At 58.1% G+C, this 115,343-nt stretch carries 89 protein-coding genes, 2 other RNA genes and 4 pseudogenes (1 of these 95 cut by a window edge); 37 read left to right on the top strand and 58 right to left on the bottom strand.

What is annotated here, in order from left to right; translation table 11 throughout:
- The 4 genes from hybB to ACTG27_RS04925 form a co-directional block, all read right to left on the bottom strand.
- On the bottom strand, positions 1 to 14 hold the beginning of the coding sequence (gene hybB / locus ACTG27_RS04940; RefSeq protein WP_439979203.1) for a Ni/Fe-hydrogenase cytochrome b subunit. It extends 1,174 nt beyond the left edge of the window; the window shows 14 of its 1,188 coding nt (coding positions 1–14); the start codon lies at positions 12 to 14; its stop codon lies off the left edge, out of view.
- The gene (gene hybA, locus ACTG27_RS04935; protein ID WP_439979201.1) at positions 7 to 1,053 is read right to left on the bottom strand and encodes a hydrogenase 2 operon protein HybA; all 1,047 of its coding nucleotides are present in this window, start codon (positions 1,051 to 1,053) and stop codon (positions 7 to 9) included. The genes hybB and hybA overlap by 8 nt, the downstream gene beginning before the upstream one ends.
- Positions 1,054 to 1,055: 2 nt before the next feature.
- The gene (hybO, locus tag ACTG27_RS04930) at positions 1,056 to 2,189 is read right to left on the bottom strand and encodes a hydrogenase 2 small subunit (RefSeq protein WP_439979200.1); all 1,134 of its coding nucleotides are present in this window, start codon (positions 2,187 to 2,189) and stop codon (positions 1,056 to 1,058) included.
- 990 nt (positions 2,190 to 3,179) lie between these two features.
- The gene (locus tag ACTG27_RS04925) at positions 3,180 to 7,172 is read right to left on the bottom strand and encodes an ATP-binding protein (protein WP_439979199.1); all 3,993 of its coding nucleotides are present in this window, start codon (positions 7,170 to 7,172) and stop codon (positions 3,180 to 3,182) included.
- Between the two features lie 546 nt (positions 7,173 to 7,718).
- On the opposite strand from ACTG27_RS04925, the gene ACTG27_RS04920 reads away from it, so the two are divergent.
- From ACTG27_RS04920 to ACTG27_RS04910, 3 genes are all read left to right on the top strand, one after another.
- On the top strand, positions 7,719 to 9,335 hold the full coding sequence (locus ACTG27_RS04920) for a response regulator (RefSeq protein WP_421208412.1): 1,617 nt from the start codon (positions 7,719 to 7,721) through the stop codon (positions 9,333 to 9,335).
- Between the two features lie 227 nt (positions 9,336 to 9,562).
- Positions 9,563 to 12,475, top strand: coding sequence for an HD domain-containing phosphohydrolase (locus ACTG27_RS04915; protein ID WP_439979198.1), 2,913 nt, complete (start codon positions 9,563 to 9,565; stop codon positions 12,473 to 12,475).
- Positions 12,476 to 12,777: 302 nt separating this feature from the next.
- Positions 12,778 to 13,809, top strand: coding sequence for a diguanylate cyclase domain-containing protein (locus ACTG27_RS04910; protein WP_439979197.1), 1,032 nt, complete (start codon positions 12,778 to 12,780; stop codon positions 13,807 to 13,809).
- A gap of 59 nt (positions 13,810 to 13,868) precedes the next feature.
- Here ACTG27_RS04910 and ACTG27_RS04905 read toward each other — a convergent pair whose 3' ends face one another.
- The 4 genes from ACTG27_RS04905 to ACTG27_RS04890 are packed head-to-tail and all read right to left on the bottom strand — an operon-like array spanning position 13,869 to position 18,999.
- Positions 13,869 to 15,005 (bottom strand): glycosyltransferase family 4 protein, encoded by a 1,137-nt coding sequence (locus tag ACTG27_RS04905; RefSeq protein ID WP_439979196.1) that lies wholly within the window; start codon positions 15,003 to 15,005, stop codon positions 13,869 to 13,871.
- Between the two features lie 12 nt (positions 15,006 to 15,017).
- Complete coding sequence (locus ACTG27_RS04900; RefSeq protein WP_439979195.1) at positions 15,018 to 16,289, bottom strand: glycosyltransferase family 4 protein; 1,272 nt, start codon at positions 16,287 to 16,289, stop codon at positions 15,018 to 15,020.
- Positions 16,286 to 17,692 (bottom strand): O-antigen ligase family protein, encoded by a 1,407-nt coding sequence (locus ACTG27_RS04895; RefSeq protein WP_439979193.1) that lies wholly within the window; start codon positions 17,690 to 17,692, stop codon positions 16,286 to 16,288. Before ACTG27_RS04895 ends, ACTG27_RS04900 begins: the two co-directional genes overlap by 4 nt.
- Complete coding sequence (locus ACTG27_RS04890) at positions 17,680 to 18,999, bottom strand: lipopolysaccharide biosynthesis protein (RefSeq protein ID WP_439979192.1); 1,320 nt, start codon at positions 18,997 to 18,999, stop codon at positions 17,680 to 17,682. The genes ACTG27_RS04895 and ACTG27_RS04890 overlap by 13 nt, the downstream gene beginning before the upstream one ends.
- A 299-nt stretch (positions 19,000 to 19,298) precedes the next feature.
- On the opposite strand from ACTG27_RS04890, the gene ACTG27_RS04885 reads away from it, so the two are divergent.
- From ACTG27_RS04885 to ACTG27_RS04865, 5 genes are read left to right on the top strand one after another with little or no spacing between them, the layout of a single operon-like run.
- Entirely contained in the window at positions 19,299 to 20,054 is a 756-nt protein-coding gene (locus ACTG27_RS04885; protein WP_201997830.1) for an acyltransferase, read from the top strand.
- Complete coding sequence (locus ACTG27_RS04880) at positions 20,051 to 20,731, top strand: hypothetical protein (RefSeq protein ID WP_439979191.1); 681 nt, start codon at positions 20,051 to 20,053, stop codon at positions 20,729 to 20,731. Before ACTG27_RS04885 ends, ACTG27_RS04880 begins: the two co-directional genes overlap by 4 nt.
- The gene (locus ACTG27_RS04875) at positions 20,707 to 21,249 is read left to right on the top strand and encodes a glycosyltransferase (protein ID WP_439980494.1); all 543 of its coding nucleotides are present in this window, start codon (positions 20,707 to 20,709) and stop codon (positions 21,247 to 21,249) included. Before ACTG27_RS04880 ends, ACTG27_RS04875 begins: the two co-directional genes overlap by 25 nt.
- Positions 21,246 to 23,792 carry a hypothetical protein gene (locus ACTG27_RS04870; RefSeq protein WP_439979190.1) on the top strand — a complete coding sequence of 849 codons (2,547 nt, stop codon included), beginning with the start codon at positions 21,246 to 21,248 and terminating at the stop codon, positions 23,790 to 23,792. Before ACTG27_RS04875 ends, ACTG27_RS04870 begins: the two co-directional genes overlap by 4 nt.
- Before the next feature lie 11 nt (positions 23,793 to 23,803).
- Positions 23,804 to 24,280, top strand: coding sequence for a hypothetical protein (locus ACTG27_RS04865; RefSeq protein WP_279487050.1), 477 nt, complete (start codon positions 23,804 to 23,806; stop codon positions 24,278 to 24,280).
- Here the strand turns inward: ACTG27_RS04865 and ACTG27_RS04860 are convergent.
- Positions 24,258 to 24,704: a hypothetical protein gene (locus ACTG27_RS04860; protein WP_439979189.1), complete on the bottom strand. Its 447-nt coding sequence runs from the start codon at positions 24,702 to 24,704 to the stop codon at positions 24,258 to 24,260. The genes ACTG27_RS04865 and ACTG27_RS04860 overlap by 23 nt on opposite strands.
- Positions 24,691 to 25,458, bottom strand: coding sequence for a hypothetical protein (locus ACTG27_RS04855; RefSeq protein WP_439979188.1), 768 nt, complete (start codon positions 25,456 to 25,458; stop codon positions 24,691 to 24,693). The genes ACTG27_RS04860 and ACTG27_RS04855 overlap by 14 nt, the downstream gene beginning before the upstream one ends.
- A gap of 167 nt (positions 25,459 to 25,625) precedes the next feature.
- Here ACTG27_RS04855 and ACTG27_RS04850 point away from each other — a divergent pair, with 167 nt between their 5' ends.
- The gene (locus ACTG27_RS04850; protein ID WP_439979187.1) at positions 25,626 to 26,471 is read left to right on the top strand and encodes a DUF1194 domain-containing protein; all 846 of its coding nucleotides are present in this window, start codon (positions 25,626 to 25,628) and stop codon (positions 26,469 to 26,471) included.
- Positions 26,472 to 26,615: 144 nt separating this feature from the next.
- Here the strand turns inward: ACTG27_RS04850 and ACTG27_RS04845 are convergent, their stop codons facing one another.
- The 3 genes from ACTG27_RS04845 to ACTG27_RS04835 form a co-directional block, all read right to left on the bottom strand.
- Complete coding sequence (locus ACTG27_RS04845) at positions 26,616 to 27,044, bottom strand: hypothetical protein (RefSeq protein ID WP_149153025.1); 429 nt, start codon at positions 27,042 to 27,044, stop codon at positions 26,616 to 26,618.
- Between the two features lie 147 nt (positions 27,045 to 27,191).
- Complete coding sequence (locus ACTG27_RS04840) at positions 27,192 to 27,839, bottom strand: hypothetical protein (protein ID WP_439979186.1); 648 nt, start codon at positions 27,837 to 27,839, stop codon at positions 27,192 to 27,194.
- A gap of 339 nt (positions 27,840 to 28,178) precedes the next feature.
- Entirely contained in the window at positions 28,179 to 29,594 is a 1,416-nt protein-coding gene (locus ACTG27_RS04835) for a GumC family protein (RefSeq protein WP_439979185.1), read from the bottom strand.
- 156 nt (positions 29,595 to 29,750) lie between these two features.
- On the opposite strand from ACTG27_RS04835, the gene ACTG27_RS04830 reads away from it, so the two are divergent.
- The 3 genes from ACTG27_RS04830 to ACTG27_RS04820 are packed head-to-tail and all read left to right on the top strand — an operon-like array spanning position 29,751 to position 32,723.
- Positions 29,751 to 30,866, top strand: coding sequence for a glycosyltransferase (locus ACTG27_RS04830; protein WP_439979184.1), 1,116 nt, complete (start codon positions 29,751 to 29,753; stop codon positions 30,864 to 30,866).
- Positions 30,867 to 30,897: 31 nt separating this feature from the next.
- Positions 30,898 to 32,091: a glycosyltransferase family 2 protein gene (locus ACTG27_RS04825; protein ID WP_075114781.1), complete on the top strand. Its 1,194-nt coding sequence runs from the start codon at positions 30,898 to 30,900 to the stop codon at positions 32,089 to 32,091.
- Positions 32,088 to 32,723, top strand: coding sequence for a sugar transferase (locus tag ACTG27_RS04820; RefSeq protein WP_005333398.1), 636 nt, complete (start codon positions 32,088 to 32,090; stop codon positions 32,721 to 32,723). Before ACTG27_RS04825 ends, ACTG27_RS04820 begins: the two co-directional genes overlap by 4 nt.
- A gap of 292 nt (positions 32,724 to 33,015) precedes the next feature.
- Here the strand turns inward: ACTG27_RS04820 and ACTG27_RS04815 are convergent, their stop codons facing one another.
- The 6 genes from ACTG27_RS04815 to ACTG27_RS04790 form a co-directional block, all read right to left on the bottom strand.
- Positions 33,016 to 34,017 (bottom strand): glycosyltransferase family 4 protein, encoded by a 1,002-nt coding sequence (locus ACTG27_RS04815; RefSeq protein ID WP_150997164.1) that lies wholly within the window; start codon positions 34,015 to 34,017, stop codon positions 33,016 to 33,018.
- A gap of 80 nt (positions 34,018 to 34,097) precedes the next feature.
- Positions 34,098 to 35,588, bottom strand: coding sequence for a SpoIIE family protein phosphatase (locus tag ACTG27_RS04810; protein ID WP_439979183.1), 1,491 nt, complete (start codon positions 35,586 to 35,588; stop codon positions 34,098 to 34,100).
- A 23-nt stretch (positions 35,589 to 35,611) separates the two neighbouring features.
- Positions 35,612 to 36,280 carry a tyrosine-protein kinase family protein gene (locus ACTG27_RS04805; RefSeq protein ID WP_040068147.1) on the bottom strand — a complete coding sequence of 223 codons (669 nt, stop codon included), beginning with the start codon at positions 36,278 to 36,280 and terminating at the stop codon, positions 35,612 to 35,614.
- Position 36,281: 1 nt separating this feature from the next.
- Entirely contained in the window at positions 36,282 to 38,387 is a 2,106-nt protein-coding gene (locus ACTG27_RS04800; protein ID WP_005360128.1) for an SLBB domain-containing protein, read from the bottom strand.
- Between the two features lie 18 nt (positions 38,388 to 38,405).
- A complete protein-coding gene (locus tag ACTG27_RS04795; RefSeq protein ID WP_005351415.1) occupies positions 38,406 to 38,822 on the bottom strand; it encodes a hypothetical protein in 417 nt (138 codons plus the stop codon).
- On the bottom strand, positions 38,819 to 39,169 hold the full coding sequence (locus tag ACTG27_RS04790) for an STAS domain-containing protein (RefSeq protein ID WP_005333409.1): 351 nt from the start codon (positions 39,167 to 39,169) through the stop codon (positions 38,819 to 38,821). Before ACTG27_RS04790 ends, ACTG27_RS04795 begins: the two co-directional genes overlap by 4 nt.
- Positions 39,170 to 39,507: 338 nt before the next feature.
- On the opposite strand from ACTG27_RS04790, the gene ACTG27_RS04785 reads away from it, so the two are divergent.
- On the top strand, positions 39,508 to 39,999 hold the full coding sequence (locus ACTG27_RS04785) for a molybdopterin-dependent oxidoreductase (protein WP_439979182.1): 492 nt from the start codon (positions 39,508 to 39,510) through the stop codon (positions 39,997 to 39,999).
- Positions 40,000 to 40,007: 8 nt separating this feature from the next.
- A complete protein-coding gene (locus ACTG27_RS04780) occupies positions 40,008 to 41,834 on the top strand; it encodes an ATP-binding protein (protein ID WP_439979181.1) in 1,827 nt (608 codons plus the stop codon).
- Between the two features lie 316 nt (positions 41,835 to 42,150).
- Here the strand turns inward: ACTG27_RS04780 and ffs (ACTG27_RS04775) are convergent.
- Positions 42,151 to 42,244, bottom strand: an RNA gene (gene ffs / locus ACTG27_RS04775) — signal recognition particle sRNA small type.
- 269 nt (positions 42,245 to 42,513) lie between these two features.
- On the opposite strand from ffs (ACTG27_RS04775), the gene ACTG27_RS04770 reads away from it, so the two are divergent.
- Positions 42,514 to 42,696, top strand: coding sequence for a hypothetical protein (locus tag ACTG27_RS04770; RefSeq protein WP_021230269.1), 183 nt, complete (start codon positions 42,514 to 42,516; stop codon positions 42,694 to 42,696).
- Between the two features lie 287 nt (positions 42,697 to 42,983).
- Here the strand turns inward: ACTG27_RS04770 and ACTG27_RS04765 are convergent, their stop codons facing one another.
- From ACTG27_RS04765 to radC, 8 genes are all read right to left on the bottom strand, one after another.
- On the bottom strand, positions 42,984 to 44,162 hold the full coding sequence (locus tag ACTG27_RS04765; protein WP_439979180.1) for a hypothetical protein: 1,179 nt from the start codon (positions 44,160 to 44,162) through the stop codon (positions 42,984 to 42,986).
- Positions 44,163 to 44,244: 82 nt separating this feature from the next.
- The gene (locus tag ACTG27_RS04760) at positions 44,245 to 44,691 is read right to left on the bottom strand and encodes a hypothetical protein (protein ID WP_439979179.1); all 447 of its coding nucleotides are present in this window, start codon (positions 44,689 to 44,691) and stop codon (positions 44,245 to 44,247) included.
- On the bottom strand, positions 44,688 to 45,692 hold the full coding sequence (locus ACTG27_RS04755; RefSeq protein WP_439979178.1) for a hypothetical protein: 1,005 nt from the start codon (positions 45,690 to 45,692) through the stop codon (positions 44,688 to 44,690). Before ACTG27_RS04755 ends, ACTG27_RS04760 begins: the two co-directional genes overlap by 4 nt.
- Before the next feature lie 138 nt (positions 45,693 to 45,830).
- Positions 45,831 to 46,388, bottom strand: coding sequence for a recombinase family protein (locus tag ACTG27_RS04750; protein ID WP_439979177.1), 558 nt, complete (start codon positions 46,386 to 46,388; stop codon positions 45,831 to 45,833).
- A gap of 240 nt (positions 46,389 to 46,628) precedes the next feature.
- Positions 46,629 to 46,772, bottom strand: a complete 144-nt coding sequence (locus ACTG27_RS04745; protein WP_005345168.1) for a hypothetical protein — start codon at positions 46,770 to 46,772, stop codon at positions 46,629 to 46,631.
- Positions 46,769 to 46,909 (bottom strand): hypothetical protein, encoded by a 141-nt coding sequence (locus ACTG27_RS04740; protein WP_421295735.1) that lies wholly within the window; start codon positions 46,907 to 46,909, stop codon positions 46,769 to 46,771. The genes ACTG27_RS04745 and ACTG27_RS04740 overlap by 4 nt, the downstream gene beginning before the upstream one ends.
- Before the next feature lie 5 nt (positions 46,910 to 46,914).
- A complete protein-coding gene (locus tag ACTG27_RS04735; RefSeq protein WP_421295736.1) occupies positions 46,915 to 47,283 on the bottom strand; it encodes a DUF2787 family protein in 369 nt (122 codons plus the stop codon).
- The gene (gene radC, locus ACTG27_RS04730; protein ID WP_439979176.1) at positions 47,280 to 47,747 is read right to left on the bottom strand and encodes a RadC family protein; all 468 of its coding nucleotides are present in this window, start codon (positions 47,745 to 47,747) and stop codon (positions 47,280 to 47,282) included. Before radC ends, ACTG27_RS04735 begins: the two co-directional genes overlap by 4 nt.
- 261 nt (positions 47,748 to 48,008) lie before the next feature.
- Here radC and ACTG27_RS04725 point away from each other — a divergent pair, with 261 nt between their 5' ends.
- Positions 48,009 to 48,386: a hypothetical protein gene (locus ACTG27_RS04725; RefSeq protein WP_048207591.1), complete on the top strand. Its 378-nt coding sequence runs from the start codon at positions 48,009 to 48,011 to the stop codon at positions 48,384 to 48,386.
- Positions 48,387 to 48,653: 267 nt separating this feature from the next.
- Here ACTG27_RS04725 and ACTG27_RS04720 read toward each other — a convergent pair whose 3' ends face one another.
- The 6 genes and pseudogenes from ACTG27_RS04720 to ACTG27_RS04695 all read right to left on the bottom strand — a co-directional run.
- A complete protein-coding gene (locus tag ACTG27_RS04720) occupies positions 48,654 to 51,818 on the bottom strand; it encodes a type I restriction endonuclease subunit R (protein WP_439979175.1) in 3,165 nt (1,054 codons plus the stop codon).
- Positions 51,819 to 51,823: 5 nt separating this feature from the next.
- A complete protein-coding gene (locus ACTG27_RS04715; protein ID WP_439979174.1) occupies positions 51,824 to 52,780 on the bottom strand; it encodes a DUF5655 domain-containing protein in 957 nt (318 codons plus the stop codon).
- Positions 52,777 to 54,138 (bottom strand): restriction endonuclease subunit S, encoded by a 1,362-nt coding sequence (locus ACTG27_RS04710; protein WP_439979173.1) that lies wholly within the window; start codon positions 54,136 to 54,138, stop codon positions 52,777 to 52,779. The genes ACTG27_RS04715 and ACTG27_RS04710 overlap by 4 nt, the downstream gene beginning before the upstream one ends.
- Positions 54,135 to 55,175, bottom strand: coding sequence for an Abi family protein (locus ACTG27_RS04705; RefSeq protein ID WP_439979172.1), 1,041 nt, complete (start codon positions 55,173 to 55,175; stop codon positions 54,135 to 54,137). Before ACTG27_RS04705 ends, ACTG27_RS04710 begins: the two co-directional genes overlap by 4 nt.
- 216 nt (positions 55,176 to 55,391) lie before the next feature.
- Positions 55,392 to 56,207, bottom strand: coding sequence for an N-6 DNA methylase (locus ACTG27_RS04700; RefSeq protein ID WP_439979171.1), 816 nt, complete (start codon positions 56,205 to 56,207; stop codon positions 55,392 to 55,394).
- A gap of 110 nt (positions 56,208 to 56,317) precedes the next feature.
- Positions 56,318 to 57,349: pseudogene (locus ACTG27_RS04695) on the bottom strand (type I restriction-modification system subunit M); the annotation flags it as partial.
- Between the two features lie 492 nt (positions 57,350 to 57,841).
- Between ACTG27_RS04695 and ACTG27_RS04690 the strand changes: the two are divergent.
- Positions 57,842 to 60,502, top strand: a complete 2,661-nt coding sequence (locus ACTG27_RS04690) for a phage/plasmid primase, P4 family (protein WP_439979170.1) — start codon at positions 57,842 to 57,844, stop codon at positions 60,500 to 60,502.
- A gap of 130 nt (positions 60,503 to 60,632) precedes the next feature.
- Here ACTG27_RS04690 and ACTG27_RS04685 read toward each other — a convergent pair whose 3' ends face one another.
- From ACTG27_RS04685 to ACTG27_RS04640, 10 genes are all read right to left on the bottom strand, one after another.
- The gene (locus ACTG27_RS04685) at positions 60,633 to 61,724 is read right to left on the bottom strand and encodes a M14 family metallopeptidase (protein WP_216962385.1); all 1,092 of its coding nucleotides are present in this window, start codon (positions 61,722 to 61,724) and stop codon (positions 60,633 to 60,635) included.
- Between the two features lie 399 nt (positions 61,725 to 62,123).
- A complete protein-coding gene (locus ACTG27_RS04680; protein WP_216962382.1) occupies positions 62,124 to 63,263 on the bottom strand; it encodes a site-specific integrase in 1,140 nt (379 codons plus the stop codon).
- Between the two features lie 84 nt (positions 63,264 to 63,347).
- An RNA gene (gene ffs / locus ACTG27_RS04675) (signal recognition particle sRNA small type) lies at positions 63,348 to 63,444 on the bottom strand.
- 102 nt (positions 63,445 to 63,546) lie between these two features.
- Complete coding sequence (locus ACTG27_RS04670) at positions 63,547 to 64,335, bottom strand: sulfite exporter TauE/SafE family protein (protein ID WP_439979169.1); 789 nt, start codon at positions 64,333 to 64,335, stop codon at positions 63,547 to 63,549.
- A gap of 105 nt (positions 64,336 to 64,440) precedes the next feature.
- Positions 64,441 to 65,877, bottom strand: a complete 1,437-nt coding sequence (gene arcD, locus ACTG27_RS04665; protein WP_005336921.1) for an arginine-ornithine antiporter — start codon at positions 65,875 to 65,877, stop codon at positions 64,441 to 64,443.
- 358 nt (positions 65,878 to 66,235) lie between these two features.
- Complete coding sequence (locus ACTG27_RS04660; RefSeq protein ID WP_206877687.1) at positions 66,236 to 67,015, bottom strand: SDR family oxidoreductase; 780 nt, start codon at positions 67,013 to 67,015, stop codon at positions 66,236 to 66,238.
- 52 nt (positions 67,016 to 67,067) lie between these two features.
- Positions 67,068 to 67,970: a 3-hydroxyisobutyrate dehydrogenase gene (gene mmsB, locus ACTG27_RS04655; RefSeq protein ID WP_167569858.1), complete on the bottom strand. Its 903-nt coding sequence runs from the start codon at positions 67,968 to 67,970 to the stop codon at positions 67,068 to 67,070.
- Positions 67,971 to 68,021: 51 nt separating this feature from the next.
- Positions 68,022 to 69,134, bottom strand: a complete 1,113-nt coding sequence (locus ACTG27_RS04650) for an enoyl-CoA hydratase/isomerase family protein (protein ID WP_439979168.1) — start codon at positions 69,132 to 69,134, stop codon at positions 68,022 to 68,024.
- Between the two features lie 18 nt (positions 69,135 to 69,152).
- Entirely contained in the window at positions 69,153 to 69,935 is a 783-nt protein-coding gene (locus ACTG27_RS04645) for an enoyl-CoA hydratase (protein WP_439979167.1), read from the bottom strand.
- A gap of 140 nt (positions 69,936 to 70,075) precedes the next feature.
- Positions 70,076 to 71,233 carry an acyl-CoA dehydrogenase family protein gene (locus ACTG27_RS04640; RefSeq protein ID WP_439979166.1) on the bottom strand — a complete coding sequence of 386 codons (1,158 nt, stop codon included), beginning with the start codon at positions 71,231 to 71,233 and terminating at the stop codon, positions 70,076 to 70,078.
- Between the two features lie 319 nt (positions 71,234 to 71,552).
- Here ACTG27_RS04640 and ACTG27_RS04635 point away from each other — a divergent pair, with 319 nt between their 5' ends.
- From ACTG27_RS04635 to ACTG27_RS04595, 9 genes are all read left to right on the top strand, one after another.
- Positions 71,553 to 72,695 carry an isovaleryl-CoA dehydrogenase gene (locus tag ACTG27_RS04635; protein WP_219264019.1) on the top strand — a complete coding sequence of 381 codons (1,143 nt, stop codon included), beginning with the start codon at positions 71,553 to 71,555 and terminating at the stop codon, positions 72,693 to 72,695.
- Complete coding sequence (locus ACTG27_RS04630) at positions 72,692 to 74,293, top strand: carboxyl transferase domain-containing protein (RefSeq protein WP_439979165.1); 1,602 nt, start codon at positions 72,692 to 72,694, stop codon at positions 74,291 to 74,293. Before ACTG27_RS04635 ends, ACTG27_RS04630 begins: the two co-directional genes overlap by 4 nt.
- Before the next feature lie 11 nt (positions 74,294 to 74,304).
- Positions 74,305 to 75,159 carry an enoyl-CoA hydratase-related protein gene (locus ACTG27_RS04625; RefSeq protein WP_439979164.1) on the top strand — a complete coding sequence of 285 codons (855 nt, stop codon included), beginning with the start codon at positions 74,305 to 74,307 and terminating at the stop codon, positions 75,157 to 75,159.
- Positions 75,156 to 77,126 (top strand): ATP-binding protein, encoded by a 1,971-nt coding sequence (locus tag ACTG27_RS04620; protein ID WP_439979163.1) that lies wholly within the window; start codon positions 75,156 to 75,158, stop codon positions 77,124 to 77,126. The genes ACTG27_RS04625 and ACTG27_RS04620 overlap by 4 nt, the downstream gene beginning before the upstream one ends.
- Positions 77,123 to 78,091 carry a hydroxymethylglutaryl-CoA lyase gene (locus ACTG27_RS04615; protein ID WP_167556286.1) on the top strand — a complete coding sequence of 323 codons (969 nt, stop codon included), beginning with the start codon at positions 77,123 to 77,125 and terminating at the stop codon, positions 78,089 to 78,091. The genes ACTG27_RS04620 and ACTG27_RS04615 overlap by 4 nt, the downstream gene beginning before the upstream one ends.
- A gap of 2 nt (positions 78,092 to 78,093) precedes the next feature.
- A complete protein-coding gene (locus ACTG27_RS04610) occupies positions 78,094 to 78,504 on the top strand; it encodes a MerR family transcriptional regulator (protein WP_031227613.1) in 411 nt (136 codons plus the stop codon).
- A 36-nt stretch (positions 78,505 to 78,540) separates the two neighbouring features.
- Positions 78,541 to 79,302: a substrate-binding periplasmic protein gene (locus ACTG27_RS04605; RefSeq protein ID WP_439979162.1), complete on the top strand. Its 762-nt coding sequence runs from the start codon at positions 78,541 to 78,543 to the stop codon at positions 79,300 to 79,302.
- Positions 79,303 to 79,354: 52 nt separating this feature from the next.
- Positions 79,355 to 82,357, top strand: coding sequence for a DUF748 domain-containing protein (locus tag ACTG27_RS04600; protein ID WP_439979161.1), 3,003 nt, complete (start codon positions 79,355 to 79,357; stop codon positions 82,355 to 82,357).
- Between the two features lie 223 nt (positions 82,358 to 82,580).
- Positions 82,581 to 83,177, top strand: coding sequence for an acetate uptake transporter (locus tag ACTG27_RS04595; RefSeq protein ID WP_005336948.1), 597 nt, complete (start codon positions 82,581 to 82,583; stop codon positions 83,175 to 83,177).
- Positions 83,178 to 83,258: 81 nt separating this feature from the next.
- Here the strand turns inward: ACTG27_RS04595 and ACTG27_RS04590 are convergent, their stop codons facing one another.
- Together ACTG27_RS04590 and ACTG27_RS04585 are read right to left on the bottom strand one after the other, a co-directional pair.
- Positions 83,259 to 84,023: a zinc-dependent peptidase gene (locus tag ACTG27_RS04590; protein ID WP_439980492.1), complete on the bottom strand. Its 765-nt coding sequence runs from the start codon at positions 84,021 to 84,023 to the stop codon at positions 83,259 to 83,261.
- A 76-nt stretch (positions 84,024 to 84,099) separates the two neighbouring features.
- Positions 84,100 to 84,536, bottom strand: a pseudogene (locus ACTG27_RS04585) (GNAT family N-acetyltransferase).
- Between the two features lie 348 nt (positions 84,537 to 84,884).
- Here ACTG27_RS04585 and ACTG27_RS04580 point away from each other — a divergent pair.
- Positions 84,885 to 86,384, top strand: a complete 1,500-nt coding sequence (locus tag ACTG27_RS04580) for an alanine/glycine:cation symporter family protein (RefSeq protein WP_199428610.1) — start codon at positions 84,885 to 84,887, stop codon at positions 86,382 to 86,384.
- 70 nt (positions 86,385 to 86,454) lie between these two features.
- Here the strand turns inward: ACTG27_RS04580 and ACTG27_RS04575 are convergent, their stop codons facing one another.
- A complete protein-coding gene (locus ACTG27_RS04575) occupies positions 86,455 to 87,261 on the bottom strand; it encodes a crotonase/enoyl-CoA hydratase family protein (RefSeq protein WP_439979160.1) in 807 nt (268 codons plus the stop codon).
- Between the two features lie 168 nt (positions 87,262 to 87,429).
- On the opposite strand from ACTG27_RS04575, the gene ACTG27_RS04570 reads away from it, so the two are divergent.
- The 5 genes from ACTG27_RS04570 (at position 87,430) to ACTG27_RS04550 (ending at position 93,685) form a co-directional block, all read left to right on the top strand.
- Complete coding sequence (locus ACTG27_RS04570) at positions 87,430 to 89,217, top strand: putative nucleotidyltransferase substrate binding domain-containing protein (RefSeq protein ID WP_439979159.1); 1,788 nt, start codon at positions 87,430 to 87,432, stop codon at positions 89,215 to 89,217.
- Positions 89,218 to 89,219: 2 nt separating this feature from the next.
- The gene (locus tag ACTG27_RS04565; protein ID WP_236318019.1) at positions 89,220 to 89,846 is read left to right on the top strand and encodes a 3'-5' exonuclease; all 627 of its coding nucleotides are present in this window, start codon (positions 89,220 to 89,222) and stop codon (positions 89,844 to 89,846) included.
- A gap of 105 nt (positions 89,847 to 89,951) precedes the next feature.
- Complete coding sequence (locus ACTG27_RS04560; RefSeq protein ID WP_005336970.1) at positions 89,952 to 90,263, top strand: DUF485 domain-containing protein; 312 nt, start codon at positions 89,952 to 89,954, stop codon at positions 90,261 to 90,263.
- An 11-nt stretch (positions 90,264 to 90,274) separates the two neighbouring features.
- Complete coding sequence (locus ACTG27_RS04555) at positions 90,275 to 91,927, top strand: cation acetate symporter (RefSeq protein ID WP_439980491.1); 1,653 nt, start codon at positions 90,275 to 90,277, stop codon at positions 91,925 to 91,927.
- Between the two features lie 165 nt (positions 91,928 to 92,092).
- A complete protein-coding gene (locus ACTG27_RS04550) occupies positions 92,093 to 93,685 on the top strand; it encodes an ABC-F family ATPase (RefSeq protein WP_040068106.1) in 1,593 nt (530 codons plus the stop codon).
- 260 nt (positions 93,686 to 93,945) lie between these two features.
- Here ACTG27_RS04550 and ppiD read toward each other — a convergent pair.
- The 6 genes and pseudogenes from ppiD to tig form a co-directional block, all read right to left on the bottom strand.
- Positions 93,946 to 95,858 (bottom strand): annotated as a pseudogene (ppiD, locus tag ACTG27_RS04545) (peptidylprolyl isomerase).
- Between the two features lie 150 nt (positions 95,859 to 96,008).
- Positions 96,009 to 96,281, bottom strand: a complete 273-nt coding sequence (hupB, locus tag ACTG27_RS04540; RefSeq protein ID WP_005315375.1) for a nucleoid-associated protein HU-beta — start codon at positions 96,279 to 96,281, stop codon at positions 96,009 to 96,011.
- A 240-nt stretch (positions 96,282 to 96,521) separates the two neighbouring features.
- The gene (gene lon, locus ACTG27_RS04535) at positions 96,522 to 98,876 is read right to left on the bottom strand and encodes an endopeptidase La (RefSeq protein WP_439979158.1); all 2,355 of its coding nucleotides are present in this window, start codon (positions 98,874 to 98,876) and stop codon (positions 96,522 to 96,524) included.
- Between the two features lie 141 nt (positions 98,877 to 99,017).
- Positions 99,018 to 100,292 carry an ATP-dependent protease ATP-binding subunit ClpX gene (gene clpX, locus ACTG27_RS04530; protein ID WP_005336977.1) on the bottom strand — a complete coding sequence of 425 codons (1,275 nt, stop codon included), beginning with the start codon at positions 100,290 to 100,292 and terminating at the stop codon, positions 99,018 to 99,020.
- Between the two features lie 70 nt (positions 100,293 to 100,362).
- Positions 100,363 to 100,986 (bottom strand): ATP-dependent Clp endopeptidase proteolytic subunit ClpP, encoded by a 624-nt coding sequence (gene clpP / locus ACTG27_RS04525; protein ID WP_005336979.1) that lies wholly within the window; start codon positions 100,984 to 100,986, stop codon positions 100,363 to 100,365.
- Positions 100,987 to 101,072: 86 nt separating this feature from the next.
- Positions 101,073 to 102,383: a trigger factor gene (gene tig / locus ACTG27_RS04520; protein WP_005336981.1), complete on the bottom strand. Its 1,311-nt coding sequence runs from the start codon at positions 102,381 to 102,383 to the stop codon at positions 101,073 to 101,075.
- A 441-nt stretch (positions 102,384 to 102,824) separates the two neighbouring features.
- On the opposite strand from tig, the gene ACTG27_RS04515 reads away from it, so the two are divergent.
- Positions 102,825 to 103,259, top strand: a complete 435-nt coding sequence (locus ACTG27_RS04515) for a YccF domain-containing protein (protein WP_005336982.1) — start codon at positions 102,825 to 102,827, stop codon at positions 103,257 to 103,259.
- Between the two features lie 92 nt (positions 103,260 to 103,351).
- Positions 103,352 to 103,942: a 5'-deoxynucleotidase gene (yfbR, locus tag ACTG27_RS04510; RefSeq protein ID WP_019445066.1), complete on the top strand. Its 591-nt coding sequence runs from the start codon at positions 103,352 to 103,354 to the stop codon at positions 103,940 to 103,942.
- Between the two features lie 87 nt (positions 103,943 to 104,029).
- Here yfbR and lolE read toward each other — a convergent pair whose 3' ends face one another.
- The 3 genes from lolE to ACTG27_RS04495 all read right to left on the bottom strand — a co-directional run bounded on the left by lolE (position 104,030) and on the right by ACTG27_RS04495 (position 107,293).
- Positions 104,030 to 105,271: a lipoprotein-releasing ABC transporter permease subunit LolE gene (gene lolE / locus ACTG27_RS04505; RefSeq protein WP_076495749.1), complete on the bottom strand. Its 1,242-nt coding sequence runs from the start codon at positions 105,269 to 105,271 to the stop codon at positions 104,030 to 104,032.
- Positions 105,271 to 105,969: a lipoprotein-releasing ABC transporter ATP-binding protein LolD gene (gene lolD, locus ACTG27_RS04500; RefSeq protein ID WP_005336988.1), complete on the bottom strand. Its 699-nt coding sequence runs from the start codon at positions 105,967 to 105,969 to the stop codon at positions 105,271 to 105,273. Before lolD ends, lolE begins: the two co-directional genes overlap by 1 nt.
- Before the next feature lie 88 nt (positions 105,970 to 106,057).
- Positions 106,058 to 107,293: a lipoprotein-releasing ABC transporter permease subunit gene (locus ACTG27_RS04495; protein WP_439979157.1), complete on the bottom strand. Its 1,236-nt coding sequence runs from the start codon at positions 107,291 to 107,293 to the stop codon at positions 106,058 to 106,060.
- A 76-nt stretch (positions 107,294 to 107,369) separates the two neighbouring features.
- On the opposite strand from ACTG27_RS04495, the gene ACTG27_RS04490 reads away from it, so the two are divergent.
- Positions 107,370 to 107,945, top strand: a complete 576-nt coding sequence (locus tag ACTG27_RS04490; protein WP_005336991.1) for a hypothetical protein — start codon at positions 107,370 to 107,372, stop codon at positions 107,943 to 107,945.
- A 55-nt stretch (positions 107,946 to 108,000) separates the two neighbouring features.
- Positions 108,001 to 111,468, top strand: a complete 3,468-nt coding sequence (gene mfd, locus ACTG27_RS04485; protein WP_439980490.1) for a transcription-repair coupling factor — start codon at positions 108,001 to 108,003, stop codon at positions 111,466 to 111,468.
- A 100-nt stretch (positions 111,469 to 111,568) separates the two neighbouring features.
- Here mfd and fbp read toward each other — a convergent pair whose 3' ends face one another.
- Positions 111,569 to 112,603 carry a class 1 fructose-bisphosphatase gene (gene fbp, locus ACTG27_RS04480; RefSeq protein WP_005336993.1) on the bottom strand — a complete coding sequence of 345 codons (1,035 nt, stop codon included), beginning with the start codon at positions 112,601 to 112,603 and terminating at the stop codon, positions 111,569 to 111,571.
- A gap of 382 nt (positions 112,604 to 112,985) precedes the next feature.
- Here fbp and ACTG27_RS04475 point away from each other — a divergent pair.
- Positions 112,986 to 114,601, top strand: a pseudogene (locus ACTG27_RS04475) (peptide ABC transporter substrate-binding protein).
- 247 nt (positions 114,602 to 114,848) lie between these two features.
- Here ACTG27_RS04475 and ACTG27_RS04470 read toward each other — a convergent pair.
- Positions 114,849 to 115,283, bottom strand: a complete 435-nt coding sequence (locus ACTG27_RS04470; protein ID WP_075112995.1) for a YcgN family cysteine cluster protein — start codon at positions 115,281 to 115,283, stop codon at positions 114,849 to 114,851.
- Positions 115,284 to 115,343: the final 60 nt, after the last annotated feature.

Here is a 115,343-nt window from a genome sequence, read left to right as displayed (position 1 = left end):
TTGTGGTTACTCATGATCCTTGCCTCCCTTTGTGGTGCCCTGATCCTTGATCTCCGCACTCCCCTGATCATGACCATCATCGTGATGATGATCGTGACCATTCTTGGTGTTGCGGCGAATGAGCACCGAAAGGCCGGTCAGCACCACCATGGGCAGCACCATCCCCTTGTAGAGGGTGTGCTGGATATGCTCCGAGCGCGCCCCGGAGGAGAGCTCCGGCAGATCGGGCATGTCGAGCTTGGTATAGGGCACCCCGGCCAGCACCAGCACCTGGGTGCCGCCCCCCTCCTTCTCGCCATAGACGTAAGGCTGGTAGTTGGGCACTTCGTGCTGGTAGGGGTCGTTGGCATAGAGGGTCTGGCGCGGATAGGCATATTCGCTGCCCGGAGTCGCCAGCAGACGACGCTTGGCCTCGGCCATCAGCTCCTCGCGGGTGCCGAAAATGACGGCGCCGGTGGGGCACACCTCGACACAACCGGGCAATTTCCCCTGATCGATCCGCTCAAGCCCCTTCTGGTTGCAGAGCTCGCACTTGTGGATCGCCCCCAGCGGGTTGTCATAGTCATATTTGGGCACATCGAACGGGCAACCCACCATGCAGTAGCGACAGCCGGTGCAGACGCTCGGGTCGTAGTGAACGATGCCGGTCTTGGGATCTTTTTTAAGAGCCTGCACCGGACAGACAGAGACGCAGTTGGGATCGACACAGTGCATGCACTGCTTCTTGATGTAGGCGTAGCCATCCACCAACTGATCCTTGTGCTCGCCAGTGCCGCTCTTCCACACCTGAATGATGTTGTTGGTGTAGGGGGTCAGCTTGTCGTTGTTGGACCAGGTTTGCGCCCCGGCTGGATTGGCCGGGTTGCCGTTGAGGCGCTGACACTCCGCCACACAGGCCTGACAGCCAACGCAGAGGGTGGAGTCGTAGAGCATGCCGAGTGCGCCGGGAATGGGCGGCTTGTTCTTGGCCGCCGCCAGTGCGGTGCCGGGTACGGCTGTGCCCGCCGCCAGCGCGCCGACGGAGGCGAATTTGAGGAAGTTTCGTCTGTTCACGGCTACTCCTCCCGTGATGGGTGCTGCCCGGCTTCGTGGCGTTTCTGCTGGCGACCGAGTTCACGCACCGTCATCAGACTCACCCCTACCAGCACCCCGAGGGCGCCACCGATAAGGCCGGTCGCGGTGGGCGAGGTATAGCCCCCCTCCTGGATCTTCACATCGGGTTTATCCACCCTCGGAGTCGGATTCTCTACCTTGGCGAGCTGGAAGATCCCCTTGCTAAAACCGACCCCCTGCTCGTTACAGCCATAACAGGGGTGACCGATGCCGACCGGCCAGATGCCGCCGCCCACATCGCAGAACTCCAGAGTTGAACAGTTGCCGTAGGTCTCCGGCCCCTTGCAGCCCAGATGGTAGAGACACCAGCCCTGCCGGTGGCCCTCATCGCCAAACTCCTTGGCAAAACGCCCTGCGTCGAAGTGCGGACGACGCTCGCAGTTCTCGTGGATCAGCCGCTCATAGGCAAACAGCGGGCGCTTCTTGCTATCCAGCGCCGGCAGCTTGCCGTAGGTGATGTAGTAGGCAACCGTGGTGAGGAAGTTGTGAGGATTGGGCGGGCAACCCGGGATATTGATGATGGGAGTGCTGATATTGCCGAGGGCTTCTTCGAGACTGACGGCGCCGGTCGGGTTGCCGCCGCTGGCAGGCACACCGCCCCAGGCGGCGCAGGAGCCTATGGCGATGACCGCAGCCGCGTCAATGGCGGCACGGCGAATATGGTCAACGATGGGCTCACCGGCCACCATGCAGTAGACGCCACCATCTTTCAGCGGAATGGAGCCATCCACCACCAGCACATACTTGCCCTTGTAGCGGGTCATGGCGTTGTGCTTGTTCTCTTCAGCCTGATGACCAAAGGCCGCCGAGAGCACCTCGTGGTACTCCAGCGAAATGGTATTGAGGATCAGGTTCTCGATGGTGGGGTGAGTGGCCCGCAGCAGTGACTCGGTACAGCCGGTGCACTCCTGCGCCCCAATCCAGATCACCGGCGGCCGTTCGGGGCTGGTGAGCGCAGTGGCCATCTTGGCGACGGCATGCTGACTTAATCCCAGGGTTGCGGCCATCCCGGCACACAATTTCATAAAATCACGGCGATTAATCCCATGAGCCGATAAAAAATTATCCTCGACCATTCTTCTTATTCCCGTAGTGAGCACTTGTTTGATAAATGCTTAATAGCGGAAATGCTAAGGACTCACCCACCCTGCAGTATTGATCTCTATCAATTTCGACCGGCTTACCCCTATTTTCATAGCGAGCCACATCACAAATGAAATTAATTACCCCCAAAGAGATATTTAGCAACTTCGTAAATTTTATGAAATTAATTGGATATTAAATAATTAATCACCGCATATCCTCTCTTTCACTGTGAGCAAAATTAACATGATTGAAATCTTGGCTATACCGCTCATTTCACAATACTGATGACCACCAATAAATGATCCATTGAATATATCTTTACTCATTCCATTGCATATTTCATGCAGTCATCTACGGGCAACCTCCTGACTTGCCTCCCCACACCAGAACGGTCTCACGGCCAGCTGCCACCGGTAGCAAGCACGGCCTGCACGGCACGGTTTACCTGCTGTCGCTTGATATCTGCTTGCATCTTGCCTGCGCTGCAGGGAGATGATTACTCCTGCTAGCCCACACAGTACAACCTCGCTTGGCCTCCCTGCCGTTTAACACAGCTTAGTGAAAAGATGCTGCCGAGGTATGCATATCAGTATGGCCTCCCCCCCACTCTTTATTGTGTTGGATGCTGGTGAGTAAAATATCGCGATCACGGATATGTTTACGCATCATCGTGAATCTGCATTCAAATTAATGGTGAGAGAAAAGGCAAGGTGGAAGGCTGCCTGCAACATAGTGATCATATTTAACTCGCGATGCATTCGCTCATCCGGTTACAGATGTTACCGCACGTATTCACACTATTTACCTTCACGTCACCCTGCGTAATTAACCAGAGCGTAAATATCCATCTCTATCGATATAGATGATAATTATTCTTGTTCAATGGCAACCCTAAAAAATGAGTTGGGATGACGATGAACATGACAAGCGATAAGGGTGTTAACCATTATCCAAGCAGTGGTGCCAGCAACTGCAGCGCCTTATCGAACTCGAACTCGTTGACCGCCCGGCTCACCTCTTGAAATGCAGCACGCAGCGGCAATGCACTGCCAGCCATCAGCCTCAATCTGCTGACAAAGCGCCAACGCCTGGGCATCGCTCTGTGCCAGCAAGGCCCCCAACTGCTGGAGTTGCGCCGCCAGCATCCCGGCATCGATGCCTCGGGAAGCGCCCATCGTCACAGGGGACACTGCCAGCGCGGCTTCCAGCCCAGACAGCAGGGGCTTCAGCTCGGCCATCAGGGATGGCAAGCGGGTTGCGACCCCTGCATCATCCCCCTCTTCACAGGCTTGCTCGAGCAGCGCCGCCTGATCCGCCACACCGGTCGCCCCTATGGTGCTGGCACTGCCCTTGAGGGTGTGAGCAAGACGCCGGGCCGTGACCTTGTCATCCGATGCCCACGCCGATTGGAAACTGGCTGCAAACCCCTGCTGCCCGCTACAGAAGCGCTGCAACATATTGCGGTAGAGCGCACTGTCGCCCCCCATCACGGCCATGCCCCGCTGCACGTCAAGGCCGGGCACGCCTTGCCAAGGGGTCGCATCGTCAGTCACCTGCAACTTGCTGGCGGCAGCCAGAGGTCTGGCGGGTGTGATCCAGTGCGAGAGGGTCGTCAGCAACAGCGGCATATTCAAGGGTTTGGCGATGTGGTCATTCATGCCTGCCGCCAGCGCCTTCTCTTTATCCCCGGCCATGGTGCTGGCGGTCATGGCGATAATGGGGATCCGGGCCAGCGCCGGATCGGCGCGGATCAACCGGGTCGCGGTGTACCCGTCCATCACCGGCATCTGGCAATCCATCAGGATACCGTCAAACCCGCGATCTTGCGCCAGCAGGGCGAGCGCCTGTGCCCCATCGCAAGCACAGACCAGGGAGATCTGCTCCTTGCCCAGCAGGGCCAGCGCCACCTCCCGGTTCATGTCGTTATCATCCACCAACAGCAGACGAGCCCCCGCCAGCCCATGAGCGGGCAGCGCAACCTGATGATGGGGGCTTGCATCCGATAACGCCTCTCGTCCCACGGCATCGCCCCCCTGCGCCTTACACAATGCCTGACACAGTGCCTGCGGGGTAAACGGATGTGCCAGCACATCACACGGCGCCAACCCCAGCGCAGCAACATTGCTGGCAAGCGGTGCGGGATCGCCCGAGGTGATCAGCAAGATCGCGGGCGGCGCTGCCAGCGTGCCAACCTCCTGCAGCACCTCTGACAACCAGCTCTCCCCCTCCAGCCAGCCCAGCACAACTCGATCACAGGGTTTGCACGCCGCGATGCCTTGATGCAGCAGTGCCAGCACTGCGGCGGGCTCGTCCGCGCAGACAAGCTCAACAGGCAGCGCCGCCAGCTGGTGGAGAATGGTCGCTCGCGAAGCAGGACACGACTCCAGCAACAGCAGACGCTGCGGCGCCAGCGGCATGGCCACACGTTGCTCTTTCTCCTTACCCTGATCCGCCAGGGTGGCGAGACAGATACTGAAGTGGAACTCGCTGCCCTGCCCCGGGGCGCTATCCACCCGGATCTCACCGTCCATCAGTTGCACCAGATTGTGCGTGATGGCCAAACCAAGACCGGTGCCACCATATTTGCGGGTGGTCGAGCTGTCAGCCTGTTCAAAGGAGTGGAAGAGACGCTGGCACTGCTCGGCTGTCATGCCGATACCGCTATCCTGCACACTGCCCTGCAGCCAGATCTTGCCATCTCGCTCGTTACTGCGTGCCAGCCGGACAATCACCTCTCCCTGCTCGGTGAACTTGATGGCATTGCTGGTCAGGTTGAGCAGGATCTGGCCAAGCCGCAGGGGATCGCCGCACAAACGGTCAGGCAGATCAGCGGCCAGATCGAACAGCAGCGCCAGCCCCTTTTCCCGCGCCCGAAACGCCGTAAGGTCCGCCAGCCACTCGAACACCTCGTTGAGCTGGAAATCCACCTTCTCCAGTTGCAGCTTGCCCGCCTCCATCTTGGAGAAATCAAGGATGTCGTTGAGGATCCCGAGCAGGTTGTTCGCCGCTCTGTCTATCTTGCTCACATAGTTGTGCTGCTCGGGGGAGAGGTTGGTTTGCAGCACCAGATGGGCCATGCCGATGATGGCATTCATTGGCGTGCGGATCTCATGGCTCATGTTGGCCAAAAATTCGCTCTTGGTTCGGGTGGCATCTTCGGCGATCTGCCTAGCTTCTAGCATGGCGGCCTCAGCCTGCTTACGGTCGCTGAAATCGAAGATGATCCCGTCCAGATAGATGGCCTTACCCTCGGCATCATAGGTGGCGAGTCCGATGGAGTAGACCCAGCGGAGCTGACCCCAGCGATCGAAGATGCGGTACTCGTTGATGTATTGCCGATGTTCGGCAATGGCATCGATGGTGTTGCGGTTGCTCAGTTCGAGGTCATCAGGATGGATCAAGTCACCAAAATCGCGGCTGTTATCGACAAAATCGCTGGCGGGATAGCCGGTTAATTTTTCCGCCTCGTCGCTGACGAACAACATGGTCCAGGGATGATGAGGCAAGCAGCGATAGACCATACCCGGTACGTTGCGCACCATGGACTGGATCCGCTGCTCGCTCTCGTGCAGCCGCTGGCGATCTGCCGCTATCCGGTCATGAGCCTCCCGCATGGCCTGCTCGGCGGCACGGATCGGGGTGATGTCGACCAAGCTGCCGACCGCACCGCTTCGCTCGCTCTCGGCAAGCTCGATCCCCGAGAGAAAATAGAGCATGTCCAGAGGACGGCCATCCTGCGAGAGCATACGCACCTCATGCTGTGTTCTGACCTGACTGCCAACCACCCTCTGTATGGTGCTGTCCTTATCTGCCTCATCCAGTACAGCCAGCTGGGGCAGCTCAGCCAGCCGCTTGCCCTCGACTGGCTGGACACTGCCAAATGCGCTGGTAAAGGCGCGATTTACCCCCAGCAGGCGACCCTGATTATCGGTATAGAAGAGAGGATGTGGCAGGGTATCGATCAATGCCTGCTGGAAGGCAAACTGTTCGTTGCGCTCGCGGATACTGCGGCGACGCAGCATCCGCCCCTGCCAGAGCAGGGCCGAGCTCAGACATATCAACAGGGCGGTGCCGAACAAGGCCAATCGCCGCCATCCTGACACGGCCTGTTCCACATTGCCCAACAGCAGCAGCGTCCACTGCCCTTTGGCATCGTGCCACTCGATAGGCATGCGGCTCACCAGATAGCTATCTTTCCCTATCCGAACTTCACTGCCATCGAGTGCAGGCAGGATCACCGGTTTGCGATCCGGGGCAAAGTAGTGTCCATATAGGCGAGAGGCAAAGAGCTGCTGTTGCCTGGCGGCAGAGTTCGGCCCCACCACCGCCATTTGCCAGTCGCTCTTGTTGCTGGCCATCACCACTCCATCTGGCGAGACCAGCAAACCGATGGTATCGCCCCACCCGGCCAGAAAGGTATCGAGCAGCGCCATCTCGTAACGCGCCACCACCACCCCAGTAATGTCGCTTCCTTGCGCCCGATCGTGAGAGACTGGCGCCGCCACATAGATCATCCGCTTGCCGGTATTGAGGCTAACCCCGGCATCTACCGTTTCCAGCCCCAGGATCCCTTGTCTGAAGTAAGAGCGAAACGACACATCCTGCCCGACGACATGGCGACCAAGCGCATCCCAATCACGGACAATCACCCCTGCTTTATTGGTAACAAAGGCATGATTGGCCTTCACCCCCTGCGCCAACACCTGCAGAGCTTCGCTCGGGCTCAGCTCCCCCCGCTCGAGCAGTGACGATTGCTGGATCTCGCGGTTGAGGCGGCCAGCCAGTTGCACCGCCCCCATCCCCTTGCTTGAGAGGGTAAGTTGCTGCAGATTGTCGCCCTCGCGCTGAATGCGGGTATCCAGCGACTGGCGATACTCCTGCCGCTCCAGCTCCAGATAGAAGGCATCGACCAGCGTGGCCAACATCAGGGAGAGCAATAGCACGGCAGCAATGTGCCAGAGACGCGATTTCATGGTTGACAGCATACTCCATCGTTCTGCCTGACCATCATCAGCACCGCCTCACAGGAGAAGAAGGGCAATAAAGGCGCTCACCGAGCAGCGCATTCATCAACTTGTGGCAGCCACTCTTATCATCAACCAGCAGCACCATAGGATGAGCCGCGTTCGGGGCAAGATGTTCCATATCTCGTGATTCTCCCTGCCAAGATGGAGGATGGCGACCCCTGCCAACCTTTCTCACACCATAACGGATCCCCCGACAGGCAGCCATGACAACCCGGTTGAAATGTGCGCACAACCCGACAGGAGCCAGCAACTCACAAGGGATAAACCGGATACAAGAAAAAAGTGGATATGGGGTAATGGCGGTTGTACACCATCAGAAGATGGGTCAGCACCAACGGTATGATGATATCGGATTGCTCTCTTTATCACGTTGGGTCATGAGCCAGCTTGCAGATTTATATTTCCAGCGCAAGGTAGCAGAGGTATCGGTTGACCAGGGTCATGCACCCTATATTATCATGCTCAAAATGAGCTGGCAGGATACAGCGACAGATGGGCACATCAGATAGCCATATGGACATAGCAAAAATAATTTCCGGCCCCACGCTGGTACTGGAAAAAGATAATGTGCACAGCGATGCGCTATGCAATCAGTTACGAGCCATTGGCATAAGCCAGATTACGGTGGTGGAGAGTGTCGAGGCGCTGGAACGTTGCGTGGCTGATGGCCCTGCCGCCATGATCATCTGCAATATCGATCTCGATTCGGCAAACTTGCTCACGCTGCTGAAAAATATTCGCAGTAGGGCACCTCATCACACACTGCCTTTTTTGACCCTGACCTCAGGGACAGATCGCCCATTGATCGAACAATTTGTCCAGGCGAAAGTCTCTGACATTATCTTGACCCCGCTCAAGCCCGATACCCTTAAAACCAGGATTACTCGGCTGCTGTTGGCAACCAGCCAGTCGCAGCCCCCACTTTCACAATTTGAATTCGGTCGTTTGCACCGTTTTTCCAACAGCGATCTGGTCGCCAGCAATCAGGATAGTCCAACCATTCTGGTGGTTGACGATGTTCCAGATAATTTGATGCTGATCACCTCAGTATTTCGCAAAGAGTTTCATCTCAAGTTGGTCAAGGATGGCGAAAAAGCGATCAGGATCTGCCAATCGGATAATCCACCCGATCTGGTGCTGCTCGATATCATGATGCCCAACCTGAACGGATTCGATGTCGCCAGAATTTTGCGTGAACATCCCCACTCTGAGCACATCCCCATCGTCTTTATGACGGCACTGGATGATATCTATTCCCGTAAACGGGCGATGAAACTGGGGGCCGTCGATTTTATCACCAAGCCGATCGACATCGAGATGCTGCGTTTTCGCATTGCCAATCTGATGCGGCTGGTGCATGCCAGAAGAGATCTGCAAAAAGAGTTCGATCAGATGCTTGAGCTCAATGCGCTCAAAGAGAGCCTCGAGTTCAATATCCGCTATGAAATTCGGGAGCCCCTGCTCAACGCGCTACACCTGCTGGAAGAGCTAGCGGCCGACTCATCGCTCAACATGCTCCAAAAAACCCAGCTATCCATCACCAGAAAATCTGTAGGCGATGCACTGGCATTGACCCGGCTGGCCAGCGAGATTTACCAGATTGAAACCGGCACCTTTGTTTTGAAAGCGGGTAAAGTCCAGCTCTTTAATATTTTCAACCGGCTTTCGGTGCAATTCAAAAATCTCTATGCCGGGAAAAAGCTCGATATCAAGCTGACCAAACCCAAAAATTACCTCTATGACGAGCTATTCATCGCAGGTGACGAATTTCTCTGTTATTCCGCGTTTCAAATATTGACACGGCTCGCTTGTGAGCATGCGGCGCCCTCCTCCTGCGTGGAAATTGTCTGTCTGAAATATCCTGACAGCATTATTTTAAATATTGATAGCTCGACCTTGCTGGATATCAACAATGTCCTCTCTCTGTTCGACAGATTCCCATCATCTAATAACAACAAAGAAGCACACAGTCACAATGGCTATCATGGCAAAATCATGCTGGAAGCTCATGGCGCCACCGTTACTGTGTCGCTGGATGAAGAAACCAGGCTGCTGAATATCTCGGCGTCCTTCCCGCAAAAAGAGGGTTTCAATCCATCTCCAGAGTGAAAAGAATCACGTTCACAGAACTCTGCGGTAACATCGCCGTGGATCATTTTTGGCTACTGCGATGGGTGAATAAACAAAAGGATTTATCACCCCTTTCCATTTATCGTCATCTGGTGGTTTACGCAACGGGGTCTCTTTAATGCAAGCAGCAAGGGCGAACACCATGAAGCTACCCATTATCCTGTTGGGTTATCTCATTTATAAACCCATCCATTTAAGGAGATAACATGAGTCTCATTCGCCGCGTTATCCCCTTGTATGTTCATATTGCCCATCTGTTTCTGGGTTTATTGCTGGTGTTTGCCTTGATCACTCTTGGTCACCAATATCGGCAAACCAAAACCATGCTGATGAGAGAGGCGGAAGAGAGATTCAGCCTGATTGGCCAAATCACCACTCAGGCTTTAGAAGGGCTGTTCAGCACCTCAGCTTTAAGCGTCAATCTGCTCGCCCAACAGCGCCTGACCGAAGCCAAGACCCTGTCAGAGCGAATGGCCAGCCTTCCCTACATGACAACCCTGCTCAAAGGACAACCTTCTGCCAACGCGGTGTATGCCGGTTACAACAACGGCGATCTATTCTGGCTCATGCGCTGGCCTGCCGACACCGAGGTACAACACCTAACGCCGCCCGCCAATACCCGCTGGATCGTTAAGAGCATCCGGCATCAAGAGGCAACCACTCTTACGGAGACCTTCGCGCTGGCCGACAATCTCACCATCATTGAACGGCAAGAGGAATCAGGACAATTTTTTAATCCAATAGAGCATCCATGGTTTATTCAGGCCAAGCAGAGTGGACAGCTGGTGCAATCCCCTCTCTATATCTCGCACGATACTCAGGAGATGTACCTGAGTTTTGCCGAACCAATGCAAAATGGGGCTGGCGTCATAGGGATGAGCCTGAACCTCCGAGCTATCGAGCGCCTGCTCAAATCCGCCAAGATAACCCCCAATATGCGTCTAGCCATCGTCAATGAGCAGGGCGAGCTAATGACAAGTCATAAAGGTGGGATGGTGATTCATGAACATGGCGCTTATCGACTTGCAAGAGTGACCAAAGCCGACCTGCCTATGATCCAACACTTGATGAATGCCAGTCAGAATCAGAAGGCAGATAGTCTTTCCTTTAAATCAGAGGGCAATGATTGGCAAGGAATGCGTATCACTTTACCGGAAGCCGATGGGTCAAAATTAACCCTCTGGATTGCAGCACCTGTCGATGAGTTGCTGGCCACCGCCTTCACCATTCGCAATCAGACCTTCCTTCTGTCGGGCATCTTCCTGATCTTTGCCCTGTTCGCGGCCATCAAGCTGGCCAGAACCGCCGCCAGGCCCCTTGATGACCTGACTCAAGAAGCAGGAAAAATCGCCCACTTCGACTTCAACGATCCGATCAGAGTCAACTCCTATATTGCTGAAATCATCGATCTCTCCCAGGCCATGGGCGACATGAAATCGACCATCCAGCGCTTTTTGCAGCTTTCCACCTCCCTCTCCAGCGAGACCAGTTTCCCCCGCTTGCTGGTGCGGCTGCTCACCGAAATGCAGCAACTGACCGGTGCAACAGGCTGCATGCTCTACCTCTCCGATAGCGGCAACAAGACGCTGGATCTGGCAGGGTTGTGCTGGAATGGCGAGGTGCAGGAGCAAACGCCGATCCACAGTATCGGAACGCTCAATCAGCCAAAACATCCACTGTTCCAGAGCTTGCAAGGAGTAGAACTGGAACCCGTTGCGTTGGTCACCAGCGAATTGCAGATCCTGTTTCCCTACATTGAGGAGAGCGACACGCCGCTGACCTTCTGGCCGATTGCCCTGAAAAACCGTGATGGCCAACTGCTCGGCACCCTGGTGTTTCTGATCGATGAACGGAAGAAGTCCCTGACCCCGCAGCGGATGGCATTTGTCAACGCGCTCTCTTCCACCGCCGCAGTGGCACTCACCACCCAGCGGCTGCTGGAGGAGCAGCGCAATCTGCTGGAGGCCTTTATCCAGCTCATCGCAGGGGCCATCGATGCCAAGAGCCCCTATACCGGTGGCCACTGTCAGCGAGTCCCCGAACTGACCAAGATGCTGGCAGAAGCGGCATGTGAGGCCAAGGAGGGCCCCTTCCAACACTTTTCGCTCGATGAAAAACAGTGGGAAGCAATACATATCGCGGCTTGGCTGCACGATTGCGGCAAAGTCACCACTCCGGAGTTTGTGGTCGACAAGGCCACCAAGCTGGAAACCCTGTGCGATCGCATTCACGAGGTCAGGATGCGCTTTGAAGTGCTGAAACGGGATGCCGAGATTGCCTACTGGCAGGCACGTCTCCATGGGGGTGATGAGGCCACGTTACAGGCCACGCTGCAACAGCAATGGCAACAGCTGGATGAGGAGTTTACCTTTATCGCCCATTGCAACGAAGGGGGCGAATTTATGGCCACAGAGGATATTGCAAGGCTGCAGCAGATCGCGGGCCGCACCTGGCAGCGCACGCTCTCCGATCGGATTGGGATCTCTCAGGATGAACTGGCGCGCAAACAGCGGGCCGCGGAGTCACCGCTGCCGGTCACCGAACCCTTGTTGGCCGATCGCCCAGATCACCTCTTCACCCGCAGAAACCGCGACCGCCTTGCCCCTGACAACCCTTGGGGATTTCAGGTCAACACCCCTGAATACCTCTATAACCGCGGCGAGCTCTACAACCTCGCCATCCGCCGGGGCACCCTCACAGATGAGGAGCGCTACAAGATCAACGAGCACATGATCCAGACCATCATCATGCTCGAAAAACTCCCCTTCCCCGCCAACCTGAAACAGGTGCCGGAAATCGCAGGGGGACACCATGAGAAGATGGATGGCACTGGTTATCCCAAGCGGCTGAAACGGGACGAGATGAGCATCCCTGCCCGGATGATGGCCATCGCCGATATCTTCGAGGCGCTGACCGCCGGCGATCGCCCCTACAAGAAAGCCAAATCTCTTTCGGAGGCCATCCGCATCATGGGATTCATGCAACAGGATCACCATATCGACCCCGAGCTGTTTGCGCTCTTTCTCCGCTCTGGCGTCTACCTGCGCTATGCCAAGCGTTACATGAGCCCGGAGCTCATTGACGAGGTGGATATCAGCCCCTATCTCGCCAGCCATTGATCGCCGCGAGGCACTCTGAGTTACCTGATGCCTGCAGTCTGGGGATCTGCATGCAGACCCGCCGTCTTGTCACCGGTGGTCACCCCGATGCGCAATAGAGATGGGGAGGATATGCACCGGACAGCCATGCTAACCCTCTACATGGCACCTTGTTCTGACTGACCTTACGGACACTTGCCAAGTGCGGAAATTGAACAAAAAAACGAGAAAAATCAAGATAGATAGCCAATTAAAATGACATAGTTGACTATAGTTCAATCGAACGTTTTAAAAACGTGACCACTTCACATGGGCCCAGCGCAATGACCACTGAACGGGAACAGTTGATCCGCTCACTGTTTGATGAGTACATCGAGCTGTATTCATCACGGGATGATCGGCTCACCACGCGGTTTAGCGACAATTTCAGCGGTTTTGCCGGCAGCAGTGATGTTCTGGTTACCGATAAAGATGAGTGGATCCGGATAACCCGCCGCGATTTTGCCCAGATCCCGGGCAGGATCCGCCTGGAAATACTCGATGTGACCCTGCAAGATCTGGCCGCTGATGTGGTGGCTGTCACCGCCTTCTTCCATATCCATCTACCGAAATCAGAACCTATCCTCTCCCGCAGAACCGCCAGACTGGTATTGATTTTTCGACACGAAGCCATGGCGTGGAAAATTGCTCACAGCAGTATCTCCATCCCTTACAGTGCGGCTCGGGAAAGCGAAATTTACCCGATGACCAGTCTGGAGGAGCGCCAACATGAGCTGGAACTCATTATCGAGCTCAGAACCAAGGAGCTGGCGGAAGCGAACCGGAAACTGGAAGCGCTCAGCAATACCGACGGGCTAACCAATATCGGCAACCGTCGTCTATTCGACAACTCATTGAACCAGGCCTGGGAACACTGTATTCAGACAGAGATGCCGATTGCGCTCATCATGCTCGACATCGATCATTTCAAGCAGTTCAACGACCTCTATGGCCACGTTGCCGGTGACGAGTGCCTTCGATTGCTGGCACATACCCTGGCGCAATCCGGGCGCCGCTCGGGGGAGTTGGTGGCCCGCTACGGCGGAGAGGAATTTGTCATCCTGTTGCCACATGTCGAGCCTCAATCCGCCTATGAAATTGCCCAACATATCCAGCGACTGATTTTTGCACTCGCGCAGCCACACGCACAGAATGCCACCGGTCTGGTGACCGTTAGCATGGGTGTCGCCTGCCTCAGACCATCGAGTCACAGGCAGTCGTCTGAACTGGTAAAACTGGCTGATGCTGCGCTCTATGCCGCCAAATCATCCGGCCGTAACTGCATCAGAGTGGCGGAGTCACCCAGCCTCCCGTAACACCTCTGCCCATAAGTCTCTCATACGCCACCATCCTCCCCGTGGGGAACCACTGCGAGCTAACCATCGACGGCAAGGCTCAACGCATCCCATCGCAACATGCCTTCCCACTGATCCAGTGTGCTTTGGTAGGTATCCGCCGCGTTGTAATGGGCCATGGCATGCAGGCGGGCATGATGGCCAAGTCGCTTGACCACGTCGGGCATGGCATTGAGGCTGGCCAGCACCCGCGCCAGATCGCCAGGATCGTTTGGCTGATATTTACGGCAATTCACGTCATCGGTGAGGTGTCGATCCCACCAGGCGCCATCGGCCGGGATCACTACGCATAATCCCGCCGCCATGGCCTCCAGAATGGAGAGACCAAAGGGTTCCTGATGACTGGTGGAGACAAAAATGCCGCATTGAGATCGGATCTCGTCAAGATTGGCGGGGTTGGCATACCAGTGCGTGTCTGGCAGCTGTGGCTGAGGCTGGCTACAGGGCTGCAGCGTGCCCTTGGGCTGCAGATAGCACACCAACAGCTCGGGGCGAGCATCAGGGATCAGTTGATGGGCGGCCAGCATGGTCTCCAGTCCCTTCCAGCGCAGCAACGAGGCCGCCCACAAAATACGAGCCCCCCCCAGGGTCGCTTTGGGCCAATCAATCTCGCTCAAGCCGTTGGTAAATGGCTGCCAGTGTGACGGGAACTCGGTCTCGCCAAGCCGGGCCAGCAATGCCGCCAGGGAGCTGCGAGTTGATTCGAGATAAAACACAAAATTCGCCCGTTGCAAGGCCCTGGCAGAGAGCCCCGAGCACCCCACAGGGCCATGGATCAGCTGAACCACCCGGCACCGCAACCAGCGGGCCGCCCAGTAACAGCAGAGATCCACCCCTGGCCCGGACGCCGCCACCAGGCACTTCACCTCCCCCAGACGCAACACCAGCCAGAGGATCAGCAGGGTCTGCCACCCCTGTTTGAGCAGATAGCCGATGCCGGACTCCCGCCCCTTCAATATGTGGGGCAGCCAAAGGGGATGATGCTGGCAACGGGGCCAGGAGTCGGGATCCTGGGTCAACACATGGCATGTGAGCCCGGGCATCCGTTTGGCCAACTCATCGAGCAGCACTTCGGTTGCAACCTTGGAGCCCCCGCGAAACGGGATGGGATCCACGACGATGATCTTTCCAAACACCGGCTCAGTTTGCATGCTCATCTTGCTGCTCCCTTACTCTGGCACCTTGCTGCGGCCAAACCCCAGTTGCACTCTTTGCGCCACTCTTGCCATCCCACTCGCCAGCATATTGCGACCTCTGGCAAGGAGTCGTTGCCCCGCCCAATGAATGAGTGGTCGGAAGGGTGTGGGGGCCGTTGCGTGCCAACGACCAGCCAGCGCGGCGTCCCAAACCGCCGTGACCCCGTCGACATAGCGCGCCACCGTGAACAACTGTGCGGCACGCAACTGAGCGGCCCGCCCCATTTCACATCGGCGTTGAGGATTACTCAATTGCCGCCAGTGATCAGCCATCTCGGCCCAATCCCCCGGGGTTGCCAGCAAGCCGGTCACCCCCTCCTCCACCACTTCGGGGATGCCGCCCACCCGATAGGCACTGACCGGGAGCCCCAACATGCCCGCCTCCGCCAACGTCAGGCCAAACACCTCCTCACGGGCGCCGGAGACCAGCAGATCCACCCCGCCCCGCAAGATAGCCCCGCTGTCCGGCCGCTCGCCCAAAAAGTGGACCCGCTCAGCCACCCCGAGCTCGACAGCCAACGCCATCAATGCTTCCCGCTCCGGGCCGCTGCCAATGATCAGCAACTGGGCCTCCTCCCCCGATGCCATCAGGGCAGCCAGCGAGCGGATCAACAGATCAATCCCCTTGCGTTTGATCAATGAGCCGACGGTTGCGATGATCATATCCCCCGGGGGCAAGCCCAGCATGCCGACGACCGGCCAGTGAGCACCGCCATTCAGGCGAGCGGCATCCACCCCGTTGGGTACCCGGATCAACCGATCGGCCGCGCAGCCATCCTGGCGCCAACCGGTCAACACCGGCTCGCTCACCCCGATCAGCACGCTTGCCTGATGGACCCGCAGGCTGAACCTGTCTCTTGGCTGGTAACGGGCATGGAGGTGGCACACCAGCGGTACCTGCAACGCCCGACAGACCCCCGCCAGCCACTGACAAGGGGCCGCGCTGTTGGCGTGCACCAGCCCAATCTGCCGCTCGGTGATGAGCTCTCTGGCTCGCCGGGAGAGGCGCCGATGGGCAGCAAGATCAAAGCGGGGCGCCTGCCATCCCAGCAGCAGGCTGAACGGCTCGACCATGGTTTCTACCCCGAGGGTGGCCACCTCTGCCGCCAGCGTCGGGCTATTGCACCAGAGCAACGGCGTAAACCGGCTGCGATCGAGGTGGGCCAGCAGATCCAGCAGGCAGCGTTCGCTGCCGCGGATCCAGTCCTCTCCGTAGTGAACCAGCAAAACAGGGGTTGCGTTCATCCTCTTGCTCCCTTTGGTGGCACTGCCGGCAACCGGGTTGCCTCCTGATGATCCTCAGCGGTGGCCTTCACCTCTGTGGCCGACTGCTGCACGTACTTGATGGCGGCGACGGCCAGCGCCAACTCCAGATAGATGGGCCAGGTAAACCCCTGGGTCAGGAAGGATCCCGAAATCACAAACCCCACCATGCTGGCCATCACCCCCTGCATCGCCGTGATCACTGCAGGAGGCATGCCAGCAAGCTGGCAACGCCAGCCACTGCGCAGGGTCACCGTCACCATGCCGATAAACAGCGCCAACCCGACAAAGCCGGTTTCAGCCAGCACCCCGAACCAGGTGGAGTGCACCGCATGATTCAGTCCATCCCAATGGGGGCTGTAGAAGAAATAGTTGTAATAGAAATTGGACAAGCCCACCCCTACCAGCGGATGGCCCAACGCCATGCCCCAGGCCGCTTGCCAGGCGTAGATCCGCCCCATGGCCGAGGCATCGACCCCGCTCTCGGCGGCGCCGCCAGATGCCCGATCGCTGATCCCGGCGGCGGCAAAGAGCACCAGCAGCGCGACCATCCCCATCGAAATCAACAGGATTTTCGACTTCACCCGCTGCCAGGCAAACAGGCCACTGACCGCACACACACCAAGCAAACCACCGCGGCTCTGGGTGGCGATAATGGCGGCGGCGGTCAGCGCAAAGCCAAGCCCCCCCAGCAAACGCCCCCCCACCCCATTGCCCTGATTGAGCAGCAAGCTCAGTGAAAAGCCGGCAGGAAAGAGCAGCACCAGCGCCAGATCGTTGGGATCCCCCAGCACAGAGCCCAGCTCGCGCCCTATGGTCACCCGGGTCCCCTCCACCAGCCCGATCCCGCTCGCCTTGTTGTAGAGGGCCACCAGCGCCACCAGACAGCCCGCTACCACGAAGGTGCGCACCGCCAGCGCAAAATCCCCCGGAGTGCGCACCAGCCAGGCGGTGGCCAGGGTCATCAGATAGATCTTGCTGTAGCTGCCGGTCCAGGTGGCGATCGCCTCACCCCGGTTACTGGCAAACAGCACACCGATGGAGACCATCACAAAGAAAGCCGTCAGCCAGCTCAGCGCTGGACTCCAGTAGGGCTTGATCCGGCCGGTCAGCAAAATGTGCCAGACCAGTGCGCCGATGGCGGCCAGCGAGAAGAGCAGCGGGATCTTGAGGGGATAGAGCTGGGGGAACACCTCATGCAGTCGAAAGAAGGAGAAGGTGACAAACCCCAGCACCATCAAGAAGGGCCAGCGCAAGGCAAACCAGATGGCGGGAATGGCAAGGCCGAGCACCGGCAGCAGCAAGGGATGGGGCAGCCGCCACCAGAGTAGAGCCAGCACCAGACAGATGACGCTTGCCCAGATGGCTGGCGTTAGACGAGCCATGATCCTGCCCACCATTGGCCGAGCCAGACCATCGCCAGCGCCCCGAGCGAACTGACCCAGAGGGTCGAGAGGCGATACGGCAGCGGCAGCAACCGCTGGCTCACCAGATAAAAGGCGAGCGCCCGCACCAGATAGACCAAAAGCAGAGTCCAGATCACCCCGGCAACCCCGAAGGGGGGGATGGCGAGCAGAAAGCCTGCGACCCCAAGGGCGCTGCAGCCCAGATTGATCACCATCTGGGCATTGCTCTTCTCGCCGCTAAAGCAGCCGACATTGAGCAAGTCCGAAACATTGCGCACCGCCATACCCAGCACCAGCAGCGGAATATAGGCGATCGCCCCGTGATAGCTCTCCGGGGTCAGCCAGCGAATGAGCAAGGGGGCGGTGAGCCCGACAATCCCCGCGGTGACAAACCCCAGTACCGACCCCATCACGCTGTAGTGGGCATTGAGCCGCAGTCCATCCGGCTCGCGCAGCAGCATGAAACGGCGGGGATACCACCAGAGGGCAAAGGGTTGCAGCAACAACCCCACTGCCAACGCCAGCTTGCCCGCCACTGCGTAGTAGGCAAGCAGCGCCTCCCCCACCACATCGGCCAGCAGCCAGCGATCCAGTCCGCTCAGGGCAAAACCTGCCAGCCCGCTCACCACCAGGGGCAATCCATAGCGCAGCAGCGGCCGATAGTGCTGCCAGTCAAAGCGGATCCCGCTATCTCGCCACTGCCAGAGGCTCAGCAGCAGCGCCAGTGCGACGCAGGTCAGAGTGCCGGAGGCCAACACCCCGCTCACACCCCAGCCGAGCCAGAGCCACCAGCCGGTCAGCACCGACTGGATCACCGCCTTGCCTGCGGTCGCCACGAAAAAGAGCTGCGCCTGATTGCGCATCCGCAGCCATGCCAGCGGCACGCCGATCACCCCTTCAAACGGCAGGGCGCAGAGCACCCAGCGCACATCCGCAAGACGGGTTTCCACCGGCAGCCAGGCTTGCACCACAGGTGCCAGCAGCCAGAGCAGCACCAGACTGGCCAGGGCGATCAGCCAGACCAGCCCAAACATGCGGGCCACCACCTGCTGGCGCTCCTGCTCATCTTTCGCCAGTCCGGCAAAGCGGTAGAGGGCATCTACCAGCCCGAAGCCGAGAATGAGGGAGCCCAAGTTGATGAGGGTCAGCAGCACCTCCAGCTGGCCGTATTCGCGAGGCAGCAGCTGATGGGTCAACACCGGCAGCATCAGCAGGGAGATCCCCTTCATCAGGAGCAAGCCGCCGGCGTAATAGAGCATGGCAATCTGGTTCACACCAAGTTTCATAGGGCCTCCCAGCCACCCGAAGCATCCTGCTCCGGGTCAGCTACCGCTAATGCAAAGCCCACGCCACTCACTCCCGCCCAGAGACGATAGCTCCTCTGCGCGGCTTAACCGGCCTGAACAGGCCCAGAATGAGACTGGCATTTGCGTTTTGCACAACGCTGGCTGCAAATTGCACCGACCGGTGCAATCTGCCCCACCTCTTAGCCCCATTTGGCCCGATCTAGCTGGGGCCGTCCTGTTGGCCCGATCCCTGCTTTCTGCTTAGCGAGCAACGGACTGCACCAGAGGGAGAGGTCGCCATGAACACCATCAACCTGCACCGGATGAAAAGCTGGGCAAAACAGGGGGAAACGCCACTGGCTCGCCGGGTATGGCGACTGGCTAAAAGTGCCCGCCACTGGTCATTCCCAGTGATCCCACCCCTGCATCGGCTGCTTTATCGGCTCTATCTGCTGGGCAGCAACGCGCTGGCGACCCTGACCCGCACCCTTTGGTGGACCCCCTTGTTTCAATCTCGCCTCACGGCCCCGGCACCGCGCCTCTATCTCTATGGCGGCATCCCCTATATCAGCGGTCCGGTCACCATCGAAATTGGTGCCGACTGCCGCCTCAGCGCCGCCATGACCATCAGCGGCCGCGCATCGAGCCAGACACCAAGGCTGGTCATTGGCCGCAATGTCGGGATTGGCTGGCAAACCACCCTGGCGGTGGGCAGCAAGATAGTGCTGGGGGATAACGTCAGAATTGCAGGGCGCGCCTTTCTGGCGGGCTACCCGGGGCACCCGGTCAACGCCCGCGATCGCGCCCGGGGCCTGCCGGACCGCGATGAACAGGTGGGGGCCATTGTGCTGGAGCAGGATGTCTGGCTTGGCACCGGGGTGATGGTGATGGCCGGCGTCACCATAGGCGCTGGCACCATTGTCGCCGCAGGCAGTGTCGTCACTCGGGATCTGCCCGCAGGTGTGCTGGCAGCGGGTGTCCCGGCCACCGTACTGCGTCCCTTGCAACCACAGGATCACAGCGACCCCGCACACGCTTCGGAGACCTTTGCATGAAACCACACTCACTGCCGCAACTGGTGGTGCTGGGCGAGGATTGGGGCCAGCACCCCTCCAGCACCCAACACCTGATCAAGCGTCTGTTGCCCGATTATCAAGTGCTCTGGGTCAACTCCATCGGCATGCGCTGCCCCCGCTTTACCCTTCATGATCTCACTCGTATCGTCCGCAAACTGGGGGCCGTGCTGCGCAGCGCGCGCCATGCTGGCGGCCAGTCGGTTGCGCCATCAGAGGTCAGCAGCCCCCAGGTACTGCCGCCGCTCGCCTTGCCGCTGCCGGGCAGTCGGCTGGCGGGCAAGATCAATGGCCACTGGCTGGCGGCGCAGATCCGGCGCCAGTTGCCCGAGCTGGATCGCCCCTTGCTCTGGATCTCCCTGCCCAGCGCCGTCGATCTGATTGGCAAGCTCGAAGAGCGGGCGGTGATCTACTACTGCGGCGATGACTTCTCGGCGCTGGCGGGGGTGGATCATCAGGCCATCGCTCACTGCGAGGCCCGACTGGTGGAAAAAGCGGATCTCATTCTGGCCGCCAGCCCCGCGCTGGCCAGCCGCTTTCCCCCCCATAAAACCCGGCTCCTCAGCCACGGGGTGGATCTCGAGCTGTTTATGCCCCCCAGAGAGCGTCCGGCGGATCTCCCCCCGGCCGCCCCATTGCCGGATTTTACGGCAGCCTGAGCGACTGGATTGATATCCCCCTGCTGGCAGAGACGGCCGCCGCCCTGCCACACTGGGATCTGGTGCTGATTGGCCCGGTCCAGACCGATATCTCCCCCCTCAAGGGGCTCCCCAATATCCATCTGCTGGGGCCCCGTCCCCACCACACGCTGGCAGCCTATGCCCAGCACTGGCAGGTGAGTCTGCTGCCCTTTGTCGACAACGCCCAGATCCGTGCCTGCAATCCATTGAAATTGCGCGAGTATCTGGCCGCAGGGCGCCCCATCGTCAGCACCGATTTTCCGGCCCTCGATGGCTATCGGGATCAGATCCAGCTCCCCCACGATGGGGAGAGCCTGGCCCAGGCCATCAACCGGGCCGCCTTTGATCAATCCAATCCGTGCTGGTTTCAGGAGAGTGGCTGGGAGGGGCTCACCCGCAGCGAAGGGCGCCACACGCGCCAACAGCAGGTGGCCCTGCAAAGCTGGGATCACAAGGCTGCCGAGCTGAACAACTGGTTGAAGGGGCTGCCCGGATGAGCAGAGGGCTCTGGCTGGTTATCCTGCTCTGCGCCAATGCAGCGATGGGCGCCACCCGGCTGGAGGGGCAGACCCCGTTGCCCCTAACCAGTAACCAGACACCCCAGCGGCTCGATCTGAGCACCCACAACTGGCCAATAGGCAGCGATGATGAACTGGTGATCGAGGGCCATAACCCCAGCGCCCGCCCGCAAACCCTGATCCTGCGTATCGACGATGAGGCCTCGGTCAACTACCGTAGCCGGGTCAATCTGGAGCGAATTGTCGCACCCGGCCCCTTCACCCAGCGCTTTGCCTTGAGTGAGTGGCGCACCAGCCAGCCCAGAGCACTGGCGTTGGACAAACTCACCAAGCTCTATCTCTTTATGGCCGATAACGCCCCCTCAATGACCATTCACCGCTGGTACTGGGAACCCGGTCTGACCCTGCCTGCGGGCACCATTGCGCTGGATCTGGGGGCGGCGGCTGCGCCCCGCTTTACCGGCTTTGAGGCCCTGAGCCCGGGGGATCCCCGGCTGATTGGCCACCCCACCGCCATCTTGCGCCCCTCCGGCGATGCCCTGGTGCGCGATGGGCTGCGCAATCTCGACGGCGTACGGTTGGAGGTCGCCAAGGGGCGCTACCAGCTCACCCTCTGGCTGGATGACCCAGGTGAATGGGAGTATCTGCCCCACCCCTTCGAGCGCAGCGTGCTGGTCAATGGCGAGCCCATCTGGGCCGAGCAGTGGCAACCGCAGGAGTGGCTAACGCAGCGCTATCTGGCGGGACAATCTCGCGAGGCGCTGCCAAATCCGGATCCCTGGCAGCTGTTCGGGGCACGACAGGGCGGCCCCGTTCATGTCACTCTGAACCACCCCGGCGGCCCGATCACTATCACATTGGTGGGTCACTCACCGGATGCCAAATACCTGGCGGGGCTGCTGCTTGCCCCCTATCCGGCCCCCACCAGCAAAGAGGCTCTCCCGAATAGTGGAAAAGATCTCGCCGTATTGGCCGACGCTACCGCAAGCGTGCTGACCAAGCAGCGCCAGCTGTTTTTGGAAAAGTGGACTCAGCCCCCCTATTCCCCAACCCCAGCCCCAGCCCCTGCTTCGCAGCAACTGAGCCTCACGCCGATTACGGATGCCGCCCCCACCCTGCAGATCGCCCCGCTATCTGCGGCCGATGCGTTGCAGCAGGCTTCACAACCTGTGCTGGCCGCCCGTGGCAGCCAGCTGTTGCTGGAGTTTGCCATCCACGCCGCCACCGACGATCCGGCCCCTTTGCTGGTGATCCAGCCCCCCGAGCAGGCAGGATCGTTGCTGGCGTTGACCCCCTATTACGGCAAGTGGCATTTGGTTCGCCCGCAGGCGAGCGGCACCCTGCTGGCTCCCTCGGATCAGGAGTTGGTCGAGGGGATCGCCGGGCTTACCCTGCTGGCAGACGTACCTCGGCGTCTGGTGCTGCAAATGACCGTCCCACGCGATGCGCCGGCGGGGCGCTATCTCGGCAATATTCAGCTGCTGAGCCAGCAGCAACTGGTGCAGCTGCCACTGACTATCGAGGTGCTGCCACTGACTCTGCCCGCGGCCAGCAAGCCGGTCGGCATCTATGTCGAAGCACCCCCTTATCTGAATTGGCTGAGCCCCAATCCCGAGGCGTTAAAAGAGCAGATCGCCGAGGCCAGTCGCTGCGATCTGGAGCGGCTCGCCAAGCTCGGGATCAGCGGCCTTTCACCCGCCCTGCCACAAGATGAGGCGGGGATGCGGGAGATCATGGGAGAGGCGGTGGGGCTCGGTTTTGTGCCCCCCCTGCTGGCCTATACCCCGCTCAAACGCTGGGGGAACGACCCTGCCAGCCAGCTTGATCAGTGGCAGGCGCGGCAACAGGCGCTGACCGCCAGCGGCTTGCCACCGCTGGCATGGAGCTTGTTTGATGAGCCCGATCTTGCCACCCTGCCCGCCATTACCAGCCTGGCGCGGGAGATGAAACGGCGGGATCCGGCGGTGATCCGTGCGGGCCACTTCAACCACCCGGGTCAGGTTGGTCTGCTGGCAGAGGTGGAGATTGCCCTGATCAACGCAGGCTTTGGCGCCGACAAGGCCGATGTGGCGCGGGTGCGCAAACACAAGGTCACCCCCTGGTTTTACAATCTGGGCACCCCGAGAGCCGCCGGGTTCTATCTGTGGCAAAGCGGCGCCGAGGGCTATTTGCAGTGGCATGGCCGCATGCCCACCGCCCTGCCCTATGACCCCACCGATGGGCGGGAGAGCGACTTTATGCTGCTCGGCCCGCAAGCCTGCGAGGCGCACCGCCTCTCCCACGATCTGTTGCTGTTGCAGCAAGCCATCGAGGATCTGCGCTGGCTCGCCTGGCTGGAGCAGGAGGCCCGCTATCAGGTGGAGGCCGCCTTGCTACTGGAACGCCTGCGCGATCAGCTGCCGACCCGCTGGCAGGTGGCAGAGCAACTGCCCTCTGCCGCCTGGATCCAGTGGCGCCGCGAGATTGAACGACTGGCCAAGGGATTGAAAACATTGCAAACTGGTGCCAACTCATCCTCCTGAAGTGACTGCGTATGGCCAACCAGACTCCACGATCCACAGCAAAAGACTGCGTCCTGCCCCGCCTGTTGCCTCTGATGCTGCCGCTGCTGATCCTCACCGGTTGCGCCCGTCAGGAGCCGGTCAATGAGACACTGCCGATCCTCAACCAGTTGCGGGAACAACAAATGGCCGAACAGCCCCAGCTGCAACTGCAGTACCAGCAAGCGGAGACACAACTGCCAGCGGATCAGGAGCAGCAGTTGCATCAGTTTTTGGGACGCAAGGATCCGGCCCGGATTGCGCTGGTAAGCGGCCCCGGGCTGCAAACCGACATGCTGGAGAGTGCGCGAATGGCAAGCGTGCGACTAACTGCCCTGACACGCTTGCTGGGAGCTCGCGCCATTGAGCTGGAGCCCCGCTATGACCCCATGCTGGCCCCCAATACCTTGCTGATCCGCATTCTGCCAAACGGTGAATCGGGGTCGGTCACCCCAGCGGCGGCGCAATAAGGTCAATGCAAGAAGTCGGCAAGGCCACCCGATAGAGGGGATAAGGGGTCAGCCCCCACAACTTGCGCCAACCCTGGGTCAGACGGTACGAGAGCAGCGGCGGGCTCTGGTGCAGCTCGCCTAAAAACATCACCCCCTGACTCATCCCTTCACCCGCCAGCGTCACTGACATCGCCTCGCTATCCGGCGCCACCAGCATGGCCTGCAGCAGACCGTCACAGCGGGGATGGGCCAGCTGATAGCTGACATAGGTGCCGCCCAATACCGGCGTGGCCACCCGCAAGCGCCATCCCAACTGGACCAGCTCCAGCAACATGGGCTTTGCCCCCTCGTTAACTGCCCGGTTCTGATAACGCCAGCCCATGGCGGCAGCACTGAGCAGCGCCACCAGCAACAGCAACAGATATCCCCTAGATAGATGCATCACGGCGTCCCCGGATAAAGAGGATGGTCATCACCAACAACATGATGGCCCACTGGTAGAGCTGGGCCAGCGAGCCGGTATGCAGCCAGCCATACCAGCGCAGATCCAGACTCATCAGCACCAGCCGCAGCTGATTGGCCCCGATATAGAGCAGGCAAACCAGCAGCAACATGGGCCACTGCCGGTAGAGGGGGCGCTCCGGCGCCAGCCAGCAGCAGGAGACCAGCCAAGAGAGCACCACCAGATAGAGTTGAGAAAACGAGGAGCACCCCTTGAGCACGATCAGCGCATGGCCCCCCAACCGCTCGATGCGATTGCCATCAAGGCGAGTCTCCCAGCCCAGCAGTTGCAACCACTGGCCCACCCCCCAGGCATCGAGCGCCAGCACAGGGCCGGAGAGCAACGCAAACACCTGCTGCCCCCACAACACCGCCACGGTAAAGGCGAGCACAATCTGCAACACCGCCCGCTCATCGCCACTCTGATGACGGCGCCATAGCGAGGCCACCAGCAACAGACAGGCCAGCGCCTTGCAACTGGCGCTGGGGATCAGGATCAGCAGGATAAAGAGGGCGAGCACCAGCGGATGCGGGCGCCAGCTCGGTGCAACCCGCGATGCAATTTGCCACCAGATAGCAATCAGCAACACCACCAGCAGGTTGAAGTGGCCCATATTGAGCCACACCATACCCCACTGATTGGCCAAACCAAGTAGCAGCCAGTTGGGTGCCCACTGCCAGGGACGGATCGCCATCGCAACTCCTGCCGGTTATCAGCGCTTTTGACCTCTGTCGCAAGTTCTCGCAAGTTCCATGCCTGCCCGGCCTCACCCGGATCAAGCCAAGTCAGAGGATGCAAAAAAGCTGGCACGCTTTATTCATTCCCCCTGCTGGCACTAGCGCCAGGGAGAAGGAGTGAGCAATGAAACTCAAACCGTTGGCAGGGCTGCTGGGGATGTTGTTGGTAACCTCCCCCGCATACGCCTTGACCGAAGTCGATACCGAACTGCAACTGCTGATGGATGTGTCGGGCAGTGTCAGTTCATCGGAATTCAATCTGCAATTACAGGGGTATGTGGACGCCTTTTACAGTCAGGATGTACAGAGCGCCATCCTCGATACCAGCGGCGGCAAACTCGGGTCCATCGCGGTACAGATGATCATGTGGAGCAGCAGCAACCAGCAAAGTCTGATGACCGACTGGTTCCACCTCTACGACATGACCTCCATCAACAACTTCGCCGCCACCCTGGATGCCCTGGTACGCCCCTATGCGGGGATGACGGCCCCCGGTTCAGCCATGGCCTTTGGTGCCCAGCAGTTTGATACCAACAACTACACCGCCGCCCGCCAGGTGATGGATGTGTCAGGTGACGGTATCCAGAACAACGGGCTGGATACCTCTACCGTGCGGGATCAACTGCTCGCCTCCGGCATCGATACCATCAACGGCATCACCATAGGTCAGGACTATGCCGATGGGGTGCTGCAAGAGTGGTATGTGGAGAACGTGGCGGGCGGTCAGGATGCGTTTGTGATCAATGCCACCACCTTTGCCGACTTTGGCAATGCGCTGGAGCTCAAACTGGCGGCCGAGATTGAGGGAGGCATTATTCCGGAAGGGGCACTAGCCGCCCCCATCGAGGAGATCCCGCTGGCCGCCCAGCTGCTGCTCGGTATGCCGCTACTGCTGGCCTGGCGCTATCAACGCCGAACTCAAAGCCGTCCGCAGCAAGCCAACTGGCAACAAACGCCAGCTATCGGCTAGTTAATCACCCCGTGTGTCGCGATTAGGGAGCTATGGCTCCCTGATTTTGGCGAAGTCATGGCAAGATGGACCATAAGGTCTGAAAACACTACTCGTTGACAAATATTTTCTCTTGAGGTGCTTGTTATCTTTAGGATAACACTCTCAAATTTTGCTTTGTATTGCTAACGTAATTAAAGCCGATGACACACCCACAATAATACTAATAAATGCAGTAAACACTCGCTCATTTCGCTTCGATCTCAACTCATCAAAATAAAGCTGAGTTTTAGCTGTCATAGTAAATATCTTATCTGTATATCCTTTCTTACCATTTTGGTTATGGAAATTATTAACCTTTTTTTCACCAGATGCTTTTGCATAAAGTATTGATGCAAGTAATCGTTCTTCATATGGCTCGCCTGATGAGCAGCGAATCTCACAAGCCACATATCCACTAACAATAAGGCTAGCTAAGGGAAAATAATCGCGATAATCACCATGTTTAGATTCTATAAAAGAGCTAAGATCTTCAAGACTAGCTTCACGGTTAGTTATTACACTTCTAAGTAACTTATGACCACTTGATTTCAAAGACCCCCCTTAAACTAAAAATATAACATCACCTTAAGTACGGCAGAGACGTAATATAAAAATAACTACATTACGCTTTAGTCACTAAAAAACTGTAAACTGAACACGCCATGTACATTGAGTTTTTTGAATACCTTCTCATGAAGATTATTTCCATTGTTCTTCATGCCTTAAATTTACAGAGTAGATTTCCTTAAAGCTGTCAATAGCATCAATATAAGGCCATGCATCAAAAACCATAGCAATAGAATCTATAGCCGATTGATAAGCCCACAAGGCAAAGGCCTTAGTATTAACGACTCGCTCCCAATCGAAAGGGTCATCGGAAACTTTGAAGCCATTCGAACGTAATTTATTTACTAATTTCTTTTCCTTTGGCTGTAATGAGATACCATTTAGAGAAATATTTATTGTTGATGCTTTAGGGTGAGTTAATTCATTTCCAACATCTATGACAATTTGTAATCTTTGGATTGGCTTGGTAGCTTTAACATTGAAACCACTACCTTTAAGTGCACGATAAGTAATATCAAATTTACATAGTATTGGCTTTCGCTCAGCCTTTTCAAGGTCAACAGCCATTCGTACAAGAGGATTTTTTAATCCATGTTTATGGGCTTTGTACCCATTACCAATTTGAACAATTTCGTTTAAAAAAGCCTCAACAGCCGAGATTGATGTTGATATAGCTGATAGACCATCTCTGTTATAATCATCTATTCTAGAAATTAAACGCCGCGTATCATTAAGTAATGCAGGCGCTTTAATCATATATGCATGTGCAGATTGATTCATTTTTCTCCTTTTCCTAACAGGAATTATATGAAAAGAGTTATTAACATGTTGGCAGTTTTTCCATCTCATACTGCCCTTCCACACATCATTAATAACAAAAAGTTTAAATAATAACCATATTGTGATTTTCGCGTATGAGGCCAATAATACCAAACTGGTTTCAGTTGTATCACTCGGTAAAACCACAGTCAAGAAAGGGAAATAGAAAATGCTGCCGTTATCCTCTTTTATCGGCCTGCCGCGATGTTTACTCCGCCATCTGCACGATATAAAAAAGGCCTTATCACAAGGCCTTTTCAGATATATTCAGGTTCCGGCTGTCAGCCAGTTTTGCGGCAATCAACCCGGTTCTGGTGACAAGGGCAGCACCAGCCCATCCAGCGCCTGATCACTGCGGGATGGATAGTCTGGCACCGGCTCGCAGTAGGGAATGCGGCTTAGCACCGGCGCCTTGACCAGGGCGGCCAGTTGATCGGAGCGGCGCAGGCTGGCATCCGCCAATTCGGCCACCAGCGCCAGACCGCAGCCCAGCCCCAACCCGCCAACAATGCCCGCCAGCAGAAACAGCCAGAGCGGGTAGTTGCTCGGCTTGCTGGGGGCAAAGGGCTTGTCGATCACCTTGATCCGCTCCCCCTGCTCGAAGTTGCCCAGATCACCGGTCACCTTGGCCTTCTCATAGCGCAGCAGCAAATCCTGATAGAGGGTGCGTTTGACCGCCAGATCCCGCTCCAGCTCGGCGAGCTGGCGCTCGGTATCTCCCTGGGAGTCGACCACCTTGTCCAGCCCATCGAGCTGGCTCTTCAGGCCGGCGGCGTTTTGCTCTGCCTCCGTCAGCTGCGTTTGGGCCAACTGCCACTCGGGCCCGCGGGCCATATCCGGCTGGGATTTGAGCTGCTCGAACTCCTGCTGCAACTGGTCAATCTGATAGCGCAGACTCTGCACCTTGCTGTGCTCGTCGCTGTAGCGGGCCCGCAGCAACACCAGCTCGGTGCGCATCAGCTGCAGCTTCTCATCCAGTTGGCGGGCCAGCTGGCTCTCTTGCCCCAGCGAGAGCTGATCGACCCGGGCCTTGGCCTGCTGCAAGGTGATCAGGCTCTCGGCATAACGCTCCTGCAAACCATAGAGACGGGCGACGTTGGTACTCTGCTGCTGAGGCAAGGCGCTGGCATGCTCCCGTTTAAAATCGGCGAGCAGCTGCTCGGCCTCTTGCAGTTCGCTGCGCCGGCTGTCGAGCTGGCTTTGCAGGAAACGTTCGGACGACTCCGCCGACTGGCGCCCCTTGCTGAGCAGGTTGAAGAAAAAGCGCCGCGAAATGGCTTCGAGCAAACCGGCGCTGTTGGCCGCCGAATCCGCCTTGACCTTTATCTCGATCACCTCATCGCCGATCAGCCGCAGCGAGACGGCACTCGAGAGCCAGTCCATGATGGCATCGCGCTGAGCTGGGGGGGTCTCGTCATTGACCAGACCGCGATCCCGCGCTACCCCATCCAGCACATAACGGCTGCGCAGCAGGGCTTCGAGCACCGCAAAGCGATCCTTGAGACTCTCCTGAGTGATCAGATCCTTGAGGGTCGGGGTCTGGTTGGCATCTTGCGGCACCATAAAGGTGGTGCGGCTCTCATACTCCTTGGGGGTGAGCAGACCGACCGTCACGCCCACCAGCGGCATCACCAGTACCGGGATCACCAGCAGATAGCGACGGCGCCAGGCGGCAAAGAGAATGATGTAGAGGTTGTAATAGAACTGGACTGGCATGGCATCACTCCCTGAGAAAAGCCCTCCCCCGCACGATGCAAAGGCAGTGCCACCAGAGGAGCTGATCCCCTCTGTGGGCAGATCGCAAGAGTGGTACAAGATTCGCATTCTCCCGCTATCCGGGGTATTACCCCTTCCCTTGCCGGAGCGCGAACCATGTTGTCATCAACCCCGTCGCACAGACCCCATCCCCGCAGAAGCTCCATCGTTCAAATAGTGCAGCACCTGCAGCCCGGCGGGCTGGAGACCATGGTGCTCAACCTCACTCAGGCGAGCCCCGCCGAGCAGCCGGTGCATATCATCTCCCTCGAAGGGCGCAAAGGGGATGTGGTAAGGGCATGGCCTGCCCTGCATCCCTTCGCGGACCACATTCACTGTCTGGAAAAGCCCGCAGGCTGGTCGCTGGTAACCCTCTGGCGGCTCACCCGACTGCTGCGCCAACTCAAGCCCGTCGCGGCACATACCCACCATCTGGGGCCCATGCTCTATGGCGGCCTCGCCAGTCGGCTGGCCCGGGTGCCCACACTGGTACACACAGAGCACGATGCCTGGTATCTCGATGATCCCCATCAGCGCACGCTGGCCCTGTGGGGGCTGCGCGCCTTCAAACCCATTCTGGTGGCCGATGCCACGCCGGTGGCCAACCAGCTACTGGCCAAGCTGGGCCAGCTGTCGCCAACCGTGATCCCCAACGGCATCGATGAGCGGCGCTTTGCCCCAGGCGCCGCCGCCCTCGCCCGTCAGGAGATGGGATTGCCGCAAGGGGTCAAGTTGATTGGCTGCGCCGCCCGCCTTGAGTCGGTCAAGGGCCACACCTTGCTGCTGGAGGCGATCCGCGCCCTGCCGCAGGAGGTGCATCTTGCGTTGGCAGGGGTCGGCAGTTTGCAAAATGCGTTGCAACAACAGTGTCAGCAACTGGGGATCGCCCATCGGGTCCATTTTCTGGGGCTGGTCGAAAACATGCCGCGCTTCTATCAGGGGCTGGATCTCTTCTGCCTCCCCTCGCTGGCGGAGGGGATGCCGCTCTGCGTGCTGGAAGCGCAGGCCTGCGGGGTGCCGGTGGTGATGAGCGACGTGGGGGCGGCCAGAGAGATCGTCTGTCAGGCCAGCGGCCATATTCTGTCGGAGCGGGATCCCGGCCGCCTTGCCCAGCTTCTGGCACAAGGGTTGCTGCACTGCCATAGCCTGCGTGCCGTCACCCGAGAGTTTGTGTGCCAGCAAAGCAGCTTGAGCCGGATGGCTCAGGCCTATCAGCAGCTTTACAGCCGCTGATCAAGCGACCCGATGACCAGAGGAGCATCCCATGGAATGGATCATGATCGTGTTCTGGCTGTGCGCTGTACTGGTGGTCTACCACCATGTCGGCTATCCCCTGCTGCTCAAATTCGGTGGTCGGCAGGCGCGCAAGGTAGCCAATCCGCCCCGCCCTCTGGATCGAGGGTTCAAAACAGACGCCGCCGATGAGGCGCTGCCGACCATCACCCTGCTGATGCCGGTTTATAACGAGGCGGCGACCATCGCGGCCAAGCTGCAAAACCTCGCCAGCCTCGATTACCCCGCCGACAAGCTGTGGGTACATGTGCATTTCGACGGCTGCAGCGACAACAGTTACCCCATTGCGCTAAGTCAGCTCGGTGATCCCGCCCTGCAGCAGTTGCAGATCAGGCTGTTTGATCACCCCCGCAATCGCGGCAAGGTCGCCGTGCTCAACGAGGCCATGACCCGGGTGCACAGCGATCTGGTAGCCCTCACCGATGTCTCGGCCCTGCTGCCCATCGACAGCCTGCTGCTGGCGGTCGCCCATTTTGCCGATCCCAAGGTAGGGGTGGTCGGGGAGGCATACCGCTTCTGGCAACCGGGCTCACAGGGCGAGGAGAGTTACTGGCACTATCAAAGCCAGATCAAACTCTGCGAGTCGGCCCTTGGCGGCATGCTGGGGGCCCACGGGGCCTTTTACATGATGCGCCGGGAGTGCCTCACCCCGCTGGCCGCAGATACCATCAACGACGATTTCATCCTGCCGATGCAGGCCATCGCCAAGGGGTATCGCGCTGTCTATGACAATCGCTGCGCCGCACTGGAGCTGGAAGTTTCCGATGCCGCGCTGGAGGCGACACGGCGCAAGCGGATCGGGGCTGGCAACACCCAGCAGCTGTTGCGGTTGCTGCCCCTGCTACACCCCAAGTTCGGCTGGGTTGCCTTCAACTTTGCCAGTGGCAAGGGGCTGCGGGTGTTGATGCCGCTCTGCCTGACCCTGCTGTGGCTCTGCGCCATCCCGCTTGCCACCCAATCCCTGCTGTTTCAGCTGCTGCTGGGGCTGCAACTGCTGGGGTATCTGCTGGTCATCCTGATCCAGCTGACCCCTGTCCACCCCTGGCCCAATCTGTTTCGCAAGATCCACTATCTGGTACTCGGACACTGGTACAACGGCATGGGCACCCTGCGCTACTGCCTGCGCGCCCCCATACGTTTCATGTCACAGGAGAAAGCCGTATGACACACCCCATTCCAAGATTGACCCTGGTGGTCAAACGCAGCATGGATCTGCTCGGTGCCACTCTTGGCCTGCTGTTGACGCTGCCGTTGTGGCCGCTGATCATGCTGGCCATCCGGCTCGATAGCCCAGGTCCGGTGTTCTTTCGTCAGCTGCGGATCGGGCGCAGCCACGCCACCCATACCGAGCTCTTTTTCATGATCAAGTTTCGCACCATGCGCGCCGACGCCGAGGCGGCCACCGGGCCGGTCTGGTGTGGCAAGGGGGACAGCCGGATCACCCGCAGCGGCGACTTTCTGCGCAAAACCCGGCTCGATGAGCTGCCGCAGTTTATCAATGTGCTCAAGGGGGAGATGTCGCTGATCGGCCCCCGCCCGGAGCGACCCGGGATCGCCAACCGGCTGGAAGATGCGGTGCCGTACTTTATCGAACGCACCTATGAAGTGGCCCCCGGCATTACCGGTCTGGCGCAGGTCAATCAGGGTTACGACGAGTCGCTCGATGATGTGCGCAGCAAGCTGGCGTTCGATCTGGCCTACTCGGTCGCCCTGCTCCACCCCTGGCGCTGGCTGGTGCAGGATGTACATATCATTGGCAAGACGATCGCCATCATGGTCGGCAAGAAGGGGCGCTAATCCCGCCGCACCAACCTCAACCACATCTCAACGCCCATCAGGCCATTGTCACTGCAATGGCCTTTTTTATGGCGCATCGTTGTGGCACGTCCGTGGTGATCACAAAGAAGTCAGCGATCTGATCGCCATTATCTGGCCCCATCCATCCAAAGGCCTGATGCCAGTTTGACCAACCGCAGAAACCCGAGCGTTGCGTGATCACCGAAGCAATCCGCCCCCTGCTCCCCATAACACCGGCACATAAAAAAACGAGTGGCCAGCGGCCACTCGTTTTGACAGGTTTCTCCGTGATTCAGGCGCCGTAGACGGCCAGAATATCGGTCACTCTGTTGTTGACGCTGTACCCGCGGGCTATGGTGTTGCGGGCCGCCTGACTCATTTTGCTGCGCACCACCCCATCGCTGCGCAGCCAGTAGTTGACCAGCTCCGCCATATCCCGCACATGGCCGGGCTCCACCAACCAGCCATTGGATTTATGGTCGATCAGATTGACCAGGCCTCCCACTGCAAAGGTACAAACCGGTATGCCGTGAGCCATCGCCTCCAGGGCCACCAGCGGCAAGCCTTCAAAGCGGGAGGTGATGCAGAGCAGGTCGATGTTGTGCCACTCATTGGCCATGTTCTGGAAACCATGAAGCTGGACACGATCACCATACTGCTGCAACAAGGCGCTTTTCATGGGGCCATCCCCGTAGAGATGAAACGCTCCCTCCGGGCAGAAGGCAGCCAGCTGACAGAACGCCTCCGGCCCCTTTTCCGGCGAGAGGCGGCCGACAAAGGCAATTCGGTTGCCAGTTACCGCAGCCGGCGTCGCTGGCATGGGGACAAAGTTGCTGATCACCGTGCTTGGCACAGGCAATTTGCGAGCGATGGGCTCGCTCACTGCAATACACTTTGCAAAACGCGCTGTGGTGCGATCCAGCCAGCTGTAAAACTTCAGCAACCCCTCCCCGTCATCCCCGCTGTGAAAGGTCGAAACCACCGATTTACCGGTGAACCAGGCCGTCAGCCGCCCCAGCACCCCGGCCTTGTAGCCGTGGGTGTGGATCAGCACCGAAGCCGGCTGGCGGGCCAGACGGCGCATAAAATCGCGGCTGTTTTGGCACACCTCATAGGGCAAGCCCTGCTGTTTGAGCAGGGTCGTAAAGGGGGTCATGCCATGGTTGCTCACCAGCACTATGGTGGGGCGAAATCCCCTGGCCAGCAGATCGTTGGCGAGATGGATAATGTGAACTTCAATTCCACCGACCTGACGCGCATCGATGGCCAGCCAGATCTGCTGCATGGGTAACATAAGGCCCTCCTCCCGTGGCTCCATGCCACCTGAAATGGGGCGCTGCATAGAGCGGGCCAGTCAGGCAAAGAGGGGCAGGATCAGGCGCCGGGACAGGCGACCAGCAGGAGGGTCATGTCATCGAGGGCGGCATCATTGATGCGCTCATCAAACCAGCGGGCAATGCGATGAGCCAGTTGCTCAAGACCGGGCCCCGAGGTCAGGCAGATCGCCTTGAGCTGCGCCTCCCAGCGCTGGCGCTCTGCGGCATCACGGCTATCGAGCAGGCCGTCGGTCCAGAACAGCAGGATCTCGCCGGGCTTGAGCTGACGCTCATTGGTCACGAAGTGGGGATCCGGGCGCAAACCGGGCAAGGGGCCGGTCACGCCGACCTGACGGATGGTGCCGGGCCCGACCAGCCAGGGCGCCGGGTGGCCCGCGCTGGCCCACTGCACCCGCCCCTCGTTGCCGAGCTCAATACAGAGGGTGGTGAGCAGGGTAGCCCCGAGGAGCGGATCACTGTGAACCGCATTGGACAAGATGGTCAGCAAACGGGCGGGGGCGCGCTCCAGATCGTGCGCCGTCAGCAAGCCACGCAGATAACCGGCATAGGCATGGGCAAAAAACTTGGCTTCTGCATCGTGGCCCATCACATCCCCGAGCCACAACACCCGATCCTTGACCAGCAGAAAGTCCCCGCCCCCCACGGTGGCCGCGCGGGTTTGCAACGCCAGCTGGTATCCCCCAATGGAGGTGGCGGGCAATAACGGGCGCAGCGCCGAGGTCATGCGCTGATCCAGCTGCTCGCCCCATTGCGACTTGAGCTGCTGCGAGCGTTGCAGCACCCGCGAAACCGCCAGCAACAGGTCCTGCTTGGTGATGGGTTTGACCAGAAAGTCATCGATCCCCAGCGCCCCCGCCCGACTCTGGGTCCACTGATCCTGATGACCGGTCAGGAAGATAAAGGGCACCCCCTTCATCTTGGGATCCTTCATCAACTGCTGGCGCAGCCCAAAGCCATCGATCCCCTCCATCTCGATATCGGAGAGCACCAGCGCGGGGGGTTGCTTCCCGAGCGCCAGCAGGGCGGCATGGGAGTCGGCATAACTTTCAACCCGATAGTGCTCATGAAGGTAAGCGGTGAGCAGGGCACGCATCACCTTGTCATCGTCGATCACCGCGATCACCGGCAGCTGGTTGACCGGGCCCTGTTGGCGAAGGGTCACGCGATTGCGCTCACCGTCGCGAGAGAAGTGCACCTCGGCAAATAGCTGGTGCACCAGCGCCAGCCCGTATCCCCCCTCCTGCAGCTCATCGGGTAACGGCGCACTGGCAAGACCGGGTTGCGGACCACCATCATCCTCCAGTATCAGACTCAAACCCGTTTCATCCTCTTTCAGCGTGAGCCAGAGCCTTGTCGCGGGAGGGACTGTGTGTTTGACGCTATTGGTGGCCAGCTCACTGAAACAGAGCAGCCAGTTGGCTTGATCCTTTGGGGAAACCTGAAACAGGGAGAGTCCCTGCGCCAGCCGGTTGCGCAGTTCGCGCACCGACTGCAGGGTTGCCGGAGCAGATCGCAACCAGTCATCCATATCGGGCCTCCATCAGCGGGCGATCAGATCCGGAAATTGAGCAAGGCGCTGCGCCGGCACCAGCGCTTGAGCCATTCGGTCACCCGGTTGCTGGGCAGCCGGTTGAGCTCGCGCAGGATCTCGCTGGCCAGCCCCGGGTTGAGTTTGTCGTTATAGACTGCGCCAATCAGATTGGCCTCGGCACGGGTCAGTTTATCCACCGCACTTTGTACCACGGTCGTCGGGGTCACCCCGGCCAATACCACCAGCAGTGCCCCTTCACAGGCCCCACACACCTGATCGGCCGGAATATTGCCCCGATTGAGGGCGGTGAGCGGCGAGGTATCGAAGATCACCACATCGTAATGCTCGAGCCAGCGAACCAGCAATTGGCGCAAGGTATCCTTGTTGCGAAAAGCCATCAGATCCTTGCCCGGCGCCGGGAGCAGCGACAACGACCGGCCATTGGCCACCGGCTCGGGCACATCATTGGGCCCCCAGGCAACAGCCGGGGCGCGGCCGGGGTGATAGAGATTGAGATCCACCAGCAGGGTGCGCAGCCCATCCGCTTCCGAGCGCCTTGCCAGCGCATCGCAGATGGAGCTCACCCCCTCTCCCCCTTCCGACGAGGTGACCGCCAGCGAGCGGATCCCCCGGGCGACCGTCGCCGCGTAGAGGGATTCGAGCTCCAGATATTGAATGGGGATGCTCATATCAAAGCGTCCCGACCAGGGCCACCACCGAGATCGTGGTCAGAATGTCGCGCATACCATCCATGAAAATGGCCCAGTTACTGCTCTTGCTGTCAGGGATAAAGACGGTGTCCCCTGCGCGCAGCACCGGCAACTGGCTAAAGTCGGGCTCTTTGGCAAAGCCGTCGAGATCGAAGCTGCGGGCCTGATCCCCCTGACCACTGGTGGCCATGTTGATCACCACAATCTTCTTGATATAGGCGCTGCTGGTCGGGCCCCCCGCCTCGGCCAGCAGATCCAGCAGGGTCATGGAGGAGTCAAAACGGTAGCGACCAGGGCGGGCTATCGCTCCCAACACCCGAATGGTGTTCTCCTTCGGCTCATCGAGCCAGGGGCGATTCTTCTCCGGCAGATAGATGGAGTCGCCGGGCAGCACCTTGGGCAGCAAGGTTTCATCGCCGGTTTCAAAGTAGAGAGCAAGGTCGAGCTTGCTGACCCGCGCAGTGCTGCCACTGCGATGGGCGATACGCACATTGCGCAGATCCGCCGCCGCAGTCGGGCCATCGGCGGCCGACAGGATGTCGATAAAGCCCATCTGCTCATTGAAGGCATAGCGACCGGGGGCTCCGACCTGACCGAAGATATAGATGGAACTGTCCGGTGACTGGCGCACCCACTGGGACTTGTTATCACTGGGATCGGTGGGCAGCTCGGGGATCATGATGGTGAATCCGGCCCGGATCTTTGGCAGGCTGGCCAGCGCCCCGCCCTGATGGAGAAACTTGTCGAGATCAAACAGGGTCGGCGTGGCCTGCCCCCCTTCGGCGGTCAGGATCTGCACCTTGGCGATATCGGCCCGCTCGTTGGGGCCACCGGCGTGGGCGATCAGATCCAGCAACGACATCTCGTCAGACCATTCATAACGGCCCGGGATCCGCACCGCCCCCATCACCATCACCGCCCGCCCGGGTGCCACTTTCAACCAGGACTTCTCGTTGATATCAGTTTTTTCCGGCACAAAGATGGCATCACCGGGTTTGACTTGGGGCAGCGCCTTTTGCATCCCTTCGGTATAGGCCTGCAAGTCGATGGGTTCGATCGTGCCATCGGTGCGCAGCAAACGGATCTGACGACTCTCGGCATAGCGGGTCGGGCCGCCGGCATTGGCCAGAATATCGAGGAAGGAGTCCCCTTCCCGCCCCTCATAGGCACCGGGTTTGAACACCTCACCCATGATGTAGATGGTGCGTGCCCCCCGTTTTATCTGCTCTTCATCCTTGGGCACGAAGATGGTGGCGCCCGGCGCCAGATTGGGCAGCAGCTTGTTGTTGCCGGAGTCGAGATAGGCTTTGAGATCGAACAGTTCGGGGGCATCACCATTGATCACCCGGATCCGCTCCACCCCGGCAAAACGGGTCACCCCACCGGCTCGCATCAGCAGATCCACGATGGAGTTGCCACTCTTGAAACTAAAGGCGCCGGGGCTGTTGACCTCACCAAACACCTTGATCGCCTTGCCGGTATCGCCATCCCCGCCTGCCGCCAGGGTTGCCGCATCAAAATCAATCTGCACGTTGCCGATCAAAGGGGATGCTGGCACGAACACCACATCAAGGGATTGCAATGGCGGCAACACGCTGGCATCGCCGGTATCGAGATAACGCTTGTAGTCGAAGCTCGAGACCGTGCTGCCGCGCCGCACCTGCATGTTGTTGAGCTGGGCACCGGGCACCAGACCGCCAGCGGCATCGAGGGCCATCTGCACGTTGCCATCGGGCGCCAGATCATAACTGCCGGGTTTTTTGACATAGCCCATCACGCTGATCAGCAGCCGCTTTTCCAGCAAGGTGACGGTCAATTGAGAGAGGTTGTTGTAAACAGGTTTGAGGGCGGTGCGGATCAGCTCATCCGCCTGTTGCAGGGTCTTTCCCCCCACCACGACGTTGCCGACCTCAGGCAGTGCAATCTCCCCCTGCTTGTTGATCTGGAAAGGCTGATCAAAAGCAGGCTCACCGGGTTGCACGATGGCCAACCGATCACCGGGAGCCAACAAGGTGGAGGCCAGTAACGGGCAGGTGAACAACAGCAAGAGAACACAGATCAATCCTTCGAGAGCGCCCCGTTTCATAGACATCCTTTTCGTCTGTTACGTCTGCCCCCATTGGCGTAAGGGGAGCCCTGACCAATCAGCACGACAGCCATCCGCTGTTGTCTGTTGCAGCCGCAAACGTACTTGTTGTAGTGATTGTGCCAACACGGTCTGACGCCAGGCTACATCCGACCAGAGCCGTCCGTGCATATCCCGTTCGATATCAATACGTTGAGATTGTAGTCGTTTCAACTCGGCAGGCATACACCCCTGCAGACTCGCTTGCTTTAATTCCGTCAGCTGCAAGTCGAGTTCCTTCTGACGCTCATCATAACGAGACCAGACCCGCCGTTCATCCTCATTGACCGGAATGCGGGTGGGTCTTGCCTCTGCCATGCCGCCATACCCCTCCGGCGGCCACTGCGCACAACCCGACAACAGAATGGACGAGAGCAGGATACCAAAGCGTTTCATGATGCAGCGGCCATCATGCCACGGGAACGCATATAGGCCTTGATGCTCTCATGGCAGGGGATCACTCGGTCGATATGCAGCATCTCCAGCAGGTCATGGGGTTGACCGGGTCCACAGACAAGGGCCATCTGATGCCCGTTCATAATCAATCTTTTATAGAGAAATACCAAGGCTCCGATCCCCGACGAGTCGATAAAATGAACATCGCTGATATCGGCCAGGATATCTCCCGGGTGGGTCGAGAGGGTTTCAAACAACGGGCGGAGCTCACTGACGGCCATCGCGTCAAACTCGTTTTCCAGTACCACTACCTGGATATCATTAAGGGTGTAAGTCATGCTTTCCATCGCTAGCTCCTTGTCGATTCTCAGACTATTTGCTGTCACGGCATTCTGCACGCTGCAAATGTTATGCCGGGCAGTGCCACGGCACTTGTTCCCCAAATGATACTCTTTGCGCCTTATTCGCCGACACCCACTCCTCGTTTTGATTGCCAAATTGCAATTAACCTCCCCCACTCATTGCAAACTGCAATTCACCTTGGCCGAGATCGCCCGATAACAGGCTAAATGGCTGATAATTCAAGCCCATTAGACTGGGCCCGATTATTGCTTGCCTTTGCACACAGCTCACAAGCCACCGTTGGCTCGCCCCCCATGCCGCCATATTCCAGGAAGGAGAGATCATGAAAGCAGGCCTTTACATCGCACCACTGTTGGCAGCCCTTTGCGGCACCGCATACGCAGCCCCCTCCCCTGACAGCGCCGTGTTGAAGGTTGAAGGCGCCATCAGCAGCCCCACTCATCAGTCTCTGGCCCTGTGGGACAGCGCCATGCTGGATCAACTGCCGGTACACGAAATCAAAACCCATACCCCCTGGTATGACGAAGCCAAGACTTTTCGCGGCCCGCTGCTGCAAGATGTATTGGCCAAGGTCGGGGCAACCGGCAAACAGCTCACCATTACCGCGCTCAATGACTACTCGGTACAGGTGCCGACAAGCGATGCCGAGCAGTATCAGGTCATCCTCGCCCGCACGATCAATGGCAAGCCACTGTCGGTGCGTGACAAAGGGCCGCTGTTCCTTGTCTATCCGTTCGATCAATATCCCGAACTGCAAAACAAGCTCTATTACGGTCGGGCTATCTGGCAGATCAGCGCGATAAAAGTGGAGTAGATCCCATCATGCGTTCCATGGCGGCCAGTCAACGTTTCTTGTTTGTGGTGCTTTGTGTGCTGCTCCTAGCCTTTGCCGGTATTGGTACCATTCAGTATCGGCAATTTCAGGATCTGCAGCGCAGTACCAGCCAGGGCGAAGACAACGTGATGTGGAACTATTTCCAGCTCTATAACGAAGCGCTGCGTTTTCAAAGCTCACTGCTCCATGAGTCGCAACCGACCTTCCAGCTCAGATACGATATTCTGGTCAGCCGCATGGATCTGGTGCTGGAGAGCAAGGATCGCAGCCTGCTTCAGCAAACAGAGATCTACCAGCAGGCAAGCAAAGCAATTCGATCCTACATCTCTCTGGCGGATATCTGGCTCGGCCCGGAAGCCACCAAGCCGATCGACAATCTTGCCCATCAGGAGCTGCGCCAACAGCTTGCCTCCCTGCTCCCCCTGCTCCATCAGCTGACTCTGGAGGTGAACCAGCAGGCGACCCTGTTTGATGTGGCACGCCGCGACAGCGTGAGGGAGCAGATCATCACGACGACACTCATCGCGACCCTGCAATTTGCGCTGCTCTTTGTGCTCGCCCTGCTGATCTGGCGGCAAATGAATATCTCGTTTCTGCAACACAAACTGATGCAGCAGCTCAATGACAAACTGCTGCGGGCAAATCAGGCGGCAGAGGCAGGCACAAGAGCCAAAAGCAGCTTTTTGGCCAACATGAGCCATGAAATTCGCACCCCCATGAATGGCATTCTCGGCATGCTCTCACTGCTGGCCGACCGGGATATGGATCCGAGGGAGCGAGACTATCTGGAGACGGCGCGCGAATCGGCAAACCATCTGCTCGGTCTGCTTAACGACATTCTGGATGTATCCAAGCTGGAAGAGGGCAAGATCGAGCTGCAACTGGCCCCCCATCACTTGCCCCAGCTGCTGGAGGATATCCGTGCCCTGATGCAGAGCAACTGCGATGCAAAAGGGATCAAACTGACCCTGACTGTTGCCCCCGATACGCCGGAGTGGTTGATGATCGACCCGCTGAGGGTGCGCCAGGTCCTCTTCAACCTGGTGAGCAATGCCATCAAGTTCACCCATCAGGGGGAAGTAAAGATCCACGTTGATAGCACCCTGTTGGAGCAGGATCGCCACTCGATACGCATCTCGATCCAAGACACCGGGATCGGCATGAGCAAAAGTCAGCTAAAGAACCTGTTTCAACGTTTCGCCCAGGCGGATGTCTCGATCACCCGCCAATATGGCGGATCGGGCTTGGGACTTGAAATATCCCGTAACCTCGCACGCCTGATGGGCGGCGATATCTCGGTAGAGAGCAGCGAGGGACATGGCAGTACTTTTACCTACATCTGGCCCGCCAGAGCCACGACCCCCTCGATTGTTTGCCTGCCGTCCAAGCCGCTGGATCAGGAGAGCTATCGCATCTTGCTGGTTGATGACAATGCCACCAACCGCAAGGTGATCGGCGCCATGCTCGACTCCGTGGGCCATCAGGTCACACTGGCCGTTCAGGGAGAAGAGGCGCTGGAGAAACTGGGTCACACCGAATTTGATCTGGTGTTGATGGATGTCCAGATGCCAGTGATGGATGGCCTGGTGGCCACCACCCGGATCCGCACCTCCCAGATGCCTTGGGCAGATATCCCCATCATCGCCCTGACGGCGGATGCGATGCCGGAATCCAAGCAATACTATCTTTCCCATGGCATGAACGGGTATATCACCAAGCCCATCAATAAAGAGACGCTGCTAAGCGAGATAAACAGACATATTTCCCATGGTCGGCTTAAATACAACGCAGCCATGCGTGTCACCAAGCAATAAAACCGCGGATTCCGGACTACTGATTGCTCATGTGGGGCAACATTGACCTCTGCAGGCAACTGAATGGGCTTGGGTCTGGAACGCACACAGGCAAGCAGTTTCGCAACAGCGGCACGGCCGTCAGCTTGTGTCGGGTATGCAGGGATTTTTTGATCTCTTTACGACGACCACAGGGGAGCGTGGTGACTTTCCGGTAATACCAGATGCCGTGGGGACTGAGCCAGAGATTCATCGATGAGCTCCTCGTCGTCCACACAAAGTGGATGACCAAGGGCTTTAGGAAGCTAACTTATTGAATTGCAGAAACAAGTGGTGGCCCTACCAGCCACATCCCGGCACTCGAGTCCCCCGCCTTGGCTGCTACCTTCCGGTCCTGACCAGGTCGACGGGTTATCAATGCGAGCCCAAATAAATCAGGCACTTGGGGATGGAACTGATTGCCATCACAGTGTTCTGAAACCTCAACAAGCGAGAATCCGCCGGAAGTACGGTCATCCACATCAAGTGGACATGCTTAAATTGGTAACAAACAGGCCAATCCTACCCGCCCTCTCCCGTACACTGCAAGCACCTCATTACAGGCCCCATCCCCTCCCTCAACAGCTCAACAATCAACCCAATATTGAGCAAAATGAAATCTAATGGTAACTTTGGGTCTCACTTAAACCCGAGGTGACATATGGCTACGAACACAGGCAAAGGCTATCGACAAGGTTCCGTCAACGACCGTACCCAAGTTCAGAACCCGGTTAATGGGAACTGGACGAAACGCGATACGGATAGCGGCAAGTTTATCGAGCAGAAACAAGGTGGGGAGCCCTTCAAAGGGGTAGCCAAAGAAACCGACAACCGCCGGAAGTGAGTTCATCGATGACCGACCAGTGTTCTTGTGGCCAGCCCCTCAACCATTCAGTTGTGTTCCATCAAAACGGGCAGAAACTCAAAAGCTGCCCGAACTGTTCAGAACAGGCTGGCGTTCATGTGTTCTATCGGGCAGGAGAATTCGGATTCAGACGGATGGCTGGTGTAACCAGGATACAATCATGGTGCCGTGGTTGCCGAGCCAAGCATCGTTACATCCTTACTCCAATACAAACTTGTAAATCTGAAGGTGCCCCATCAAGGCCCCTTCAGGATAAACTCGCTATATCAAAGGCAGGGAAGACTTAGTTTCTCTGCCCCACCAATATAAACTCTAACGGAACCCTTTTTATCGGAGATGGATTGTTCTCCACATGGAGAGCCTTCGTCAATTTGGTAGCTTATATTACCCCGAGAAAAATCCCATAGTGTATAACTACAAGCCCCTGTGCCTTGAGGTCGCCATGCTTTTGGATCTTTTATCTCTACATCTGGTTTTTCTGTAATTTTTCTTGGTTTATTCCAAGAGCGATATCGATACAAGTTGTTAGGCATCGAGTCGATCAATATCATGTGCTTTTTAGTCTCACATTGATATGTGATGCCTGTTTCATCCTTTGAATGCTTACGTTCTGCTGTAAGTGGTAGATTTATAGAACCAATTTTATACGCTAGTTTTTTGTCAACATATAACGCTATGACTCCGACACTCGCATTAGAGTTGTTACAGTCAGAATAATGGATGCCATCACTACTCGATACAATTCCATTAGGATTTGTTTTCAAAATAGCATTAACAACCTCTTTAGTAAAAATACGAGAATAGTTATCCCTTAAGCTATTTGGATTAGTGATAGCAATCGCCCCCCATTCAGTTCCAGTAATGCGTAACGGATATTTAATCATTGTAGATAACTGCTCTAAACTTGACGATTCCAGAGCTTTCCTGAGATCGGAATCAAAATAAATAAACTCCCCTTCATCACCAAAAAGATCAAAAAGCCGCCCTTGAACTTCATGAGTCAACACTAAAGCAGGATCACTTCCCCCCTTAACAACTCTATCAACATTCTCTTTTTCCGTAGATTTATCTACTGTAGTTATAGAATCACGATCGCTTTTTCCTGTTTCACCATGGTCTGGCTGATTAATACTATCACCATTAGGCTTCTCTGTTTCTTGAGATACTTTGATATTCTCACTAACTAAAATCTGTTGTAGCTTGTCATCTACTTGGGCCTGTAATGCTCTCTCATTTGCATCCTGCATTTTAGTTAAAACTGAATGGCTTAGTGCATTGCTGGCAGCCTGATACCGTTGAAAGGCATCTATGCATTGATCACTACTCGCATCACCACAATTATCCCATTCATATTTGGCACTCATGAACTCTTCTGATTCTTTAGTAGCATAGGCCATGGGAATAAAAGTAATAAATAAAAATGATAGTATGAATTTAGATTTCATTTAGTGAAATACCCTTCTCGCATTATGACAACACAACCTTTCAATCATCAAAAAGAGCCCTTGGCGGGCTCCTCTTTAAACGTCAATTAATACACTCCCCCCATGTCACGCCATCGGTGCCGCACTCTTCTTTGTGCGTCCCATCAGCAAAGACGGTGAACTTGCGGTAACGCCCTTGGTTGTCATAACTGATAGTGGTGGTGACCTTATTGCTGTCAGTAACAGTCTGTTTCTTGAACCAAGCACTAGCCTCAGGCTCAGGTGTTTTGTCGTCATAGCGATATGGCAGTTGCTCGAAAGCGGCAACCAACTCGCTCATGTTACGAGTCGCGTGATCATTAGCCATCCCTACCCAGTTACTGAGGAAAGGGAAACTGGCAGAACCGCCGAGGAAGTAAACAAACTGGCTGCTGTAGTTGGCCCCTTCCGCTTTATAGCCGACCGTCGCATAGCGATGAGTAATTGCCCCAGCCAGGTTCTCTGGGATGCAATCTTCAAACGCCTGAGCCTCACCGTTAGCAAGGTTCACCAGCTCGTATTCCTTCGCATCAGCGTTAGTGGAGACAGTCTCCTTGATGTCGCAGCTGTAAGGGGTTCGTCTCCATTCCGAGACTCAAACTCGTAGCTATTGCTGTAGCGGTAGTCCTTGCCAGCAACGCTGATCTTCTCGCCATAGATGATGGTTTTGATATCTTGATTGAAGTCGTTACTGACTTTAACCAGCTCAGTTTGACTCTTGGTTGGCCAATAGATCCCTTGCTCGCGATACCAAGCCTTGGGATGCGCATTGTTGTTGTCTCTCGAGTCACCCTGGTGGTAATCCACATAGGCATAGAACGCATCAGGATGGGCACGCTTTAGCTCTTCACTGGCGCTGAATGACTTCTGTAGCCCGCGTACGATTTCTTGGGCCTTGATCGCCGTCTCGTCATCACCGGTAGCGATAAAGTCATCGAACAGTTTATTCTCGGGGATGTTGTAGTGATACACCACCCGATCTACAGCCTGTTTCAGCGACTGCATCAGTTGCTCACGCTTTTGCTGGTTTTCCATCACACTCTGGCAAGTCAGAGCCCCACCAGCAGCCAACTCCTTTTCTACTGAACTCCACAGCACAGTGGTCAGCGGCGTCACATGATAGAAATCATCTTGCGTGATCAGCTTGAACTTCGGCGGTAGTACCATCTGATAAGCCTTCTCAACAGGCCCCAGATCCAGATCCACGGCCCCCACAGGCACATCGACAACCAAGGGCACGTATTGAGCACACGCTTGCTGAGCCTCTGTCAGCTCCAGACGATAATCACCAGCCCCAGATGTGATGCTCTTAGGCTCTCCCTCATCCCATTGCCGATTGAAGTTCAGGTCCAGATAGACAGAGGCACCTTGAACATACCCATCGATCGCCTTCCCCGAGATCGCGGCCTTGGGTTTAGGAGGGGTCGGGGTGCCACCGCTATCTCCACCACCACCTCCACAAGCAGTCAGAGCTATGCATATACCCATACTCACCAGTGAACGAACTGACATCTATTTCTCTCCTTGTCTTTTTTATTATCAGCACACCGAACCCAATTTGATTCCAAAGGAGGCATGCTAATAAATCGCAGCTAAGATTTGTGTGATTGATAGCGCTTTCACGCATTAATGACGACTTTATCTTGTTGATTACATTGATCTTCCCTCTAACTGCCTGAGTATTCTTTGCACACTGGATAGGCTAATCCCCGTTCGACGTGCTATCTCTGCCTTGGCTATTCCCCGTTCAGCGAGTGACAGAACCTCCTCCCCTTTAGCCATGGCGGTCGGCTTACGACCTTTGTAGACCCCACGCTGTTTTGCCATAGTAATCCCTTCTGCCTGACGCTCCAGCATCAGCTCCCGCTCAAACGTGGCGATGGCACCGATCATGGTCAGCATCAGTTTTCCGGTAGGTGTCGAGGTATCGATACCCAGATTCAAAATCCTCAGAGCAACCCGCTTAGCGTGCAGGTACTCCGAGATCTCCAACAGGTGGCGAGTGTTGCGAGCCAAGCGATCCAGCTTGGTCACCATCACCACGTCTCCCTCACGAACAAAATCCAGCATCAACGAGAGCTGCGGGCGATCATCCTTGGCCCCGCTCACCTTCTCCTGAAATATCTTGCTGCACTCGGCCAGTGCCTGAAGCTGGGCATCCAGGCTCTGCCCCACAGTGCTGACACGTGCATATCCCACCAGTGCCATGGTCTCCTCCTGGTCAATAGGGCAAGGTACACTGACGCGACCGGTCAGAAGGTCGAAAGGAACCCATATGACCGGCAAAAAGTGGCACTTTCGCTCGCGTCACACGGGCTTGGTCTATTGACCTGTGCCAGTGATACAAATGAAAACGGGCCGCTCCGTAATGGAGGGCCCGCAGGGGTAGTCAACCAGATGCTCTGGCTGCTCTATCTATTGGTCATGCAGGGTGCCGACCGGGGGATCTCAATGACGCGTCGCCCCGCCCGGCATCCGCAATACCTTGGCCAGCTCCTCGGCATGAGCCTTGTCACGGGCGATGAGGCGGATCATCAGGGTTCCCCCTGCAATGGCAACCAGAGTCACCGAGGTCAGGATCATTTTGTTCATTGGTAGTCCTCTTCGTTCATGTTGTAGAAGTGTGGCGGCATGTAGCGAGCCATCATCGCGTTGACGATGACCGATGCAAACGCCGTCAGGGCTGCCTTCAAGGCGTCCAGCAGCAAGGTTTTCATGAAGTCGTTCATTGCGATTACTCAGGGGTTATCTTCAGTCGGTAGACCTCCATCCGGTGATAGTCGAGAAAGTTCCTCTCCCAGAGCCGGTAGAGGTCCATGGTGGTGGCCAGCGGCCGCTCTCCACACCAGAGCTGTGATACCAGCCCGGCGTTGAAGTCAAAATCGAGATCCTTGACCAGCTCGCCACCGAGGTAAGTGAACTCGGTGACGTAGGCCATCCCCCAGCTACCAGCCCGTTTTTCCAGACGGATTTCGACCGGACGGTAACCACCTGTGTCGGCGGAATAATCGGGACTGCGGAAGTTGAGAGTCAGGGCGGTGGCATCGGGGTGGAGGTCGATTAACTTGGCGAACAGAGCCTGTAGCGGTTTGGATGGGGTCATAGCAGCCCCCTGTCGGCAAACGAGACGATGTCGTGCTGTCCCACCACAAAGTGGTCAAGCACTCGCACGTCTACCATCTCAAGCAAATCCTTGAGACGGGTGGTAATCGCTTTGTCTGCATCTGAAGGGTCGACCATACCGGAGGGATGGTTGTGGGCCAGTATGACCGCTGCGGCGTTTCTGTTGAGGGCCGCCTTGACCACCTCACGGGGATGAATAGTGCCCGCATTGATGGTGCCAAAGAACAGCTCCTGGAAATCCAGTAACCGATGCTGATTGTCGAGCAGCATGACGGCGAACACTTCCCGCTCGTACTCCCCCATCTTGAGCCGAAGGAAGTCTGCTGCCGCTTGGGGCTGGGTGAAGGCTTGGCCCAGATGCCGCTGTCGGCTTTCCAGAATCGCTAATGCCTGATTGATGATGTGATCGCCCTGTCCGGGGTGATCGTCGTAGTGATGTGTCATAACAGTAACCTCGCGTCGTTTTGGTACACGAGTTACTTATGCCAGGGGGCCTGGTTGTTATTGAATCCGAACGGGACTGGTATAAGGGGTGCAGGGGCCCACATTCACCTATGAGCCCTCTTAAAACTTTTTAGACGGATTTCACGGTTTTCCCTTTCATGACGCGATATGTTTCCACTTACGGTCAAAAAAGAGGGGTTAAAACCCACTTGAGACCATTTATTAGCAATACAGTCTCGTTTTGTGTGAAGGAGAACACCAGTGGCAACTACTCATTTTATCCCCGCTCAACCCAGTGAGTACGGTTACATCATTGTCGAACCAAATGACAACGGAGAAACAACCCTTGAGCGTTATCCATTGATCGGGTACGCCATCCAGATTACAGACGGTGGGCCAGAAGATATCAAGATACAGACGCTGCCGGTCTGCACCACCGGCGAGAGCTTCACTCCGAATTTCATCCAGCGCCATGACGGCACCTTCAGTCGAGCCGATGGCGAGTACCTCTGCTACTCCCTGTCAGAGATGATGAATCTTTTCGGTTTCGAAGCTGATGACCCGCAGTGGTTACCCCCCACGAACGTTAAGGAGCTGTCCGAATATGTATGGCGCCCACTGCGGAATCCGCAAAGCTAACCTCTGCTGATTTGGGATCGGGCCCTTTTGCCCGCAATCAAAGGCAAAGGGCCCATTTTGGATGTTCAATCTGCTGAAATTTCAGCTATTTATAGAACTTTTTATGTATGGAATCTCGTAGAAAAAAGTTCTTGAAAATGCCAAAATTTCAGCCGTTCGGCAGACCTCCTCGACCTACTTAGCCTAGGATGGAGTTCCCACTTCCTTTGCTCGGTCGTTGCCCGCTGAAGGAGCACGTCAGCCCTGACATGCTTCTCCAGCAAACGCCTACAGGCTCTGTGCCCGTAATGACTGATGGCCAGCCAACCCCTCGAGCAGCAAGTCCAGCAGCATATTCTGCAACGCCTTGGCCTTATCGGGGTGAGAGAGGTACGTCAGCGACATGCCCTGCTGGGTTTCCATTCGTCCGATAACGGCTTCATCCACCGCATTCGGGAAATCGCCATGCAGAATCGATTCCCGTGGGTTATTGCGGACCTGCTCCATCAGGGGCCCGTTTTCACTCAGCTTAGTCACCATTCCCTGCACCCAGTCGAGCTTGTCCCCATCAGTCACTTCCAGGCCAAACAGATCGTTCATCCGAGCCAGCAGCTCGGAGAGGAAATCCTTCTTTTCCTCTTTCGGCTTGGCACTGCCGAGGGATGCAATGCCCTCCAGTCCATAACCGGCAGCATTCTCTTTGAGTTGCAGATCCTGGGTCCGCTTGGCCTTGAGGTGGTAGTGGCTCAGCATCACCGAGGAAAGGTCTACTTGCTCTTCATCCAACACCTCTTCCCGCAGCAGGGGCAGCAGGTGGCGTGCAAAGACACACAGCCGCTCCATGTCGTAATCGTCGAAGGGGGTGATCTGAGAGACAAACTCGTAGAACCGCACATAACCGTTGAGGTTCTTCTTGAACAGCTCCAGCACCGAACGGGCTTCCCCGGCCTCCTTGAGGCGTCGTTCGGCATTAACCTGGTCGCTACCTGAACCGCCCTGTTCCATCAGCCACTTGAGCTGGGTCCGACACTCCCGAATCGCATCGATGGCCAGCCGGTAACGCTTGGCGAAGCGATCTCTGGCCGGGACGGCGTGCCGCAAGAAGGCATCGGCCCCCCGTTTGGGGTCGAAATAGGCATCGGTAAACGCCACCACCTCGGGCCAGGTGAAGATCCCTTCGCCCTTGAGCTTGTGAAACAGGTCATAGATCAGGTTGGGATCCGACACTGAGTCCAGCGTGGCGGTTTCGTAATACTTCTGGAACTCTTCCAGTACATCCTGCGGGTCGTTCACGAAGTCGAGTACATAGGTACTCTCCTTGCCCGGATAGGTGCGATTGAGCCGCGAGAGGGTCTGGATGCAGTCCACCCCGGTTAAGCGTTTGTCCACATACATGGCACACAGCTTGGGCTGATCGAACCCGGTCTGGAACTTGTTGGCCACCAGCATCACCTGATAGTCAGCCGTATCGAACGCCTTACGCATGTCCCGGCCCTTCAGCTCCGGGTTCATGTTCCGTTCGTTCCACGTCTGCCCCTCGTCCTCAATGTCGCCCGAGAAGGCCACCATGGCCCGAATGGCTTGATAACCCTGGTCCTTAACGTACTTGTCGAACGCCAGCTTGTAGCGGACCGCCTCCATCCGGCTGCTGGTTACCACCATCGCCTTGGCTTGTCCGCCCAAGAGTTTGCCAACATGCTGGCGGAAGTGCTCGACTATCACCTGCACTTTCTGGCCAATGTTGTGCGGGTGCAGCCGGACCCACTGGGATAGCTTGCGCTTGGCCTTCTTGCTGTCCACTTCTGCATCAGCTGCTTCGCTATCCATCGCCAGCTTGAACGCCAACTGGTAGTTGGTGTAGTTCCGCAACACATCGAGAATAAAACCTTCCTCGATCGCCTGGCGCATGGTGTAAACGTGGAACGGCTCGGGTTTGTTCTCATCCGAAATGGGCAGATGGGGCTTGGGCGGGCGACCGAACAGCTCCAGCGTCTTGGCCTTCGGGGTAGCAGTGAAGGCGAAGTAGCTGATGTTCTGACTGCCACCACGGGCAGCCAAGGTCAGATTCATCACATCCTCGGCCGAGAGCTCTTCCTCATCATTCAACTGCTCGGCCATCAATACCTCACGCAGCTGACGAGCAGTCTTGCCGGTCTGGCTGGAGTGAGCCTCATCGGCCACCACCGCAAAGCGGCTGGCTTTCAGGCTGGAGCTCTCCTGAATCGCCTTGAGCACATGGGGGAAGGTCTGAATGGTGACGATAATGATGGGAGTGCCGCTGGTCAGTGCCTCGGCCAACTGAGCAGATTTGCTGCCATCCCCCTCTTCCCGATTAATGCGGGAGATCACCCCGGATGCGTGATCGAACTGAGCGATGGTCTCCTGCAACTGGCTATCGAGCACGGTACGGTCGGTGACGACGATGACGGAATTGAAAAGCTTATCCCCGTCCCGCCGTAGCGATGCGAGCTGATGGGTCAACCAGGCGATAGAGTTCGATTTACCAGAGCCCGCCGAGTGCTGAATCAGGTACTTCTGGCCGCTCCCTTCCCGCTGGAGCGTCGCCAGCAGCGTCTCAACCACCTTCCACTGGTGATAGCGGGGGAAAATCATTGTCTCTTTCTTCTTGAGACGGCCCAGTGCGTCCTCATCCAATTTCACCTGCAGATGCAGATAGCGACCCAGAATATTGAGGAAGGTCTCGGGCGCGAAAATCTCCTGCCATAGGTACTCGCTGGCATAGCCTGTCTCAGGCTGATCGTTCCCGGCCCCGCCCTTGGCGGTGCCACGGTTGAACGGCAAGAAGAAGGTATCTGCTCCGGCCAGCCGCGTGGTCATCGCCACCTCAAACTGATTGACGGCAAAGTGCACCAGCGCCCCGCGACGGAAAGCCAGCAGCGGCTCACGCTTGCCCGCCGTCACCAGTGGGCGGTCGAAGCGGTACTGCTGTTTGGCGTTCTCCAGGCTCTGTTTGAAGCAAGACTTGAGCTCCAGCGTTGCCACCGGAATGCCGTTGAGAAACAGAGTGAGATCGAGTCGGCCCTCATAGCCATGGGGGCTGTAGACCAGCTCCGGCACCACCCGCAGCCGGTTCTTGGCATAACGCTCGACGAGCTCTGGGTTAAGGTCATGGTCAGGCTTGAAAGTAGCCACTGCTAGCCGATGCCCTCTGTCCTCTACCTGATGACGAAGTAACCACAAGGTGCCCCGCTCATCGCTCTCAAGGGATCGAGCCACGGCGTTGAGCAGATGACGCTCTGGCTCCTCACCGTAGGTTTTACAGTATTTCTGCCATCCCTCTGGCTGGCTCTCCTGCACATAGGCGATCACATCTTCGGGGTAGAGGGCTCTCTCTTTGTCATAGTGTGCCGACTCGCCCACCAGCCAACCTGATGCGGCCAGTTGCTCGATGATATGGTCCTGAAAGGCTTTTTCCCGTGCTTTGTTATCCATACGAATCAATTCTCCAGATAGGAACGCTCAATCAGGGCGATCACCATTTCCCAGTCCTGCTGGTGACGAATGGTCAGCTCCAGATCACCGGTTCCCCAGTGGCCCTTGTTGCGGGCATCGACAATCCTCCCCTCCACTAGCTCGATGGTATCGGGGTCGAGATTGAGGTAGAGCTTGAGGTGAGGGTTCTGCTGGGTGGAGGCAATCACCACACAGACAAAGTTGCGGATCTTCTTGAAGGCCGTGTAGAGCTTGAGCTCCTTGCGTTGCACCTCATCACCCAGCGCCTCAATAAAATCGCACACTGACTCGTGGAGGGTACGCAACGAAGGACTGGAAGCAGCCAGACGTTCCGCATTGGTACGGACATGGCCATTGGAGGCTTGGACTGGTTCACTCACAGGTATCGATGGCAGCAGACCAAGCTCAGTCGGGGTGGAGGGTTTATTGATCTGGCTGGTCACCGCATTGACCAACTCCAGCATCAGCAGATCGTCGCCAAACAGCTTGTAGCGGATCAGTTCGACATTGCGGTTGATCTGCTGCACTGCGTGCAAGTCATAGCGAGTGAAGTCACCGGCTATGCAGAGCAGGCGGGTGCCGGACCACTCGATGCTATCGGCCACCTCTTTCCCCAGCGTCTCCATCACCAGCCAGCGGTACTCGGCCTGATGGTCGAGCAACCAATCCAGATAAAAAAGGCCCTGATTGATGACATTTTCGTTACTGTAACGCTTGTACTCGATGATCACCGGGCAGCCATTCTCATCGATCCCGAGAGAATCGATCCGCCCCTTGTGGGTCTTGCCGGTAGTGTATTCACTGGCCAAGAAGCGAACCCCGAGAAAGGCGGCCATCTGCTGCTCTATCAGAATCTGCAACTGCTTTTCCACCATGGCAGCCTTGCCTTCCAGTTCGCTCACCCCGTGCTGACCATAACGGAACAGTTTGATATCGCTCATGCGACGACCTCGTCGGCGGGTGGCGTCCAGCCCCGTAGGTCGATCTTGCCGGTAACGGCGGCGGAAATCAGGGCGATGCGGCGTTCTTGCAAGAGGCAGATTTTTTCTTCCGCTTTCTGCAAGACATTTTTAAGAATGTTCAATTTACTAAATGCCCAAGTAATGATTTCTTTCTGTTCATCTATTTTGGGGAAACCAGCAGTTAATGTGCGAACATCATCCATGCCAATGGTCTTGATCGTTGCCCCAAATGTGTATCTTTCGAACTCCAACTCCATAGCATAAAAAACCAACAATAAAAATTCAGGAATAACTTTCTTTTCGTTACAGATCCAAGCAATTAAATGCTGCGATACTGCCATTGGTATTGTAGTAATCGCAGCCAATCCGATAGAAGCATCTCTCGTGAATACAACCGCTCGTTCTGGCAATAAATGTGCAGAAGAGTTTGCCATTCCAAGTTCATTAATCTTATAAAATGTGTCAGATATGTAATCAACAACCTTTAATGTTTTCGAATCGTTCAACGATACCCAAGGAATATTACAATCAATCCAATACTCCTCCACTTGGCGGCTTGGTGTATGACCGCTTTCAATTTTTGCGTAGTTTTTAATTCTGGATACAACCCAATGCTTCGGCACTTGACCGAGCCACTCGACGCCGGAGTCTTTCATGGGAGCACTGGGGTTGAGGCCCTTGGTGACGGCGTGGGAGATCACCGCCTGCCGCTTCTCTTTGAGCAGTTCGATCAGCCGCTGCTGCTGGGCAATCAGCCGATCAATCCGGGCGGTTTCGTAGTCGAGGAAGGCTGCGATAGTGTGCTGTTCTTCGGGTGAAGGAAGCGGCAACGATATAGCACCAAATTGCTCAAATGTGATCGACTTACCATCTCTCAAGCTGTCCGTTGATGCCTGCAATGCAGCGATATAGGGGGAGCTCTTGAAAAGATACCTATAAAACCAAGGATGAATAGCCTTCAGTGCTTGAAGAACAGTGTATGCAGGGCTCACACAGCCAGAGTAGGCACTATGCTCTATACCACCCTCGAAGCTACGTAGGCTTATAACAAAATCATTCTCAGATACATGCTTGAAATTTTCCGTTCCCTTCAAGGCAAGCATCACTTTATTTCCGGTCATTTCCATCAATAAAGACTGTGGAATAACGCCGTATGCCTGACTTGCAGCTAATTGTGTAGATTCTGGTTTAGCCGTCTCTCTACGTTGGCTAAGAAGTCTCTTGCCGTGGAAAACAGCCCAATGACTTGGCGTATTCCCTAACCAAGCAACCCCTGAATCTTTATATTCCGGATAGGGTTGATATTGACCTGCGGTTTTCGGTTCGGCAGCTATCATTTCTGCTCTCCTTGTTGTTGGGCCTGTTGCCAGAAGGGATCTTGCTGCCAATTCGTCGGCATCCCCATATGGGCAAGGGAGATATGGGGATATTTGGCTAGCAGGGCAGCCAACCGTTCCCCCCAGCGAGAAGCAGGGCTGATGGTGCCAAGCATACTCTGCAAAGCCACCAGCACGGGGTAAAGACGCTTCTCCCAGCGGATATGAGGATCAGCAAGCTCAACCTCTTGTTTTAGCCAGTTGACCGCATCAGAGGTGGGTAGCTTGATACTGACCCCCAGCTCACGATTCCAGAGCCTTGCATGGTGAGCACAGATATTGCGGATCAGATTGATGCCTTTAAGCCAGGAGAGGATCAACTCGGCATGAGAGCCCAAGCCCCGAGCGATAGCCTTTTGATCAGCCGCTCGCAGCAGGCCTGCATAGAGGTAGGAGAGATCACCCCAGGTCAGCATCTCTACCATCATCCAGCAAGGGGGCAAGCGTGGATGCTCGTAACTACATAGATAGTGACGAAGGAAGGTCTCTTGTCGCACCTTCTGGCCCAACGCCTGCCGCTGCTCGTCACTCAGGTTGCGGCGTTTTTCCAACTGCCGTAGATCGTTCTCCAACCGCTTTCGCTCATCATCAAGCTGTCGCTCAAGGCCCGCCAGCAGGCGTTTATGGCCATATTCACACTTGAAGTGGCTCTCATCCAAATACCAAAAGGGATCGTTGCCATAGGTGAGAGACATGTGATTGCACAGCTGTGCCCGCACGGCTACCTCGACACGCTCGATAGCATCGAGCACCAGCAGGCGAAGCTCCCTATCGAACACATAAAGTGACAGCAGATCGTCAAAGCGGGTGCCAGGCAGGAAACGATGCTCTCGTGAACCTGGCTGGGTATATGGGATGGCATAGGCCGAGAGCCGATAATAACTGATGTGCGAAAGGTAGCGTGTCGCACGCTCCTCATCGCCGATGATCAGACCCCGTTCACGCCACTGCTGGAGATGCTCAGCGGCACTCTTGGCCGGTTTGTTAAAGCGGGTCATGTCACCTCCCCCTGTGCTGGCGAGGTTGACGAACGAGCATAAAAAAACCCGCCAATTTGTGCATAACCTGGTATGAAACCAACGTCATAGGCATGGCGGGTGTGTTGCCCGCAATATTAGGTATCGTGCGCACGATAGTCAATCTCTTTGCGTCATATTGCGTGCTATTGCGTCCAACCCCGTCGGCGATTCCTGAGTAACCAGTATGCATTGGTATCATGAATGCACCTGTGCCAGCAGTTGCATGATCTCCTTGGCGACCGCATCGAGATCGGCATCGATAGCTGCCAAGTCGCGGGGCGGCTGGTACTGGTAGAAGTGGCGGTTAAAGGGGATCTCGTAGCCCACGATGCCGACCTGGCCATCGAGCGGGTCGGTTTTACTGGTGTCTATCCAGGCATCCGGTACATGGGGCAACACCTCACGCTTGAGATACTCATGAATGTCTTCCCCGAGCGGCACGTTCTCGTAGTCCCGCAGATCGGAGCTGGCCTCCACTTCCCCCTTGCTCTTGCAAGGTTCTGCCTCATCACACTGCTCGCCCAAGGTGCTCACCAGCAGCTTAAAGGCGGGGGCTGGCAGCTTGATTGTGCCTAACGCCTTGGTGAGCTGCTTCCTGAACTGTTCACGGCACAGCAGCCGCTCGGGCAGGGTCGGCAGGGCCGCAAGGATGGCCTGCTGTAACTCGTTATCAAGCTTGGCCCATCCCTTGTCGGCGGTGAGACTGGCGAGCCGCTCGGCATCCTGCGGGTAGAACGCCAGTTTCAGCGGCCGCTCCACGGTGATGCGGCGATAACCGAAGGCGGTGGTGGGGAATATCTTGGCGATCGGGCTCGCCTCGAAACGGCTGGCGAGGCGGACGATTTGCTCAATGGCCTCGTCGCTCAATTGCTTACGCTTAGAGCCCAAGGATTTTCGCATTGGGCTGTGCATGTCGCTGGCGTTAATGAGCAGCACCTTGCCCTTACGCTCCGCCGGTTTATGGTTCGATAGTACCCAGATATAGGTGGCGATGCCGGTGTTGTAGAACATGTCGGTGGGCAAGGCCACCAGGGTATCGAGCAGGTCGTGCTCGAGGATATGCGGCGGATCTCGCTCTCGCCGCTACCTGCCCCACCGGTAAAGAGCGGAGAGCCGTTGAGGATGATGCCGATACGGGCGCCCTCTGGCTTCATCTTGGCGATCAAGTGTTGCAGGAACAACAGCGATCCATCGGAGACGCGGGGCAGACCCGCCCCAAAGCGGCCGCTGTGGCCCTTTAGCAAGTGTTCATCCCGGACTTGCTTCTCGACCTTCTTCCAGTCCACCCCGAATGGCGGGTTGGAGAGGCAGTAATCGAACCGATCGGTCGGCAACTGGTCGTCGGAGAGAGTGTTGCCGAGCTTGATGTTGCTGATGTCCTGCCCCTTGATCAGCATGTCGGCCTTGCAGATGGCAAACGACTCGGGGTTGAGCTCTTGCCCAAAGGTGGCAAGTCGTGCCGCCGGGTTCAGCTCGTGCAGGTACTCCATACCGCATGAGAGAAAACCGCCGGTGCCTGCCGTGGGGTCATAGATGGTTCGCACCACGCCAGCGGTGGTCAGGGCCTCGTCATCAGCCGCAAACACCAGAGATGTGGTCAGCCGCACTATATCGCGGGGGGTGAAGTGCTCACCGGCGGTCTCATTGGAGCTTTCGGCAAACTTGCGGATCAGCTCCTCGAACACCAGACCCATGTGGTAGTTGTCGACGGCTTCGGGGGAGAGATCGACGTTAGCGAAGTTGCGAACCACCTTGTAGAGCAGGTCGGCATCTTCCAGCAGATCGATGCTGGCGGCGAAGTTGAAGTGCTCGAACACCTCGAACGCCTCACGGGAAAAGCCCCGCACATAAGCATCTAGGTTGTCACCGATCTGCTTCTCACCCAGGTTGTCCAGTGTGAGCTTGGCGGTGTTGTAGAAGCTCTGCCCGGCGGCATTCAGCAGCAGCTTATGGCGGGCCAGCTCGGGCAGTGCCTTGGTGCTCTCTGCGGTGGCCAGCACCTTGTCACGGGTCGGGGCTAGCACGCACTCCAGACGACGTAGCACGGTGAACGGCAGAATGATGCGCCCGTACTGGGACTGCTTGAAATCACCTCGCAGAAGGTCAGCCACCGACCAGATAAGATTGGCAAGGGATGAGATATTGGTAGTCATGGAAACCCCGTGGGACCGCCTTGCGGTCTGAGACAGACGAAATGGCACGGATTCTACCACGGGAAATCATCCATGGGGGTGATATAGGTTGCACTTAACTCCCTGAATGAACGTACATGTCGCATTTTCAAGCGGATCGATTTTGACCTGCTGATGGGGGCGTCCCGTCCGTGGAGCCGACAAGGGAATCAGCAATATTGTGAACTTGATCCCACTATCGAGATCACATGAAAAAATCTTTGATCATGGATTTTGCGTTGTTCACAACGAAAACGCGAAATGGGGTCTTGGGGAGGAAAAAAGAGGGGTTGTATTGCTTCTGCCGATCAGTATAGTCGGGGTTGTCGGCGGGCAGACGCCCCCGCACATCGCACCTTGGCTCACGCCATAGGCCCACGGGGGGCGCTGTTACCCGACCTGATTACCGCCGCTTGGAACACACACAACCTAATTTTAGTTCCACAGCAGCGGTCATCTAAGAGGAGAGACATCATGTCTCAATCCACTCAATTTGACCTTGAATTTGCCCTGGCCGATGCTGGCCACTCCCTGAATATCAACTTTGCAGCCATCAAAGAGCAGTTCCCCATTATGGATGTCGCCTCGGCTCTGACCGGGCAAGACGTCAAGAAAGTCGGCTCCAACACCTACCGACTGGATGATGCCAGTTGCCCACTGTGCGGCCATAATGATTGCTTCACCCTCTACCCTGACGACGATAGGTTTAAGTGCTTTAGCTGTGATGAACATGGGGATGTGCTCGATCTAGTCGTCAAGTGCGACAAAGCCCGTAGCCCTGCTGATGCAGCCCGCTTGCTCCTGCTGGGCGAGCTGTCAGTCGCCCCGACCATTCGCAAGGTGGTGAAGCTGGAGCAACCGATCTACACGGCCCCACCTGCTCGCCTGCAAGAGCTCTTCAAGCTGGCCGCCAACCACTACCAAGCTCGCCTTGATGTAGAGGAGTTGATGGAGCTGCGTGGCCACTCAGAGGAGGTGTTGGTGGGGCTGGATATCGGCTTCTCCGGTGGCCTGAACAAGGCTCTGAGGGATGCGGGGTTCAGCCAAGAGGAACGACTTGCCTCCGGTCTGGTCAAGCCTCGCAACGATGCCCCAGATCTGCTTCGTGACTTCTTCCCGAGCGGTGTCTATGTGTTCCCGCACTTCGACCGCAACGGACAAGTCAGCCGCTTCACTTTCAAGGACCCAAACAAGCAGTATCAGTTCCAGTTGCCGAGCCAGCACTGGCTTAACGGGGTGCAGTTCTACGGAGAAGAGAGCCTGAATGCCACCGGCCCTGTTGCCCTGGTAGAGGGGGAAAATGACCGCATGTCGCTGGTGGATGCAGGTTGGCCGGGCCCTGTGCTGGCTACCATTGGCACGCTGTCACAGACACAGTTAGAGTGGCTGGGGCGTGAGCTGGCTGACAGTGATGTTGTCACCTTCTTCGACACTGATGACGCGGGCGACAAGTACCGCTCAAAGGTGGCCCAACTCGGTCTCAAGCTGACCCAAGTAAAGCTGCCGGATAGCGTCAAGGACATCGACGAATACCTGCATGGCGACAACCCCTTGCCTCTGACCGAGCTGGTGGCGGCATTCACCCTGGTTGAGCCTGTGGCCGAAGCCGAAGCCGAAGCCGAAGCCGAAGCCGAAGCCGAAGCCGAAGCCGAAGCCGTTCAGGACGATGATCAGCAGCCGGAAGTCGTCAAGGTCATGCCACGTACAGCCATCTTTGAAAACGAGCTCAACGACTCGGCCAACGCCGAACGGTTCGTGCAGATGCACGGGCATAACCTGAAGTTCGTCCCTGAGTTAGGTGGCTTTATCTACTTCGATGGTACGCACTGGACCCAGAATGACTTGACGCCCATGATCCTTGCTCAAACCGTGGGCAAAGAGATCCAGGAAATCGGACAGATGTTGATCAAGCAGGCGTGCAAGAAAGAGGAGTTGTCTTGGGCCTATGCAGTACTCAGACACGGCTCAAGTAGCCTTAACCGGGCTGGCATTCAAAACATGCTGGAGCTGGCCAAGCCGATGATGACGGCAAGACTGCATGAGCTGAATGCCAATCCAATGCTGTTGGGCACGGCGAACGGTGTCATCGACCTGAAGTCGGGTCGCCTGTTGGCACCGAGACGGGCATTCATGATTACCCACCATAGCCCGGTGGCCTATGACCCAGCCGCTGTCTGCCCGCGATGGGAGCAGTTCATCAGCGAGATCACCTGTGACGATGCCGAGTATGCCGCCTTCCTGCAACGTTGTGTGGGCTACTGGATCACCGGCCGCACCGACGAACAGCTCCTGTTCTTCCTCCACGGGGGCGGCTGCAATGGCAAGAGTACCTTCATGTCGGTCATTCAGCAGTTACTGGGAGAGTTCAGTCGGCAGATCAGCAGTAACGTCTTGCTGTTCAACCGCAACGGCAATACAGGGCCGAACCCGTCCCTGACCAAGCTGGTGGATGCACGTCTCGTGGTCGCCAACGAGCTGCCTGAGGGGGCCCGTATGGATGAGAACTTGGTGAAGGCCATGACAGGGGATGACGTGATTGTCGCTCGTGCACCCTACGCCAAGAAGGAGATGGAGTTCCGTCCAACCTTCTCTCTGGTGATGGTGGGCAACCACAAGCCCGAGATCCGCGATACCAGCAATGGCATGTGGCGTCGGATGTTGATGCTGCCCTTCAATGCCTCCTTCACGAAGGCACAATTGGACCCCATGCTGATGGAGAAGCTGCGGGCCGAGATGCCCGGCATTCTGAACTGGGCCATCCAGGGCTGCCAGATGTGGCAAGAGCAGAGGCTCAAGGCGTCGATTCCTGCTCGCCTCAAGCAGGATGTCGAGACCTACCGTGCCGAGTCGGATATGGTTGGCTGCTTCCTTGAAGAGTGCACCCAGGCCAGAGCAGGGGCCAAAGTGCCCATGAGCGAGGTCTATGCGGCCTACAGCCGCTGGGCAGAGCAGAACGGTGAATGGGCCATGAAGCAGTTGGCCCTCAAGAAGAAGCTGATGGAGAAGGGCTTTGCAGTCCCCCGCTACAACAGCAAGGCAACCGTCATCGGGTTGACCCTGCTCGATAGCGAGATGGCTGACATGACGGCATCATCCACCAGTAAGACAGAGCTCGGTGCCAACTACACCGTATAACCAAACGAGGGGCCTGCGGGCCCCTCATACTTTGATCTAAAAGTGACGCTCAATATAGAGTGTTTGGTCGTGCATCCAAAGCTGACCTTAACGGAAACATGTTCCTTGTCGCGATAGCTGCATCCCTTACTTAGCAACCATTTTTGCAAGTGTCCGCAGGATTTTGCCCCAGAATCCGAACCAGTAACGCCCGAGGCTCACGTACAGCATCAGTGCCGACTGCAAGCACTTTACCGTCCATATTCGCAGTATATTCAGCCACTACATCACCAAAAGCATTACGCTGCAAAGCAACCTTCTGGCCCTTCTTCACATCGTCCCCCAACTTGACGAGGACTTCTGCAAAGCCACCAGTCGTTGCCCGAATCGAGCTCATTTCATTACCTATGTATGTCTTGTGGCTCTCGGCGGTGGCCCCAAGCTTTCCATCTATCACCTTGTAGTGACGCAATACGTTTAAGGCCCCCTGTAAGCCTCGATCAATCATATCCTGTTGATACACCCGTGGCTCGCCTACTTCTGCGGTTATAGCCGGAATGCCATTCTCAACAAACGTAGTTTCCATCGACCCCGCTTCACCAGGATCCTTTTTAATTTGGTCGGCAGGGAACAGTTCCGCAATGGTCTTTACATCCGCATTGCGATAATCGGCATAAATAAAGAGTGGGTATGCCGTCCCAGTAGACTGAGTGTGATAGTCGATGGCCAAATCGACATTCCCTTTGTAGATTTTGTTCCACATCAGCCATGCCTGACGCTCGGGAGCATTACCTGTCTCTTTACCTGGATGAATCCGGTTGTAATCGATCACATCACCACCGTCAGTCGATATTGCCCATGTACGCGACACTCGCTCTAAACCGGAACGATTGGGGCCAATAACCCCAATGACGGTCCCTTTCATCTTGGCCGGTTCAAGTTGTGCCATCGCCTTTTGTACGATCCGAACACCATTGAGTTCGTCACCATGAACTCCAGCCTGTAGCAATACTTTTTTACCATCGGTAGCCCCTTTGGCCACCATGATCGGCACGTACCAACGTTGACCAGTTCCGGTCTCGACGCCCTCGAACATAAAACGGTGCTGGCCTGTAGCAAGATCAGCGACATCGAGTGCTGAAATCACAGGTATACCTTGGACCTTATCGCCTGTGTACTGGGTGGCTGCATGGGCAACCGAACCAAAAAGTGCTAATCCAACAGCAAACGCAACATAACGCATACGACTCTCCATGATGCTCAATATGATTAGTAAATCCCGACTCGATAAGCTGGCAGGCAGTCCAAGGCTAAAACATGTCGAGGCGACTAAGCTATCAAGGAGATATGTCGAGTATCTACTTTGGGTTAGAAGAGATGTGATGCAAAGACATAGTCTTGGGCACATTGAAGACGAATGAATCCACTCTCCCTTGTGCTGACATGCAAGACCACAAAACCAAATCACATCTGCCGTTTTTGACTTTCCCGTTTTGCCCGCCAACAAAGGAAAATGGACCAAACCAAGCAGTCAATCTGCCGAAATTTCAGCTATTTATAGAACTTTTTCTGTATGAAACATCGTAGAAAAAGTTCTTAAAAATGCCAAAATTTCAGCATCTCAGCAGACCCATCTTTCCCTTTATCCGGCATCAGCAAAGGATGAAAGGGCCGCTTCTATCACCTCTTTGAGCTTCTCCAGCGAGACATCCCCTCCGTATCGGTCATAGCTGATCGCCCCGTTGGTGTGGCCCAGGATCGCCGCCGCATACTGCAATGGCACTCCGTGATCTTTGAGGGCGGTTCCCACGGTATGCCGCAGGCTGTGGAAGTCCTTGTCGACGGGGCGATGGCGGCTAAACCACTGCCCCCACAGGTGGCTGTATCCATCCTGGCGATGTGGCAGTTCAGGGAAAAGGCGTCCCCCTATCCTCCCCTTCACAAACTCGATGAAACCGCTCTGGAGGAGGTGTCGATGAAGAGGAACGAGACGAGCACTGTTGGCCGTCTTGAGTTTCTGGTCTGGCCGTCCACTGCGAATATTCAAGCACCATATACCGTCAACCTGTTGCACATCATCGGCATAGAGCTGACAGATTTCGTTGGCACGAGCTCCGGTGAACAGACCCAGCAGAGCAATCCACCTACGGTGGGGCTCTTGCTGCTTAGCCCACCCGATAAACTTGCGACGTTCTTCCGCTGTGTACCCACTTCGTGAGTTCACCTCCTTGGCTCGCTGTAGCTTCAATCCGGCAAAGTGGTTGATGACCCCATCCTGATGGTTAGCCAGCCAGCTAAACAGCAGGGAGAGCTTCTGCAGATACTTGTTGATGGTGGTCGGACTCTTGCCGGAGTTCAGCAGGTCCTCCTTGAACTTGACCACATCCGCTTTCGCATAGTCAGCAGCCGGTCTATCACCCAGCGCCTTGATGAAGCAGCCGATGTAGTTCTTCTGGTTGCTGAGCTCTTTCGGTGCCCAAGAGAGGGCCTTCTCTTTCAGATAACGGTCACTCAGGACTGACAGGAGCGGTGCACGCGGTTTGGTCGCCGGAGTCATCGGCTGGGCTACTGATTGCTCATGTGGGGCAGCATTGACGTCTACAGGCAACTGAATGGGCTTGGGTCTGGAACGCACGCAGGCAAGCAGCTGAGTCACCTTATGACGTGCACAAAGTTTGTCTCGGGTATGCAGGGATTTTTTGATCTCTTTACGACGACCACAGGGGAGCGTGGTGACTTTCCGGTAATACCAGATGCCGTGGGGACTGAGCCAGAGATTCATCGATGAGCTCCTCGTCGTCCACACAAAGTGGATGACCAAGGGCTTTAGGAAGCTAACTTATTGAATTGCAGAAACAAGTGGTGGCCCTACCAGCCACATCCCGGCACTCGAGTCCCCCGCCTTGGCTGCTACCTTCCGGTCCTGACCAGGTCGACGGGTTATCAATGCGAGAGGACCAATAGGACCACCGGCGAGGAGAATAGGCAAACTGGGCGTTCAATGCAACGGCTTTCTACCCTCCAACAGATCGTTTGCCTTATTTTTCAACAATCTGCCGAATGAATCAGCTAAACAGCATAAATTTCGCCCCCACCAGCAGCATCAGCAGGGCAAAGGCCTGCTTAAGGCGTGTGGGTGACAGGCGGTGTGCCAGCTTGGCGCCAATGCGTGCGAACTGGGTACTGGTCAGCACAATGCCCAGCAGGGCGGGCAGATAGATGTAGCCCACACTCCACTCGGGCAGATCGGCATGATCCCAACCCGCATAGAGGTAGCTGAGGCTCCCCGCCAGCGCGATGGGCATGCTGCAGGCTGCAGAGGCCGCTACCGCATTGCGCATTGGCACCGAGTTCCAGCTCAGATAAGGGACGGTCAGCGAGCCACCACCAATACCAAACAGGGCTGACATCCAGCCAATGATGGCACCGGCAATGCCTGTGCCGAGCGGCCCCGGCATATGGCGCTCCGCTTTGGGTTTAAGGTTAAGCCCCATCTGTAGCGCCATGCTCCAGGCGAAACAACCGATGATGATATTGAGGGTGCTGGTGCTGAGCAGATTGGCGGTCATGCCGCCAAGCCAGCCCCCAATCAGCATGCCGGCGCCGAGTCGGCGGATCATCACCCAATCGACGGCGCCCGCCTCCCGGTGGGCCCGCAGCGAGCTGAATCCGGTAAAGATCATGGTGGGCAACGAGGTGCCGAGGGCCAGATGGGTAATGATTTCAGGGTCGATGCCCTGGGCGCGAAAGGTCATGACCAGCACGGGGACAATGATAAGACCGCCGCCGATCCCGAACAGTCCCGCCAGCATACCGGCAAAGGCGCCCAGCAGGAGGTAACCCATAAACAGCATAAAAATTCCTGTGTTAAACAAAAACTGGCCAACACGACCGGGCAACAGTGGATATCTGCATGAAAAAAAAGAGATGGCGCGAGGGCCATCTCTTCATTGTGCCGGTTAGTGCAGTGGAATGGTACCGTCCATCACCTTGTAGAAGGCCAGCACGGCACAGCCAAGCAGGGCCGCCGTCATCCCCTGCTCCAACCGGTTAAGGCCGCGCAGACCGTGATGCTGACGCGCCTTCCAGTAGATGAAGATGCCCGGACTATAGAGCAGCGCCACCAGCAGCAGGTACTCCACACCGGCAGCGTAGACCAGCCAGCAGCCGTAAACCGTCGCCACCAGAGCCAGCAGCAGGTCACGCTTGCGTTGATGAGGTTGACCCTGATAGGTCTCCCCTTTCAATGCCAGCTTCAGGCCATAGGCACCGGAGAAAACGTAGGGCACCAGCGCCGCCGAGGTGGCGATGTTGACCAGCGCCAGATAGGTGCTGCTCTGGAAGTAGATGATGATCAGGAAGATCTGCACCAGACAGGTGGAGCACCAGAGCGACACCTGCGGCGAGCCGTTCTTGTTCTCCTTGGCAAACCAGCCCGGGAACACACCGGTCTTGCCCGCGATGTAGGGCACTTCAGCGGCCAGCACGGTCCAGCTGAGCAGAGCACCCATCACCGACACCACCAGACCGATGTTGATAAGCCAGGCGCCCCAGGGGCCGACCACGGCTTCGAGGATCATGGCGGTCGAAGGGTTCTTGAGCGCCGCCAGTTGCGGCTGGCTCATGACACCTAGCGAGAACAGGGTCACCATCACATAGAGTGTCAGGGCGCCGAGCAGCGCCAGCACGGTCGCGCGGCCCACATCCTTGCGATGACGGGCACGGGCAGAGACCACCACGGCCCCTTCAATCCCGATAAAGACCCAGAGGGTCACCTTCATGGTGGACTTGACCTGATCCATCACGGAGCCCAGCTCCATGTTGTTCTGGCCCCAGATATCCAGAGTGAAGGTATCCATGTTGAAGGCCAGCAGGATCGCAACACAGAAGACGATGAGCGGCACCATCTTGGCGATGGTAGTGACGATATTCACCAGTGCAGCAACCTGTACCCCGCGCAGCACCAGCGCATGCACCGACCAGATCAGGATGGAGGCCAGCGTGATGGCCACCGGCGTATTGCCGTCACCGAAGATGACGTTGTCAGGCGTATCGAAGAAGTAGCTCAGGGCGCTAAACACTACGATGGCGTAGGAGACGTTGGCCAGCAGTTGGCAGAGCCAGTAACCCCAGGCGGCGTTGAAACCGATGAAATCGCCGAAACCGGCCTTGGCATAGCTGAAGATACCGCCATCGAGATCAGGGCGGCGCATGGAGAGGTTCTGATAGACCAGCGCGAGACAGATCATGCCAAGACCGGTGATGGCCCAACCCAGGGCGACCGCCCCGGCACTGGCATGCGCAGCAATGTTTTGTGGCAGACTGAAGACCCCGGCGCCGACCATGGAGCCGATCACCAGCGAAATGAGGGCGCCCAGCCCTAGTTTCTTGTCCATTTCAATCCTGTTTATTTAGGCGGCGGCAGAGCGTCCGTATTCATACTGCGCGCAATATGGGAGGGGCTGGGAATCCTGACCCCGTGAAAAAGGCGGCAACTATATTGCATGACTATTCCGACCGCAATCCCTCGTCCCGTCAATCATGCACCGCCTTGACCGCGCGCAATTTTACAGCACTGACCCATATGGCCTGTGAGCTGGCTCAAATTAACCAAGACCCATTGATATTTCTCATTTTTCTGCCAACACAGCCTGACTCGCATGGTTCCTATGCATTGCCATTCAGGCGCTCTCTGTATAAATAATCTGCATAAAAAAGCCCCGGTGGAAACACCGGGGCCCATTATGTAAATCCCTATAAACGCAAACCGCCATCCAGTTCTATCATCCTTCCCGACAGATAGTCGTTGGCAAAAATAAAGCTCACCGTCTCGGCCAGCTGTTGCGCCTCGCCAAGGGTGCCGACCGGAATGGCCTGCTGCATCCGCGCCATCGCCTCCGGCTTCATCGCCGCCGTCATGTCGGTGGCAAACACCCCGGGGGCAATCCCCATCACCCGAATGCCATGGCGCGCCAACTCCCGCGCCCAGGTAACCACCAGCGAGGCAACCCCCGCCTTGCTGGCAGCATAGTTGCTCTGGCCAATATTGCCGGCGCGGGCGATGGAAGAGATGTTGATGATAACGCCCCCCAGCCCCCCTTGCGCCATCAGCGCCGCCCCCTCGCGACCGCAGAGGAAGGTACCTGTGAGGTTGACGTCAATCACGCTCTGCCACTGGGCCAGCGTCATCTTCTCCACCAGCTCACCCTCTTTCACCTTGATCAGCATGCCATCGCGCAAAATGCCGGCGCAGTTGATAAGACCGTGCAGCACGCCAAAACGCCCTTTGATGGCGGCAAACGCGGCTTCAACCTCGGCTTCGCTCGCCACATTGCAGACAAACAGCTCGCACTGGCTATCTTGATCGCACTGATCACTCTGACTGCGCACCAGGGCTGCGGTCGCCTCCAGATCTGCGCGATTGATGTCGAGCAGCGCCAGCGTCGCCCCCTGTGCGCCCAGGGCCAGCGCAATAGCCCGTCCCAAGCCACGTCCAGCGCCGGTAATAACGATGACCTTATCTTTGATATCCATCAATGCTCCTTGTAGCTGGTCGAAGAGAGATGCCTTGAAGAGAGGTGGCCCATCAGGCGGGATCCTGTTTATCCAGATAGAGTTCGACGATGCTGGAGAAATCGCGGCTCCCCTGCCCCTGAGCGGCATGCAGGTTGAACAGGTTACGCGCGAGCGCCCCCATCGGCACAGCGCTGTGGCCATGCTCGGCCAGCGCCATGGCCAATCCCAAATCTTTCACCATCAAACGGGTCATAAAGCCCCCCTGATAGTTGCGGGCGGCAGGGACATTCTCCATCACCCCGGGCCAGGGGTTGTAGCGCTCCAGACTCCAGTTGTTGCCGGAGCTCTTGCCCATGATGGTAGAGAGCACGGCGGGATCCAGTCCCTCCTTCACCCCGAGGGCCAGCGCCTCGGCGGTACCCGCCATATGGATCGCAAGCAGCATGTTGTTGCACATCTTGGCGATCTGCCCCGCCCCCAGCGTCCCTGCGTGAAACAGGTTCTGCCCCATGCAGGCGAGCAGGGATTTCGCCGCCTCGAAATCCGCCGCGTCACCACCAACGATAAAGGTGAGCGTCCCGGCGGCCGCACCGGCGACACCGCCCGATACGGGGGCATCGATAAAGCGCAAACCGCGTGCGCGGGCCGCCTCCCCGACCTGACGGGCAGAGTCGACATCGATAGTGGAGCAGTCGATCACCAGTGCACCAACCGGCAGGGCTGCCAGCAGATCCTGCCCCTCAGACAACCAAAGGTCACGCACATGCTCCCCCGCAGGTAGCATGCTGATCACCACCTCGCAGCCGGTCACCGCCTCACGGGCATCCCCTGTGGCGATGCAGCCAGCGGCGATGGCGCGCTCAATGTTTTGGGCAACCAGATCAAACACCTGCACCCTGTGCCCGGCCCTGGCCAGATTGGCCGCCATGGGCCCCCCCATGTTGCCGAGCCCGATAAACCCTATCCTTGTCATCCCGCTTGCTCCCTGCGTTGCTGATGGCGGCGTGCGCCGGTTGCCAAGATGTTATTCCTTGCAGGCCAACGGATTGCTCCCCTGCGGCCAGCGATAGAACTCGTCCAGCCACTCCCCCTCCGGTGGCAACTGTAGCCAGCGGGGATCTTTATCCTTGTCGATCAGCAGTGCCCGTACCCCTTCCACAAAATCCCCCTTGAGCACGCAGTTGACCGAGAGGGTCAGCTCCTCGGCAAATACTTCAGCCAAGGAGTAGCGGCGAGCCTGCCAATATTGGCGCCACAAAATGGCGCGGCTGATGGGGCTGCCAGTGCGGCAGATCTGTTGCGCCTGCTGAAGTACCACCTCCTGTTCATCGAAATGGGCGCTGAACAGCCGCGCCAATACCCCTTGCAACGTGCGCCCCGCCAGCAAGGCATCGATCCTCTGTTGATGGGGTAGCAGCACTGGCGCAGGCAAGCGGGCCGCCACCTCACCATGCAACCCCGTGAGCAGCAGATCGATCTGCTCACGGGGATCACCACTGCCAGCCCAGTCGAGTACGGCGAGGCGTGACAACAGCGCACTGCGCTCGCCACTGGCGATGGCGTGATCCGCCAGCCCAAGACCGATGGCATCACTCCCGTTGAAGCGGGCGCCAGTCAGACCGAGCCAGAGCCCCAGCCGCCCCGGCATCCGGCTTAAAAACCAGCTTGCTCCAACGTCGGGGTAGAGGCCTATGGTCACCTCCGGCATGGCGAACAGGCTTCTTTCGGTCACCACCCGAAAATCGGCTCCGGCAAACAGGCCAATACCGCCCCCCATGCAGATACCGTCCGCCACGCAGATCAGGGGCTTGCGGCAAGAGTGGATGTGGTGGTCGAGCCGGTACTCCTGCTCGAAAAAGTCGCGGGCATATTCGAACAGTTCCGATCCGCTTGCCTCCTGTTTGCGGTAATAGAAGGAGCGGATATCGCCACCGGCACAAAATGCCTTCTCACCCATCCCCTGCAGCAGTACACAGACGATGGCGGGATCCTGCTCCCAACGGGTCAGCGTCTGTTGCAGGATCTGGATCATCGGCAGGCTCAATGCGTTGAGAGACGCAGGGCTGTCGAGGGTCAACACCCCGATCTGATGGCCATCTTCGGTGGGATAACAGCTAACCTTGACCGGCTCACTCATAAACGGCTCCGTATGGACTTATTCTGTTGGGCCATATTGCCAGCGCGGTAAGCGTTTCTCCAGGAAGGCGGCCACCCCTTCACGCTGGTTGGCATCGCTAAAGAGATCGAGAAACAGCGCTCGCTCAAGGGGCAATGCCGCATCCCGCGGGCCACTGCGGCCCTGATTGATCAGGTTTTTGCAGGCGCGCAGGGCACTCGGGCTCTGGCGCTCCACCAGATGGGCCATCTGGTGCGCGGCCTCCCACGCCTGACCGGTTTTCACCACCTCCTCCACCAGCCCCATCTCGTAGGCCAGCGAGGCACTCACCTTCTCGCCGCAGAGGATCATCCGCTTGGCCCAGCCCGGCCCCACCAGCTCGGTCAGGCGCTGGGTGCCACCGGCACAGGGAAGCAAGCCCACCGAGGCCTCCGGCAGTCCCAGCAACGCCTGCTGCTCGGCGATACGGATATCACAGGCCAGCGCCACTTCCAGGCCACCGCCCATGGCATAACCATTGATGGCGGCGATACTGACGCCATGGAAACGGGCCAGCGCCTCGAAGGCCTTGCCAAAGGCCTCGGCTACTTCGCGGGCCAGCTCGACATTCCCCTCGACAAACATATTGAGGTCGGCACCGGCGCAGAAAAATTTGTCGCCCGCACCACGGATCACCAGCGCCACCACATCGGGACGACTGTCGAGCTCCACCATCATCTGCAAAAAGGCCTGCAGGCTGGCGAGGGTCCAGGTGTTGGCAGGGGGATGGTCGAGAGTGATATAGGCCACGTGGCCATGATATTCGAGTCTGATCCTTGTCATAACATTGTCCTTGTCGATGAAGCTGCCGCCATGATGACAGGCTTGAGTGACACCAACCTGTGGCTGGCTCACAAAGCCGAAACCGGCATGGCATGGTGCAAATCGGGTGGCTGTAGACACCCCCTTGATGCGACCACCGGTTAGCCCAGCGACAAACCGGGATCGGCCAGCATACGGCGTGCGATGATGAGTCGCATCACCTCGTTGGTGCCCTCCAGAATGCGGTGTACCCGTGTATCGCGCAGATAGCGCTCGAGCGGATACTCGCGGATATAACCATAGCCGCCAAAGAGTTGCAGAGCCTCATCACAGATTTGATAACCCACATCGGTAGCATAACGTTTGGCCATGGCACACCAGGCACTCTTGTCGGGAGCCCCGCGATCCAGCTTGTCGGCGGCCTGACGTACCAGCAGGCGGGCGGCAGCCAGCTCGGTCGCCATATCGGCCAGGCGAAACTGCACGCTCTGGAATTCGCTGATCGGGTGACCAAATTGCTGGCGCTGCTGCACATAGGCCAGCGCATCATCCAGCGCCTGCTGGGCGGTGCCAACCGAACAGGTGGCAATATTGATGCGCCCCCCATCGAGGGCCTGCATGGCGAACTTGAATCCTTCCCCCTCTTCGCCCAACCGATAACAGGCAGGAATGCGAACCCCGTTGAAAACAACCTCCCGGGTCGGCTGGCTGTTCCAGCCCATCTTCTCTTCTGCCTTGCCATAGCTCACGCCGGGAGCATTAGCCTGCACCATAAAGGCAGAGACCCCCTTCGCACCTTCACCACCGGTACGGGCCATCACCACCAGCACATCGCTGCTGCCTGCTCCCGAGATAAAGACCTTGGTTCCCTCGATGAGGTAGCTATCACCCTCGCGAGTGGCTCGGGTCTTGAGTGCCGCAGCATCGGAACCCGCCCCTGGCTCGGTGAGGCAATAGGAGCCCAGCAGCTCGCCGCTGGCCAGTTTGGGCACCCACTCCTTGGCAACCTCGGTGGGCAGCCAGCTGCCCAGCATCCAGCTCACCATGTTGTGAATGGTCAGATAAGCCGTGGTCGAGGTACAGCCCATGGCGAGGCGCTCGAAGATGAGGCTAGCATCGAGACGAGGCAGCCCCAATCCGCCAAACTGCTCCGGGGTATAGAGACCACAAAACCCGAGCTCGGCCGCCTGCTTGATGGACGGGATCGGAAACTCATGCTCCTTGTCCCAGCGCGCGGCATTAGGTTTGAGCGCATCGTCAGCAAAGGCGGCGGCCGCCTCCACATACGCCTGTTGATCATCGGTCAGGGTAAAATCCATCTCGTCGTTCTCTCCCTTGTTGCCCCACGCTTATTTTCCCGCGCTTACTTTCCTGAGTTAGTGCTTTATGACGCGGCGCCCACACACTGGTCATTCGGATCTGCCACTATGGCGTTGTTGTCGTGGTAGCTGATGACGCTCTCACTACCACCTTTCAATCGACACACAACAGATTAACAATTGATTTACGTTTACGCTAACGTAAACTTGTAGCAGAAGTGAAGTACAAAAATGGACCGACCACTGCCAACCGTGAAGCTAGGTTAGCAGGTCGAACCAACCTTCCTACCCGACTGTCATATCCGCAAGGAGAGCATGGATGCAGATGGATGAGACCCTGAATGCCCTGACCGAACAGGTTGCGGCTTTCTGCCAGAAAGTGATCGCCCCGCGCGCCAGCGAGATCGATCAGAGCAACGCCTTCCCCCGTGATCTCTGGCCCCGGATGGGTGAACTGGGGCTGCACGGCATCACGGTGGCGGAGGAGTATGACGGGGTGAACCTCGGCTATCTGGCCCACGTGCTGGTGATGGAGCAGGTGAGCCGCGCCAGCGCCTCGGTCGGCCTCTCCTACGGCGCCCACTCCAATCTCTGCATCAACCAGATCCACCGCCACGGCACACCGGAGCAGAAAGCGCGCTACCTGCCCCCGCTGGTGAGCGGCGAGCATGTGGGGGCGCTGGCCATGAGCGAGCCGGGTGCAGGCTCCGATGTGGTCAGCATGCACCTCACCGCAGTGCGCGAGGGGGAGCACTTCGTGCTGAACGGCAACAAGATGTGGATCACCAACGGCCCGGATGCCGAGACCTTCGTCATCTATGCCAAGACCGATGCCGCTGCCGGCCCCAAAGGGATTTCTGCCTTTATCGTCGAAGCGCACACTCCCGGTTTCTCCACCGCCCAGAAGCTCGACAAGCTCGGCATGCGCGGCTCCAGCACCTGCGAGCTGGTGTTCGACAACTGCCGGGTACCGCAGGAGAACTTGCTGGGCCCCTTGCACGGCGGGGTCAAGGTGTTGATGAGCGGGCTCGATTACGAGCGGGTGGTACTGGCGGCCGGCCCCCTTGGCATCATGCAGGCCTGCATGGACGTGGTGCTGCCCTATGTGCGCGAGCGCAAACAGTTCGGCCAGGCCATCGGCGAGTTTCAGCTGGTGCAGGGCAAGCTCGCCGACATGTATACCCGCCTCGCCAGCAGCCGGGCGCTGGTCTATTCGGTGGCGAGCGCCTGCGATCAGGGCCGCACCAGCCGTAAAGATTGCGCCGCCGCTATCCTGTTTGCCGCCGAAAATGCCACCCAGATGGCGCTCGATGCCATCCAGCTGCTCGGCGGCAACGGCTACATCAACGAATACCCCACCGGCCGTCTGCTGCGGGACGCCAAGCTCTACGAGATAGGTGCTGGCACCTCGGAGATCCGCCGCTGGCTGATTGGTCGCGAGCTGATGGGAGAGAACGCATGAGTCGTATCCACTCCCGTCTCGACACGGCGAGCCCGGAATATGCAGTCAATCGGGCCGCCATGCAGGGGCTGGTCGACGATCTCCATGCTCGCATTGCCGAGATCGCCCAAGGAGGCGGCGCGGCCAACAACGCCCGCCATCAGGCCCGTGGCAAGCTGCTGCCCCGCGAGCGCATCAATCAGCTGCTGGACCCGGGCTCCCCGTTTCTCGAACTGTCGGCGCTGGCTGGCTGGCAGGTCTATGACGAGCCGGTGCCCGCCGCCGGCATCATCACCGGCATCGGCCGGGTCTCGGGCAGGCTCTGTATGCTGGTGGTGAACGACGCCACCGTGAAGGGCGGCACCTACTACCCGCTCACGGTGAAAAAGCACCTGCGCGCCCAGGCCATCGCCGAGCGGCTGCGCCTCCCCTGCCTCTATCTGGTGGATTCCGGCGGCGCCTTTCTGCCGATGCAGGATGAGGTGTTCCCCGACCGGGATCACTTTGGTCGCATCTTCTACAACCAGGCCCGCATGTCGGCCCAGAACATCCCCCAGCTGGCGGTGGTGATGGGGCTCTGCACCGCAGGCGGCGCCTACGTGCCCGCCATGGCGGACGAGTCAATCATGGTCAGGGAGCAGGCCACCATCTTTCTGGCCGGCCCGCCGCTGGTCAAGGCCGCCACCGGTGAGGAGATCAGCGCCGAGGCACTGGGCGGCGCCGAGGTGCACTGCGCCCACTCCGGGGTGGCTGATCATATGGCCCGTGACGATGCCCATGCGCTGGCCATCGCCCGCACGCTGGTTACTCATCTGGGTAACGAGCCGATAGAGAGCAGCCCCGGCTACGAACCCCCCGGCTACCCGATCGAGGAGCTCTACGGTCTGGTGGGCACCAGTCTCAAACGCCCTTACGACGCCCGCGAACTGATTGCCCGATTGGTGGATGGCTCTGACTTTGACGAATTCAAGGCGCTGTTCGGCACCACTCTGGTAACCGTCTTTGCCCGGATTTGCGGCATGGAAGTGGGGATCCTCGCCAACAACGGCGTGCTGCACAGCGACAGCGCCCAGAAAGGCGCCCACTTTATCCAGCTCTGCAACCGCCGCACCATCCCGCTGCTCTTTTTACAGAACATCACCGGTTTTATGGTGGGCAGCACGGCAGAGCGCGAAGGGATCGCCAAGCATGGCGCCAAGCTGGTCACCGCGGTGGCCTGCAGCCGGGTGCCCAAGATCACTCTGATAGTCGGTGGCAGCTTCGGTGCCGGCAACTACGGCATGTGCGGCCGCGCCTATGAACCCGATTTTCTCTTTAGCTGGCCCAACAGCCGTATCTCTGTCATGGGTGGCGAACAAGCTGCCGGGGTGCTGGTGCAGGTGCGTCGGGACAAGCTGGCTGCCGAGGGCAAAGATTTGAGCGAGCAGGAGGCCGCCGCCATCCGAGCCCCAGTGATCGAGCAGTATGAGCGCCAGGGCCACCCCTACTACGCCAGCGCTCGCCTGTGGGATGACGGCGTGATCGACCCGGCCCAGAGCCGCACCGTGCTGGCACTGGCACTGGCCGCCTGTCAGGGTGCCCGCATTGCACCCGAGCAGTACGGCATCTTCCGGATGTAAGGAGCAAAACTATGTCAGATCCACTTACTTCCTCAGCACTTGGCTCTTCAACACAGGGCCCGTTTCGGCTGGAGCGGCACGGCCCATTGGCCGAACTGGTGCTGTCGCGCCCGGCCCGCCACAACGCCTTTGATGCCGACCTGATGCTGGGGCTGCTCGACTGCCTCGATGACCTGGCCCATCTCCATGGTCATGCTCTCGCCGAACGTCCTCATGCTTTGCTGCTGCGGGCCGAAGGCAAACACTTCTGCGCGGGCGCCGACCTCAACTGGATGCGCAATCTGGCCCACGCTGATTTCGAACACAATCGCGAAGACGCCCGGGTACTGGCGCGGCTGATGCAGACCCTCGATGAGCTCCCCTTCCCCACGGTAGCGCTGGTGCAAGGGGCCGCCTATGGCGGGGCGCTGGGGCTGATCTGTACCTGCGATCTGGTGCTGGCCAGCGACGACGCCCGCTTTTGCCTCTCAGAGGTAAGCCTCGGGCTAGTGCCTGCGGTGATCAGCCCCTACGTGGTACGTGCCATGGGAATGCGTCAGGCGCGCCGCTACATGCTCAGTGCCGAGCCGTTCGATGCCATCACCGCCTGTCGGCTCAATGTGGCACACCAACTCTGCCAACCGGATCAACTGCTGGCGGAGGGACGGGCGCAGGCCCTTCGTCTGTGCCGCAACGGGCCGGAAGCGATGAAAGAGACCAAACGGCTGCTGGCGGCGATAGAAGACCATCCTTCCCGCCTGCACGAAGAGAAAACTGTCGAGACCATCGCCCGGGTTCGGGTGGGGCTCGAAGCCCAAGAGGGGATGCAGGCCTTCTTCGACAAACGTCCTCCCGCCTGGCGTCCCCGTTTCAAGGATGAGACATGACCCATCACTCTCAGATTAAGCGCCTGCTGATTGCCAATCGCGGCGAAATTGCTGTGCGCATCATCAAGACGGCGAAACGCCTCGGCATCCACACCATCGCCCTCTACTCCGATGCCGACGCCCACGCCATGCACACTCGTCTTGCCGATGAGGCTTGGCATCTGGGGCCCGCACCGGCCAGAGAGAGCTATCTCGACACCGGCAAGGTGCTGAAGATTGCCAAAGAGGCGCGTGCCGATGCCATCCATCCCGGTTACGGCTTTCTGTCGGAAAACAGCGATTTTGCCACCGCCTGCGAACAGCGCGGCCTGCGCTTTGTCGGCCCAAGCGGCGCCGCCATTCTCGCCATGGGCGACAAATCGGGCGCCAAGGCGCTGATGCAGGCTGCCGGCGTACCTGTGCTGCCCGGCTATCACGGCACGGATCAGCGGCCGGACTTTTTGCGCGATCAGGCGAGCCAGATTGACTTCCCGCTACTTATCAAGGCGGCCAGTGGCGGCGGTGGCAAGGGGATGCGTAGGGTCGATCAGCTGGCCGACTTTGACGAGTCGCTGGCGGCAGTCAAACGGGAAGCCAAGGCCGCCTTTGGTGACGATCTGGTGCTGCTGGAGCGCTATCTGCCCCTGGCTCGCCATGTGGAAGTACAGGTCTTTGCCGATAGCCTCGGCAACGCCATCTATCTGGGGGACAGGGATTGCTCCTTGCAGCGACGCCATCAGAAGGTGATCGAAGAGGCTCCCGCCCCCGACATCCCTCCGGCTCTGCGCCGCGCCATGGGGGAGGCAGCCGTGGCCGCAGCCAAAGCCATCAATTATCAGGGGGCTGGCACCATCGAGTTCCTGCTCTGCAAGGATGCGTTCTTCTTTATGGAGATGAACACCCGGCTGCAGGTGGAGCATCCGGTCACCGAAGCGGTGACCGGGCAGGATCTGGTTGCCTGGCAGCTGGCCGTAGCCGAAGGCAAGCCGCTGCCACTCACCCAAGAGGAAGTGGTGCTGCGCGGCCATGCAGTGGAGGCGCGCCTCTACGCCGAGGATGTGGCGGCCGGTTTTCTGCCCGCCAGCGGGCCTATCCACTGGCTCCACTGGCCCGTTGGCGTGCGCATCGACACCGGCGTTACCGCTGGCGATGAGGTCAGCCCCTATTACGATCCCATGATCGCCAAGCTGATCGCCCACGGCCAGAGTCGCGCCGAGGCGTTCGCTCAACTGGCCGATGCGCTGGCGGCACTGGATCTCGGGCCGCTGGTGCACAACGGCCCGCTGCTGCTGCGCCTGTGTGAAGAGCCCGACGTCCTGGCCATGGGCCACCATACCCAATGGCCCATACCCACCACAGCACGGCCCATTCCTGAGCTCGCCTGGCCGCTGGCCGCCCTCTGGCTGGCGAGCCGCCCTGCGGGCACCTCCCCCTGGCAGCAAGCCTGCGGATTTCGGCTAGGGCCGGATCGCTGCTGGACAGCGGCGGTACGCATTGGTGATGAGCGCCGGGTATTGACCCTTCACGATCATGGCGGCCAGTTTGAGTGGCAAGGGGAGACTCATTGCTACCAGAGAGGTGACGATAATATCCGGCTGCAGAAGGGCGGCGGCAGGCAACAGATCCCCATTCAGACGGTCGCAGGCTCGGAGGCAGCCTTCATCATGACCCTGGGGGGCCAGCGCATCCGCTTCGCGGCCGATGATCGGCAGCACAGCCACCATCATGATCAGACAAATGAGAAGGCGCAGGGCGCCATCGCCCCCATGCACGGCATAGTGGTAGCCGTGATGATCGAACCTGGCCAAACGGTCAGCAAGGGGCAACCCCTGCTGGTGCTGGAAGCGATGAAGATGGAGCACCAACTGCGTGCAGAGCGGGACGGGGTAATTGAAGCCCTGCTGTGCAAACAGGGCGAGCAGGTAAGCCAGGGAACCGTGCTGGTGCGCTTTGCCGAAGAGACTGCTTCACAGGAGGAACACCCATGAACCGATCACAGGACGTCCGTGACGACAGGGTCAGTCTGGTGGAGATGGGGCCGCGAGATGGCCTGCAAAATGAAGCTGCGCCCCTCTCCCTGGTACAGCGGCTGGAGCTGATCCAGCGCCTTACCGACAGCGGGCTGCAACGCATCGAGGTGGGTGCCTTTGTCTCTGCCAAAAAAGTGCCGCAGATGGCGGACTCCGCTGCGCTGTTCGAGGCACTGCCGCGCAAGGGCTCAACCCGTTACGGCGCTCTGGTGCCCAATCTGCAAGGCTTGCAGGCAGCCATTGCCGCCCGCGCCGATGAGATTGGTCTCTTCACCGCCTGCTCCGACGGTTTTACCCGCGCCAATATCGGCATCAGCGTGGAGGAGTCGCTGGTGCGCTTCGCCCCCTTGGTACAGGAGGCGCGCCGACTCGGCATCAAGGTGCGCGGCTACCTCTCCACCGTCATCGCCTGCCCGTTCGATGGCCCGACCCGCCCGAAACGGGTCGCCGCCATGGCCGAACAGTTGCTGGATCTCGGCTGCCACGAAATTTCGCTGGGGGACACCATAGGCGTTGGCACCCCCGGCACGGTGGCGCCCATGCTGGATGCGGTGCTGCACGAGATCCCGGCGGGGCGACTCGCGGTCCATTTTCACGACACCTACGGTCAGGGCTTGGCCAACCTGCTACCCGCGCTGGAGCGTGGCATTCGCACCATCGACTGCTCGGTGGCGGGGCTTGGCGGCTGCCCCTATGCGCCGGGCGCCTCCGGCAATGTGGCATCAGAAGAGGTGGTCTACCTGCTACATGGCCTTGGCATGACGACAGGAGTGGATCTCGACAAACTGGCGGCCACCGGCCAGTGGGTGAGCGAGCAGCTCGCTCGCCCCAACGGCTCGCGGGTCGGTCAGGCCCTGCACGCCAATGCCGAGCGACTGCGTGCCCGCCTCTGCCAACCAAACGCCCAGCAACAGGAGTCATGACCATGTCCCGTTCCCTGCCCGGCAAGGAGATCACCTACAGCATTTCGGAGCTGGCCCACGAGTTCGATGTCACGCCGCGCACCATCCGCTACTACGAGGATGAGGGGCTGCTCACCCCGCTGCGGGAGGGGCAAACCCGCATCTACAGCCATCGGGACAAGATCCGGCTCAAGTTGACTCTGCGCGGCAAACGGCTGGGGTTTAGCCTGGCCGAGATCCGCGAGCTGTTCGATATGTACGACACCGACAAATCGAGCAAAACCCAGCTCCACTCCATGATCCAGCTGATCGAGACAAAACGCGGCGTGCTGCGCCAACAACTGGAGGATATCCAGATGGTGATGGCCGAGCTGGAAGCCGCCGAGCAGCGCTGTGTTAATTCCCTTAACAGCTTGAAAACTGGCGCAGATTAACCGAATCTGGGAGCAAGCTATTGCCTTGGGGATCCCATGAGATATTGGTGCTGGTTTTTGCTCTTGTTCAGCCTCTCTGGCTGGAGCCATCCCCTCATCAAGGTTGGCGGATACCCCTATGCCCCCTTTGTGGTCAAACTCTCCGATTCCCGCTATGAAGGGCTGACGCTGGACCTCATCGCCAAGCTAAACGAGATCCAGCAAGAGGTAAGATTCGTGTTTGTTCCCACCTCGGCCGCCAACCGTTACAAGGCGCTCGATCTGGGCCGTTTCTCGCTGATGCTGTTTGAAGACAGCAAGTGGGGCTGGGACACAGATAAATTCAAGATGACAGCCCCCTTTCTCGGTGGTGGTGAGGTCTATGTGGCCCTGAACAAAACGGGTCGGGATCAGCGCTTTTTCGATGACCCCTCTCGGCATCATCTTATCGGGGTGACCGGCTACCACTACGGCGTTGGCCAGTTCAATGCCGATCCTCTCTACCTGCAGCGCAAGCTCAATATCACCCTGGTCAAGGACAACGTCAGTGTCTTGCAAGCGCTACTCAAAGGGCGTGGCGAGGTAGCCATTCTCAACGTTTCCTACCTTAACCAGTATCTGCTGGCCCACCCCGACACCGCCGACCAGCTGCTGATCTCGCAAAAATGGGATCAACAGTATCAGCACCGCGCAATCCTTCACCCTGAGGCCCCCATTACCCCTGCCCAGCTGGAACAGTGGCTGGCAGCGCTGCAACAAATGGGTGAACTGGATCGCCTTTGGACAAAGTACGGCGTACAACAGCACGCAACCCCATGATTACTATCCAGCTTTTCTGTACCATGGCGGGAACCAAATGGGAGTGCACCAAATGAACACCACCGAGCCCGCGTCCCCCAAGCTCCGCTTGCTGCGCTACCTTGCCTACGCTTTCCTGCTGTTTCTTATCCTGATCACTCTGCTGCTGTGGCAAACCCCCCGTTTGATCCAGCGCTATCTGCCCGGCTGGCTGGCCGAGCACTATGGCCTGCAACTGACGCTGGGGGAGATTGACGTAGGTCTGCGCAACCCTTCTATCTCCATCGGCGCGACTGCCCTGCTCGATGCCAAGCAGCAGACCATCATCGGTTTTGAACAGCTCTTTATCACCCCAAACCTGCAAACCAGCTGGCAGCAGAAAGGGGTCGTGCTTTCCGCCGTCACCCTGACCAAACCCGTGGTGCAGCTGCAACGGCTGGCAGACAAAAAGGGGGATGTTCGACTCAATCTAACCGATGCGCTGGCGACCCTGCTCACCCCTGCGCCCGCCCCCGAGCCCGAGACAGCCAGCGCCCCGCTACTGGTCGATATTGCCAGCGTCAATGTCACTGACGGGCATATGCGCTATCAGGATCAGCGCAAGGAGAGCGAACCCGGCTGGTTGCCGCCTCTCAATCTGGAGAAAATGACCCTCAAGCTCGATAACCTGCGCACCGAGGCAAATCACCCGACCGCCTATCAGCTGAACGCCGCCATCAACGGCAAAAGCAGCCTCGCTGCCCACGGCAAACTCGATGTAATGAGCGGCATGGGTCAGGGCAAAGCGAGCCTCAAACAGGTCGACCTGAAACCCTTCGCCCCGCTCTGGGCACCCTATCTCAAGCTGGATCTGGCCAAGGGCCACGCCAATGCAGAGGTGGAGTACCAGCTTAAAGAGGGCAAGCAAGGAGTGCTGTGGCAATTGTCCAAAGGCAAGCTGACCCTGGACAACTGGCAGCTTAAAAAACACAAGGGCGACGAATTTGCCCGCTTCGGCCAGCTGGCCCTGAGCGATCTGGCTGTCGATGGCCAGAAACAGTCGCTCCAGATCGGCAAGGTCACTCTGCAACAACCCCTGCTCAAGGCCACCCTCAACCCACAGCTGGAACTGGATCTGGCTGACTTGCTGATTGAACAAGCTCCCGCCAAGCCCGTCAAAGGGGCCCACGTCGCAAACGAGGTGGCCAACAATGCGGCGCCCAAGTCGGCACAACAAGCAAAGGCAGCCGCTAACGGCAAGAAACACGGGACAGACAAACCCTGGCAGTGGCAGATCAAGCAGATCCTTATCGACAGGGGCGATCTCACTCTCACCGAATCGAGCAGCGGCAAACCGCAGGCACGCCAGCTCTCCGGCCTCAAGCTAGCGCTGGGGCCACTGGGCAGCAAGGGGGAGCAACCGAGCAAACTGACTCTGGCCACCCAGTTCAACCAGAGCAGCCCCCTCGCCTTTGATGGCCAACTGACCCTGACTCCTTTCACCTTAAGCGGCGAGATCAACCAGCAGGAGCTGCCCCTGACGCTGGCGCAACCCTATCTGGCCGATCTGGTGCGTATCAAGGTGCAAAACGGGCTGCTGAGCAGCAAGACCCGCCTTGATCTCGCCACCACCGCCCAGGGAGATCTCAGCAAGCTGACCCTGCAAGGGGGGCTCGATATCAACGGGCTCAAGGTGGTCGATCGGGCAGACAATCAGCGGCTGCTGGAGTTCAACACCCTGGCTCTCACCGGTCTGACGTACGACGGCATCAGCCAGCAGATGCGGATCAAGGACATTGCCTTGAACAAGCCCTTCGCCCGCATCGAGATCAACGAAGATGGCACCACCAACCTGCAACAGCTGCTGTTGCCACAACCGGCGGCAACCAACAGCCCTCACGCGACGGCTGGCAGCAAGGCTCCCGATTTTCGTTTCACCATCGATCAGCTGCGCACCGAGCAGGGCAACCTGCGCTTTGCCGACCGCAGTCTGAGTCAGGATTTTGTGGCCGATATCGCCTCGCTGGGCGGCCAGAGCCGCCATATCAGCAATATTCCGGGGCAACGCTCCGATCTCGCCTTCAACGGCAAGGTGGATCGCTATGCGCCAGTGACCATTCGCGGCGGTACCAACCTGCTGGTCGCCAACCCGATCCTCGACATCGCGGTCGCTTTCCACAATCTGGAGCTCACCACCTTTACCCCTTATTCGGGCACCTATGCCGGTTATGCCATCGACAAGGGGCAGCTCTCCATGAAGCTGCATTACAAGCTGGAGGGCAATCGGCTGGAGGGGGATAACGACATCACCATCAAGAAGCTGCAACTGGGCGAGAAGATCAAGAGCGATCAGGCCAAGGATCTGCCGCTGGGGCTGGCCATCGCCCTGCTAAGCGATGCCAACGGGGTGATACAGATGAACCTCAAGGTGAAGGGCGATCTCGATCAACCGGACTTCAGCATCGGCAATATCTTCTGGGATGTGCTGGGCAACACCCTGAGCAAGGCGATCACCTCCCCCTTCTCCCTGCTCGCCTCGCTGGCCGATGGCACCGAAGATCTCGACGAACTTCCCTTCCTGCCGGGGGAGCCCGACCTCACCCCCACCCAGCAGGAGAAACTGGTCAAGCTGGCGCAGGCCCTCAAGGATAGACCCAAGCTCAGCATGAACATTCGCGGCAAGGTCAACTTCAACGAGGAGCGCCCCATCCTGCAACGGCAAAAACTGGAGCGGGTACTGGCCAAGCTCACCGGCAATCAGGCGGATCTCGACCTGCTGGAACAGGACTCAGCCCTGCAAGAGGCGCTGGCCCAGGCCTATGAAGAGCGCTTTGGCGAAGATCTGGATGATCTGGCGGACCGCCTCCATCTGGATGAAGAGAGCGCGGCACTGCGGGCCCAGGCGGTGATCCTGCTGCGGGATCAGCAGCTCATCACCGCCAAATCCCTGCGCAATCTCGCCATGCGCCGGGCGCAAAATACCAAGGAGTTTCTGGTCGACAGCCAAGGGATCGCCCCGGAGCGGCTGTTCGTGCTCGACAGCCAGGTCAAGGAAGAGGATAAGGAAGCCAAAGTGATCCTGACACTGGATCAGTAAGGCCGCCGCACTGCGCAAATGCGTAATAAAAATACAACCCCTCAACTATTTTGACACCTTTTGCTCACCAAACAGCCTGTCTTGGTGAGCATTTGGCCTCTGATGCAAATAATCACGTAGTTTTTTTACGATTTATCCCCCTTGCCCCCTTGCGGGCGCGCCACAGCCTGCCTAAAATCGCGCGTCTTTTGTTAACCCCACCTCTATTTTTGGAGAACGCCACGTGAGCGAAAAATTGGCCAACCCTGCCCCTCTGGGTCTGATGGGTTTCGGTATGACCACCATCCTGCTGAACATCCATAACGCAGGTTTCTTCCCCATCAGCGCCATGATCCTGGCCATGGGCCTGTGCTACGGCGGCATCGCCCAGATCATCGCTGGCATCATGGAGTACAAGCGTGGCAACACCTTCGGTGTGACTGCGTTCACCTCCTACGGCCTGTTCTGGCTGAGCCTGGTGTTCCTGCTGATCATGCCGACCATGGGTCTGGCCGAAGCCACTCCGCACGCCTACATGGGTTGGTATCTGCTGATGTGGGGCATGTTCACCCTGTTCATGCTGGTTGGCACCATCAACTACCCGCGCGCCAAGCAGTTCGTTTTCGCCTCCCTGACCGTGCTGTTCTTCCTGCTGGCCGCCCGTGACTTCACCGGCAGCACCCTGATCGGCACCATCGCCGGTTTCGAAGGCATCATCTGTGGCGCCAGCGCCATCTACCTGGCTATGGCCACCGTGATCAATGAGCAGTTCGGCCGTACCGTGATGCCAATCGGCGATCACAAGAAAGCCGCCGCCGTACAGCTGAAAGCCGCTGCCTGATAGGCAAGCCACTCAGATTGTGAAAAAGGCACCCTCGGGTGCCTTTTTGCTATCTCGAATAACCGTTCAACAGATCGGTTATCAGCTCAGTGACTTGGCGTCCCCCTCCCCCGCCAGCAAACGGGTCGCGGGAAAACGCAGTGCGGGATCCTGGCTAAAGAACTGGCTCAGTTGCCGGTATACCGCGGGATAGACCTGTTGCAGCCGCAGCGGATCGGTAAAGAAGCACTCGCAGCTGACGGCAAAAAATTCGGCGGGATGTTCAGCAGCATAGGGATCGATATCGGTCACTTCGTCCCGATCAAGCTGCTGGCACAGCGTATCGAAGGCGCTCTGAAATGCCTGTTGCCACAGCAGGCTGCTCATCTGCCCCGGCAACGGCGGCGCGCCGTCCGCCTCACCGCCTAGCATGTCGAGCTTGTGAGCCAGCTCGTGGATCACCAGATTAAAGCCGTCCCAGTCACCATCCTGCTGCAGTTCGCTCCAGGCCAGCACCAGCGGCCCTTGCGGCCAGGATTCACCAGCGTTCTCCTCTTCAAACTCGTTCACCAACCCGAACTCATCCTGCACCTCCTGACGCCGGGTGACGGGTTCGGGAATGATGATGACTTCGTGAAAGCCGCGATACCAATCAAGGCCGAGGTGCAAGATGGGCAACGCCGCCTGCAGTGCCAGCACCGCCTGTTGACGGGGGCTGAGATCTACCCCGATCAGGGTCAGGGTCTTGCGCTTGAGCAGCTGCTGCCCCAAGCCGATAAGCGTCGTCTGCTCGGCATCGCTGAGCCCTTGCAAGATGGGCACTGCCGCCAGCGCCTGACGCCACAGCGCCAACTCATCCTCACTCATGGGCGTTTGCGGGCGACCACCCAGCCATTTGAACCATCCCAGCACGCCTACTCCTTCTTTTGATGCAAACAACAGGTCACAGCAGTTTGACGAACCGTTTCGGCCGCTCCTGATAATCCTGCGCCAGATAGAAACGGTGGGCCGCCTCGCGCTTGAGACTGCTGGATAGCTCCAGCTGGGCGCAACCTGCGGCCCGCGCCATCGCTTCGGCTCCCTTGAGCAAGGCTGCGCCCACTCCGCCCCTCTTGCCCCTTCATCGACAACCAGCGCCGAGATCAGGCCCCAAGCTGGTGCAACATGCAACGGTGCCAGCTTGTGCCAGACCAGCACGCCGACCACTTTGTCGGCCAGGGATGCGAGCAGCACAACGCTCGCGGGATCCGGTGCCAACAGGCGCGCCGTCACGTCACCGCCTTCGGCAGGATACCCCAATTGGCTGAACAGGTGGGCGATGGCGCTCCCGTCGTCGACCTCAGGGGGACGGATCGTCAACGTCTCAGGGTCATTTTTCATTGTTGGCCTCATGTTTGCTTTCCATTGTGTTACGCCCGTCACATTGTCTGGCGCAGATCAACAAGGAGGATCTCATCTTTACTCATAGAAAACGCTGCCTGCCATTATCCCCCCACCCTTGTCAATTCACAAATTTGCAACAAGGCAACATTTTTCGCTGGGAAGCACCGATACAACTCGATATGTTACAAGCCATGCATGGCGCGTGTTTGCGCTCTGCTTAACCCCTCAACCTTGCGCTCATTTGTTAACTGGATTGTTAACAAACAGGGCCGAAAACAGTGACAGAGAGCGAGGCCAAGATCTCGCCAAGACAGCGCCACAAACACAACAAAGGAGTTGTTGTACATGAATGAAATCGTCAATGCCATCAATGGTGTAATCTGGAGCCCTGCGCTCATTTACCTGTGTCTGGGGGTCGGTCTTTACTTCTCCCTGCGCACCCGTTTTTTGCAACTGCGTCATATCAAAGAGATGGTGCGCCTGATGTTTGATGGCAAGAGCACCGATGCCGGTGTCTCCTCCTTCCAGGCGCTGGCCATGACCCTGGCCGGTCGTGTGGGTACCGGTAACATCGCCGGTGTGGCCACCGCCATCACCTTCGGTGGCCCGGGCGCCCTGTTCTGGATGTGGATGGTCGCCTTCCTCGGCGCCAGCTCCGCCTTCGTGGAGTCCACCCTGGGTCAGGTTTACAAAGAGAAGATCAACGGTGAATACCGCGGCGGCCCGGCCTTCTACATCGAGAAAGGGCTTGGCATGAAGTGGTACGCCTGGACCTTCGCCATCGCTACCGTCTTCGCCTGCGGCGTGCTGCTGCCGGGCGTGCAGGCCAACTCCATCGGCTCCAGCCTGCAGACCGCCTTTAATATCGATCCGAACGTCACCGCCGCCGGTCTGGCGCTGCTGCTCGGCTTTATTATCTTCGGCGGCGTCAAGCGTATCGCCAGCTTCGCCAGTACCGTGGTGCCCTTTATGGCGCTGGGCTACATCATCGTGGCTTGCGTCATCATCGCCCTCAATATCGGCCAGCTGCCGAGCGTGATCCTGCTGATCTGGAAGAGCGCCTTCGGTCTGGATGCCGGTTTCGGTGCCATTCTGGGTCTGGCCATCATGTGGGGGGTAAAACGCGGGGTCTACTCCAACGAAGCGGGTCAGGGTACCGGGCCGCACGCCTCCTCTGCTGCGGCAGTGAGTCACCCGGCCAAGCAGGGTCTGGTGCAGGCGTTTTCCGTCTATATCGACACCCTGTTCGTCTGCTCCGCCACCGGCTTTATGCTGCTGATCACCGGTCTCTATAACGTACAAGGGCCGGACGGCGCCGCCATCTACACGGGTATTGCCGGTATCGCAGCAGGCCCGGGCTATGTGCAGACCGCTATGGAGAGCATGATGCCGGGCTTTGGCAGCATTTTCGTGGCCATCGCGCTGTTCTTCTTCGCGTTCACCACCATCGTTGCCTACTACTACATCGCCGAAACCAACATCGCCTACATCAACCGCAAGATTAATCGCCCCTGGCTCACCTTCTTGCTGAAAATTGCGCTGATGGCTGCCACCGTCTACGGCACCGTCAAGACTGCAGATCTGGCGTGGGGCATGGGTGATATCGGGGTCGGCCTGATGGCATGGCTCAACATCATCGCCATCCTGCTGCTGCAAAAGACCGCCTTCACCTGTCTGAAGGATTATGAAGCGCAGCAGGCACAAGGTATTGACCCCGTATTCCACCCGGAGAAGCTCGGCATCAAGAACGCCGATTACTGGGTGGGCAAGCGCTCCGAAGAGAACCTGGAACTGGAGAAATCGGGCCATCAGTTCGAGCCGGATCAGGATCGCAAGACCTCCTGAACCAGAACGACATAAGACATCAATAAAAATGGCAGCCTCGGCTGCCATTTCTTTTTACTGTCACCTCAACTCAGAGCGGATTGCGGCGCGGCCCGAAGGGCAGACGCCAGCGAAACAGGCTGTTAAGGGTGGCCCGCCACTGATTGGGTCGCCCCAGGATCTGCTTTTGCAGGCGGGTCTCCTCTTTGAGCATCGCCTCATCGCTGCGGGCCCAGGCCTGGCTGTAGAGCTGCTTGATCCCCGCCAGTGCATCCGGCGACTTGGTGATCAGGGTGCGGGCAAACTCCCGCGCCTCCACCAGCGGATCGGCGCAGACCCGGCTCACCATCCCGAGAGCTTTGGCCTCGAAGGCATCCAGCTCGCGCCCGCTCATGGCCAGCTCCATGGCGGTATCCAGCCCCATCAAGTTGCGCATGGTGACACTGCCGCTCATGTCGGGGATGATGCCCCACTTGATCTCCATCACCGAAAAGCGGCAATCGGGGGTGCTGAAGCGAAAATCGGCCCCGAGCGCAATCTGCAAGCCACCGCCAAAACAGACTCCCTGGGTCACCGCAATCACCGGCACAGGCAGCTGATGCCAGCCATAGGCGACCCGCTGGGCTAGATTGGTCGCCTCGTCCGCCTCACGCTTGAGAATATCGAGCGCTGCCACCGGCTGTCTCAGCATGGATTTCACATCCAGCCCGGCGCAGAAGGCTCGCCCCTCGCCATGCAGAATCACCGCCCGCAGCCCCTTGTGCCGGGCGAGCTGCGTCAATGTCTCGTCGATGGCGCTGAACATAGCGCGGTCCAGCGCATTGAGTTTATCCCCCCGCGTCAGCATCACTTCGGCAATCCCGTCGTGGATCTCGCACTTGACCCTTGGTTTTTCCATCTCCCTTGTCCTCTCCTTGATCCCTGAAACTGACTCACTGGTCATACCACCACGTTATCAGAGTGTGAACAGGCGGTACAGCTGAGACTAAAGTCGGCTGGTCGCCTCCCCCTCCCTTTGTCACACTGGGAGCTGCATGAGTGCCGCAAGCCAGCAGAGGACGCTGTCATGTCAACCCTGTTCAATTTTGCCAGACCACCGTTCGACAGACTGGATGAGGAGGCGCGCGAGCGGCTCTCCCGTCACCTCTCGCTCTGCTATTTTCGGGCCGGGGATCTGCTGCTCAAGGAGGGGGACGAGCCTCCCGGCCTCTATCTCATCATCAAGGGGGCGGTGGAAGAGTCTGCTCCTCACCACCAGTTTGGTGATTACGGGGTCGATGATCTGTTCGATGTGCGCGCCCAGTTTGATGGCCGCTGCCGCCACCGCTTCACCGCGCTGGAAGATAGCCTCTGCCAACTCATTCCTCGCCACACTTTTCTGGCGCTCTGTGAGCAGGACCCGCAGTTTGCCAGCTACTTCACCGCCAATCTGGCCGAGCGCCAGCGCCAGCAGGAGCAACGCGAGCAACTGGGTCAGAAGAATCTGGCGGAATTTATCCTGACCCGCATCGAACCCGGCCACCTGCAGGCACCGCTTATCGTCGACAGCAAGCTGTCACTGCTGGCGGCGACCGAAGCCATGGTGAGCAAGGGGACCGATTGCCTGCTCTACCCGGCCCACGACGGCTCCCTCACGCTGGCAACCCGCAAGACCTTGCTCCACGCCCTGACCCTCAAGGGATTGCCGCTGACGGCCCCGCTCTCGGTGCTGACCCCCACGCCCCTGATTGGTCTGCCGCTGGAGAGCTATCTGTTTGATGCCCTGCTGCTGATGACCCGCCATCGTATCAAGCGACTGGTGGTGTGGCGTGGCAACGAGGTGGCGGGCATCTTGCAACTGACTCAGGTGCTGGGGCTCTTCTCGACCCACTCCCATGTGCTGACCCTGCGCATCGCCCGTGCCGACAGCCTGCCGGCACTGGAGGCGGTCGCCCGCGAGCAGCAGCAATTGACCCGATCCCTGTTTGCCCAAGGGATCCACACCGCCTTTTTGATGAAGCTGATCGCCACCATCAACGAACAGCTGATCGCCAAAGCCTTTGCGCTGGTGATCCCCCCCGAGGTGCAGGATAGAGTCTGCCTGTTGATGCTGGGCTCGGAGGGGCGCGGCGAGCAGATCCTCAAAACCGATCAGGACAACGCCCTGATCCTGCCAGAGGGGCTGACATGGCCCACCCAGACAGCCGATCTGGCCGAATTCAGCGCCCTGCTGGAGCGCCTCGGCTACCCCCTCTGCCCCGGGCAGGTGATGGTGAACAATCCGGCCTGGGTAAAAACAGGCTGCGAGTGGCAAAGCGCTATTGCCAGCGCCTGCACCACGGCAAAAGAGGATGAGCTACTCTGGCTCGCCACCTTGGCCGATGCTCACCCCATCGCGGGGGATCGACAGCTCCATCTGCCGGTTGCCAGAGCGCTGCGCGAGCAGTTGGCGGACAGGCGGGATCTGCTGGCGGAGATGGTGCGACCGGCGGTGGCCTTTCATGCCCCGCTCACCCTGTTTGGCAGGCTGGAGCAGCCACCGGAAGGGCTGGATCTGAAACGGGGCGGCCTGTTCCCGCTGGTGCACGGTATCCGCATGTTGGCCCTTGAGGCAGGCATTCTGGAGACTTCAACCCTGGGGCGTATCGATGCGCTGGTGGCCGCCGATCGGCTCAGTGCCGACTATGGCAGCAATCTGGCGGAGGCGTTCCGGCTCTTTATCCGGCTTAGGCTGCGCAGCCAGCTCAAGGGGGGCAATAGTCGGGTGCAGACAAGCGAGCTTAGCCACAGCGAGCGGGATCTGTTGCGTCAGGCGCTGCATCAGGTTAAGAAGTTCCAGCAGTGGCTCACCTTGCACTTTCGTCTGAGACAATAGCCATGTTGAGCCGCGTTCGACGCTACTGGTATGGCCGTGCGTTCCGAACGGGCGAGTTCGCGCCGCTCTTTGCCACCCCACCGGAAGATGAACGGATCGCCCTCGATTTCGAGACCACCAGTCTCGATCCCGAGCAGGCCGAGATCGTCTCCATCGGGGCGGTGCGCATTCAGGGTAACCGGCTGCTGACCGGCGAGGCCCTCGCCATCAAGGTGCAGCCACCGGCCAGCCTGACCAGCCAATCTGTGGTGATCCACGGTCTGCGCCATCAGGATCTGCAACAGGGAATGGAGCTGGAAGCCGCGCTGCGCCTGCTGCTCGACTTTATCGGCCCCCGTGAACTTGTGGGCTATCACATCGCCTACGATCTGCGTATTCTCAATCTCGCCTGCCAGAAATTGTGGGGATTGACCCTGCCCCAGCGAGGGATCGAGGTGAGCCAGCTTTATCATGACCACCTCTATCGCCGCTATCCCGATGCGGCCATTGACCTCCACTTAAGTGCCATCTGCAGCCACCTTGAACTGCCATCCCTACCCGCCCACGATGCCCTTGCCGATGCCACCACGGCCGCGCTCATCTACCTGCGCCTGACCTGCGGCTCGCCGCTCACTTATCCCAAAGTCTAATTGTCGAGAAATAACATTTAATTCACATTTTGCTTACATGAGCAGATTGCCTGCTCGTCGGGGTTACCCCATCCACCGCTGACACTCATGTCATGGAGAACTGCAATGGAACAGCAAAGCTATCTGAGGATCCAGCAAGATCCCAACTTCCAGGAGCTGGTCGCCAAGCGCCAGCGTTTTGCCTGGGCCCTCTCGGCTCTGATGCTGGGACTCTACCTGGCGTTTATTCTGCTCATCGCCTTTGCCCCCGGTTGGCTGGGCACCCCGCTCAGCGACAGTACCACCGTCACCCGTGGCATTCCGGTCGGGGTGGGACTGATCCTCTCCTCCTTCGTGTTGACCGGCATCTATGTGTTTCGGGCCAACGGCGAGTTTGACGAGCTGAATCAGAAGATCCTCAAGGGAGTGCAGTCATGAGCGCAAAAAGCATGAAAGGCAAGTGGCTGCTGTTGGCCTCACTGGCCTCCTCCCCCCTGCTGGCAGCGGATGCGCTGACCGGCGAGGTACAACGCCAACCCCTCAATGTGTCGGCCATCGTGATGTTCGTGGTCTTTGTAGCCGCCACCTTGTTCATCACCTACTGGGCCTCCAAGCGCAACCGCTCGGCTTCCGACTACTATGCGGCCGGTGGCCGTATCACCGGCTTCCAGAACGGTCTGGCCATCGCCGGTGACTACATGTCCGCCGCCTCCTTCCTCGGGATCTCCGCGCTGGTCTACACCTCCGGCTACGATGGTCTGATTTACTCCATCGGTTTTCTGGTGGGCTGGCCCATCATTCTGTTCCTGATCGCCGAGCGGCTGCGCAACCTCGGCAAATATACCTTTGCCGATGTCGCCTCCTATCGTCTCAAGCAGACTGAAGTGCGTACCCTCTCAGCCTGTGGTTCGCTGGTGGTGGTCGCCCTCTACCTGATCGCCCAGATGGTCGGTGCCGGCAAGCTGATCGAGCTGCTGTTTGGCCTGCAATACCATGTGGCCGTGGTGCTGGTCGGTATCCTGATGGTGCTCTACGTGCTGTTTGGCGGCATGCTGGCCACTACCTGGGTGCAGATCATCAAGGCAGTGATGCTACTCTCCGGTGCCAGCTTCATGGCCATCATGGTCATGAAATCGGTCAACTTCGATATCGGTGCCCTGTTTAGCGAAGCGGTCAAGGTGCACGAGAAAGGGATCGCCATCATGAGCCCGGGTGGCCTGGTTGCTGACCCCATCTCCGCCATCTCGCTCGGTCTGGCATTGATGTTCGGTACCGCCGGTCTGCCCCATATCCTGATGCGTTTCTTCACCGTGAGCGATGCCAAAGAGGCGCGTAAATCGGTGTTCTACGCCACCGGCTTTATCGGCTACTTCTACATCCTCACCTTCATCATCGGCTTTGGCGCCATCTTGCTGGTGAGCACCAACCCGACCTTCAAGGACGCCACCGGCGCCCTGCTGGGCGGCACCAACATGGCGGCCGTCCATCTGGCCAATGCGGTCGGTGGCAGTCTGTTCCTCGGCTTCATCTCCGCCGTGGCATTTGCCACCATTCTGGCGGTAGTTGCCGGATTGACCCTGGCCGGTGCCTCTGCGGTCTCCCATGACCTCTATGCCAGCGTGTTGAAGAAGGGCAAGGCTAACGAGACCGATGAACTGCGTGTCTCCAAGATGACGACTCTGGTGCTGGGCGTGGTTGCCATTGGTCTGGGGATCCTGTTCGAGAAGCAGAACATCGCCTTCATGGTGGGTCTGGCCTTCTCCATCGCCGCCAGCTGCAACTTCCCGGTGCTGTTCCTCTCCATGTTCTGGTCACGCCTGACCACCCGTGGCGCCGTCTACGGTGGCTGGCTGGGGCTGGTGAGCGCCGTAACCCTGATGATCCTGGGCCCGACCGTGTGGGTGAAAGTGCTGGGCCATGCAGAGGCCATCTTCCCCTACGAATACCCTGCCCTCTTCTCCATGGGGTTGGCCTTCGTCGGGATCTGGTTCTTCTCCATCACCGACAGCTCCCAGAACGCCGCCGACGAACATGCCAAGTTCTTGCCGCAGTTCGTTCGCTCCCAAACCGGGCTGGGTGCCTCTGGCGCCACTTCCCACTAACGGGCAGCCATCACGCAAAAGCCGGCTTCACGCCGGCTTTTTTTATTGCCCATCAATCGGCTGCACGCCCCGCTTGCCCCGATCAAGATCACACTTCTCGCTAAAACTTTCGGGGGATCTGTGCCATAATGCGCGCCATTTGACAGACCAATCGGGACACATACCTTGTTAAGTAGCAACAACATCACCATGCAGTTCGGCGCCAAGCCGCTGTTTGAGAACATCAACGTCAAGTTTGGCGGCGGCAACCGCTATGGCCTTATCGGCGCCAACGGCTGTGGCAAGTCCACCTTTATGAAGATCCTCGGTGGTGATCTGGAGCCCACTGGCGGTAATGTGAGCCTGGACGTCAACGAGCGCATCGGTAAGCTGCGTCAGGATCAGTTCGCCTACGAAGATATGCGCGTACTGGACGTGGTCATGATGGGTCACACCGAGCTGTGGGCGGCTATCGCCGAGCGCGATGCCATCTACGCCAACCTCGAAGCCACCGACGAAGACTATATGAAGGCCGCCGAGCTGGAAGGTCTGGTCGCCGAATATGACGGCTACACCGCTGAAGCGCGTGCAGGCGAGCTGCTGCTGGGTGTCGGCATTCCCCTTGAACAGCACAACGGCCCGATGAGCGAAGTGGCCCCGGGCTGGAAACTGCGGGTGCTGCTGGCACAGGCGCTGTTCTCCAACCCTGACATCCTGCTGCTGGACGAGCCGACCAACAACCTGGATATCAACACCATTCGCTGGCTGGAGCAGGTGCTCAACGAACGTGAAAGCACCATGATCATCATCTCTCACGACCGTCACTTCCTTAACTCTGTCTGTACCCACATGGCGGATCTGGACTACGGCGAGCTGCGCGTTTACCCAGGCAACTACGACGACTACATGCTGGCCGCCACCCAGGCGCGCGAGCGTCTGCTGGCCGACAACGCCAAGAAGAAGGCCCAGATTGCCGATCTGCAATCCTTCGTCTCCCGTTTCAGCGCCAACGCCTCCAAGTCCCGTCAGGCGACCTCCCGTCTCAAGCAGATCGACAAGATCAAGATTGAGGACGTCAAGGTCTCCAGCCGCCAGAACCCCTTCATCCGCTTCGAGCAGGACAAAAAGCTCTATCGCAACATCCTGGAAGTGGAAGGTGTATCCAAGGGTTATGGCGACGGTCCCCTGTTCAAGGGCCTCAACATGATGATGGAAGTGGGCGAGAAGGTCGCCATTCTGGGTACCAACGGTATCGGTAAATCGACTCTGATCAAGACCTTGGTGGGCGCACTGGCTCCGGATACCGGCACCATCAAGTGGTCCGAGAACGCCCAGATCGGTTACTACGCTCAGGATCACGCCGAAGACTTCGACACTGATCTCAACGTATTCGACTGGATGGCCCAGTGGAAACAGGAGAACGAAGACGAGCAGGCTGTACGCTCCATACTGGGCCGTCTGCTCTTCTCTCAGGACGACATCAAGAAGCCGGTCAAGGTGCTCTCCGGTGGTGAACAGGGCCGCATGCTGTTCGGCAAGCTGATGATGCAGCGCCCCAACATCCTGATCATGGATGAGCCGACCAACCACCTGGACATGGAATCCATCGAATCCTTGAACATGGCACTGGAGCTCTACCAGGGGACCCTGATCTTCGTCTCTCACGACCGCGAATTCGTCTCCTCTCTGGCGACCCGCATCCTGGAGCTGACCGAAGATGGCATCCGCGACTTCGGCGGCACCTACGAGGATTACCTGCGCACCCAGGGCGTGGTATAACCCCGCACCTGCGCAAGTTCGCAATGAAAAACCGGCACACACGTGCCGGTTTTTTTATATTCCGTATTTAGACGATTGAGATGGCGTATAGCAGTGATGTGACTACACACCACAGAGCAAAGAGCAAAGAGCAAAGAGCAAAGAGCAAAGAGCAAAGAGCAAAGAGCAAAGAGCAAAGCTTGAGTCTCCCCCCTCTTTTGCCCACAGATAAAAAAACGGCTCCATCAAGGAGCCGTTTTCAATGGGTTGCGCAGTGCCGATTACTCGACGGTCGCTTCCACACTGGTGAAGTACTCGATCTTGGCCGCTTTGCGCAACTCGTCGATCAGAGACTTGTAATCCACCTGGGCTTTGCCCTGACCCAGCTGAGCTTGCAGCATGGCAGCCATACCGGATGCGACGGCAGGGACGTTGACCTTGTCCAGCGCAACCACAACGCGGTCACCATTGGTCTCGGCAACCAGAGCCACGCTCGGCTTGCCGTCGATCGGATGGGGCAGCGTGAACGCCTGGGCAATCAGATTCTGATCCAGCTCGCGATCGAAGCGGGCAACCCCTTTGTGGGTCTCCACTTTCAGACCGAGTGCAGTCAGATCGGCTGTGATGCTCTCACCGACTTTCAGCTTGTCCAGCAGGCCCTGGGCCTTGCCACGGGCCACTTCGCTAGCCTTGTCATGCTTGATGGCGGCAATCACTTGCTCTTTCACCTCGGCCAGCGGCTTGACCGCTTTGGGCTTGTGACCAGTGATGTGCAGCACCAGCGCCTTGCCGTCAGCCAGCTCGATCACGTCGGAGTTGGTATTGTCATCGCGCAGCTGTTCGGAGAACGCAACAGAGAGCACCTTGGGATCATTCAGCGGAGCCGGAGCAGTCGCCTGGGTGAAGAAATCGGAAGATTGAACCTTCATCCCCATGGCATCAGCGGTCAGATCCAGCGAGTCCGGGTTTTCGAAGCTGTTGTCAGCCATCTTCTGCTGCTCGGCGAAGAACTTCTCCTTGGCCTTGTCAGCTTGCAGACGGGTGATGGTCTCTTCTTTCACATCGGCAAACGGCTTGATCTGGGCGGCTTCAACCCCAGCAGCTTGATGATGTGGAAACCGAACGGGCTCTTCACCACGCCGGAGAGATCGCCAGCCTTGTCCAGGGCGAACGCGGCTTTCTCGAAGGCCGGATCCATCACCCCTTTCTCGAACCAGTCCAGCTCACCGCCTTTTTTGGCAGAGAAGGTATCGGAAGAGTCAGCCTTGGCCAGCGCAGCGAAATCATCACCCGACTTGGCTTTGGCCAGCACGGCTTCTGCTTTCTGCTCGGCCGCTTTCTCATCCTTGCCAAACGGGATCAGGATATGAGCCACATGGCGACGCTCGGCACGCTGGAACAGATCCTGGTGCTGATCGTAGTAATCCTGGGCATCCTGCTCGGTGACCTTGATATCTTTGGCGAGGTTGGCGGCGTCCAGCAGCAGATAGTCGACCTTGACCTGCTCGTCGTTCATGAAACGGGCGCCATTGGTCTTGTAGTACTGCTCCAGCTCGTTGTCGGAGACCTGAACATCAGCCATGTAGTTGGCGGCAGCCAGACGCACCAGACGCAGATCGCGAGTCTGGTTGTAGAGCTTGTCGAGCTGCTCCGCTTCACCCTTGAGGGAGAATTCGGTGCCCAGCAGGGCGCTCATCAACTGTTGACGCACCATGTCCTGACGCAGGGAGTCACGGAACATTTCGGGAGTCATGCCAGCACGACGGATCAGTTGCAGATAGCGGTCATTGTTGAACTTGCCGTTCTCGGCAAACTCCGGCATGGCCACGATGGCTTGCTTGATCTGTTCGTCACTGATACGCAGACCCAGTTCACGGGCCTTGCTGTCCAGCAGAGCCTGATCGATCAGGCGATCCAGCACACCGCGACGGAACTGTTTCATGTAATCGGGGCTCGCGGCCAGCTGGCTGAATGCCTCTCCCATCTGGGATTCCATGCGGGCGCGCTCGTTACGGTAGGCATTTTCCAGTGCCGCAGCACTGATCTCGGTGCCATTGACGGTGGCGGGGGCGGTACGGGCCGGGCCGTTCAGGTAACTACCTACACCAGCCAAGGCAAAGGAGAGGATGATCAGGCCCAAGATAACCTTGGCTACCTTGCCCTGCGCCCCTTCGCGTAGTTTATCCAACATCATGTTTGTACTTATGCTCCCGAACTCGATGGGCGTAAACAATAAAAAGGCGCACCGATTGCGATGCGCCTTGGTCAATCAGTATGAGAGAAGACTCTCTAACTTGTCTGGTCTGCGACCAAGGACGGTAGCCGACGGATATCAGCGACCGACTTAGTTAACAGCGTCTTTCAGGGCCTTACCGGCTTTGAAGGCAGGAACTTTACCAGCAGCGATTTCGATGGTCGCGCCAGTCTGCGGGTTACGGCCTGAACGGGCAGCACGCTCGCGTACAGCGAAAGTACCGAAACCAACCAGAGCAACCTGGTCACCCTCTTTCAGCGCTTCACCAACAGCATCAATGAAGGCATCCAACGCACGGCCAGCGGCAGCTTTGGAGATATCGGCACCGTCTGCAATCTTGTCAATCAGTTGAGATTTATTCACTCTTATATTCCCCTTTTATCAAACACCGCTGCGGCGCTGATTTCCCTGGCCACAACAAGTGGAGGTTTTATAGCAAGCCTCCTGATCAGTTGCAAGTGACAATCTGGCGCAAACCCGCGCCACACAACGCATTGCGACTCATCACGAGTACCCGATCGGTGGTCAAGGCTACTTCCGTTATCGGGCGCATGCAAGCCTTAACCACCCGCCGAATGCGCCAAATTTGCGGCGCATCAACATTTACACGACAGAAACGCGCTCAAACCCCTGTGGATTGTCCTGCAACGCCAATTCCAGCACCTCGTCAATCCAGCGAACCGGATAAATTTCAAGGTCTTGTTTGACGTTTGCCGGGATCTCCTCAAGGTCACGCTCGTTCTCTTTCGGAATAAGCACTCGCTTGATGCCGCCACGGTGGGCTGCCAGCAACTTCTCCTTGAGACCACCGATGGGCAACACTTCGCCGCGCAAGGTGATCTCCCCTGTCATCGCCACATCAGCACGAACCGGATTACCGGTCAAGCTGGAGACCAGGGCGGTACACATGGCGATACCGGCGCTCGGACCATCTTTCGGGGTTGCCCCTTCCGGTACGTGCACGTGGATATCGCGCTTCTCGTAGAAGTCGGCGTTGATGCGCAGCTTCTCGGCACGGGCCCGTACGACCGTCATGGCCGCCTGGATGGACTCCTGCATCACGTCACCGAGAGAACCGGTGTAGGTGAGCTTGCCCTTGCCCGGCATGTTGGTGGTTTCGATGGTGAGCAGATCGCCGCCCACTTCGGTCCACGCCAAACCACAGACCTGACCCACCTGGTTCTGGTCGGTGGCCTTGCCGTAATCGAAACGCTGCACCCCGAGGAACTCCTTGAGGTTCTCCTGATTGACCTGAACATGCTTGATGCTCTTGTCCAGCAGGATGCGCTTGACCGCCTTGCGACAAATCTTGGAGATCTCGCGCTCCAGACTCCGCACACCCGCCTCGCGGGTGTAGTAGCGGATCACTCCGACCAGGGCAGAATCTTCGATGGTGATCTCGGACTCTTTCAGGCCGTTACGCTGGATCTGCTTGGCAACCAGATGCTGCTTGGCAATGTTGAGCTTCTCATCTTCGGTGTAACCGGAGAGGCGGATCACTTCCATCCGGTCCAGCAAGGGACCCGGGATGTTCATGGAGTTGGAGGTGGCCACGAACATCACGTCCGACAGGTCATAATCCACTTCCAGGTAGTGATCGTTGAAGCTGTTGTTCTGTTCCGGATCCAGCACTTCCAGCAAGGCAGAGGCAGGATCGCCGCGCATGTCCGAGCTCATCTTGTCGATCTCATCGAGCAGGAACAGCGGGTTCTTCACGCCAACTTTCGCCATCTTCTGGATGAGCTTGCCAGGCATGGAACCGATATAGGTACGGCGGTGACCGCGGATCTCCGCTTCGTCACGCACCCCACCGAGGGCCATCCGCACATATTTGCGGCCTGTCGCCTTGGCGATGGATTGGCCCAACGAGGTCTTGCCCACACCGGGAGGCCCAACCAGACAGAGGATGGGGCCCTTGAGCTTGTTCACCCGTGCCTGTACCGCCAGATATTCGAGAATGCGATCCTTGACCTTCTCGAGGCCATAGTGATCGGCGTCCAGCACATCTTGCGCCTTGCCAAGGTCTTTTTTGACTTTGGAGCGCGCCTTCCAGGGCACCTGTACCATCCAGTCCACATAGCTGCGAACCACGGTAGCCTCGGCGGACATGGGAGACATCATCTTCAGCTTGGCAAGCTCGGCCTGGGCCTTTTCACGGGCATCTTCCGGCATGCCAGCCTCTTCAATCTTGCGATTGAGGGCTTCGAACTCATCCGGGCTATCTTCCAGCTCACCCAGCTCTTTTTGGATGGCCTTCATCTGCTCGTTGAGGTAATACTCGCGCTGGCTCTTTTCCATCTGCTTCTTGACGCGAGTACGGATGCGCTTCTCGACCTGCAGCAGGTCAATTTCCGACTCCATCATCGCCATCAGGAATTCGATGCGCTCGGAAACCGAGACGATCTCCAGCACCTTCTGCTTGTCTTCCAGCTTGAGCGGCATGTGGGCCGCCATGGTGTCAGCCAGACGCGCAGCATCGTCGATCGCCGAGATCGAGGTCAGTACCTCGGGCGGGATCTTCTTGTTGAGCTTGATATAGCCTTCAAACTGGCCGATGGCGGAGCGAACCAGCACTTCCTGATCCTTCTCCTCAATGGCTTGGGAGGGAATGTACTGGGCCTCGCAGACAAAGAAATCCTTGTCGTCGATCATCCGCTCCAGGCGGGCACGCTGTCCCCCCTCTACCAGCACCTTGACGGTGCCGTCCGGCAGCTTGAGCATCTGCAGAATATTGGCCACTGTCCCGACGGTGAAGATCTCCTCCACCGTTGGCTCATCGGTTGACGCATCCTTCTGGGCCACCAGCAGAACTTTCTTGTCCTGCTCCATGGCCGCTTCCAGACAGCGAATGGATTTTTCCCGCCCCACAAAGAGTGGAATGACCATGTGGGGATAAACCACCACGTCACGAAGAGGCAGGACGGGAATCTCGATGCGTTCTGAACGCTCTAGGTTCATATATGTCCTCTCGGCTTGTTATACCGTTGGCAAAGCGCTTGGCTGAGTATATGGGGGCGCTGAGATGAGATTCAATCGCCGAAACCGTAAAAAGCATGAAAGGGGCAAAAAGCCCCTTCCATTTGATTAAAAATCAGACATTTACTCTGATGCAGCAGCCTGAGTTTCGGGATTTTCGTAAATCATCAAGGGCGCAGAGTCCCCTTTGATCACGGTCTCGTCGATCACCACCTTGCTGACCCCTTCCAGAGAAGGCAAGTCATACATGGTATCCAGCAGCACGGCTTCCACGATGGAACGCAGACCACGAGCACCGGTTTTACGCTCCATCGCCTTGCGGGCAATGGCGTTGAGCGCATCGTCACGGAACTCCAGCTCAACCCCTTCCAGATCGAACAACGCAGCGTACTGTTTGGTCAGCGCGTTTTTCGGCTCTTTCAGGATCTGGATAAGAGCAGACTCGTCCAGCTCGGTCAGGGTCGCGACCACCGGCAGACGGCCGATGAACTCGGGGATCAGACCATACTTGATCAGATCTTCCGGCTCTACCTTGGCGAAGGTCTCGCTCAGGGTGGCCTTGGCATCCTTGGATTTCACCTCGGCGCCAAAACCGATACCGGTTCCCTTCACGGAACGCTGCTCGATCACCTTGTCCAGACCGGCAAAGGCACCGCCGCAGATGAAGAGGATCTTGGAGGTATCAACCTGCAAGAACTCCTGCTGCGGATGCTTGCGACCACCTTGCGGCGGCACGGAAGCGATGGTCCCTTCGATCAGCTTGAGCAGTGCCTGCTGTACCCCTTCCCCGGAGACATCACGGGTGATGGAGGGGTTGTCCGACTTGCGGGAGATCTTGTCGATCTCGTCGATATAGACGATGCCACGCTGGGCCTTCTCCACGTCGTAGTCGCACTTTTGCAGCAGCTTCTGGATGATGTTCTCCACGTCCTCGCCCACATAACCGGCTTCGGTCAGAGTGGTCGCATCGGCCATGGTAAACGGCACATCCAGCAGACGAGCCAGAGTCTCAGCCAGCAGGGTTTTACCGCTACCGGTCGGACCAATCAGCAGAATGTTGGATTTGCCGAGCTCCACACCACTGTTTTCGCCGCTGTTGCGCAGACGCTTGTAGTGGTTGTAGACGGCAACGGCCAACACCTTCTTGGCGTACTCCTGCCCGATCACATAGTCATCGAGATGAGCGCGGATCTGATGAGGAGTCGGCAGCTCGTTACCATCGCGCTTGGGCGAGATCTCGCGGATCTCTTCGCGGATGATGTCGTTGCACAGCTCGACGCACTCATCACATATGTAGACGGAAGGGCCAGCGATCAGCTTGCGCACTTCATGCTGGCTTTTGCCGCAAAAAGAGCAGTAGAGCAGCTTATCACCCTCACCCTTGCGTTTCTCTGTCATTCAGCAACCTCGTTTTATCAATAGAGGATGGATCGGCCTGTTGAGTTTACAACAGACCGGGACACCCTGCTCAGCTACGCTGGCTCAGGACACCGTCTACCAGACCATAGGCCACGGCCTGCTCGGCGGACATGAAGTTGTCACGATCGGTGTCACGCTCGATGGTAGCCATGTCTTGACCGGTGTGGAACGCCAGGCGCTCGTTCAGGGTATTTTTGATCTTCAGGATCTCCTGGGCGTGGATCTGGATATCAGATGCCTGACCCTGGAAGCCACCCAGCGGCTGGTGGATCATCACGCGGGCGTTAGGCAGGCAGAAACGCTTGCCCTTGGCGCCACCGGCCAGCAGGAAGGCACCCATGGAGCAGGCCTGCCCCATGCAGACGGTGCTGACATCCGGCTTGATGAACTGCATGGTGTCATAGATGGACATGCCCGCAGTCACCGAACCACCCGGCGAGTTGATGTAGATATAGATGTCCTTGTCCGGATTCTCGGATTCGAGGAACAGCAACTGGGCAACCACCAGATTGGCCATGTGATCTTCAACCTGACCGGTCAGGAAGATCACCCGCTCTTTCAGCAGACGGGAGTAAATATCGTAGGAACGTTCACCCTTGGCAGTCTGTTCGACCACGATGGGGACCAGCGCATTGCTGGGAGAATCGGTCATATCGTTATAGTTCTTGTACATAAGGCATTGTCCCTAAAATAAAATGGCCCGAGTGGAGATCACACGAGCCATTATACTTAACAGTCTTGACCTTAAGTCAAATGTTCTTAGGCAGCGGCGCCAGACTTGTTGATCACTTCGTCAAAGGCAACTTCTTTTTCGGTCACTTGCGCTTTGGACAGGATCAGGTCGATAGCTTGATCTTCTACTGCCAGGTTACGAACGCCGTTCAGCATCTGTTCGTTCTTCTGGTAGTACTCGATCACTTCCTTCGGATCTTCGTAGGCAGTCGCCATGGACTCGATGATGCTGTTTACACGGGCATCGTCAGCCTTGATCTCGTTGGTACGGATCACGTCACCCAGCAGCAGGCCTACGCGTACACGACGCTCGGCTTGAGCCTGGAACAGTTCAGCCGGCAGCTCGGGAGCGTTGCCGCCCTGGAAGCCACCGAAGCGCTGCAGCGCCTGCTGACGCAGTGCGTCGATCTCTTGAGCAACAGCTGCTTTCGGCAGGTCGATTTGGTTGGCTTCAACCAGACCGTTCAGAACCTGCTCTTTCACGCTGTTTTTCAGGGCTTGAGCCAGTTCGCGCTCCATGTTCTTGCGCACTTCGGCTTTCAGCTCTTCAACAGAACCGCTTTCGATACCGAAACGCTTCACGAACTCTTCGGTCAGCTCAGGCAGGATCTGCTCTTCAACCTTGATCAGTTTGGAAGCGAACTTGGCTTCTTTGCCTTTCAGGTTTTCAGCGTGGTAGTCAGCCGGGAATGTCACTTCGATGGTGAACTCGTCGCCCGCTTTCTTGCCCATGATGGCGTCTTCGAAGCCCGGGATCATGCGGCCAGCGCCCAGCACCAAGTTGAAGCCTTCAGCTTTGCCGCCGTCGAACTCTTCACCGTCAATGGAACCGACGAAGTCCATGGTCACACGCATGCCATTGGCAGCGGCAACATCGGCATCAGCCCAGGTAGCGTGCTGCTTGCGCAGGGTGTCGATCATGTTGGCCAGATCTTCATCCTTCACGGTAGCAACCGGCTTCTCGACCTTGATGGTCTCGAGACCTGCAACTTCGAACTCCGGATACACTTCGAAAGTGGCGGTGAATTCGAAATCCTGACCTTCTTTGATCTCTTTCGGATCCATGGTCGGGGCACCGGCCGGGCTCAGTTTGTTTTCGATGATGGCTTTGATGAAGTTGCTCTGCATCATTTCATCAGCAACGCGGGCGTGAGCCATGGCGCCGAACATCTTCTTGATGATGGCAACCGGAGCCTTGCCAGGACGGAAACCGTCGATGCGACGAGTTTTGGCCAGGCCATTCAATTCTTTACGCACAGCGGCGTCTACGGTAGCGGCCGGTACAGTGATGGTAAGACGGCGTTCCAGACCCTGGGTTGTCTCTACAGAAACTTGCATTCTTCTACCTCGTTCAACTCAGCACTGTGTGCTGACCCTTTATTGCCCCTGGGCAAAGCCCGGAGTCTTCCTGTTTATAAAGACAACGATATGTCTTTGTGATGAGAAAATATGACGCGGCATTATAGCGGCGCACTTTGGTCGAGTCGAGCCACACATCCCCCACATTGAGCGGCGTGCAAGCACAATTCGTGCAAAACTGCCCTTTATATGGGGAGAGAGGTGCCCGACTTCAACTATCCGATGGCAATAATTTTGCGTTTGCTCACCTTTTTTCATCCGAACGCCGCTTTATTACCCATCTTTCGCCGAAAAACAGCCCACCGTTGCGCGCGGCGACTCAATTTGACCAGCCAAAAGGCGATTGGGCCAATCAACCATTGCGTCCCTACCCCTCCCTCGTTATGGTGGCAACCAAATTGATGATCTGGAGTCACTCACATGGCCTTTTTCCGCTTCTTGTTCAATCTGCTCTGGTTTGTACTGGGAGGTGTCTTTATGGGCCTGGCCTGGTGGCTGGCCGGTCTTGTCTGCTTTATCTCGCTGGTCGGCATCCCCTGGGGACGTGCCTGCTTCGTGATCGGCACCTTTACCTTCTTCCCGTTTGGCAAGCAGGCCGTCAATCGCAAGACCATGACCGGCCAGAGCGATATCGGCACCGGCACTCTGGGGCTGATTGGCAACATCCTCTGGTTCGTGCTGATCGGCGTCTGGCTGGCCATCGGCCACATCGCTTCCGCGCTGGCCTGCTTCGTGACCATTATCGGTATCCCGTTCGGTATCCAGCACCTCAAGCTGGCACTCATCAGTCTGGCGCCCATCGGCCAGATGATTGTGACCAACCAGGAAGCGGAATCGGGCCGCTATATCCGCTAACTGCGGGAAATGCGCGGGCAAACGCTGCCCTGCAACGAAAAAAAGGGCAGACTAGGTTCTGCCCTTTTCTATTCTCTTTTGTTGAGGCCATCATGTTACCCAGCCACTTTTTCGCCAATCTCGCCCGCATGAAACTCATCTATCGCTGGCCCCTGATGCGCAACATCCAGCCGGAAAACATCGCCGAGCACAGCCTGCAGGTTGCCATGGTGGCCCATGCCCTCGGCATCATCAAAAATCGACTGTTTGGCGGCAGCGTGAATGCCGACCGCGCCGCGGTGATGGCCCTCTACCACGACAGCAGTGAAGTGCTGACCGGCGATCTGCCTACCCCGGTCAAATACTTCAACCCCGAAATTGCCCGCGAGTACAAGAAGATAGAACTGGCCGCCGAGCAGCGTCTACTTGGCATGCTGCCGCCGGAACTGGTGGAGGACTTTCGCCCCCTGCTCGATTCGGCAGCCCAGGATGGCGAGCTGGCCAGGCTGGTCAAGGATGCCGACACCCTCTGCGCCTATACCAAGTGTCTGGAGGAGATCAACGCGGGCAATCGGGAGTTCGAACCGGCTCGCAAGCGCCTTGAAGCCATGCTGGCAGCCCGGATGAGCGATGAGATGCGCTACTTTATCGACACCTTTGTGGCCAGCTTCTCCCTGCCGCTCGATGAGCTTAACGCTCACTAAGCCAGTCCACGCGACCTGAAAACAGCAGGGCCCGCCGGTTTGCACCGGCGGGCCCTTCGTTATTTATGGCGCATTAGATACAGCGCATCAGTGACCCAGCTCGCGGGAGGGGACCAGACCGCTCGCCCGCCAGGCGGGATAGAGGGTCGCCACCAGACTCATCAGGATGGCGGCGCCCGTCACGATGAGCAGATCCTGCATATGCAACTCGGTCGGCAAGAAGTCGATAAAGTAGATATCCGGATTGAGGAAGCGGTGACCGATGAGCTTTTCGACAACGCTCAGGATCTGGGTCAGCTTGCTGGAGAGCAGCCCACCCAGCAGGGCACCGAGCAGGGCACCGGCCACACCGTTGACCATCCCCTGAATGACGAATGTCAGCCGGATCTGACCCGGGCTCGCCCCCATGGTTTTCAGGATGGCGATTTCGCTGCGCTTCTCGTTCACCGCCATCACCAGAGTGGAGACGATGTTGAAGCAGGCGACGGCCACCACCATCAGCATCACCACATACATGACGGTACGCACCATCTGGATGTCCTGATAGAGGTAGCCCTGGCTGTTCATCCAGCTGCGGATGTAAACATGATGAGGGAACTGCTGCGCCGCGGCGATCGTAATATTTTGTGCATTAAGCACATCGCTCACCCGCAGGCTGAAGCCCTCCACATCGCTGCCCATGCCGGTGATCCCTTGCGCATCGGCCAGATGCATAAAGCCGAGCAAACCGTCGAGCTGACCGCCGATCTCCAGCAGCCCTACCACGGTCAGGGCTTCGCGCCGGGGATTCTTGATCCCCGCCTGATCGCCCCCTTGCGGCAGCAGCAGGGCGACCGAGTCCCCCACCTTGACCCCCAGCTTATCGGCGATGGTCTTGCCAAGGATCACCCCACGTTCACCCGGTTGCAGCTCACGCAGACCACGGCCCGTCATGTATTTGCCTGCATCCGACAGATTGGCTTCCAGATCGGGTAACACTGCGCGCAGTTGTACCCCCTTGAGGGCGGAGCCATGCTCCAGCAGGCCATTGAGGCGAATGACCGGGGCAGCCGCCTCAACGCCCGGCTGGGCCAGCAGGTAGTCACGCAGACGCGGCCAATCCGGCAACGGCCGCTCGACGGCGTCCAGCTCACCTTGCGGCACCACGGAGAGCACCCTGTCTTTGAGCTCCCGCTCGAAACCGTTCATGGCGGAGAGGCCCAGGATCAGCGCCATCACCCCGAGGGCGATACCGATCAGGGAAGAGGCTGAGATAAAGGCGATAAACCCGTTGCGACGGCGGGAGCGGCTGTAACGCAGGCCCAGAAAGAGGGGCAGCGGTTTGAACATCAGGCAACCTCCGCCATCACGCCGCTCACCAGGGTCACCCGGCGATGGAGCTTGGCCGCGAGGCTCAAGTCGTGAGTCACCACCACAAAGGCGGTGCCCAGTTCACGATTCAGTTCACACAGCAGTTCATACACTGCGGTGGCACTGGCGTGATCCAGATTGCCAGTGGGCTCATCCGCCAGCACCAGACTCGGTTCGTTGACCAGCGCTCGGGCGATCGCCACCCGCTGACGTTCACCACCGGAGAGCTCGGAGGGACGGTGATTCAAGCGATGGGAGAGCCCCACCCGCCCCAGCATCTTGGTTGCCTTTTCGGTGGCAACCGCCACCGACTCACCGGCGATCAGCAGCGGCATGGCCGCATTTTCCAGCGCACTGAACTCGGAGAGCAAGTGGTGGAACTGATAGACAAAGCCCAGCTCGCGGTTGCGAAAACGGGCCTGGGTACGGCTGTCCCAGTGGTGGATATCCTCCCCCTTGAACAGCACGGCGCCGCTGGAGGGGTTGTCCAGCGCCCCCATCAGGTGCAGCAGAGTGGTCTTGCCGGAGCCGGAGCTCCCCACCACCGCCAGCATTTCACCGGGTGCGACGCAGAGATCGATCCCCTTGAGCACCTGAGTCTCCAGCTCCCCCTCTTTATAGACATGGTTGAGCGCCTGGCAGCGCAGCAGAGGTTCACGGGATACGGCTTCATTCATAACAGGGGCTCCACTTGCCTCGGTAACAACGCTGGCACCCGCAACTACGGGGGCACCAGTCACAACAGAAGATGCATTATTCACGGCATTACTCATAACGCAGCGCCTCGGCCGGTTTCACCCGCGCAGCGCGGGCCGCCGGATAGAGGGTGGCACTGAAGCTCAGCAGCACGGCGCCCAGCAAGATGGTGATGACCTGAGCCGGCTCGACAATCACCGGCAGGCCACTGCCGCCCGCCGCCATATAGAGGTTGAGCCCCACCGCATTGAGCAGAGGGTTGAGACCCAAGGAGAGCGCAAGGCCTGCCAGTCCGCCAAACAGGGCGCCAATCACCCCGCTGGAGGCGCCAAGCACCATGAAGATTTTAACGATCCCTGATTCACTCATGCCCATGGTGCGCAGGATGGCCACTTCGCCCTCTTTGTCCGTCACCACCATCACCAGCGCGGAGAGGATGTTGAAGGTAGCGACGGCGATGATCAGCACCAGCATCAGCCCCATCATCCGTTTTTCCATGGCGACCGCTTGGAACAGCTCGCCCCGCTCGCGGCGCCAATCCTGCCACAGCAGCCCATCCGGCAACGGTGTCTTGATCACCTCGTCGGCGGCAAAGGGATCATCGAGCCAGAGGCGAATGCCACCGACGGTTTCTGTCGGCAAGCGCAGCAGCCGCTGGGCATCCCCCAGCGCGATCAGCGCAATCTGGTTATCCACATCGGCGCCGACCCCGAAGATGCCGGAGACGGTAAAGAGGCGCTGGGCCGGTACCCGGCCAAACGGGGTGAAGCGGGTCCCTTCGGTCAGGATCAAACGAACCTGATCGCCGATGGAGATATTGAGGCGACGTGCCACCCCCTGCCCCAGCACGATGCGGTAGTGACCCGCCTGCAGAGTATCGAGGCGCCCCCCCAGCATCTGGCTGTGGAGGATGTCATCCTTGGGCCACTTTGCAGGGTCGATTCCCTGCACGCTCACCCCGGTCAGCTGGCCGGGGCTTTGCAGCATCCCTTCGCTGTCGAGCATGGGGGCCGAGGCGACCACATGGGGTAATTTGGCCAGATCCGGCAAGCCTTGCGGGTCGGCATCAATGCGGCCAGCCTGATTGGTCACCACCACATGGGGGATCACCCCGAGGATGCGCCCTTTGAGCTGCCCTTCGAAACCGTTCATCACCGAAATGACCACCATCAGGGCGGCAACCCCGATGGCGATGCCAAAGGTAGAGAACAGGGAGATAAATGAGACGAAGCGATTGCTGCGCTTCGAGCCTGCATAACGCAGGCCGATGGCCAGCGAAAGGGGCTGAAAAAGTCCGGTCTTCAAGGATATGTACGTTGCCAACAAAATAAGATACCGGATAATAAAGGGAAACCGTCCATGACAACAAGGGATAGCCTCCATGCAGGAACAGTTCTTCAGCGTCACTCATGCCACGCCGGTCAATGTGATCCCCATGCCGGCCGACTTCCACCTCCCCTCGCTGGAGGAGCTGGACGCTGAGCTGCCGGAGCCCTTTCGGATCTCTTCGGCCATTACCTCCATCGATCTGGTGACCACTCGCCTGCTGCGCAACCAGAACGAGTCGATGCACGACCTGATCGAGATCGTCAATCAGCAGTCCCGCAAGATCGACATGATCATGGGCTATGTACTCTCCCTGCAGGACCATCCGGAGCAGCGCTTTCACACCCTGCGCTTCGGGGCTGGCCAGCTCACCTACCTTCACCCCTATCATGATCACGGGGCTGCGCCGCACCTGCACCAGATAGTGCGCCTCAAGATCTTCCTGCGGGAAGAGGCGGCCGCCATCTACTGCTATGGCCAGGTCAAACAGCTCGACGGCGGTGAACATGGCACCCATGTGCAGCTCGACTATGTGCGGATCCGCGAAGATGACCGTGAACTGCTGGTTCGTGCCAGCCTCCACGTGCAATCGAAGCAGCTCAAGCTGCGCGCCCAAGAACGTCAGCGCTAACCATAGCGAACGTCGCGATAGATAACGTCAACGTTAAAAGAATCGAACCATGCCAATGACACTCCCCGCCTTGCCCGCCAAAGCGGGCCAAAAGATCACGCTCGGCCAGCTGGTCGGCAGCAGCCTCTCGCTGATTGCAGCCCGTCTCACCAGTGAAGCCAAGGGGCCGGTACTGCTTATCACTGCCGATACCCCGAGCGCCCTGCGCCTTGAACAGGAGCTACAGTATTTGCTGGCAGACAAGCAGCTAGCCGATCAGTCCGCGCCGGTATTGCTGTTCCCCGATTGGGAGACCCTGCCCTACGATACCTTCTCCCCCCATCAGGACATCATCTCCCAGCGACTCGAGACCCTCTACAAGCTGCCGCAGATGAGCAAAGGGGTATTGATTGTCCCCATCTCCACCCTGATGTTGCGCTGCGCACCCCGGGTCTATCTCGACAAATACAGCCTGATGGTGAAGGCCGGTCAGCGCCTCAACCTGCAACAGCTGCGCGGGCGGCTGGCCGAGGCGGGTTACGTGGCGGTGGATCAGGTGCTGGAACATGGCGAATTTGCCGCTCGCGGCTCCCTGCTCGATCTCTTCCCCATGGGCAGTAGCAGCCCCTATCGCATCGACTTCTTCGACGATGAAGTGGACTCCATCCGCCCATTCGATCCCGAAACCCAGCGCTCCAGCGAACCGGTCAAGACGGTCAGCCTGCTGCCTGCCCGGGAATACCCCACCGACGAGGCGGCCATCGAACTGTTTCGCGGCCAGTTCCGCGAGCAGTTCGAGCTGTCGCGGGCCGAGGGCTCCGTCTATCAGGAGGTGAGCAAGGGACGCTGGCCCGCCGGCATCGAGTATTATCTGCCGCTCTTCTTCAACCAAACCGCCAGCCTGTTTGACTACCTGCCGGAAGAGACCCTGTTGCTCACCGTGGGGGATATCTACCCCGCTGCCCAGCGCTTCTGGAACGATATCGGCCAGCGCTATGAAGACAGACGCTGGGACAACACTCGCCCCCTGCTACCCCCGGCCCAGCTCTATCTGCCGGTGGAGCAGCTCTTTGCCTCTCTGGGCCAATATGGCGCGGTACGGCTGCAAGAGGCCGCAACTGCGGGCGATGCTGGTCAGCACGATCTGCCTATCTCGGCCCTGCCGGATCTGCAACTCGATCACAGCAAGGAGCAACCCCTGCTGGCGCTCGACCAGTTCCTCCAAGGCTTTGCCGGGCGCACCCTGTTTGCAGTGGAGTCCGAAGGACGGCGGGAGGTGCTCGGCGATCTGCTGGCGCGTATCTCGCTGCAACCTAAAGAGTTCCCCTCCCTCGACGCCTTTATGGCAAGCCCGGATCGCCACGGCCTCTTGGTTACACCGCTTGAGCGTGGCTTCCTGTGGCAGGAGGCAGGTCAGGATCCACTGGCCCTGATCACCGAAACCGAGCTGCTGGGCGGCAAGGTGCGCAGCAAGCGGGCGCGAGAGAAGAGCAAGAACCTGAGCTCCGATACGGTGATTCGCAACCTCGGCGAGCTGACTCAGGGCCAGCCGGTGGTGCATCTGGATCACGGGGTTGGCCGCTATCTGGGACTGGAAACCATCGATGCCGGTGGCCTACCCACCGAGTTTTTGACCCTCGAATATGCCGGCGGCGACAAGCTGTTCGTGCCGGTCACCAGTTTGCACCTTATCAGCCGTTATACCGGATCGGATAACCCGCCCTGCCACAAGCTCGGCGGCGAGGCCTGGAGCAAGGCGCGGCGCAAGGCGGCGGAAAAGGTGCGCGACGTGGCAGCCGAGTTGCTGGATGTCTACGCTCATCGCGCCGCTCGCGCCGGGTTTGCCTTCAAGCACGACAAAGAGGCCTATCGCCAGTTTGCCGCAAGCTTCCCGTTCGAGGAGACCGACGATCAGCTTAACGCCATCAATGCGGTGCTGGGGGACATGTGTCAGGCCAAGAGCATGGACCGACTGGTGTGTGGCGACGTGGGTTTTGGCAAAACCGAAGTGGCGATGCGGGCGGCGTTTGTGGCGGTGCACGGCGGCAAGCAGGTTGCCGTGCTGGTGCCCACCACCCTGCTGGCGCAACAGCACTACGACAACTTCCGCGACCGCTTCGCCAACTGGCCGGTGCGGGTCGAGGTGCTGAGCCGCTTCCGCTCCGCCAAGGAGCAGAGCGCTGTGATGAAGGAATTGGCAGAAGGCAAGGTGGACATCATCATCGGCACCCACAAGCTGCTTGGCTCCGAACTCACTTTCAAGGATCTGGGACTGCTCATCGTCGATGAGGAGCACAGATTCGGCGTGCGCCAGAAGGAGAAGATCAAGGCGCTGCGGGCCGATGTGGATATCCTCACTCTCACCGCTACCCCCATTCCGCGCACACTCAACATGGCGATGTCCGGCATGCGGGATCTCTCCATCATCGCCACCCCCCCCGCCAAGCGACTCGCCATCAAGACCTTCGTGCGCCAGCACGAACCGGCGGTGGTACGCGAGGCGGTGCTGCGGGAATTGAAGCGTGGTGGTCAGGTTTACTACCTGCACAACGATGTCGAGAGCATCGAGAAGTGCGCCGCCGATCTTGCCGAATTGGTGCCGGAGGCGCGCATCGGCATCGCCCACGGCCAGATGCGCGAGCGCGACCTTGAGCGGATCATGTCCGACTTCTACCACCAGCGCTTCAACCTGCTGGTCTGCACTACCATCATCGAGACCGGCATCGACGTTCCGAGCGCCAACACCATCATCATGGATCGGGCGGATCATCTCGGTCTGGCCCAGCTGCACCAGCTGCGGGGTCGGGTTGGCCGCTCTCACCATCAGGCCTATGCCTACCTGCTCACTCCCCATCCCAAGCTGATGACCAAGGATGCGGCCAAGCGGCTGGAGGCGATCGCCTCGCTCGAAGATCTCGGTGCCGGCTTTGCGCTGGCGACCCACGATCTGGAGATCCGTGGCGCAGGCGAACTGCTCGGCGACGATCAGAGCGGCCAGATCGAATCGGTCGGCTTCACCCTCTACATGGAGATGCTGGAGCAGGCGGTCGAGGCACTGAAAAATGGCAAGGAGCCGTCACTGGAGCAGCTGATGAGCCAGCACACCGAGGTGGAGCTGCGCCTGCCGGCGCTGTTGCCGGACGACTACATCCCGGACGTCAACATGCGCCTCTCCATGTACAAGCGGATCGCCAGCGCGGCGGACGAGCAGGAGCTGCGCGAGTTGAAAGTGGAGCTGATCGACCGCTTTGGCCTCTTGCCGGAGGCGACCAAAACCCTGCTGGAGCTGGCTGCCTTCCGTCAGCGTGCCACCGCCCTTGGCATTCGCCGGGTGGAGATGAGCGAGCGCGGCGGCTATCTCGACTTCACCCAGGAGACCAAGGTCAATCCGGCCTATCTGGTCAAACTGCTCTCCAGCCAGCCACGGGTCTACAAGATGGACGGGCCGACTCGGCTGCGCTTCCAGGTGCCGACCCAAGATCGCGCCATGCGCCTGAAACTGGTAGATGGTTTGCTGGCTGATCTGGCCAGCAACAGCCTGTGAGTCTCTGCAGCGCTGGCGGCGAGCCAGAGAGATAATACCAACTAAAACGGGAGCCATATCGGCTCCCGTTTTTTATTTGCTATCTGACTACTGCGTACGTTCAGCCTTGGTTAGCTGGATCCTCATGGGCGGAGAACTCGCGCATAAAGGCCTCGGCGCGCTCCACCATCTTGGTCGAGCCAACAAAGTAAGGGGTACGCTGGTGCAGCGCGGTGGGCTGGATATCCATGATGCGGCCAAAGCCATCGGAGGCCTTGCCACCAGCCTGCTCTACCAGAAACGCCATCGGGTTGCACTCATAGAGCAGCCGCAGCTTGCCGTTCGGCGAGTTGGTGCCGGACGGATAGATGTAGATGCCACCCTTGAGCAGGTTGCGATGGAAATCGGAAACCAGGGAACCGATATAACGGGAGGTGTAAGGTCTGTGGGTCGCCTCGTCGCGCTCCTGACAATATTTGAGGTACTTCTTCACCCCGTCCGGGAACTTGATGTAGTTGCCCTCGTTGATGGAGTAGATCTTGCCCTCTTCCGGAATGCGGATGTTCTCGTGGGAGAGGCAGAAGCAACCGATGGAGGGGTCGTAGGTAAAGCCGTTGACGCCAAAGCCGGTAGTGTAGACCAGCATGGTGGAGGAGCCGTAGACCACATAACCGGCGGCGACCTGACGGTTGCCCGGTTGCAGGAAGTCCTCCAGGGTCACCGGCGAACCCTGCGGGCTCAAACGGCGGTAGATGGAGAAGATGGTCCCGACCGAGACGTTGACGTCGATATTGGAAGAGCCATCGAGCGGGTCGATCAGCACCACATACTTGGAGTTTTTGGAGAGCGGTGAGTCAAAGGCGACGAAGTCCTCTTCCTCTTCCGAAGCCATGCCGCACACCTCGCCGCGCGCTTCGAGCGCCGCCTTGAAGCGTTCGTTGGCATAAACATCCAACTTCTGCTGCACCTCGCCCTGTACGTTTTCAGCGCCCATGGAACCGATGATATCCGCCAGTCCCGCCTTGTTGATCTCCCGGTTCACCACCTTGGCAGCAAGGCGGATCGAGCTGAGCAACGAAGTCAGCTCGCCTGTCGCGGTAGGATAATCCGCCTGCTTTTTGACGATGAACTCACCCATGGTGATCATGTTTCGCATTTTTGTTCCTTTAGATCGCATCCGTTGGCATTGAAAACGTTTGCAGGCATCGGCAAAAAAAATGCCGATCACCGGCGGCCTTGATTTGTAACCTAATGTAACGTCTGTTTTTTGTTTTTGCAGCGAATTAAGCGGCCTATTAAATAGGCTATTTCGCCTCACGTTATGGTAAAAGGCGCGTTTTATTCGGTTTCAATCGATAACTTTCGGCCCCTTAATTCGTGGCAATAACCTGCTGCAAGCCATGATCCGACTGGCCTTGGACCATTAAAAATGGAGTCTGATGGGCCTGCCGTTCCCTCAGCCATTGCCTCTTGAGATCCGATCGCCAATCCAGCACACTGATTTCGCTTTGGAAGCAAATAAAACTCAAGGATTATCAATGAACAAGACTCTCATTGCCGGCATGGTAGCCGGACTGTTTGCCCTTCCCGCCTGGGCTGCCCAGGTGCCTGCCGGTACCAAGCTGCTGCCGGATGCCCAACAAATCTACGTGACCAATATCGGCACCGAACCCACCACCATCGACCCCCAGCTGGTAGAAGAGACCGCCGGTAGTGCCATAGTCAACGATCTGTTTGAAGGGCTCTATGAGCTGGATAATACCGGCAAGATTAAACCAGCAGGCGCCGTCAGCTACGAGGTCGACAAGACGGTACCGTCTACACCTTCAAGCTGAGGCCCGAGGCCAAGTGGTCAAACGGTGAACCGGTCACCGCCGCCGATTATGTCTACGGCTGGCAACGGGCGGCCGATCCCAAGACGGCCTCCAACTACGCCTGGTTTATCGAGTTGACCGGAGTGGTCAATGCAAGCGAGGTGACCCAGGACAAGAAGAGCCCGTCAGAGCTCGGGATCAAGGCGCTCGATGACCACACCCTGCAGGTTACCCTGAAAAATCCGGTCCCCTTCTTCCTGAAGACGCTGGCCCACTACACCACGTTCCCGGCCCCCAAGGCCACCATTGAAAAATTCGGCAAGGATTGGGTCAAACCGGGCAATATCGTCTCCAACGGTGCCTTTGTACTCAAGGAGTGGACCCCCAACGAGCGGCTGAGTGCCGAGCGCAATACCCACTACTGGAACAACCAGCACACCGTCCTGAACAAGGTGATCTATCTGGAGATCGTCTCCGAAACCGCCGCCTACAACCGCTATCGCACCGGTGAACTGCACTACACCACTTATCCGCTGGAGCAGTACAAGCAGCTCAAGAGCAAGAGCCCGGAAGAACTGGTCAGCGTCCCCACGCTGGCCAGCTATTACTATGTCTTCAATACCCAGCGCAAACCGTTCGATGACCCGAAAGTACGCAAGGCGCTCTCGCTCGCCATCGACCGGGAGACCATCACCGACAAGATCCTGGGACAGGGACAAATTGCCGCATATAGCTTCACGCCCCCCATTGTGGACGGTTTTGAATTGAAAAAACCGGCCAGCCAGCTGCAGAGCAAAGAGGAGCGGATCAAGCAAGCCAAAGCCCTGTTGGCCGAAGCGGGATATGGCCCGGACAAGCCACTCACAGTGGACATTCTCTACAACACCAACGAGAGCCACAAAAAGATTGCGCTGGCCGTCTCCTCCATGTGGAAACACAACCTGGGGGTCACTGCCACCCTCAACAACATGGAGTGGAAGACCATGGTCTCGGCACTCAACGAGGGGGATTTCGGGGTTAGCCGCTATGGCTGGAACGGGGATTATAACGATGCCTCCACCTTCCTCGACATCATGACCTCCAGCAGCAGTGCCAACAGCGGCAAGTGGTTCAACAAGGAGTACGACGCCCTGCTGGCCAAGGCCCACGACTCGCTGGATCCCGCTGAACGCAATGCCCTGTATCAACAGGCAGAGGCACTCATTGATGCGGATGCCCCCATCGCGCCCATCTATTTCTCGGTCAAATCCAGGTTGCTCAAACCTTTCGTGAAAGGCTATCCCCACCTTAACCCGCAGGATGTGGTCTACAGCAAGGAGCTCTATCTGGTTGCCCAATAGACACTGACTGAACAGATCAACCAGACTTGCTGACCTTTGTTGTAGTGATGGTCAAGAGAGGCAGCTTCAAGTCCAGGTAATCTGAGTTGGACCGCCGATATCTGCAACAAGCGAACGCCAGAACCGCCTTCTGAACGACAAAACCCCCGATACGCTGTATCGGGGGTTTTGAGGTAGAAAACACAAGCTAAAAATGGGTGACGTTTTCAGCTTCTAGATCAGGCCACATTGCACTTGATCGCTTGGCTCAGCTGGCCCAAGTGATTATGTGATCAATCCACTCACCAGCCTGCTCCTCGTGAACCACTTTGCCACGTACAGATTGACCCGCCTGATGCATGGCAGAACGACTGCCGGTCAGCAGCGGATGCCACTCTGGCAGAGTATCCCCGTCAGCCAGTAAACGATAGGCGCAGGTAGAGGGGAGCCAATCATATTCGGCAATCTTGTCGTGAGTTATCTGCAGACAGTCAGGCTCTTTTTTGAAGCGATTAAGATAATCGGAACACTGGCAGGTCTTGGTATTGAGCAGGTTACAAGCCACATTGGTGAAAACCAGTTCATCTGTATCTTCATCAATGAGCTTGTTAAGGCAACATTTACCGCAACCATCGCAGAGGGATTCCCACTCGGATTCAGTCATCTGCTGCAGACTCTTGGTCTGCCAAAAGGAGGATTGCATCATACCGCTCACTTAATATGCCTTCTCAAACGCGTGGTTATACCTATTGTTACCCTGAAT

Origin of the sequence: Aeromonas sp. 97A (assembly GCF_051919185.1) — a bacterium.
Classification (GTDB): domain Bacteria; phylum Pseudomonadota; class Gammaproteobacteria; order Enterobacterales; family Aeromonadaceae; genus Aeromonas; species Aeromonas veronii.
Note: the sequence above shows the minus strand (reverse complement) of the source record. Positions and strands in the feature narration are given on the sequence as shown.

Coding starts and splice junctions, on each gene's coding strand:
- hybO (WP_439979200.1), bottom strand. CDS start 2,189: ATGGTCGAGGATAATTTTTTATCGGCTCATGGGATTAATCGCCGTGAT.
- ACTG27_RS04925 (WP_439979199.1), bottom strand. CDS start 7,172: ATGAAATCGCGTCTCTGGCACATTGCTGCCGTGCTATTGCTCTCCCTG.
- ACTG27_RS04920 (WP_421208412.1), top strand. CDS start 7,719: ATGGGCACATCAGATAGCCATATGGACATAGCAAAAATAATTTCCGGC.
- ACTG27_RS04915 (WP_439979198.1), top strand. CDS start 9,563: ATGAGTCTCATTCGCCGCGTTATCCCCTTGTATGTTCATATTGCCCAT.
- ACTG27_RS04910 (WP_439979197.1), top strand. CDS start 12,778: ATGACCACTGAACGGGAACAGTTGATCCGCTCACTGTTTGATGAGTAC.
- ACTG27_RS04905 (WP_439979196.1), bottom strand. CDS start 15,005: ATGAGCATGCAAACTGAGCCGGTGTTTGGAAAGATCATCGTCGTGGAT.
- ACTG27_RS04900 (WP_439979195.1), bottom strand. CDS start 16,289: ATGAACGCAACCCCTGTTTTGCTGGTTCACTACGGAGAGGACTGGATC.
- ACTG27_RS04895 (WP_439979193.1), bottom strand. CDS start 17,692: ATGGCTCGTCTAACGCCAGCCATCTGGGCAAGCGTCATCTGTCTGGTG.
- ACTG27_RS04890 (WP_439979192.1), bottom strand. CDS start 18,999: ATGAAACTTGGTGTGAACCAGATTGCCATGCTCTATTACGCCGGCGGC.
- ACTG27_RS04885 (WP_201997830.1), top strand. CDS start 19,299: ATGAACACCATCAACCTGCACCGGATGAAAAGCTGGGCAAAACAGGGG.
- ACTG27_RS04880 (WP_439979191.1), top strand. CDS start 20,051: ATGAAACCACACTCACTGCCGCAACTGGTGGTGCTGGGCGAGGATTGG.
- ACTG27_RS04870 (WP_439979190.1), top strand. CDS start 21,246: ATGAGCAGAGGGCTCTGGCTGGTTATCCTGCTCTGCGCCAATGCAGCG.
- ACTG27_RS04865 (WP_279487050.1), top strand. CDS start 23,804: ATGGCCAACCAGACTCCACGATCCACAGCAAAAGACTGCGTCCTGCCC.
- ACTG27_RS04860 (WP_439979189.1), bottom strand. CDS start 24,704: ATGCATCTATCTAGGGGATATCTGTTGCTGTTGCTGGTGGCGCTGCTC.
- ACTG27_RS04855 (WP_439979188.1), bottom strand. CDS start 25,458: ATGGCGATCCGTCCCTGGCAGTGGGCACCCAACTGGCTGCTACTTGGT.
- ACTG27_RS04850 (WP_439979187.1), top strand. CDS start 25,626: ATGAAACTCAAACCGTTGGCAGGGCTGCTGGGGATGTTGTTGGTAACC.
- ACTG27_RS04840 (WP_439979186.1), bottom strand. CDS start 27,839: ATGAATCAATCTGCACATGCATATATGATTAAAGCGCCTGCATTACTT.
- ACTG27_RS04835 (WP_439979185.1), bottom strand. CDS start 29,594: ATGCCAGTCCAGTTCTATTACAACCTCTACATCATTCTCTTTGCCGCC.
- ACTG27_RS04830 (WP_439979184.1), top strand. CDS start 29,751: ATGTTGTCATCAACCCCGTCGCACAGACCCCATCCCCGCAGAAGCTCC.
- ACTG27_RS04825 (WP_075114781.1), top strand. CDS start 30,898: ATGGAATGGATCATGATCGTGTTCTGGCTGTGCGCTGTACTGGTGGTC.
- ACTG27_RS04820 (WP_005333398.1), top strand. CDS start 32,088: ATGACACACCCCATTCCAAGATTGACCCTGGTGGTCAAACGCAGCATG.
- ACTG27_RS04815 (WP_150997164.1), bottom strand. CDS start 34,017: ATGTTACCCATGCAGCAGATCTGGCTGGCCATCGATGCGCGTCAGGTC.
- ACTG27_RS04810 (WP_439979183.1), bottom strand. CDS start 35,588: ATGGATGACTGGTTGCGATCTGCTCCGGCAACCCTGCAGTCGGTGCGC.
- ACTG27_RS04805 (WP_040068147.1), bottom strand. CDS start 36,280: ATGAGCATCCCCATTCAATATCTGGAGCTCGAATCCCTCTACGCGGCG.
- ACTG27_RS04800 (WP_005360128.1), bottom strand. CDS start 38,387: ATGAAACGGGGCGCTCTCGAAGGATTGATCTGTGTTCTCTTGCTGTTG.
- ACTG27_RS04795 (WP_005351415.1), bottom strand. CDS start 38,822: ATGAAACGCTTTGGTATCCTGCTCTCGTCCATTCTGTTGTCGGGTTGT.
- ACTG27_RS04790 (WP_005333409.1), bottom strand. CDS start 39,169: ATGGAAAGCATGACTTACACCCTTAATGATATCCAGGTAGTGGTACTG.
- ACTG27_RS04785 (WP_439979182.1), top strand. CDS start 39,508: ATGAAAGCAGGCCTTTACATCGCACCACTGTTGGCAGCCCTTTGCGGC.
- ACTG27_RS04780 (WP_439979181.1), top strand. CDS start 40,008: ATGCGTTCCATGGCGGCCAGTCAACGTTTCTTGTTTGTGGTGCTTTGT.
- ACTG27_RS04770 (WP_021230269.1), top strand. CDS start 42,514: ATGGCTACGAACACAGGCAAAGGCTATCGACAAGGTTCCGTCAACGAC.
- ACTG27_RS04765 (WP_439979180.1), bottom strand. CDS start 44,162: ATGAAATCTAAATTCATACTATCATTTTTATTTATTACTTTTATTCCC.
- ACTG27_RS04755 (WP_439979178.1), bottom strand. CDS start 45,692: ATGTCAGTTCGTTCACTGGTGAGTATGGGTATATGCATAGCTCTGACT.
- ACTG27_RS04750 (WP_439979177.1), bottom strand. CDS start 46,388: ATGGCACTGGTGGGATATGCACGTGTCAGCACTGTGGGGCAGAGCCTG.
- ACTG27_RS04745 (WP_005345168.1), bottom strand. CDS start 46,772: ATGAACAAAATGATCCTGACCTCGGTGACTCTGGTTGCCATTGCAGGG.
- ACTG27_RS04740 (WP_421295735.1), bottom strand. CDS start 46,909: ATGAACGACTTCATGAAAACCTTGCTGCTGGACGCCTTGAAGGCAGCC.
- ACTG27_RS04735 (WP_421295736.1), bottom strand. CDS start 47,283: ATGACCCCATCCAAACCGCTACAGGCTCTGTTCGCCAAGTTAATCGAC.
- radC (WP_439979176.1), bottom strand. CDS start 47,747: ATGACACATCACTACGACGATCACCCCGGACAGGGCGATCACATCATC.
- ACTG27_RS04720 (WP_439979175.1), bottom strand. CDS start 51,818: ATGGATAACAAAGCACGGGAAAAAGCCTTTCAGGACCATATCATCGAG.
- ACTG27_RS04715 (WP_439979174.1), bottom strand. CDS start 52,780: ATGAGCGATATCAAACTGTTCCGTTATGGTCAGCACGGGGTGAGCGAA.
- ACTG27_RS04710 (WP_439979173.1), bottom strand. CDS start 54,138: ATGATAGCTGCCGAACCGAAAACCGCAGGTCAATATCAACCCTATCCG.
- ACTG27_RS04705 (WP_439979172.1), bottom strand. CDS start 55,175: ATGACCCGCTTTAACAAACCGGCCAAGAGTGCCGCTGAGCATCTCCAG.
- ACTG27_RS04700 (WP_439979171.1), bottom strand. CDS start 56,207: ATGTTCTACAACACCGGCATCGCCACCTATATCTGGGTACTATCGAAC.
- ACTG27_RS04690 (WP_439979170.1), top strand. CDS start 57,842: ATGTCTCAATCCACTCAATTTGACCTTGAATTTGCCCTGGCCGATGCT.
- ACTG27_RS04685 (WP_216962385.1), bottom strand. CDS start 61,724: ATGCGTTATGTTGCGTTTGCTGTTGGATTAGCACTTTTTGGTTCGGTT.
- ACTG27_RS04680 (WP_216962382.1), bottom strand. CDS start 63,263: ATGAATCTCTGGCTCAGTCCCCACGGCATCTGGTATTACCGGAAAGTC.
- ACTG27_RS04670 (WP_439979169.1), bottom strand. CDS start 64,335: ATGCTGTTTATGGGTTACCTCCTGCTGGGCGCCTTTGCCGGTATGCTG.
- arcD (WP_005336921.1), bottom strand. CDS start 65,877: ATGGACAAGAAACTAGGGCTGGGCGCCCTCATTTCGCTGGTGATCGGC.
- ACTG27_RS04660 (WP_206877687.1), bottom strand. CDS start 67,015: ATGGATATCAAAGATAAGGTCATCGTTATTACCGGCGCTGGACGTGGC.
- mmsB (WP_167569858.1), bottom strand. CDS start 67,970: ATGACAAGGATAGGGTTTATCGGGCTCGGCAACATGGGGGGGCCCATG.
- ACTG27_RS04650 (WP_439979168.1), bottom strand. CDS start 69,134: ATGAGTGAGCCGGTCAAGGTTAGCTGTTATCCCACCGAAGATGGCCAT.
- ACTG27_RS04645 (WP_439979167.1), bottom strand. CDS start 69,935: ATGACAAGGATCAGACTCGAATATCATGGCCACGTGGCCTATATCACT.
- ACTG27_RS04640 (WP_439979166.1), bottom strand. CDS start 71,233: ATGGATTTTACCCTGACCGATGATCAACAGGCGTATGTGGAGGCGGCC.
- ACTG27_RS04635 (WP_219264019.1), top strand. CDS start 71,553: ATGCAGATGGATGAGACCCTGAATGCCCTGACCGAACAGGTTGCGGCT.
- ACTG27_RS04630 (WP_439979165.1), top strand. CDS start 72,692: ATGAGTCGTATCCACTCCCGTCTCGACACGGCGAGCCCGGAATATGCA.
- ACTG27_RS04625 (WP_439979164.1), top strand. CDS start 74,305: ATGTCAGATCCACTTACTTCCTCAGCACTTGGCTCTTCAACACAGGGC.
- ACTG27_RS04620 (WP_439979163.1), top strand. CDS start 75,156: ATGACCCATCACTCTCAGATTAAGCGCCTGCTGATTGCCAATCGCGGC.
- ACTG27_RS04615 (WP_167556286.1), top strand. CDS start 77,123: ATGAACCGATCACAGGACGTCCGTGACGACAGGGTCAGTCTGGTGGAG.
- ACTG27_RS04610 (WP_031227613.1), top strand. CDS start 78,094: ATGTCCCGTTCCCTGCCCGGCAAGGAGATCACCTACAGCATTTCGGAG.
- ACTG27_RS04605 (WP_439979162.1), top strand. CDS start 78,541: ATGAGATATTGGTGCTGGTTTTTGCTCTTGTTCAGCCTCTCTGGCTGG.
- ACTG27_RS04600 (WP_439979161.1), top strand. CDS start 79,355: ATGAACACCACCGAGCCCGCGTCCCCCAAGCTCCGCTTGCTGCGCTAC.
- ACTG27_RS04590 (WP_439980492.1), bottom strand. CDS start 84,023: ATGAGTGAGGATGAGTTGGCGCTGTGGCGTCAGGCGCTGGCGGCAGTG.
- ACTG27_RS04580 (WP_199428610.1), top strand. CDS start 84,885: ATGAATGAAATCGTCAATGCCATCAATGGTGTAATCTGGAGCCCTGCG.
- ACTG27_RS04575 (WP_439979160.1), bottom strand. CDS start 87,261: ATGGAAAAACCAAGGGTCAAGTGCGAGATCCACGACGGGATTGCCGAA.
- ACTG27_RS04570 (WP_439979159.1), top strand. CDS start 87,430: ATGTCAACCCTGTTCAATTTTGCCAGACCACCGTTCGACAGACTGGAT.
- ACTG27_RS04565 (WP_236318019.1), top strand. CDS start 89,220: ATGTTGAGCCGCGTTCGACGCTACTGGTATGGCCGTGCGTTCCGAACG.
- ACTG27_RS04560 (WP_005336970.1), top strand. CDS start 89,952: ATGGAACAGCAAAGCTATCTGAGGATCCAGCAAGATCCCAACTTCCAG.
- ACTG27_RS04555 (WP_439980491.1), top strand. CDS start 90,275: ATGAAAGGCAAGTGGCTGCTGTTGGCCTCACTGGCCTCCTCCCCCCTG.
- lon (WP_439979158.1), bottom strand. CDS start 98,876: ATGAACCTAGAGCGTTCAGAACGCATCGAGATTCCCGTCCTGCCTCTT.
- clpX (WP_005336977.1), bottom strand. CDS start 100,292: ATGACAGAGAAACGCAAGGGTGAGGGTGATAAGCTGCTCTACTGCTCT.
- clpP (WP_005336979.1), bottom strand. CDS start 100,986: ATGTACAAGAACTATAACGATATGACCGATTCTCCCAGCAATGCGCTG.
- tig (WP_005336981.1), bottom strand. CDS start 102,383: ATGCAAGTTTCTGTAGAGACAACCCAGGGTCTGGAACGCCGTCTTACC.
- ACTG27_RS04515 (WP_005336982.1), top strand. CDS start 102,825: ATGGCCTTTTTCCGCTTCTTGTTCAATCTGCTCTGGTTTGTACTGGGA.
- yfbR (WP_019445066.1), top strand. CDS start 103,352: ATGTTACCCAGCCACTTTTTCGCCAATCTCGCCCGCATGAAACTCATC.
- lolE (WP_076495749.1), bottom strand. CDS start 105,271: ATGTTCAAACCGCTGCCCCTCTTTCTGGGCCTGCGTTACAGCCGCTCC.
- lolD (WP_005336988.1), bottom strand. CDS start 105,969: ATGAATGAAGCCGTATCCCGTGAACCTCTGCTGCGCTGCCAGGCGCTC.
- ACTG27_RS04490 (WP_005336991.1), top strand. CDS start 107,370: ATGCAGGAACAGTTCTTCAGCGTCACTCATGCCACGCCGGTCAATGTG.
- mfd (WP_439980490.1), top strand. CDS start 108,001: ATGACACTCCCCGCCTTGCCCGCCAAAGCGGGCCAAAAGATCACGCTC.
- fbp (WP_005336993.1), bottom strand. CDS start 112,603: ATGCGAAACATGATCACCATGGGTGAGTTCATCGTCAAAAAGCAGGCG.
- ACTG27_RS04470 (WP_075112995.1), bottom strand. CDS start 115,283: ATGCAATCCTCCTTTTGGCAGACCAAGAGTCTGCAGCAGATGACTGAA.